This window comes from Devosia algicola (genome assembly GCF_028816455.1).
Classification (GTDB): Bacteria; Pseudomonadota; Alphaproteobacteria; order Rhizobiales; family Devosiaceae; genus Devosia; species Devosia algicola.
Genome location: NZ_CP118246.1, coordinates 917,625 through 1,032,967, shown reverse-complemented (window position 1 = coordinate 1,032,967; position 115,343 = coordinate 917,625). Strand labels below are relative to the sequence as shown.

The following is a 115,343-nucleotide window of genomic DNA, read 5'->3' as shown; positions in this document are numbered from 1 at the left end:
CAATAGCATCAAGCTGGCGGAGGCGGTCATTACGATACCTTCGTCCGGGTGCGTCTCGGCCATCAGCACGGCGTCGGCCAGACCCGCCAGCGCACTGGCGGGCTCACAGGTAAGCCCGATGACCTTGGAACCGCGCGCTTGGCTAGCCCGAGCCGCCTCCACAGTTTCGGTGGATTCTCCGCTGCGAGACACTGCAATCACGGTCACGGGGCCGACAGCATAATTGTGCGGACGGATCGTCCACTCATGGCCCGGTGCCGCGATTGCGTCGATGTGCTGGGCGTTTAGCTGGGCGGCAATCGTCTGGGCGAGATAAAACGAAGTGCCACAGCCTACTACCACATAGCGAGTGCCCGGCTCAGCGCGGACGCCTTGATCGGCAAGGCCCCGCCACTGGGCGAACTGCTCAACGATGCTGCGTTTGGTGGCGTTCATGTTCATGATCCCGTATTTGAAAATTGCGTTGTCGGCACTGAGTGCTGCCGCGTCTGTGCACCCAGTTGCTGACCCAATTGTGCGAGCCAATGCGTGTCGATGGACCAATCGGCCAGTTTTGAGGCCCGCCAGAGCGCACCGCCGCAGGGCGGCAGGGCTGGCGTGACCATCGGCCCCAGTTGCCGCTCCAGACCGGAACGGATCAAGGGACTGGCGCTGAGCCCGCCCAGCATGCTCCAGGCACCTTCTGTTCCAAAACCACCGCTCCGGCGTCCGGCGTGCACATGGGCACTCAGATGTACAACCGCGGCATCGATCAGGGACCTGGCGACCGGATCGTTGTCCTCGGCAATAGCAATAGTAGTGGCGGCGAGCGCCGCGATTTGTGAACGGGGATGGTGCAGCGCGCCGATCCACTCAAAAATGGCCGCAAGACGATCTTCCGGTGCACCCGCGAAGCGCCACGGAAGATCGTCGACAAGGCGGGTCGCCTGTCCACGTCCGTCAAGGGCGCGCGTTGCAAGGCTGAGCGCCTCGCGTCCAATCCAGTAGGCGCTGCCCTCGTCGCCGAACAACTCGCCCCAGCCGCCAGTGCGTGTGAGCGTTCCTGCACCTGAGCGCGAAACCGCCATTGATCCGGTCCCCGCGATCAGCAATACGCCGCCAGCGCCCAGAAAGGCCGCGTCGTGGGCGACATATACGTCATTGTCGATCACGGTGGGGATGCCGACCAGTAAGGTTTTCAAGGCATCCTCGACGCGGCGGTCAAGCACCGGGTTTTCCCGATAGCCGCCGATCGCTACGACTGCCTGCACAATGTCGGATCGGAACGGCTCAGTTGAGGCCAATAGCGTTTCGAGCGCCTCAAGCCAGTGGGGATTGTCGGCCAAATTGGTGCCCCCGACACGGCCATAATGCACCACCAAACCGGTGCGGTCGACCAGATTGAGTTGAGTCTTGCTGCCACCGCCATCAATGCCCAGAATGAGGGGTGTCATGGGTCCGCGCCGCCCGAACCGCCGGTAACGATCAACTCGACGCCAGTGTTCCTGATTTCCTGACACCAGCGAGTTGGTAGCGTATCGTCGGTGATCGCATGGGTCAGATTTGAAAATTTGCCCACTACATAGGTGGCGCTGCGGCCGAACTTGCTGCCGTCGGCCAGAACTATGCGCTGACGCGAGCGCGCCAGCATGCGGGCATTCAAGCTGGCCTCGGCAAGATCCTTGGTGAAAATGGTCGGATCCTCGCTGATGGCACCGGCACCAATGAACAACTGGTCGAACTGCATGCGGTCCAATTGTGCTTCGGCGTGCGGACCGACCAGCGACGCATTTTCTGGGCGCAGTTCGCCACCCACCAGCAAGACTTTCACTCCCGTCACGCCCATCAGATCCTGCGCTACCGGCAGGCCATTGGTCACAGCGGTCAGCGGCATCGGATTAAGGCGTAACCGGCGGGCCAATTGCAGGACCGTCGTGCCGGCGTCCAAAAATATTGCTGAATGTGGTTGGATCAACTCGAATGCGGCGTCGGCGATGGCGCGTTTGGCGGCGATGTTGGCGTTTTCCCGTTGGATGAAGCCAAGCTCTATGCCCGTTCCTTCCGCCAGGCGTGCACCTCCATGCACGCGCTCGATCAGTCCACCCTTTTCCAGAACCATCAAGTCGCGGCGCAGTGTGGCAACGGAGGCGCCGACGGCCTCGCACAACTCCGTAATAGTACTTGCGCCATTGATATAGAGGTGCTGTCGGACCGCTTCCAGTCGACCAATTTTCATCCCGTTTCCCCAGCAACATCAGCGATCCGACAATAACGGTAACCGCGAGGCATCGTCAATCAAGATTATGACCGTACATGATCGTATCGTGGCATATGTAACTGGTATCGACGAAATCAGCTGCGTTAAATCATAAAAGTTCAAAAAAATAGCGTTATGTGATTGACGTTGTGGTGTCGGGCGACATAACTTCAGGCAAGGCGGGCCCTGTCTCGCTGCAGGAGGGGCAATGCGGATCGACTTCTCACCAGTGCTGGCACGATTGGACTATCTGCTGTCCGGGCTTAGCCTGACAGTGATGGTGTCTCTCGCCGCAATTGTGCTGAGTTTTGCCATCGGCGTGCTGGTCGCGACCAGTCGAATTTCCCGCTATCGCACTGTTCGGATTTTGGCGGCGGGCTATATAGATCTCTTCCGCAATACGCCTTTTTTGGTTCAGCTGTTTTTCCTGTATTTCGGCCTGCCCGAAATCGGCATTCCTACCGAACCGGTGACAACGGGCATTCTGGCGCTTAGCCTCACCGCTGCCGCCGGTAATGCCGAGATCGTGCGTTCAGGTATTGAGACGGTGCCGCGCGGTGTCGTCGAGGCGGGCCGGTCATACGGACTTTCGGCGCTCCAGGTCTATCGCTACGTGATCTTGCCAATTGCGCTTCGTGTCGCTTGGCGCCCGCTCGGCAACGCGTTCGTAAATCTGGTACTCACCACCTCGATCCTGTCCACCATCACGGTCAACGACCTGACGGGGAACGCCAACAATATCTCCTCGGAAACCTTCAAGCCGTTCGAGGTTTATCTGGTGGTATTGGTGATCTATTGCGCCGTCACATTCACGGTTTCAGCGGTGGTAAACGCTGTCTACGCGCTGTTTTTCGCTCGCATGGCGGAGCGGCCGGTCATTCGGGGGCAGGCGGCATAATGTACGAGATGTATCAAAACGTCGATTTTACGCTGGCCGACCTCGATCTGCTCTGGCGCGGGTTACAATGGACGCTGCTGGTGTGGAGCGCCTCGATGGTGCTCGGCATCGGGCTCGGGTTCGTGCTCGGATTGGTCGCCCATGCGCGTGTGCCAGTGCTGTCGCAACTGGTGACGGTGTTTGTCGAAACATTTCGCAATTCGCCACTTCTGGTACAGTTGTTTCTGGTGTTTTACGGCCTGCCGCTTGTGACGCCCTTTTCGCCGGGTCCCGCAGAGGCGGCCATTTTTACCGTCGCTATTAACACCGCCGCCTTTACCGTCGTTAACCTGGTGGCTGCGCTTGACGCCCTGCCGCGGGGTCAGTGGCAGGCGGCAGGGGCATTTGGACTGAGCTACGGCCAGACCATGCGCTATATCGTGTTGCCGCAAGCCATTCGTACAGCGCTGCCGCCGACCATGAACCTTGCGGTTAGCCAGTTGCAGACAACGTCGCTGGTCTCGATCATAGGCGTGGCCGATTTAACCCGTGTTGGCACCATGCTCTATACGCGCACTCTCAAGCCATTCCTGATCTGGCCGGCTATCGGGCTGATCTATTTCATTCTCGCCAAAATCCTGTCGGTCCTTGCCGCCAGGGTCGAACGGCGCCTGCAGACCAAGAACAGCTGGTTTCAGGCCGCAGCGTAGGGACATTCGATGATAGAGCCTCTCCAATGTCGATAAGCACTACGGTTCGCTGCAGGTGCTCAGCAACGTTTCCATGCACTTCGCCGATGGCGAGGTAACCGCTATTCTTGGGCCGAGCGGGGCCGGAAAATCGACCCTAATCCGCTGCATCAATTGCCTCGAAGCGATTTCGGGCGGCGATATTGTGGTCAATGGCAAATCGGTGCGCGAAAAGCGGGCTATGCTCGATATTCAGAAACAAACCTCTATGGTGTTTCAGCACTTCAACCTCTACCCTCACCTGACAGCGTTGCAGAATATCACGCTCGCACCGATCAAGGTATTGCGGAAAAACAAGGCCGACGTCGAGGCGCAGGCTCGTGGTCTGCTCGATATGGTGGGACTGGCCAGCAAGGGCGATCGTCATCCTGCCGAACTGTCCGGCGGTGAACAGCAAAGGGTTGGAATCTGCCGGGCGTTGGCGATGAACCCGCAGCATCTGCTGCTCGATGAGGTCACATCCGCGATTGATCCAGAGATGACAGCCGAAGTGCTGCGCGTCATCGAGGAATTGGCTGGCACCGGGACCACCCTGATCCTGGTAACCCACGAAATCGAGTTTGCCCGTCGCATCGCCGACAAAGTGGCATTTATGGAGGGCGGCAAACTGGTCGCCCATAGCGACGCTGAAACGTTTTTCAACCACCAGAGCGAAGAGCGCATCAGCCGCTTCGTCGATAAGATGAAACACTGAGATGATCGTGTTAACCAACCATGAAGGCGGTGTCGGTATTGACACCACAGCGCGCGACCTGGCGGCGGGAGTTGGCGCACTTGACGCAGTTGAGGCCGGGGTCCGGATGGTCGAAGACGACCCCTCCATTCGCAGCGTCGGCTATAATTCCTGGCCAAATATTCTAGGACAGGTCGAACTGGATGCCGCCGTCATGGATGGTGCGACGTTACGCTCTGGTGCTATCGGCGGACTTATCGGCTTCAAGAATCCGGTGTCGGTGGCACGCGCGGTCATGGAGCGTCTGCCGCACGAAATTCTGGTAGGTGTCGGGGCAGCAAGGTTCGCTAGCGAAATCGGGGCAGAAACGGCTGAAAACCTCTCCGAGGCTAGCCGTGACACGTGGCAACGTGGTCTCAAAGAGTGGCTGTCGCCCAGAGAGCGTCAAGCATTTCCCGACATTGCCTTGACCGCGCTGTGCCAACGGGCCACCGATCCGGAATATCAGAAGGACACAACCGTGTTCCTCGCCATCGATGGTGCTGGTGATATGGCGAGCGCTGTCAGCACCTCAGGCTGGGCCTGGAAGTATCCTGGACGCCTTGGCGACAGCCCGATCATCGGCGCGGGAAGCTATGCCGACGGCGCCTATGGCGCCTGCGCCTGCACTCATACCGGCGAAATGACCATCCGCGCCGCCACCTCTCGTTCGGTAGTGCTCTATCTCAAAATGGGGCTGACGCTGGAAGATGCATTGTATGAGGCCGGTCGCGACTTGAAACGCCTGCGTGGCGGCCTGCTGCGGGGGGTAGCCATTCACGCGATCGATGCCAAAGGCGCGCATCGGGTCGCCTCGTTCGGTGAGGCAAAAGGGGTCGAATACTGGGTTTGGGAGGATGGCATGACACACCCCGAGAGGCGTGTGGCCATACATCTGGATGTCTAGGAAATCGCCAGCCTGACGCTGCGATGGAACGCAACCGCACCGGTTTGGTGCACTTAGGAGGAGAGACGAATGAAAACCTGGATCAAAACAGCGCTGGTGGGTATTGGCCTGTTTGCGGCCACTGCGACTGCAGCACACGCCGACGACCTGCAGTCCATCATCGACGCCGGCAAGGTGCGCGCCGGCGTATGCCTGACGTCCGAACCGGCGGGCTTCCGCGATGCACAGAACCTGCCCGTCGGCTATGACGTGGATGTTGCCACATTGTTGGCTGAAAAGCTTGGCGTCGAACTTGAAATCGTCGAAGTGACCGGCTCAACGCGCATTCCAATGTTGCTTGCCAACAAGATCGACGTCATTATTTGCAATATCACCGCCACGACGGAGCGGGCCAAGTCAGTGGACTTCTCCTTCCCCTATTTGCGCACCGGCATTCGCATTCTGGTTCAAAAAGATGGTGACATAACCGGCTTCGACAGCCTCGCAGGCAAAAAGGTTGTCGTTGGTCGCGGCACGACCGGTGAAGCCATGGTAAAGCTTCGTGCGCCTGACGCCGAGTCTCGTCTATATCGAGAGCCCCGGCGACGCGATCCTGATCATGAGGCAAAAAAAGGCGGACGCCTATGTCGAGGATAGTCTTGGAATCGACTGGATTGCCAAGACCTACGCGGACCAGATGATGAGCCTGCCCGATACCTACTCGTCCGATCCGATCACCATCGGCGTGCGCAAGGACAACCCCAGCTTCCTGCGCTGGATGGACCTGTTTGCGTCGACATTTGTGTCCTCGGGTACCTATAATGAATACTACACGAGGTGGTGGGGCACCACGCCACCAACGCTCAACGCCGTCTGGTAGCCAACTGTCAAATCTTTGTGGCCTGCCGTGATACGGCGGGCCTTGACCTTACGAATGGATGGATTCCCATGACGCCGTTTTCTGGCCTTGGTATGGATATGGGGACGCTTTCGCTGCTGTCGCACGCCCGAACGCGCTCGATAAGCCCTGAAAATTTCACCGGTGAAAAGGGTCTTGGTGGCATGGCTACCGAGGGCACTGGTGCCATTCATGCGCGCGAACTGGGGCAGGGGTGGAAGGTCTCTCCCTCCATTGACATTGCAGCGGGCGAGACCCGCATTCTGGCCGACATCGCCGGCCCGGGGGCCATCCAGCAGCTGTGGATGGTGACCAATTCTCAGAAATGGCGCAGCTTGATCTTGCGCATATACTGGGACGAGCAAGAACACCCCTCGGTTGAGGTGCCGCTTGGCGATTTCTTTGCAAATGGTTGGGGTATTTATGCCCATGTCAATTCGCTGCCAGTATGCGTCAATCCGGGGCGGGCCTTTAACTGCTACTGGGAAATGCCGTTCCGCGAGCGGTGCCATATCACCTTGGAAAACCGCGATGGCGAACCCGCCACGCTTTACTATCAGTTCAACTACACTCTGACAGATGTGCCTGCCGACGCGGCCTATTTTCATGCTCAGTTCCGGCGCTCCAACCCGTTGCCCGGCGGCGAGGTCTACACCATTCTCGATGGTGTCAGCGGGCAGGGGCATTATGTCGGCACCTACATGGCCTGGGGTGTCAACAACAATGGCTGGTGGGGTGAAGGCGAAATTAAGTTCTTCCTAGACGGGGATGATCCATTCCCCACCATCTGCGGCACCGGCACGGAAGATTATTTTTGTGGTGGCTACAATTTTGATCCCGGCAGCATCGACCCTCGCAAGACTGGCGGTTACACCGAATACAGCACTGCCTATGCGGGTATGCCACAGGTAATCCGACCTGATGGACTTTACAACGCCCAGCAGCGGTTCGGGCTTTATCGCTGGCATATCGCGGATCCGGTGCGCTTCGAGACTGATCTCGGGGTAACGATTCAGGCGCTGGGCTGGCGGATCGAAAAGGATCGCCGCTATTTGCCGCTCCAGGACGATATAGCGTCCGTGGCCTATTGGTACCAGACGCTGCCAACTGCTCCTTTCCCGCAGCTGGGCAACCGCGACGCTCTAGATATCATTTAGAAACGGTGTTGCGCGGTTGCCGAGCGCACCCGCAGTTGGCGACGCTATGGAAACGTGTCGGCGATGGGTAGCGACGATGGCTGTGTGAACGCGATTGTCGATATGATGTTGCTCACGGGACAATTCCATTTTCTGCCAGATTTGGGAGAAGGAAACGTTCACCGCCATGGATCAACGCGAGATATGTCGCATACTCCGACACGCCGAGGAAATGGGCATTTCAAGACCAAAAACCAATGCTGCCCCAGTTTTCACCACGCTCGATCCTGCTACCCTTTGACAGCTGTGTTTGGTACACTAAACGCCATTCGCCTATTCCAACTGACGCTGGCCTGACTTGGTTTTTTGTTTGCTGACAGGCATTTGATCAATTCGACCTATCAAGACCAAAAGGGACGGTAATCATGACCAAAGCTATTGTTGTCGGCGCCACAGGGCACATAGGCACTTATCTGGTACCGCGCCTGGTTGAGGCAGGTTACGAGGTTGTGGCCGTTAGCCGAGGCAAGCGTCCTCCTTATCGCGACAACGCGGCATGGTCTAGCGTTGAACGGATCACCCTGGATCGTGAAAAATTTGAGTCGGAGGGGACGTTTGGTACGACAATTGCCGAGCTTAACGGCGACATCGTTATCGACTTGATCTGCTTCACCCTGCCCAGCGCTAAACAATTGGTGGCGGCGTTAAGAGGGCGCGTAAGTCACTTTATTCACGTGGGAACGATTTGGACGCACGGCCGCTCAACCGTTGTGCCCACCCGCGAAGAGGCACCCAAGCACCCCTTTGGCGAATATGGTATCCAAAAGCGAGCGATAGAGACTTTTCTGCATGACGCCGTCCAAAGGGAGCGTATTTCAGCGACAGTTCTCCATCCGGGTCATATTGTGGGTACCGGATGGTTGCCGGTAAATCCTGCGGGCAACGTCAACCCCGACGTGTTTTCGATGTTGGCTCGAGGAGAACCTCTCACCCTGCCAAATTTCGGAATGGAGACGGTACATCACGTCCACGCCGATGACATCGCCCGTTTGTGCCTCGCGGTGTTAGCCCATCGCAGCCAGTCGGTTGGCGAGAGTTTTCATGCCGTTTCCGAGGGCGCAGTCACATTAAGAGGTTTTGCCGAAGGCGTAGCAAACTGGTTTGGTAAATCCGCCGATCTGAATTTTTTACCATTCGATGAATGGTCCAAATCCCAGCAGACGGCGGACGCTAACGTCACATGGGACCATATTGTGCGCAGCCCAAACTGTTCTATGGACAAAGCAAGGCGGCTGCTTGACTATCGCCCACATTATGGCTCGCTCGAGGCCGTGCAGGAAGCGGTGCAATGGCTTATCGCCGATGGGCAAGTCCGAACTAGCTAGTCCAAATCCCGCCGTATCCCCGATTGTCTTTCCTTACAGGACTGTTCAGAAGGGGCGGTCCGCTTGGTCAGCCGTGCTGTGAGCGGGACCGCTTTATATCGCTCAAATAGCAGTTGCGTTTCAGCGCTCGATGCCCATTGCTACGCCTTGGCCGCCGCCAATACACATTGTTGCCAGTCCCTTGACGTTCAATGTCAGATTGCGCATGAGCTGTGGCAATTCATGGAATCAGCTAACCCGATATGCTCTCGGGAGCCGGGTCATGCTGCACCGCCAGTCAATTTGCTGATGTTGGCACTCTAGATGCTAATGTCTGTCGGCGTTCTATCGAGTACGGCGCGCGCGTCGGCCATCTACTATCACCCTCTGTTGCTGGCCGCTGAGCCAAGCACCATGTTGCGGTGCGCCTTGGCGGCGACAATCTGTTCTTCGGGCTCGCGCTCCAGATCCAACAAGCCCTTGGAAAGCGCGGCGCATTCTGATCCAAAGTTGGATTTCCGATTTCCTGGCCCCATTTGCTCGGCACGTTCATATCAGTGTCGACGCGAGCGTCGTTCCATGCGGGCAATAGCCTGTGGCTTCATCCAAGTAGACTTATTCAACTTGGCAAAAATCAGGCGCCGAAGCTGCCTTCCTCGCGGCACAGATCGACATCGGTGTCGCCGCCGCCCAGACCGTCCTTAAATTGCAGCCACAAATCTGGGACATGGGTGCTGACGAAGAGCAACGCCATTGACTCAACATGAACGTTCATGTGAAGCTTCATGTGAAGGTTCATGTAATTTGGGTGAATTAGCTTGGTCACCATGGCGCACATCGCCAAGTCGCTTGGAGTATCGGTGCAAACCGTCTCGGCCGTCGTCAATGGCAAGCCTGGAATCTCGCTGCACACCCAGGAACGAGTGCGTGAAGCCGTAACGCGCCTCGAATACCAGCCCAATGTGCAGGCGCGAACATTGCGGGGCGTGAAATCGAAGACCATCGGAGTGATTATTCCTTCGATCACTAACCCCTATTTCCCGGAATTCGTGAAAGGCGCAGAGGATGCGGCGCGGGCGCTCGGCTATTCAATGTTTTTGTGCAACACCGATTCCGAACTTCGGCACTTGCTCGAATATTTCGCGCTGATCAAGACCAACAAGGCCTCAGGTCTGATTTGCTCTGTGGGCATCAGCGGGGATTGGCTCGATGACGGAGAGGTCGTTCGCTGGCTCAGGCAATTCGCCAATGATGGGGTGTCGGTCGTGCTCAACGGTAAGGCTAGCGCGGACCTGCCGATCGCATCGGCGGTCGTCGACTCTGACGTCGCTATTCGTGAGGCGGTCATGCACCTGCTGCACCTCGGCCACCGGCGGGTGGCGTTGATTTCCCCGCCGGTAGGGCTGTCAGTCACAGCGGAGCGCGTCGCCGCCTATCGCGCCGCGTTCGCCGAATTTGGTCACCCACTCGCGGAGGAGATGATTGTGCCTGGCGATTTCGATATCGCCGTCGGCGCCGCCGCGACGCGCGACCTGATGAGACGCCGGCAGCGCCCTACCGCAATCATCGCCGCCAACGACCTAGCAGCGTTTGGCGCTATCTCGGCTCTCACTGCTATGGGGCTCAGCGTCCCCGACGATATGTCGGTGGTCGGTTTTGACGACATCGCTTTCGCCAAGGTGTTCCAGCCGGCCCTGACCACCATCAAGCAGCCGGTCTACGACCTCGGGCGCGAGGCGCTGCGCCTTGCGACCACCGACACCCGTGAGGGCACTGCCCCCGAGGTAGTTACACTCGCTGCGAGCTTTATCGCACGCCAATCCACTGGGCCTGCCCGCTAAGGCTGCCCAACATCAAATCTGGCTCAGATAGGGCCAAGCGCACGTAATGTCGTGCAAGAGGGAGAGAGAAAATGACGCATAATCTGACCAGACGGCATTTCCTTGCCGGCACCGCAGCCTCCGCCACTATGCTGGCGATGCCACAAGGGGCCATGGCCGAAAGTTTAACCTACACGGGCGAGCCTGGCCGTCGTCGGCCTCGTCCGTCAGCCGCCGGCCCAGGCTTGGGCCGCACGGAGCATGGCGTTCGAGGCGGCCAACCCTGGGATATCCATCAGGCAGACTGACTATCCGTCGGAAACCTATGTATCTTTGTTCACGGCGCAGCAGGCCGCCGGTCAGCCTAACGACATCATGCTCCTCAATGGCCAGGACCTGCGGCGCTACGCCACCAATGGCACCCTCGCGGCACTCGACGACAGCGATATTGATCTCGCTCGCTTCCGTTCCGGTGCCCTCACTACCGGCCAGATCAACGGCAAGACCTACGGCCTGCCCATTGGTTCGGTTAGCGGGTTCCCGGTGTTCGTTAACCGCAAGGTGCTCGGCAAGGTCGGAGCCGACATTCCGACGAGCTATGATGACATGCTGGCGCTCCGCGACAAGCTTAAGGCCGAGGGGCTGAAGGTCTTCACCCATCCCGGTAAGAACATCTATCTGTGGCCGGTGTGGTTTTTCACTGTCTTTGCTCAGACCAGCGGCAACAAGTCGGTTGAACGGACGGCTGAAATCCTTAGCGGCACCGCCAAGTTCACTGATGACGACGTGGTGCAGGCGCTTGAATTGCTCGCTCAGTTCGGCAAGGACGAACTCATCACCCAGGCCTCATTCTCACAAGACACGCCACAAACGCTGGTGGATTTTTCGGCTGGACGGGCTGCATTCTGGATGCAACACGAAAGCCTGATCGCCCAGGCTCGGCACCAGCAAACCGGCGGCGGTCGAGCCCGACGTCATGCTGATGCCCAAGCTTGTCGAAGCTGACGTTAAGTCGCAATATCCGGGTGGGCCTTCGGGTATCGTCGGTGTCAACGCGAAGGGTGACGGCGACCGCCGTGCTGCAGCACTGGCGTATCTGGATTGGATGACCTCCGACGAAGCCAACCGTGCCGAAGTAAAGTTCGCCAACGGTACCGTGCCGGTCAACGCCGGTGTGAGTTCTTTCGGCGGTGGCAACGTCGAAAAGATGGTCGAATTCTCCTCTAACCTTGTGACCTATCTCGACTGGAACTGGCCACCGGAGGTGACGCGAGCCTTCCAGGAAGGCATCCAGAGTTGCGTAGCGGGTCAGACTTCGGCTGCCGAAGCTGCTGAGGGCGCGCAGCAGGCGCTCGATCAACTCGTCGGCAACGGCTACACGTTCCTGAAATAGGCAGGTAGAGGCTCAGGAGAGGACCATGTCACGCTCTACTCAAAGTCCTGCCTGGGCGCGCGCCGGTGCCCTTCCGAGGGCACCGCGTCGTCTACCGGACGCGGTCATGGCGTTGCCTTGGATCATGCCGGGGCTGCTGTTGTTCTTCGTATTTGTGCATTTGCCGATGCTCATCCAGGTCGTGATGAGCTTTGGCCCCGATCAACTTGGCAAGCCGTTTGTAGCAACGCTCAAGAACTACTCGGACCTGGTGGCGGATCGGAAATTCTGGTTCGCCCTCGGGCACAACCTGCATTACGCCGTTGCCTCAGTGATCGGAAAGGTCGTGCTGAGTTTTGCGTTGGCACTCGCCCTTAATGGGGCTTTTTTCGGTCGCACGTTTTTTCGAGCGGTGTTTTTCCTCCCGGTCGTGATCTCGTTCGTCGCCATCGGCACCGTCTGGGGCTTTATGTTGCAGTATCAGTATGGTGCCATCAATGTTGGTCTGCGTTCGCTCGGGCTCGAGGGACTGGCCGCCGACTGGCTCGGCGATCCGCGCTTCGCCATGTGGTCGATCATCTTTGTCGACATTTGGAAGTGGACCGGCTTCCACGTCATCATCTATCTTGCCGGCCTGCAGGCACTGCCTGGCGACGTCGAGGAAGCGGCAGTTGTCGACGGCGCAAATGCCTGGCAGCGGTTCGTCTACATCACCGTGCCGTTGATGAAGCGTTACACCATCACTAACACCATCATTGCCACCCTTGGCGCCTTCTCGGTGTTCGATCTGGTGTTCGTGATGACCAAGGGCGGGCCGTTCAACGCCACTCAGGTGGCCATGACCCAGGTCTATCTCAACGCCTTCCAGTTCCAGCGTTTCGGCTATGCCTCGGCCCAGGCCACGATACTATTGCTAATTATGGCGGTGGTATCAGTCGTACTGTTGCGGCTCGGGCAGAGAGCGGAACAGCGATGAGCCCCGTAACCCTCTCTGGCCGTAAGGGCATGGCCGGTACAATGCCTTACCTGCGTTGGATGATGTTGGCCTTCGGGGCGGCGGCGATTTTTTACCCGCTCGCGATATTTCTTATCAATTCGCTGAAGTCCGACTCGCAGTTCATCGTTGATCCGCTCGGGCTACCATCCTATTGGGCGTTCGAAAACTATACGACGGCCTGGGTTAAGGCCGACATGACACGGCTGATTTTTAACAGTCTAGTGGTTTCAGTTGCCTCATCCCTACTCGCCATAATCGGCGCCTCGATGTTGGCGTTCGGCCTGCATGTCTTTCGCTTTCCTGGCAGGGGGCCACTGCTCGCGAGCATCATCATGATGCTAACTATCCCAGCACAGATTTACATAATCCCGCTCTATATTCTCGTTATCAACCTCAAGGCTCATCAACACCTATTGGGCTCTTATCCTGCCCTACGCGGCCGGCTCCATGCCGCTGGCAGTGGTGTTGTTTAGCAATTACTTCGCCGGCCTGCCGCGCGAGCTCATTGACGCAGCCCGGATCGATGGTGCCAGCAGCTTTGATATCTATGCGCGAATTCTGATGCCGTTATCGCGGCCGGTGATCGGGGCGGTGACAGTGTTCTCCTTCACGTCCTCTTGGAACGAGTTCTTTCTCGCGCTGGTCTTCATGCAGAACAAGGAAGTCTACACCCTACCGCTTGGCATGCAGGTCTTCGCCACGAGCGAATATTCGATCGATTTCACGCTGCTTTTCGCTGCTTTCTCCATCTCGATGCTGCCTCTAGTGGTCATCTACCTCCTGATGCAGCGCCAGTTCATCGCCGGCATGGCCGGTGGCGCATTGAAAGGATAATCATGCCCAGTATCGCCAGCGAGCGACCGATCAAGCTAGCCTACATTGGCTGCGGTTTCATTGCCCAACATATCCACCTGCCGAATTTCTCGACCCTGCCGCAATGCAAATTGGTGGCACTGGCCGAGCTACGGCCGAGGCTCGGTCGGGCTGTCGCCGATCATTACCGCATCCCGACGGTCGTTAGGCTCGCACCAGGAGCTGTGCAACGATCCAGATATCGAAGCCGTCGCGGTTTCCGCTGACTATGTGGTACAGGGCAATATCGCCGCCGACCTGCTGCGTGCGGGAAAGCATGTGTTCATGGAAAAGCCCATGGCGGTCTCGATCCAGCAGGCCGAAAGCATCCTCGCGGCGGCGGAAGCGGGTGGAGCACCGGCTCATGGTCGGCTACATGAAAAGATACGACCCTGCCAATCTACTGATGCGCGACACAGTGCGGGCATGGAAGGAATCTGGTGACAAGGGTCGGCTGCTCTACCTGAGGGCTCACGGTTTTTGTGGCAATTGGACCGCCGGCCGTGACAAGTTTGCCATCATCTCCACCGACGAGGCTATGCCGGACAAGCCGCGAGATGAGTTCAAGCCCGATTGGTTACCGGCGGACCAAGTCTCCAGCTATATCGGCTATCTTCAACAATATACTCACAACATCAATCTGGCGCGCTTCGTGCTCGATGCGCCGTATGCATCCATCACGGTCAAAGCCACCGATCTGGACGGGGATGGCATGACCGGCGTCGTCCTGATGGAACTGGGCGGTACCCGCGTCAGTCTCGAGAGTGCCCAAACCCGGTTCCATGGCTGGGACGAGCATACGCAAGTGTATTTCGAGGGGGTGGGTGCATGCCCACTCGCCGGTGCTGTTCGCCAATCCCGGCCAGCCGAATATCGAAATCTACGAGGCCGGCGAGCCGCCAGTCTATCGCACGCCAATTCCGACGCCAATCGCAACTTGGCACTTCCGCGCCGAGGCCGCGCATTTTCTCGAAGCCCTGCGATCTGGCGCCCCGTTCCGATCGCCAGGAGCTGACGCTCTAGCCGACGTCACGCTGCTCGAAGCCATCTACCGCAATCACCTCGGTCTCTAACCCAACAGAGGAACCCAATGAAAACCTGCTTTAATACCATTACCGCTGGCCTGGACCGGCGGTTAGAGGACATCATCGCCGCGTGTACCAAATCAGGCTTCGATGGTATGGAATTAGACCTGCGCGCTATCGACGAGGCAGCGTCCCGGCTTTCGATCAATGACATTCGCCAGCGCCTCGCGGATGGTGGTCTCGCAGCCGTCTCAGTGATGGCGTTTGATCTAGCACCATTCGCAGTCGACGGCGCCGCTCTTGACCGATTCAAGCGGGGCGCCGCAGTAGCGCAGGAAGTTGGCGCGCCAATCCTACTCACCTTCTGCTTTGCCCCGGTTCCTGAAGGCATGAGCGAGGAAGCGGCACTCGAGGTGGCAGGCAAGCGCGCTGCGCTTTATGCCGAAGTCGCTGGTCCCACCAAGATTGCGCTTGAGCCGATTGGACGCGCCGAGCTGATGGGAGGACCGGTCGCGGCACTGGATATCGCTCGTCGCACCGGCAGCGCCAATGTCGGAGTAATGATGGACACGTTCCACTATTATCTGAGCCAAGTACCCGATGCCGACGTCCTGAAAATCCCGCTCGAAAAGCTATTCATTGTCCACGTTAATGACAGTGAGGACCGGCCGATCGCCGAACTCAAGGATGCCCACCGCATGCATGTCGGGGAGGGCATTTTGCCACTCAACCACGATCTCGAACTGCTTCGCAAGCTTGGTTACGATGGGTACCTGTCGGTCGAAATTTTCCGTGAGCAATATTGGAAGCAGCCAGTCGAACAAGTCGTTGCCGATGCTAAGTCATCGCTCGATCTTTGGCTTGGTACTCAGGAGAAATGAAATGAAAATCGGCTTTTATACGTCGACCTTCAACGACCGCCCGTTTGAGGAGGTGGCAGATTTTGCCAAGACAGCGGGTTTCGACGCCATCGAGATAGATGTCGGGGGGCATATCAAGACCCCAGACAAGGTAGCCGATGCAGTAAACATAGCACGCGAACGCGGCCTCTACGTGTCCTCGATAACTCTGTTTGGCAACCAACTCGATCCAGATGCTGCCAAGCGACGGGCACTGAGATCTCGCACTCATGATCTGGCTAAGGCAATTTCCGAGTCTGAGGTGCCGATTTTTGTGATCTTCCCCGGTCACGATAACACTATCGATGAGGACGAAAATTATAAGAGCTTCGCTGATCACGCGAATGCACTTGCCAGCGCCAATCCATCGCTGGAATTCGCCATCGAGAACTGGCCCGGTCCAGACAATTCCTATATCGCTATCACCCCTGAAGGCTGGCAGAGACTCCTGGTACTGGTGCCCGACAGGAGGATTGGTATCGAGTTCGATCCCTCGCACCTTATCCGCCTCGGTGTTGATCCCTATGCCGCCTATGAAATCGTGAAGGATCGAGTGAAAATCCTCCACGGTAAAGATACCTCATTCGACGACGCTCGCCTGCAGGCGGTCGGATATTATGGCTCGGCTTGGTGGCGCTATCGATTGCCGGGCAGTGGGAGTCTCGATTGGGCGCGATTCCTGAAGCAGGCGCTTGACGGTGGCTTTGACGGGACGATCTCTATCGAGCATGAGGACTCCGATTTCGGCTGGCCGGGCAAGGATCTCGAGGCGCGCAAGGAGGGCGAGCGGCAGGCGCTGCAGCATTTGCGGTCGGCGATGGCGTTTCAGCGCTAAACAGGCGGAGCCGAGAAAGAACAGCTGACTGGCCCGCATTGGGTTATTTTGGAACGGCGGGCTCTGCGCCGATCTTAGGTGTTGACGTTCTTAGCCGTTGGCAACGCGTCGTGTCGGCTTATATTATAGGTTCGGGGGAGCGGCTATTGGGGCTTCCTACAGCGAACTTCTTGCTACGCCATGTTGAGGAGGATAAGTGGCTCATTTCGCGGTGGCCTATGAGTAGAATCATATATTGTTCGAACGTAATGCTCCACTGCTCGGCGTGCTTGGCATTTTTATAGCGTTTTGTTGCGCTTTGGCGGCAGGCTCGCCGGGTTTCGATGGGATCTGCACTATTTTCGACCTAGCGTCGGCACTCAGGCATTGCTGCTCGGGCGTCGCGGATGGCAACCTCCGGATAGCGGCCTAATCCCAAATCACGCCGTTTTCCTGTAACTGGGAAACATTGCGGAATAGCCATTTGCCGTTTCCCGTTTTGCCACATGCAGCCGTGCGCGAAGGCGACTGCGTGTAGCTTGGGAAACACTCAACTATAGTGGCGAAGCCGAGCCGCGTCGTCAAAAAGACAATGACTGGCTTGAATAGCGCGAATAATTGGCGTCTCATTCCTGACTATCCCTCAATGGCGAGTTCGGCATTGCAAGAATCTGATTTTCGCACTCGCAACATGGATAATGCGCCTAAGGGACCAGCCGCCCGAGAATCTGGCCGCGCGGCCGAGCAGATCGCGGACCACAATGTGCGCGTGACACTGGAAGCAATTAGGCGCGATGGACCCCTGACGCGGCTCGAACTAGGCCATCGAAGCGGTCTCAGTCAGCCTGGAGTATCCAATGTTGTGACCCGTCTCAAAAAGGACGGGCTGATTAAGGAGCGCAAGCGGGCAAAAAATGGCGCACGCCCGTCGTCAACCGAATTTGCAATCAACCCGGACGGTGCCTTTTCGATCGGCGTTCGTTTGCGTCGCAATGATGGGGAGGCAAAATTGCTCGACCTGAGCGGCACAGAACGATGCTCCATAGACTTTCGTGTCGATGCGCAGATAGGCGCCACGCTCGTCGAGCCTTCCGACCCGATTGCAGTCTGGTGTGGCCAAGACAGCCAACATAATCGGTGTTGGCATCGGCACAGATACGCACGATCCGTCGGACCTCGCGCCATTGGTGGCCGCACTGGCACCATTGCCAGTATTCGTTCAACGCGAATCTGTTGTAGCAATTCTCGCCGAGCGCACCCTGGGTATCGGCGCAGTTGAGGGCGGACTCATCTATATTATCATCGGCGACACGGTGCGCGCCGGATTGATGGTGCGCGGTGTCCCGTTTGGCGGCGTCCACGGTCGCGCTGGCGAACTTGGCTCCATGCTGACCGGCGTGGATCGTGTGCCGCTAGACAGCGTGGTTGGGCTTGAGGCTTTACGGGGGCGACTTGATGAGAACGAACGACAAGCCCTAGCGACTGGTGTTGATGTGCCGATATCGCCCGCCATGCTTGGCTGGATCAAGGACGCGGCCGGTCACCTGTTGGATGCAATTGTTGCGGCAGCCGGATTTCTGGCGCCGGGCGCCATCATGATTGGTGGTGATCTGCCCCCGAACTTGATACGCGCCCTGATCGCTCAGCTGACCATTGAGCGTAGCGATACCGCTATCCGCCCGTTTACCACTCCATGGCTTTCGCCAGTCGAACCGGCCACCTTCAGCAAGGGAGGCATAGCCCTGGGCGCGGCCCTATTGCCGTATTTTGACCGATTGTTGCCATCGCCACTATCTCCACCGGTCTAGGCGGTCCAGCGGATTACATCGGTTCCCGAGATGGCTAATCATGCGATTGGCACGTCCGTGTGTTCGCGGTCGGAAACGACTGCAGCGTCGAGTACTTTCTGGATGTTGGCTGCGCGCCGAAATGAAGGTTCCTCGGTTTTGCCCGCCTTTACCGCGGCGGCAAAGCGCAGGAAATTTGTATCGACATTGTCACAGGCAATGTCCCGCCATTCAGCTTGGTTGACGTCACTGCCGGCGCAGGCCCGAAGCGTTGATTTACCGGTGTCGTAGATAACTTCGATTGAGCCAAGATCGCCATAAACTCGCAGTCGCAGCTGGTCAAACTGGCCAGCCGCCGTTCGGCTGGCTTGAATTGTGCCAACCGCTCCGTTCGAATAATCGACGTTCATTGTGAAACTGTCGTTGGCATCGAGAACATAATCTCCGATTACATTTCCCGGCGCCTTGTCAAAAGTCTTGAGCCTTGCAAATACGTGCGCGACGTCCAGACCGGACCCGTAGGAGGCGAAATCCACGATATGAATTCCGATATCGCCCAGCGCCCCGTTTGATCCGTGTTTGGTACTCAGTCGCCACAGCCATTTGCTCTCGGTTTTCCAGTCGCCCCACGCGGTGCTGACCAACCAGCTTTGTAGATGAGACGCCTCGATGTGCCGCACCGCGCCGATTTTACCTGCCAGCACCATCGCCCGCCCCTTCTGCAGGGCAGGTGAATTGCGATAGGTGAAATTGACCATCCCGACTTTTCCGGATCGTTCGATAGCCTCGGTCATTTCCATAGCCAGCGCTGCGTCAGTGGCCAATGGTTTCTCGCAAAAAACATGCTTGCCGGCGGCAATCGCCTGCATCGTTGTGGGGTGGTGAACGTTGTCCGGCGTAACATTGGCGATCGCGTCAAACTCTCCCCATTCCAACGCATCGTCGAAACTGGAAAACTGCCTGGCAATGTCGTGCTCCGTGCAAAAAGCTGCGAGTCGTTCGGGTACGACATCTACGCCCCCGACAAGCGATACCCCGCCAATTTTTGAGAAGTTGGCGGCATGTTGATTGGCCATGCCACCGGTGCCGAGTATGAGAATGCGCATGAACGTCGATCCTGTAAGTTGGTATGGACTTATCGATTTGACCCGGCATGCGGGGCATTGGCGGTTTGAGGCCAAATATTCCCTTTGGTTCTCTTGACATAAAACTAATGTCACTTAATCTCGACAATGCAGCACCAATACGAACTCAGGTCAACTGGGGCATGCACAATTGTGCTGCAATGAAAGTAACGGGAGGAGACCCACCATGATAACCCGACTCGTCGGCGCCTTGGCGCTGAGCACTGCTTTATGCGCATCACTGCCAACGTTTGCTCAAGATCAGGACCTAGCCGCACCGGATCGTATTGGCCTTTCGAGCGCACCCAACAAATTGGTGGTACGCTTAACCGGCGATAGCCCCGGCAACACCGATCCCGATATTGCGGCGGGGTACAAGGATCTGTTCGTAGCCTTCATAAAAAAGCATCCCGAATGGCAACTTCAACTGCAAATCCAAACCCAGGACATCGGCACGGAGCAGGCTAAGATGCTTGAACAGGCGAAGAGCGGTAATGCCCCTGATTGTGCCGCCGTTGACTCATTTGTTCTTGGTCAGTTCAAGGCCAATAATGTTCTGTCCGATTTCACGCCATACTTTAGCAAGGAAGAAATTGCAGATCTGTTCCCGTTCGTTCGCGAGGGCATATCAGGCGCGGATGGCGAGATTTACGCTTGGTGGTGGGACACGGATTTGCGCGTTCTCTATCGCAATAAGTCAATTGTACCCGATGCTCCCCAAACTTGGGACGATCTAAAAAAAGCGGCTCTTGCATCCAAGGATCAGGGCATGGAGGGTGTGCTCTTCAATGGCGGCCGTTGGGAAGGTACTACCTTTGACTGGTTGGCCAATTATTGGTCTCTCGGCGGCAAGCTGGTTGATGATTCAGGTAAACCCGTATTTGGTGACGATGACAACAAGTCCAAGTTTCTTGAGGCCGTAAACTACTTCAAGGACTTGGTGGATTCGGGAGCCGCGCCGAAACGTGTCGCAACCATTGTAACGTACGATGATCTGGCCGCCGCTGCAGCCGCGGGAACCACCGCGCTGTTCATTGGTGGTAGTTGGCAAAATGCCCAACTGGAATCGACACTGGACCCCGATATGTTCGCTGACTGGACTTTCTCGCACATACCCGGACCGACACCTGATGATCATAAGACGGGCACCGGCGGTTGGACCATAGCGTCCTTCTCCAAGGACCCACAAAAGGTCGAGATGTGTGCCGATCTGGTTCGTGACATTTACATGGGCCCAGCCAATGCACTGCAACAGCAACTGCCAACACGCGCATCGCTTTATGACAAGTATCCCGTGTTCTCGACCCCGGCGAACAAAGAGTTCGCCGCAGATCTTGCCGATGGGCAGGCTCGTCCTGGGGCACCCATCTATCCTGAGATATCCAATCAGATTCAGATCATGATGGGCGACGTACTCTCAGGCTCCAAGTCACCTGAAGATGCTCTTAGCGCTGCATACAATGCCTCGCTTGAGGCCTATGATCGACTCTGAGCCTATCCAGCTTTGGGCGAGGTGGCCTGCTCCTGATCGGAAAATGTCGCCCCGCCCGTTTCCAACTGAAAGATTGGATAGATGATAGCAGCAACCATGGATGTCCCAGGCAATGGCTTTCGCGCCCGGTTTAACCGGCGCTATGCCGGAGCCCCTTTGCCATGGATGCTGCCCGTCATAGTTGTAATTGGACTATTCTATCTCTACCCCGTCTTTGATGTGATCCGACTGTCGTTCACCGACGCGACGCTGATAGGTAACGAACACACTTATACTTTTGCCTCGATCATACACGCATTTGGATCACCTGACTTGGCTGGCATCCTGTTGACGACGCTCATTTTTGTCGGTGGGAGTATCGTTGGTCAGCAGCTATTGGGGCTCATGATCGCCCTGATTGTCATCCGCGGTGAAAAACGACGCCTGTTTGGGACGACAATTCTGCGCACAACCGCGTTGGTCGCGTGGGTGGTGCCTGGAATTGCTGGCGGTATCGTATGGCAAATGCTGTTTTCCGAGGCACCCTTCGGGGGGTTGAACTCCCTGTTGCGCATGATCCATTTGCATCCGGTCGAGTGGCTGTCAGACCCCAATATTGCGCCATGGTCGGTAGTCATTTCCAATGTCTGGCGCGGCACAGCATTTTCGATGGTGGTGATGTATGCCGGTCTCAAGAGCATTGACCCGACTCTTTATGAGGCCGCGGAGGTCGATGGCGCATCGGCCACTCAACGTCTGCGCTTCATCACGCTGCCGCAGTTGCGCACGGTCATTCTCGTAAACATGATCCTGATAACCATTCAGACCATGAACACATTTGACTCCATCATTTCGCTGACGGGCGGCGGACCGGGGCGGGCAACAGAGGTTATCTCACTATACACGTTCAACATTGTCTTCCGAAACTACGACCTATCGGGGGGAGTGTCATCTCGGTGTTGATGTTGTTCATGAGCCTTACCCTCGCCTTCATATACGCGATGTTCCTGCCAAGGGAGTCGAAGTCATGAATTCCAGAGCCATATCCCGGCTGGGCGACGTTTTTAGCTACGTCTTCATGATGATGATGTTTGTTTTCTTTGCTGGCCCCCTATTCTGGCTGCTATCATTGGCTTTGCGCACCAAACGTGAAATTTATCTCGGCGTATCCCGACTAATTCCCAAATATCCAACCATCGATAACTTTATTTCGGTGCTGACCAATAATTTCTTTCCCACCTACCTTTGGAATGGGCTTCTGCTGGCAGTTCTGAGCGGCGTTGGCGTGTTGATCGTCGCCCTGCCTGCGGCATACGCGTTCTCCAGATTCAATTTTCGCGGCAAGAGCGCCTGGATGATGGGGCTATTGGCATTCCAGATGATTTCTCCGCTCGTCATCATGGTGCCGCTCTATCGCTATTTTAGCTGGTTAGGTCTACTCGACACCCATTTTGGTGCGATCATGGTCTATATCGCGCTGGGCGTGCCACTGGCTGCTTGGCTACTTAAAGGTACCGTGGATAGCATTCCGCGCAGCCTGGACGAGGCAGCCATGATCGATGGTTGCAGCCGCTTCGCGGTCTTTTGGCGTATTGTTCTGCCGCTGTCCGGACCCGGTGTAGCCTCGGTATTCATCATCACTGTCATCGCGGGCTGGTCGCAGTTCCTTGTGCCATTCCTGCTGTTGACCAAAACCAAACTCATGCCGATTGGGGTCGGTATTTTTCAGTTTCAGGGCATGCAGAACGACTCCTCAATGCAATTGCTGGCGGCCGCCTGTTTGATCTCGGTCGTTCCGGCCATTATTGCATTCTTATTGCTTCAAAGGATGATCCTCGGTGCCATGACTGCCGGTGCGGTCAAGGGTTAGCTACATCTTCTGCAAACGAACAGTAAGTTGGCATCAATATGCTCCCAGGCTCTCGCCAGCACCCACAACGCATCAAATTTCACATTGACAAAATGAGCTCTGGCGCATGACAAAACGAGCGGACACGAATAGGGCCGCGAGCCTGCAATTAATTCGCTTAGAGCCGATTTGACTGCCGGTCCACGTGCTGGCACTGAATCTGCCCGGCGACGCTTGGAAAGGCTTGCAGCGGTTCTGATGGCGGTGACGAAGAACCATATGGCCTCATAGCCCTCCACGGGGCTATGGTCCGGGGGCGGCGTAGTCTTGCAACCCGTTGTAACCAAGCTGGATTTTGAGGCCGTAAGGTGGCACTTGTTTAACCTGCACCAGGCGGTCTTTCCGCGCCACGGATTTGGATCTCGCAACAATGACGCTACGACGCAAGCCAGCCATGCTAGACCATAGTGCTGATCTAACGGGTTCAAACGTGGGGCAGGCGGGGGAACATAATCGTGGTCTGGTTCTACGCGCCATCCATCGGTACGCCCCAATTTCCCGGGCCGAGATTGCCCGGCAATCGGGGCTAACGAAAAAGGCAATCGCGCGTATTGTCGATCGGCTGCTTGATGAAGGTCTAGTGATGGAAGCGCGGCGTCGACGCGGCCTGCGAGGACAACCGGCAATCGAACTTGAGCCTGGATCCCAAGGGATGTTTTTCAATCGGCGTTGACATCGATCGTGACCATCTGACCATCGTCGCAGTCGATGCCACGGGTACGGTTCGTGGACGTGTGCACCACGAGAAACGCTTTTTGCTGCCCAACGAATTTGTCGAACTCACCGACGAAGCCATTTCCTATTTCGAGCGCAGCCGGTTGATTGACAGTGCTCGACTGTCCGGAATAGGGGTCGCGATTCCCTATTGGCTAGGAGAATTGCCGATCGTTGGCAAGCCAGCAAATTACGCTTTGTGGACCAAGTTCGATGTGCGCGCCGCTTTGGAAGCGCTGACACCGCACCCAGTCTACATTGACAATGAGTCCAACGCCGCTGCGATGGCCGAACTTGATTTCGGACTGGGTGCGGAAAGTCAGAATTTTTTTACATCTATATCACGGCGTGCACTGGCGGCAGCCTGGTGCTCGATGGATTGATTCACGAGGGTGCCATGGGCATTAGCGGAGAAATTGGCTGGCTGCCCGTGACGGACGACGCCGGGTCCGCACCGGGACAGGTGCAGCCGTTGGGTGACCTGTTTTCGCTGTTCATCCTTTTCGAGTATTTGCGCATGCATAACGTCATTGTCACCAATCCGCACGATTTGCTGACACTGGACAAGCGAGTCTCGAGATCTGGTTTCAGAATGGCTAAAGCATGTAAGCGTCTACATTGCCGAAGCGGTGACGCATATCGGTCTTGTTGTCGACCCAGATGCGGTTGTTGTTGGCGGGCGATTGCCAACGCGCCTTCTTGACGAGCTGCTGCACTACACTAACGAGCATCTATCGGGTGCTGATCCTGATACGCCGTCAATCCATCGCGCGTCTATTGAAGATGCTGCCGCGCTCGGCGCCGCGTCCATGGGGTTGGCGGCGGCGCTGATGCTCGGCTCGCACGATCCGGCGCAGCTCACTCGAGTGCCCCCTCGGGTGCCTGACCGCCTTCAATCTTGCTGAGTCAGGTAGTCGGGAAGCTTCTATAGTGGGCCGTCGGCAATATGCCGACCATGTCACCCATGGAGCCCCAGAAGACACAGCGTAATCTCGCATTGCTGAAGTTTTTTTGTTTTGTGGCTTGGCTACTAACGAAGTGTTATGGAAACTTCCTACCGACCAGCTGTCTTTCGTGCATATATAGAATGGGATAGTGTCGGTCGACGGTGGGAAATAGCATATCGTTGTGGTCGAACACCGCCTGATGGTGAGTACCTGATAAGGCACGACCTCTAGCACGTGCTGGAGAAACTCGCAGGCCGTGCGCCTGTCTGCCGTTTCAACAAGTTGGGTGATGGCGAACTTGTTGGTGCGCTCAATGGCCACGAACAGATAGAGCCTTGTCCTCAGCGGTCTGCACCTCGGCGATGTCGAGTGAAGGAAGCTGACGGGGTAGCGCTTGAACTTCTGGCGCATGGGCTTGTCAACGCCCGCCAAATAGTCCTCGATCTGTGTGCCGGAACCGCTGCGTAATGACGGCCGGCACTGATCAGAATACCGGCGAGGATGGCACTATACGGGGGTGACGTGATCGGCACATGTCGGCCTGCTTGCCCACAATTGCATCGGTGTTGTTCGGCCTGACCTCGTCCAGCAAGGGTTAAACAGCGTGAGCAAACGGCATGACGCCGGATACGACCAATCGCATCATTATTTCTACGATCTGGTCATCCTATCCTCGTTGCTCGGCAACCCCGTGGTCAAAGCTACTATGCTCTGAGCTTCGCGATCCAATGGTCGAGCGACAGTCGCCCCGGACCCCAGGCCATTATGCCTAGCGCCATCGCGGCCCAAGTGATGTGGACAGGCCAGCCCTCAGGAACGGTGAGTTGGACGACAATCGTCATTAGGAGCAGCCCCAATCCGGCTGCTCGTGAAGCGAGACCAATCACCAAAAGGATGGGTAAGCCGACCTCGGCCGATCCGGCAGCCAAGGCGACCAACTCTGGCGCGGGAAAACTATAGGGTCCACCGGGCAGATGGAGTTTGAACTCCGAACTGAAGAGATAAACTGCGGTGTCATTGAGTTGTAGGAAACCATCCCACTTGAGCACGCCGGATCGCCAGAACGGCACTGCGAGCGCCAAGCGCAATACAAGCTGAGTTAGCGACGGCGGCGCGATGGCGCGGATCGCGCCGTTCACCCATTGCACGAGTTGGTCGATCCCCCCGCGATCGCTCTTGGTGGAGGGGCGTTCTGGTTCCATTAGTTCAGCCTCCGACATGGATATCTTTGAAAACGCCGGCATCGATCATGCCGGCGATATTGGCCGACAGGTCGAATGTGGGGCATTCAGAGACCACCTCGGCCGCCGCCACACCCAGAGGTCCCCCCGCGCTGAGCCTGGGACACGAATGCGGCGCCTCCTGGCGGCAGCCGCCGGACCATGACATCGAGGTCTGGCCTAGTTACCAATGCATCCTCGGGCGCACTCGCGTCGATCTGGTTCACCGGCGAATCGCCGCGGTTCGCCGCGAAGATTGTGACCACCGAATAGCGCGAGCGCACGATCCGCGTTGCCGGATGGGGCGTTAATATGGCGTTGGCGAGTTGATCGGGCGGGACTGATGCCAAGGCCTCTGGCGCTAGCGGTTCCGCGTCGGCGGCGTGATAGGCGTCGAGCCAGGCCCGCTCCAATCGCACCACATCGGCCAGCCAGGGCATGGACCGGGCATGCTCATAGCAGTCGACAAAGTCGGCAAAGTCGCGGCCATATTCGAACAGCAGTGGCGATGCTGGTGGTGTGGTACGCACATGATCCCTAGCCATCGCCCGGAAGAAATCTTCGCCCGTGATCCGCATCGTCGCCGGAAATGTTGCCGCGAGAGCGTCGATAAGGCTGACGGTGACATTGTTGCGATAAACCGCATAGCGCTTGCTGGCAGCCTTGCCGCGTGGCCCCTCGACGAAGGCGGGCGGCGCGCGCTTGGGGTCGAGCAACGCCGACGCAAAACCGTCTGCATAGCCGCTCTGCTTGTCGAGGCGCCCAATTTTTGAATCAGCGGACTGCATGGGCTTTGCCAGACACGAAGGAATGCGCGTGGCGGTCGAGGATCGCTTGCGCTGCGGTCGCCTCCGCCTTGAGGACGGGCCAATCGGGGATGTCGCTATCCCATTCGACGAGGGTTGGGATAGCGCCAGGCTCTGCCGATTACGATGTCATAGAGTTTCCACACCGCGTCGGCGACGGGGCCGTCATGACTATCGATGAGCAGCAGGTCGCCTTCATCGTCAGTTTGCTCTGCGTGGCCGGCCAAGTGGATCTCGCCCACATGCTCGAGAGGAAAATCAGCAAGATAATCCAGCGCTGAAAAGCCGTGATTAGTGGCCGAGACGAAGACATTATTGACGTCGAGCAGCAGACCGCAGCCTGTGCGTCGAACCAACTCGTCCAGAAACTCGGTCTCGCTTATGCTCGACTGTGCAAACAGAACGTAAGTCGAGGGGTTCTCGAGCAGTATCGGGCGACCGATCGCCTCCTGCACCTCATCTATGTGATCGGCGACGCGAGCCAGCGTCGCCGGCGTATAGGGCAGCGGCAACAGATCGTTGAAATAGGTCGTTTCGTGCGTCGACCACGCCAGGTGCTCAGAGACAAGTGCTGGCTCATATCGATCGACTAGCGCCTTGAAGCGGTCAAGGTGCATCTTGTCGAGCGGCTGCGGCCCCCCAATCGACATACAGACACCGTGCAGGGAGACTGGATAGTCTCGCCGGATACGGGTCAGTGCGTGATGTGGCGCTCCACCGGCCCCCATGTAGTTTTCCGCATGGACTTCGAAAAAGGCGCGCTGGACGTCGCTGTCGAGAATGAGCCTGCAAATGCTGATGCTTCAAACTTGTTCCCACCATTCCCAAGACGGGATAAGCCGGAAAGCGCGAGGCCATTGACGCCCGGGTGGGTTCGAAGTTCACCAATTCAGTCATCATAGCCTCCGCTTTCCGGCAGATAGAGTACGTTATGCAGGAAGATCGCGCGTCAGTGGTTCGAGCGAGCCAGTACGGTCGCCTGGTACGGCGATGGAGGCACAAGTTCCGCCCTGAACTAGTTTCCAGGCATTGCCCTGGAAGTCGACCGTCGACGTACCCTGGCAGGTGGTTCCCGGTCCTGCTGCACAGTCATTTAACCCTGCGAGGGCAACACCGTAGCATTTCTCCTTGCCGGCATCCATCGCTGCCGACATTTCCCCGTCAGTCAAAGGCCCGGCAGCATACGCGGCGTACGACGTCAGCGCTGTCAGCACTGCACCGGCCAGGACAGCCGTGCTCATTGTGGTTTTTGCAGACATGGTTCTCATCTCCCATTGTTGATTAGTGCCCGTCCTTGTTTGGACGCGCATGGGGTAGTTCGCCGCCGTGGCACAGATGTTACAGGTCCGCGTCGACACGTCTTCGTGATCAGTGTAATTCCGGCTCAGACCATTCGGTGAGGAACGCTCACGAGCGGACGGATCGCAGCCATTCTGCGATGTTGGCGGATCAGATTTTGGCGCGGACTGATAGAAGCGAGTCTGTAGGCCGTCATACCATGACTTCAGAGGTGTGGGATGGCTCGCTCAAGTGGGGTGGCTCTTCCTGGCGTCGTGCGAGTTCGGACAATAGCGATGCGATGGGAACGGGACGACCAAATAGGTAACCTTGGCCATGCTCGATGCCGATTTCCTCTAGCCACGCCAGCTGGCTCTGCCGCTCGATACCTTCTGCAACAAGGCTCATCCCTAGTCGATGGGCCGCGCCGACCAGCATCTCAATCAAGATCTGCGCCGAATGGCTTGTTTCGATGGCGTCAATGAAGAATTTGTCTAGTTTCAGGATATTGGCTCCCAACGACTGGACATAGGTTAGGCCACTATGTCCGGTCCCTGCGTCGTCAATCGCAACCGCAAAGCCAGCACTGGTAAGGTCGGCGATAATGTCTGCGGCGAGGGACAGGTCGGGCAACTCCTGTCGCTCGGTCAGTTCGAGAATGATTTGGCGGGGATCCACACCCGGTGCCGCGACCAGCGCCCGGAGTTCATCAGCGAAGCCGGGTTCGAGGAAATGGGAGGGCACAACGTTGATCGCAATCGTAAAGCCTGTGTCCGCGCGCAGCACATCTTTCATCTCCGTTAGTGCTCGCCGCAGCAGCGTCCAGGTCAGGGTTCTCGCGCGGCCGGACTGCTCAATTTGAGGAATGAAGAGCCTGCGGCGGCATCACGCTGCCGTCTGTGCGAAGCCACCGGGCAAGCACCTCGCACCCCACGATCTCACCGGTGGCCAGAACTACGACAGGCTGCACGAAGGGAACGATGTCTTCGGCTGCAAGCGCGTCGTCTATGTCTCTCAGCAGCGACTTTTTGGGGACGATCAGCCACGCCAGCAGGACGCCGAATGCAAGTCCCATCAGGGCCGATGGAATGACAAAATACGGTAGTTCGCCGCGACGCCAGTTGGACAGCGCAGCGCCATCTATCGACATGGACACGGTGAGCGGATACCGGGATGACGTGGTAGAGAATACCACCGGCTCGTCTTTCAAGTCCTCCCGCGTGGCATCTGCCGATTCAAACGACGCCACAACGTCCCCATTGGAGAGACGCAACTGCAGGTGCGCATTTGCGGAAAGGCTCAGCCGGGACGACGCCAAACAGCAGCGCATCGGTATTCACGACGGCAAAAATCGATGCCTGCGGCCCAATCCGCCAGAGTACCCCAAGCGAGGATGTCGATTCCTGCGAGAGCCTGATCAGACCTACGAGCGAGTTTCTCGCAGGGAGTGCGTCTGCGGGATGCACAAGTTCATCATCAAAACTCAGGGTTTCGGGAAAAGCAGCGCAGGCTGTCACGCCAGCATCATCTATGACACGGATATCCTTGATCGTGCTCCGGACATAGACTTGGCGCCGCATCTCACCTCGTGCCGATGCGTCGCAGCCAGCTACGCCAGCCTCCACGAGGTCGGCGAGACCTATGAACGCGAAATCCGCCTCGATTTCCGCGCGATGCAGGAGAAAAGACGACAGGTCGTTTAACTGGTTGCGGTTCTGATGTTCAATGAGCGTTATCGCACCGACATACCCGGCAACGGCGAACGCCGTCGCCACGCCCATCGTCACCAAACCACGATAAGTTAACCTCAAATATCTTCGCACCGGCGCCCCTGCGGTTCCCAAAATGCTCACTGTCGCAGCAAAACCTTCAGAAACTGTATCCTGGAGAGCGAGGGACGGCGGCTTATGGGACCACCACGCTCAAGCCTCGCCAGGACACATTGATTTGCACCATCAACAATGCCCGTCGGTCGGGGGAATTTCCTCTCCGAGAAATGTGCCTATCGCGCCGGGTGACCTCGGCTCAATTTGCTTCGGACCTCGCGTTTTGGCAGTCTACTACGTGACGGGATTGGAGAAGGTGCGCGAGTGCGAAGAATTATCGTAACATATGGCCCTGCTGAAGCACCAATATTGCGGGACGGTTCGCGCGAGCCGCTTCACAACTTGGGGGGTAAGTTGAACGTAACACGAGTCCCGGACCAGACCAGCCTTTTTGTCCCAATCCAGTCGCAGATGCTGAGCCCCAACGATAGCAGTGTGTCGAACGATGCACGAAGAATATGGATCACAGCGGCTTCCTACCCCGCGCCAGCAAGCTCTGAGTAAAAGGGGGCGTCACGCAATCAACCTTGGTTGCACTCGTTGTCGGTTCGCTGCTGAGCGTCATCAATCAAGGCGACGCGGTGCTGGCAGGTCAGCCAATCAACCTATTAAAGGTCACTCCTACCTTTGCTGTCCCTTTTCTGGTGGCGACGTTCGGTGCTTGGAGCGTGGCGCGGTCCATCGCGAGGACCGCGGCATAGCAAACGCGTGATATCTCCCGGATATCCCGTACTACGACCTGTGACGGTCGCTGCAATGCAGACCTAACATCGACGGCACACCATCAATCAGGTTCCTTCATGCGACACGCGCCCACGACTCAAACCCTCCCGATAAGTCTTCTTGCCCCGCATAGCGGCCATATTGGCCGGACTTTGATTGCGCTGGCGATCATCGCCGCGGTCCTGAACATTCTTGAAGCACTGTCTATAGTCTTCATGGACAGCTGGTTACCAGTTGCGTCCATGGAACAGGCCGAGTGGTATTCCATCGCGATATCTGCTTTTGCCGAAGCTGTGCGTATATCCCTCCTAGGAATTGCGATCCATTTCGCCATGCGCCCGCTTGCCATGACTGTGGCAAACCCCATGTCAGCGGTCCGGTTCGTCGGCTTCTGGATTGGCTGTGCTGGAATCCTCGGGCTTGCCCTTCTCGGAATGGACACGATTGGCTACTTCTTGCAATTTGGCACCATGCCGATGGATGGCGAAGCGTTTCGAACAGCCTTCCTGATGCTCATCTATGCCAAAATCCTGATATACTATCTTGGCCTGCGGTTACTCTTCGGCGCCGGAGGCTTTGTCAGCGCCAAAGGAAACGGATTTTCGGCCGCCTGGAAGGCCACAACGCTTAGTCGCAGCCTGTCGATTGGTGTTGGTTATCTGGCGCTTTGGCTCGCCGTTGAAGGCGTGATCACTCCGATCCTCAGCTATACGCCAGCTATTGCGCCATTCTGGTTCATTCCCGACCAAACCGCGCCTTATCGGTTCCTGGTTGGCCAGGGAACGCGCATATTGGCCGAGGCCATTGCCATTGTGCTTTACGCACTGGTGTGGATGGTTGCTTTCGGAGGAACAATCGTTTCGGCGCCTGCTGACGCCGCCGCCGCCGAAGTCTAACTACCGGACTAAGCTGACTTTTGCGGCCCATGAGCCCGGCGGCTCCGGATGCTGCGCAAATGTTGAAAATCGGCCGTGCCGGTATAGGTTGGCATTAGGCGCATTACCCAGGCGAAGAGGAAAATGAACGAAAAAGACCACTCATAGCTCTATCAGGCAGCCATCCGCTTGCACAATTCAAGTGCCGACCGCAGACCGTCCATTCGCGCCTTGCCTTGTCCAACGATATCGAATGCGGTGCCGTGCCCGGGCGTCGTAATCGGCACGGCAAGACCGCCCAGCAATGTGACAGACCTCCCCAGACCCAGGAGCCTGAGCGCGATCTGGCCCTGATCGTGATACATGGTGACGATTCCCACCAGACCACCGGCGCGTGCCTGTGGGAAAATAGTGTCGGCGGGGTAGGGGCCCGAAACATTCAACCCTGTGGCCCGCATTGCAGCTACCGCCGGCCCGATTATCGAAATCTCTTCGGTGCCGAAAACGCCTTGCTCTCCGGCATGGGGATTAATCCCCGCTACTGCCAATCGCGGCGTCTCGATGCCTGCGCGAACCATCATATCGTGCAATAGGCGCACAGAGGCCTCTACTGCCTCGCGCGTAATGTGCGTGGCGACCTGGGCTAGTGGAATGTGGCTGGTAACGCGCGACGTCCAGATGTCTTCAAGGCAGTTGATCTCACCAGCGTTTGACCCGATGCCCAATCGACCGGACAAATAGTCGAACTCATCGCCGTTCACGTGACCCGCATCACGCATGGCCTGCTTGTTCAAAGGACCATATACGGCGCCTGATATTGTTTGGTTTTTAACGGCATCGGCGATCCAGTCCAGAGTGCGCAGAGATTCCTTCCCGGCGACCGTCTCAACCCTTCCGAGTGGTCCGACTGGTGCGTCAAATGACAGGTCTAGAAACTGGGGAGCGCCCGTTTTGGCCTCGCACAATGTGGCGATTGGAATAACTTCCAACCCTGGCGCATGCCGTTCCCTGGCGTCATCAAACACCCGGCGGTCGCCGACAATGACAAGATTGGCAATTTTGGCGCCTTCCAAAATCAGGCGTGCCGCCAACTCTGGCCCGACTCCATAGCGATCGCCCAACGTTAGCACGATTGGTTTTTTGGCCATTTTACCACTCTTGTCCATGCAGGGTCCGAATGGCAAAAGCATGATGCGCTCCCGCACCGCGTCATTATCATCCTGCCGTTCTTCATAGAATGTGTAATTACTAATTTTAGACCAAATCTACAAGCTGTAATGTGATTTGGAGCCGTGATCGGCGCGGGGCGCGGGGCGCGGGCGCTATAGGCACGGGCTATATCACCGGTTTGAAATGGCTAGTTGTTGGCTTACCCGGCACCATGCAATTTTACCGCGAGCGCCGACCCCGGCGCATCAAACTGGAGGAGTTCGTCTTGTCGATAAGCAAATCAACATTGGAAATTTTGCGAAATGTAAGAACGTCGGATGTGACTGACGCGCTTGATTCGCTAGGGCACATGAACACCTACGAAATGGACCCACGTATCCGGCCATTATTTCCCGGTATCTTCTTCGCGGGCATTGCAGCAACTTCGGAATATCGCGTCGTTAACAATCCAATTCCCCAACTCACATACGAACAGTTTGACGACCGGCAGTATAAAAAAGGTCCCGACGGCAAGGCGGCACCTGACGCGCTATGGACGGGCGGCAGCAAAATGGGTGCCACCGACGAGGTTCAGGTGATCGACACCCGGCAATCGCGCTGTGGTTTGCTGGGGTCAAACAATGTGCTGGACGCGAAAATCCTGGGCACCGTGGGCTTTGTAATTGACGGCGCATGTCGTGATTCCGGTGAATGCATTGGTCAGAAATCGCCGGTTTTCGCCGCAGTCCGTTCCATGCGCCACATGGCTGGTCGCCTCGAACTCGCCAGCGTCAACCAGCCGATCAATTGCGGTGGGGTACTGGTGCATCCAGGTGATGGCATTATTGCCGACGACGACGGGATCGTTGTTATTCCGCAGGATTTGTCTGAAGAGATCGCCAAACGTGCGTGGCTCGTTCAGGACAAGGACCGCCGTATGCGCCGAGCATTTTATGAAAAACTAGGCATGCCCATGGACGATACGGTCAAGCTTGAAGATCGACCGTGGTAGGCATTGACCCGCGCCCCAAAACCGGGAGGGCAAATTGGCCCTCCTGGATTGGTTAAACAAATGTCGAGGCGCTTAACTCTTGCGATAGGCTCTCGTAGATTGAGGCTGTTTCGCGCTTGCCACCGCCATTTTGAACATAATCGCTGAATTGCCGCGTAGCGCTGGCGACCAGGGGCAGGTCCAAGTTAAAGCGTTGTGCTTCACTTCCGACATTTTTCAGATCTTTGAGCATTTGGCTCGCCAGACTGGCGGGCGGTTCAAAGTCCCTTTGCAGCATTTTTGGATAGGCATAGTTCAGCATCACGCTGTCGGCATGTCCGCCAGCAAGGCATTGGGGAATTTTGGCCGCGTCAATGCCACTTTCCTCGGCGATGCGGACAACTTCGGCCATAAGAACATAGCTGACACCTGCAATGGCTTGATTTATCACCTTGGTCATTTGCCCGGCTCCGATATCGCCCATTCGGGTAATATTTTGCGCGTAAGTACGCATCAATTTTCGGGTGGTTTCAATATCCGCCTCAGCGCCGCCAGCCATGATTGTCAATTTGCGTTGACGTGCAAATGCCGGGCCGCCTGAGACTGGCGCGTCCACAAAGCTCATGCCTGCACGTTCTGCCAATTCAGCCGCGATCGCCACGGTTTCCTGCGGCATTGCTGTCGAATGATCGATAATGATCGTTCCGGCTTTGCCGGTTTGTACGACGCCGCTTTCACCCAGACATACTGCTTGCACAGCCTCAGTATGAAGAACACAAATCACAATGACATCCGCATGAGCGGCTAGATCGGCGGGACTGGACGCAACTCGTGCGCCCCGCCGCTCAAAATCCTCAAGTGGTTCAGGTTCGCGATTCCACACGACCAAATCGTGACCGTCATCCAGTAACATTTCCGCCATTGCGCTGCCCATCAGTCCTAGGCCGATGAAGCCAATTGTCTTGTCGTGATCGTTGGCGGCCATATTCTCCTCCATCTGCACATAAAATTAGTAATTACAGGATCGCTGTGCAAAATGCCACAGCAGCGTGGGCGCGTGGCAGGCCGGCAGGGGTAACTGCCATATCAACGATCCGTATAGCTCACCTTGCCATTGGCTATTTGTCGCGCGGTTCTGCCAAATGGTACCCATTGTCAGGTCGTTAATCGGCCCGCCAAGTCAGGAGTGAGTAATGTTATCAAGCCGACTATTGATCGGTGGCAAATGGCAGGAGGCTGAAACCGGCGAAACCATCGCCATGTTCAGCCCGAGTAACGGCAAGGAAATTGGCGCCATTGCAAGCGGCAGCAGCGGCGACGTCAATCGCGCTGTCGCATCGGCCCGCCGGGCATTTGAAGGCACATGGGGCAATTTACCAGCATTTGAACGTGGCCGATTGATGAACCGGCTGGGTCTGCTGATCCTTGAGCATCATGAGGAGCCTGGCTCAGATTGAGGCCGCAGACACCGGCAAACCCCTGACTCAGGCACGAGCCGACGTCAGCGTGTGTGCGCGCTATTTCGAGTTTTACGGCGGTGCTGCTGACAAGCTGCACGGCGAGGTCATCCCGTATCTAAATGGGTATCAGGTGTCGGTCCTGCGCGAACCTCGCGGCGTGGTCGGGCACATCATTCCTTGGAACTATCCAATTTCCATGTTTGGCCGTACATTGGGACCGGCGCTGGCCGCGGGCAATACCTGTGTCCTCAAACCCGCTGAGGAGGCGTGCCTGGGCGTCATACGCGTTGCTGAACTCGCCTGTGAGATTGGCTTTCCAGAGGGTGCGATCAACATCGTCACCGGGCGGGGTGGTGTCGCGGGCGCAGCGCTTTCTTCGCATCCGGATATAGATTTCTTGTCCTTCACCGGGTCCCCCGAGGTCGGCACACTCATTCAGACGGCTGCCGCAATAAATCATATTCCGTGTGTGCTGGAACTGGGCGGCAAGTCACCGCAAATTGTTTTTGAAGATGCCAATCAGGAGCCTGCCATTGAGGCGATTGCGAAGGCTATTGTGCAGAATGCCGGTCAGACCTGTTCGGCCGGCAGCCGTGTTTTGGTGCAACGCGCCATCTATGAGAAGTTTACCCGCGCGCTTGCCAAGCGGTTCTCACATCTTCGGGTCGGGCCGCATGATGCTGACCTGGACTGTGGCGGCGTTATTAGCCTCACTCAAAAGCAGCGGGTCGAAGCTTTTTGGACTCGGGGCGTCAAGGTGGCCTGGAAGTCGCTGCAACCGGGGTTCTTGACGATAGAGCAGAGCCAAACGGTTACTATATCGTCCCTACACTTTTCGCCCTGGTGCCTGAAAACCACCAACTCGCGCGTGAAGAGGTGTTTGGTCCGGTTCTTTCCGCTCTCCCGTTCGATGATGAAATGGACGCGGTTCGTCTGGCCAATGGCACTGATTATGGTTTGGTCGCCGGTGTTTGGACCGAGAACGGCGGGCGACAAATGCGAATGGCCAAACAGATCCGGGCCGGTCAAATCTTCATAAATTCCTACGGCGCCGGCGGCGGTGTCGAGCTACCGTTCGGCGGGGTACGAAAATCTGGTCACGGCCGCGAGAAAGGGTTTGAAGCGCTTCGCGAGTTTACCGTCGCCAAAACCGTCGTGTTAAATCATGGCTGATCAGGCAAGGTTTCATGGAAACCAGAAGGGCTGAACCAGATGGCAACTATCCCCAATACCTCACGCGCGGCAGTATTGCGCGCCTTTGATAAACCCATCGTCATTGAAGATGTGCCTGTGCCTAGCGATATCGAGCCGGGCGCCATTCTGGTCAAAACCGAAACTTGCACCATTTGCGGCACGGACGTGCATTTGTCGCAAGGCTCAATAGCGCTCAAGGTCGATTTGCCGGTCATCGTTGGGCACGAAATGGTTGGACGGGTCGTTAAGCTGGGGCCCGGCGCGGAAACTGACAATGCCGGGCAGGAACTACAGGTTGGGGATCGTATCGTGTGGACCCATACCGCTTGTAATGCCTGCTTTTTCTGTACTGTGGCGCGCCAACCGACGTTATGTGAAAACCGGCGCGCCTATATGTACGAAAACATTGAAAAGCCGCCCTATCTCTTGGGTGGATTCTCCGAATACGGATATGTGTTGCCCCAATCGGGCCGGTTTCGCGTGCCCGATAGTGTCACCAGCCCGGTTGCCAGCCTGTGCAGTTGCGCACTGCGTTCCGTCATGAATGCATTTTCCAATCTGGGGGATATTCAGCCTCATGAAACTGTCGTGGTCCAGGGGAGCGGGCCGCTGGGCATTTTAGCCACCGCGGTTGCCGCGGTTTCGGGTGCCCGCCAGGTTATCACCATCGGTGCGCCAGCCGCGCGACTGCAACTGGCATCTGAATTTGGAGCCAGCAAAACGATTTTACTGGAACAAACCACACCGGCGGAACGAAGCGATATCGTTGCCGGACTGACCAACGGACGCGGTGCCGACATCGTCATGGAATTCACCGGCCATCCCGCTGCCCTTAACGAGGGTCTGGATATGGCGCGACGCGGTGGAAGATATTTGGTCGTTGGTCAGTTGGGAGAGGGTGAAACGAGCCTTCAAACCCTCAACATTGGTAAAAAAGAATCTAAAACTCATCGGTTCATTTTCAGGGGATACCCGTAGCTACTGGCTGGCATTGCGATTTGTCGAACGCTGGCAGGATCGCGTGCCGTTTGAAAAAATGATCTCCAATAGTTATTCGCTCGATCAGGTCAACGAAGCACTTGGCGGCATGAAAGCGTTGACCGAAATCAAACCAGTCATTGAATTCGCATGAGTGGCGCCCAAAGCAATCAGCAATTTGAACCTGGTCAGGCTCGGTCCGCTCGATGGCATTCGGGTTTTGGACATGTCCCGTCTCGTCGCCGGTAACATGGCCACGCTGCAATTGGCGGATTTTGGCGCCGACGTCATTAAGGTCGAGCATCCAGAAAAAAGTGATGATCTGCGACGCTGGCTGGTCGATGGTGCCGAGGTCTACTGGAAAATATACGCGCGTAACAAGCGTAGTATAACCTTGGATGTTCGTACCGAACCGGACCGCGCGGCGTTTGAGTGCTTGATAAAATCTGCTCATGTACTCGTTGAAAATTTTGTTCCTGGCACGCTGGAAAAATGGGGTTTTGCACCTGACAGATTGCTTGAGTTAAATCCTAAACTGGTCATTCTTAGAATATCCGGATGGGGACAGACCGGCCCCTATCGCGACAAGCCGGGTTTTGGCACGCTGGTTGAGGCGATGTCGGGCTACGCATCCTTGAACGGTTGGGATGATCGGCCGCCACTGCTGCCACCATTGGCTATGGCTGACATGGTGGCTGGGCTCTATGGGGCCAATGCCGTACTCGCCGCAATTCGCGTGGCGGAAAAACCCGGTGGACGCGGTCAGGTCGTGGACTTGTCGCTGTTCGAGCCAATCTTTTCGCTGATTTCCAGCGAGGCGTTGCGCTATCACGTCAGCCGAAAGGTTACGCCGCGATCCGGCAATCAGGCCAGCCACACAGCCCCCCGCAATATCTATGAATGCAGTGATGGCCGGTTCTTGGCTCTCTCGGGGTCAATGCAATCTATGGCCGAGCGCATTTTTGATACAATTGGCCGGTCGGACCTCAAAACCCATCCGGACTTTGCCACCAACGAGGCACGCGTCCGTAATCAGGACGAACTCAACACCATCATCGCCGCCTATGTCAGTAAACGCACGCTTGCCGACAATCTTGCCGTGCTCGAAAGTGCCGGCGTGACGGTGGCGCCGGTTCTGGACATGTCGGACATTCTTGAAAATCCATATGTGCGCGCTCGAGAGGTCGTCACCCATTTACCTGATGCCGAACTTGGCTCCATACCGATGCACAATATTGTCCCACGTTTGTCCGAAACGCCGGGCGGCTTCCGCCGACCGGCTCCTCGGCATGGCGAACACACAAACGAAATCCTGGCTGAAATCGGTGTTAAGCCACCGCTGGCAGGCGCGAAATGAAGCCCGATCTGCCGGTCTGGCGCTCCATGCTGTTCGTGCCCGCCACCAATGAAAAACTCGTTGCCAGTGCCGCACGGCGCGAACCTGATGCGTTCCAAATTGATCTCGAAGATTCCGTTCCGGTCGACAGAAAATCGGCTGCGCGTGGGAACGTGCCTGACATCGCCAAATCTTTGACTGGCAAGGGCGCGGACGTACTGGTTCGCATCAATCGCCCTTTCCGGATGGCGCTGCCCGATATTGAGGCCGCAATCAGTCAGCAGGTTACCGGCCTCAATCTGTCCAAAGTGCCTGATGCCTCATATGTCCGTGCGATGGACGAAATTGTCACCGATCTTGAGCATGAGCGCGGATTACCGATCGGCCATACCAAATTCATCCTCATGATCGAAACCGCTGAGGGACTGCAGAACATTACATCACTGGCCAGCGGTTCGGACCGCGTTGTGGCCATGACTATTGGCGCTGAAGATTTGGCGCTTGACCTGGGCATGGAGCCCGAAGCAGACGGTCTGTATCTGCCCAATGTCCAACTTGTCGCCGCCGCCCGGGCCGCGGGCGTCTTGCCAATCGGGTACTTGGGAACGGTCGCCGAGTACACCGACCTTGAAGCCTATCGGGCGACAGTCAGGCGCTCCCGAAAACTGGGCTTTGAAGGCGGTTTCTGCATTCACCCCAACCAGATTGACATTCTTAACGAGGAGTTCAGCCCCGACGCCGCCCAGCTTGCTTTGGCCGAGAAACTGGTCAATGCTTATGAAACCGCAGTTGGTCGGGGGCAGGGCGCTGTGACTTTCCAGAACAAGATGATCGACCAACCCGTTGCCGATCGCGCACGTCTCCTACTGCGAAAAGGCGATGCGATAGGGTTAAAAAATCGCCGGAAGCACAGCGCATCCAGTTCCGAGTTAAACTGACCGCATGGACCTGAGGAATCTCCGCTACTTTGTGGTCATCGCCGAATGTGGCTCAATATTGGCTGCTTCTGAAAAACTGCATATTGCCCAACCATCGCTCAGTATTCGCATCAAGGCGCTCGAGCAGGAATTGGGTGTCATGTTGTTTGACCGGCGGCCTCGCGGCGTGGTTCTGACAAGTGAGGGTGAAGAACTGGTGGCCCACGCCCGCCAGATATTGCAGGCCGCCCAAACCGCACGCGAGAGCGTTCGTCAACATGCTAAGAGCGCCGTCGGAACTGTCAATTTTGGTGTTCCAACCTCACTGGCTTCAGTTATCTGCGTGCCACTCGTTGAAGAAATATTGCGCGATTTTCCAGATGTTCGCCTGCGCATCGTCGAATCCATGTCCGGCTATATTATTGATTGGCTTCGTGATGGTCGTCTGGACGTTGGACTGGTGTTCGGCGACAAGTCAATAAGTGGCATTCAACTTGATCCGATCATCGAGGAAGACCTGTATTTGGCCGCAGACAGCGCTGAATCACTTGCCGATCTGCTGGACGAGAATGACGAGGTACCTCTTGAACGATTGTCGGGATTGCCTTTGATCTTACCAACCGGACATCACGGTTTGCGTCAATTAGTTGATGACACGGCGCGTCGACAGGGGATCACCCGCGTGCCCCACATTGAGATCGATTCTTTCTCCCAAATTCAGCGCATGGTGCAACGTCAGATGGGGGTCACCATTCTGTCGAGGGCGGCACTTTATGAATCGCCGCTCAATCCCGCGTTGTTCAGCGCACGCATCGTCTCACCGGCCATCCCACGTACGGTCTGTCTTGCCTATAGTGAGCAACGTCTGCAAACCAAAGCGACGCGCGAAACCGCCCGGCGCGCCTGCGGAATTTTGCGCGACCGCGCTGCCTCCTCAATCTGGGCCGCACGGCTCCTTTGAACTGTCCGTGAACGGTAACAGCCTGTAGGGCGGTGGGTCGGATAGTCGGCGCCAGGCGCCAACAGCTATATCGTCTCACTATATACCGGTTCGCCAAACGCTAGTTGCCCGGACGGGGGTGCCATGCGACCGTTCAATACGAAAATTGCAGTTCCCCAGGTCAGTGGGGAGTGCTGCGTGGACTAGAACGCCTTCTCGGTAAAAATGCGTGTCCAGAAAGGTAGAGGTCGGTGATAGCCGAGCAATTTGGGTGGACGCGCTAACCGTTCTCTTGTAATGTGTAATTACAGATATCAACGGTTATGCCATATACAGCCGAGGCTTTCTGTACATTTGGACAACGAGCGGCGCGTTAATTGCCGCCGATAGGGGCCGGTTCTACCAGGCCTTTCCGGATGAATAGTCGATGCCTGACCGGGACGGGCAGGCAAAAAGCAGGAGGCTGGAACGCAGCGAAGGTGAATGAACGCCAAATGTATCACCCTGGATGTGGTGCGCAGCATTTGGCCGTAGGTAATCAGGCAGATCAACAAATGGGAGGAAAACACATGACCAAAAAATTAACGCGAGGCTCGTGCGGGCCGGATGGGTCTGGCCGTTTTGGTATCGGCCATGATGGCGGGAACCATGGTGCCGCCTGCCGCGGCACAGGATTTGTCAGGCGAAATCCGGTTTAGCTGGTGGGGTTCAACCGTTCGAAACGCCAAGGCCGAGTCCATCATCTCGATGTTCGAAAAGGCCAATCCGGGCGTCAAGGTCAGTCGGGAGCCCGGTGAATGGGGCAGCTATTGGGACAAATTGACCGTCCAGAGTGCGAGCGGTAACCAACCGTGCGCAATCACCATGCAGTCCCGCTGGCTGGCACAATATGCGGACCCGAGTATCCTTCAACCCCTCGACGACAAAGTTGCATCCGGTGAGTTAGACGTGACCGGCATTGATTCTGCAGTGCTAGACAGTGGACGCGGATCCGATGGGAACCTCTATTTCATTCCCCATGGCGTGTTTTACTTCACCCTGTTCATGAACAAGACTGCGATTGAAGACGCTGGCATGGAACTGCCGCCCGATGATTGGACTTGGGACGACTATGCCCAATATGCCCGCGATTTGTCCGATAAATTGCCCGAAGGCAGCTATGCTGTTGGCAATCAGGGCGGCGCAATGGACACGTTCACAGATTGGGTGCAAAGCCATGGCGAAACGTTGTTTACGCCAGAAGGCGAGGTGGGTTTCACCAAGCAGACTGTCGTTGATTATTTCGATTTCTGGGAAGCCTTGCGCAAGGATGGTGTGACCGAAACGGCGGATCAGATGGCCGAAATTCCGGACAATATCATCGATGATACCCTTCTTGCCAACGGCAAAATACTCATCGATGCTCGCCCCGCCAATCAGGTTGATGGTCATCAAAAGGTACTCGACGCGGCAATGCCGGGTCAGGAACTGGTCATCCATAGCTATCCCGTCGGACCATCGGGGACCGGCGAAGATATCGGTTCAAACGGCCTTGCCATTGGCGCAACCTGCGATGAAAATGGCACCAAGTTAACTGAAGCATGGATCAATTTCTTTACCGAAAATCCTGATGCCGCTGCGACCTACTCGTCCGACAACGGTGTCGTTTCAGTTGACCGTTTCCGAACCGCGCAACTCGAAAACCCCGACACTACCCCGGGCCAATACCAAGCCGTCAATATGCTTAGCACTGTCGGGCCTCGGGCCAAGTCGGCGTATTTCCCGTCCGGTGGCTATTCGGCGCTGTCGGGGGCCTTGACATCAGCCTATGAGACAGTGGCCTTCGAGCAAAGTTCGTCGGCCGACGCTGCCGACAAGCTGATCGCTCAGGTCAAACGTCTGGTCCGCGACTAAGCTCATGTCCAAACGGTGTGCGGTGTCTCGAACGAGGTGCCGCGCACAGCCAGTTTCAAGGTTCCGAGCATGAGCAAATCGACCGTGTCCGTATCTGATCCAACGCAGATCATGCCGCCGACGGGGAACGTCGCAGCGGCAAATACCAATAAGTTCAAACCCAGTCGGCTAACGCCCAAACAGACTCGAAAACCGAACGGCCTATGTGTTCCTGCTGCCATGGTTTTTGGGGTTGGTATTCATCACGCTCGGGCCGGTTCTTGTATCGCTATATCTCTCATTCACCCGCTACAACATTTTGAAGCCGCCGCGTTGGATCGGGCTCGATAACTATGTCGAGCTGTTTATCTGGGATCCGCAATTCTGGGCGGCGGTTCGGGTTACCTTCTTTTTTGTCGGCTGGTCGGTGCCTTTGGTGCTGGTCATGTCGCTTGGCATTGCCGTTTTGCTCAATCGCGGGTTGTCATTTTTGCCGGTATACCGCTCGATATTCTATATTCCCTCACTGATCGGCGGCAGCGTCGCGATTGGCCTATTGTGGCGTGAGGTGTTTGGCTCAAGCGGTATCGTAAATCAGTTTCTGCAGGGATTCGGCATCGCCACGAGAAGCTGGGTCGCGACCCCAGAAACCGCCCCTTGGACCCTGGTTTCACTCAATGTCTGGACCTTTGGCGCCGCGATGGTGATTTTTCTGGCGGCTCTTCGCCAGATACCAACGTCGCTTTACGAGGCCGCCTCCATTGATGGGGCGTCGGCATGGACGCGATTTCGTCGTATCACGCTGCCGCTGCTGACGCCGGTCATTTTCTTTAACCTGATCCTTCAGGTTATCCATTCATTCCAGGCTTTCACCCAGTCATTCATCGTGTCCAATGGCACCGGTGGGCCGGCCGAAAGCACGCTCCTCTATACCCTTTACCTATACCAACGCGCCTTCGTGCAACTCGATATGGGCTACGCCTCTGCGATGGCATGGGTGCTGCTTATCGTCATTGCGGTCTTTACGGGACTGCTATTCTGGTCCGCAAGATTTTGGGTGTATTATGGCGACGGTTAATCCGACAAAGTCCCGTTCCCGGCTTCGGTGGGGCAAAATGTCCCGAAGCACGGCCTTTATGATACACGCGTGCCTGATCCTGCTTGCGCTCATCATGATCTATCCCGTCATCTGGATGGTGCTGTCATCACTCCGCCCACAAGGCGAAATTTTTGCTGATAAGGGGCTTATTCCGACGAACTGGACGCTCGAAAACTATGTCACCGGCTGGAACTTCTTCGGTGATACCACTTTCGGCACGTTTTTCGTGAACTCCTTCATTATTTCTGGGTTGGCGATTGTAGGAAATGTCATGGCCTCGTGCCTGGCTGGATATGCCTTCGCGCGTCTCAATTTCCGTTGGAAAAGCTTTTGGTTCGCGATCATGATTGGCTCGATCATGCTGCCAATTCATGCCCAGTTGATCCCACAATATATTGCCTTCGTGAAAATCGGCTGGGTTAATACCATCCTGCCGCTGGTTGTGCCGAAATTTCTTGCCACAGATGCGTTTTTCATTTTCTTGATGGTGCAATTCATGCGCACGCTACCCAGGGAGCTGGAGCAGGCGGCAATGGTAGATGGCGCTTCCTATTGGCAGCGTTTCACCCGCATCATTTTGCCGCTTTGCGTCCCTGCCATCGTAACGACATCGATCTTCACGTTCATCAACACATACAATGATTTCCTCAGCCAGGCTCATCTATCTATCCGGGTTGGAACGAATGACAGTTCCGTTGGGGTTGCGCATGTTTGTGGACTCTGGTGGCGGTCAGTCAACCTTCGGCGGCATGTTCGCAATGGCCACGCTGGCGATTGCGCCAGTGCTCGGTTTCTTTATCGCGTCGCAGCGTTTCCTCGTACAAGGCGTCGCCACCCAAGGCTTCAAGTAAGGGATATCATGGCCACAGTCGCTCTCAATAATCTCACTAAACAATACGGCAACGGCGCGATAACGGCGGTCAAGGATTTGAGCCTGGACATTGCCGATGGCGAGTTTTTGGTACTGGTTGGACCGTCCGGATGCGGCAAGTCGACCGCGCTTCGCATGATTGCCGGGTTGGAAGAAATTACCGGTGGCGAAGTCTCGATCGCCGGCAACGTGGTCAACGATGTCCACGCCAGGGACCGCGATATTGCCATGGTCTTCCAGAACTATGCGCTTTATCCGCACATGTCTGTGTTTGACAATATGGCCTTCGCGCTGCAAATCGCGAAGCTGCCGACCGCTCAAATCGAGCAGAAGGTCAATGAGGTCGCAGCAATTCTTCAGCTTGAGCCATATCTCAAACGGCGTCCTGGGCAGCTGTCCGGCGGTCAGCGCCAGCGTGTCGCCATGGGGCGCGCCATCGTGCGCCAACCCGCCGTATTTCTTATGGATGAGCCGCTATCCAATTTGGACGCCAAACTACGTGTCCAGATGCGCTCGGAAATCGCCCGCATCCAGGATCGACTTGGTGTCACCACAATTTATGTGACCCATGATCAGGTCGAGGCAATGACCATGGGGGACCGCGTCGCATTGTTGAAGGACGGCATGCTTCAGCAGGTCGATACGCCCAGCAATATCTATGACCGGCCCGCCAACACATTCGTTGCCTCCTTTATTGGCTCGCCCGCTATGAATCTGTTTCACGCGCATCTGGGCCAAAAAACGGCAAATGGCGCGCCAATGCAACTCGGCTCACACTCGCTTCAGGTGCCAGCAACCGCTTTTGAACAGCGCCCGGAATTGGAAAATTATGTCGGGCGAGAAATCATCGCCGGAATCCGACCTGAAGATATGGAGGACGTACAACTTAGGCCCGATCATCCAAAGGATCAGACTTTGTCGGCCAAGGTCATTCTGGCCGAGGCCCTGGGGTCGGACAATATTATCCATCTCGATTTTGATGCGAAAATGGCCGAAGTCATTGACCCCGATACGCTTTCCGACATCTCCAAATCCCTCGACAAGGAAAGCGTAGGCATTTGTGTCGCCCGGTTTGATGCAAAATCGAAATTACAAACCGGCGAGATAGCAGAAGTAACAGTTGATTGTGAACGCCTTCATTTTTTCGATGCCGAATCCGGGCTCGCGGTTGCCCGGAAATGAAATCCTGCCAATTGTGCACTCTCGAGAGGTCGCGTTGAACCTCAATTTACTTTCACGACGATTTTGCGGATAAGTTGGCTTCGCGTTGTGGGTAAGCCTTGGGGATAATGATTTGGCCATTGCTGCAAGAAAAATACTGCGGAAGTCATTGCACGAGGAAATTGTACCGCAGGCTCAGAGAAATGGTTGTGGAGGGTAGATGGGGACCGCACGAAACCCTTCCCGAGCCTACAGCTAAGCGAGGAACTTGGTGTTTCTCGGACTCCGGTGCGCGAAGCTGTAAAAATTTTGGCCGCCGAAGGTTTGCTGCAGGTCCGCCCCCGTTCGGGCGCGAGCATCAAGATTGTCAACCCGCAGGAAGTCAAGCAGCTTTTTGAAGCCGCGGGGGCGATCGAAACGGCAGCGTCCAAGCTTGCCATCGAGCGTGCCAGCGAAGCAGAAATTGCCAGAATCGTCAGTACCCACAACAAGATGGTGGCCGCTTATCGCATCAACAATCGTGCGACCTATTTCGAAATGAACCAAAAAGTTCACAGTCTGATCGTCGCCGCCGCCCACAATGCGGTATTGGCTGACGTGCACGAGAAGTTGTTGATGCGAATGCGGAGAATTCGCTATGCCTGCACCAACGATGCTGGCGGCTGGAAGGACGCTCTTGGCGAACATGAGGAAATGTTGGACGCACTAAAGACCCGTGATGGCGAGCGCCTGGCAACACTGCTGGCCATTCACATGGAGCAGGGGTGGCAGCGGGTGCGGGACTTCGTCAAGAAAGAATTTGAAAACAGTTGATGAGCGATCGTTCGGCCGCCATTCAGGCGCGCAGTCGATAGAGTGCGGCCGAATTGTCGCAAAACAGAGCGCGTATGTCGGCTTCTGTCATGTCAGCGACGCCAATTTTGTAGGTCGTGAACATCGTATTCATGTCCACGCACAATCCATCAACCGGAAAATTGCTGGCAAACATCGCTCGCCGTGGACCAAAAATTCCGATGGCCGTTTGAATGATCTCAATGTTCTGAGCCTGTGGCCACACGCCGGGCGACACTCCCAACCCCGATAGTTTGATGCGAACGTTCTCGTTGCGAGCCAACATCTCTAGCGCCCGTCTCCAAGCCAATAAGCCTTCCTCAGAACGATCTGCAGGCAGGCCGCAATGGTTCAGGGCGATTGTGGTTTGGGGAAAATCGGCCGCCAGATCGCTTGCGGCATCAAGATGCCAGTATGGCGTTTGTAATTCAAAATGCAGTTCGGTCGCGTCCAGCAAGGCGTATCCGTCTCGCCATGTCTGGTCATCCATTGACCCCGGCGCACCACGCATCGCGTCCCCACGGCTGCAACTTGCCGGCTTTTGCCGGACTGCCCGCACCAGCTTCCGCCTTTGCAGCGCGACAAGCTGTTCGGCGATATCTGGTTGACCCAACCAGATTTGGGCAACCGCAGCCGAAGGGGTATCCTCCCCGAGTCTCATCTAGCCAGTCAATTTCGGCCGGTCCCGATCCCGCCGCGACTTCGGCTTCCATATGGACATCGGCAACTATATTGTGCGTTCCGGCATCGCGACGATAGTCCGCTGGCAAATAGTCACGCCGAATGGCTGCATAGTCACCATAGCGAAAGCGCAGCCATGGCTCAGTTTCCAGCCAGGGATAAGCGAGACGTCCGCCAAGTTGCCAATAGTGGTGATGTGCATCCACGATCGGCAAATCGGCGAGAAACGCTTCACGTTCTGCCCCAATGGTCACGATAACTACACAATCAACTCAAGCATCAATCCCCAATCCAAAGTATTGTCTGGTCGTTCTGGTAGTTCCAGCAGGGCGCTGGCGGGCACTTGCAACTCGACGCTCTCTTTGCGCCACTCACCAGTTCTGGGATCAAACCATGTGGCCTTGTACTTAGCGTGTTGGCGCTTGAGTCCACGCATCACTATGTGGTCAGCACAATTTGCCTCGAAATAGACGAGGAACCAGGATTTTTCAGCATTGCCCGCCGCATAGCTCCAACCTTCATAGCCCATCGGCTCGCCGTTACGGTTGGGAACCAGATGTTCCGCATTCGGGATCAAGTTGCAAAAGTCATTGCCACGCACCATCGCGAAGCTGCGCAAATGTTTGACCGTTTGGGCCGAACTCCACTTGAACGCATCCCACATCTTGACTTTGGAGTCCGGTTCAACTGACGACTGCCAAACACCTTCGCAGCCATAAATATACCCCGCGAACCCACCCGAGAGCAGGCTGCCATACATGCCCGAACGCACATACATGTCGTCTTCTGGCGTATTGCCCGGCTTGCCATAAGGATAGGACACGCCAAGCGCATCCAAACCCGAATAATATGGCTCCCCATTCAACGCGGGCAGTTTAGGTTCGGCATTGAACTGTTCCGTCAAATACCAATAAGCATAATGCTCGCGGGAGTTTCCGATCTGATGCATGTCCAACCAGCGGCACTCTTCCGGGCCACCGAAATTTACAAGCGTCGAGGGGCCGGGATTGGCCGATAGCAAAGTCCCGAATGGTGGTTTGCCCCAGCGGTCAACGACAAGATTACACGGTTCATTGTAATCGCGGCTCGGAATGGTTTTTTCGTAAAAGTCAAAATGGATTGGACTGAGAATGGTGTTATGCGCCTGATATCGCGCGAAAATATATTGTACAAAGCGGGCATAGCTTTCGGGCCAGTCATGGTGCTTTTGCCACATAGGCCCGGTGTCGCGCCTCGCCACTTCAACGAAGGGCACAAAACCCATGTCGAATAGAATGTCCATTTTCTGGTCAAGAATCTTGAAGAATTGGGGATTAACGCGATCATAATCGGGCACGACATCCTCGAACCCTGGTACCTTGCCAGGAAATTCAAATGGCCTACCACCCTCATTGTGCATCGGCATGGCCGAACCCGATGGCAATGCCCATGCGTTGCGAACGCAGGCCCCGTCTTCATCGAACAAATTATTGGCGTGGCCATCATTGTCCCAGCACGGCATGGCGGTAATCAGGGCAACCGAATTGAACCCCTGATCCTTTCTGAATTGCACATAATCGACAATCGTGGATTGTGGCCCTAATTCATCGCCACTCGTGCCATCAGGCAGGGGAAAGCGGAAGGTCGGCACCGACCACCAGGTATCGCCAACCAGGAAAAACGGCGTACCATCCGCATATTCCAGAGAGTGGGGATTCTTGCCAGCGCGCACGATACCGCGGCGGTTGGGGTTTTCCGCCAGTTCCGCCTCGGACCACGCTACGGCCTCAAAGCTGCCAGACTTGTTGGCCAACCCCGTGTCATTGGATTTTGCGCCACTCCGCCAAGTCCATGCGCCTGCGGAAGGGGCCGTAAGCCGTACCACGAAATCTTGCTTGCCATTCCAGAAGCCATATACCCGTTTGGAGAAATTTGGCCCCTTGAGGTCTATCCAAAATTCTTCTTCAATATAGGCATTCTCATAAGTTCGTTCGGATTTGAAGCCGAGTTCAAACGGTTGCCAGGTCCGTACCTCGGGCGTGTTATCGGGGGAATATACCAATGGCATCGGGGCGCTCCGCTTGTTATTAGTAATTACAGCGTAGCATGATAGGGCATCGAGTCAATTCCACAGCGACAAATCCTGTGGCCATTCTTGTGATGGCTGCAATCTGAATATTGCCGCGCGTTCGCGTCGGCCCGGCTGCAGCGTAAGGAATTTAGACAGGACCGCTATCGGACTGGCAATCAAATCGTCTCGGACTGCATAGCATTCATGACCGTATCACGACGTTTACGCGCGTATGACGCCGACTCTGGCTTATCCAACCAGATAGGGCGCAGCGCATTTGCAGTATCGGACGCTCTTAGTTCTGATACTTATTGATGGCCATTATCGGCGATGCATGGTGCTCAAGCGTTGAAATTTTCTGACCGACACGATTAAACTCTGGCATTCTTCCCATGCTCGGCGGTCTTTTGCATCTGTCGCGCCTCGCTATGTCCTTCAAGGCCTTGAATGGTTAATAATCTAGCCTATATTCGGTGTATGAGCACGCACCACTTTCTCCCACTGTCGCTTGTCTATCGAGGCCCACTCGTCGCAGGACTGTAGGCCTAGGCCTGCGTGCGCCGCGCCAGCGGGACCTAGGAAAGTAATGCCCCACATTGATGCGCAATGACGCCGATCTGTTGATCAGAACAAGACATTGTTCAGTGATCGCACACCGAGGCGGGCGGTTCTTGTCGGCTGGCTAAGGCGACGCTTGGCTAACTTGTTAAGACGTCACCACCCAAGCCAGCTATTTAGGTCCAACGCGCGACATGTGAACTGGGTGCGCCCTCCAGCGCGGCAGCCCGCCCGATGATTTTCAATCGGGGGGATAAACTCTGTACCGAGATGGAGAAAGTTCATGCATAGTTACTGCGCTACCAGCCTGTCCTCGGCTGATTATTCACGCTTACAGGTACTAATGGGTTCGTTGATCGGGAGCAGATCCCCGCTCGCAACGCTTGTACGCCGCAAACTCGGCACCGCGGTCATCATTCGTCCAAGTGAGGATGCAGGGGAGGCGGTGGCCAGCGGTCAACGCGTCCGTTTCAAGTTTGCTAACGGTCGATCGGATGATCGCACACTGGTATGGAACCTGCACGAGCGCACTCCCAGTCCCGCGATTTCATTACTACGCCCGAGTGGGTTGGCATTGCTCGGCTTGCGCGTGGGTCAATGGATCAGGTTTCGGAACAGCGATCGCAGAACCCAGGAAGTAATGGTTGAACACATTTATCCACACGAACAGACGCGGCTTGATGGTCGTGAGTGGCTGATGGCCATGGAGCCATTGCCGTTTGAGCGGCCGCTGCAATTGCGTAAGGCGGCGCCTGCCGAACGGCACCATGAGGTGCACTGATGGATGAATTGGGTTGGTCGAGACTGAGAAAGGTTACCCCGTGAAGTATGAACTAGATTACGTCAATTCCAACGAACCAAGGCAATCGCATGCGCGCCACAATGAGCGAAACGTGGACGCGTTGATGGCTTGCCTGTCTCGATGGGAGGACGATGGCGGACTGATTATTGGGTCGAATTCAGGGTTGTCTTCGCCGAAGCGGGTCAACGAGATTTCTTGGCTGCGATCCCGCGACTAGCCATAAGCCTCGCGGCCTCGTCAGGCATATTGCGGACGCAGGGGTTCACCGCAGGGCGTGGCGTATGCGCCGCTGATAAGGGAGATAGTGATTTGCATGTTTTCCGATTGATACCCTACCCGCCGGGTGCCCATTGGGCGTTGGCGCGCAACCATGGCGAGGTCGCTGTCCGCGCCCGCACCAGCGGCGAGGCGCGTAGCATCGCTGCGCAACTGGAGTCCGAAGCCGCAAACGGGGCGGGTAACATCCGAGCCTGCGAAAAGTGCCAGCGCCTTTATGAATCCGCTCTTGTATAGTGTGCAGCGGCGTAGTGGGGGATCGATTTCGGCTGAAGGTGCACCGGACCAGTTCTCGGCGACATCGGCCCGTTGAAGTAACCAAGATGTTTGGGGGCTGGTCCGGACATTGCCGACATGCAGCCGGAGATGACCCGAAGTAACGCGAAGTTGCCAGCGCATATTATTGCGACCGGCTCTTCGGGCGTGCGTCTGTTAAACTCCGCTTAATCGGCAGGAGATCAACGCTGTTGGCGAGCGAATGACGGGCGGCCGAATGAACGGCGGCTTTCGGCGGCATCCTTTGCAGGAAATGGGCTTGTGACGCCACCGCCGGTGCCAGCTTGGTCCCAGGAATAGCTGCGAAGACACCATGGGCAACGTATTGCAGCACGAGGACGGGACCCTGCACAAGAACGACAGGACCTGAGCGTCGGCATGATTTACCTCCTGTTCCCGAATGTGGGGAATATACAGCGAACATTTTACGATGGCGCCGCAGCACCAACACTGTAGTTGGCCGCCATCCTAGAATATTCAAGGCCAAAGGTATTTATGTCTCAGGGACAAAATGCCACGTCGCGGGTAATTGTTACGTTGATATTGATCACATCTGGCGCGTGGCAGGTTTTAAGTATCATAAATATTTATATTGTCGTTTCGACAAACCCGAAATATGGCCTGCAGCCAAGACACTCCTGGTTCGACTTGACTTTAATTTTCTTACCCCTATCTTGGCTATATGAGCCAGATATTCAACTTCCTCCACACAGATGTGCGCCGGGCCACACCGGTCGCAGGGTAGTTGCCCTAAACTTGGGCATGCCATTGCATGCCAAGTTTAGGGATCCAGGTAATTTCAGCATCGTTGAATGGGTATAGTTAGTCGGCCACCAGGTCTTGACTGGATTGCCTTGCTGCAAATGGAGAAGCATCTTGCGCAAAAGAATTCTTAGACCACAGATCACTATCGCTCAATCGGAGCACCGGCAGCTGTTTGCATTGGCGGCCGCCGGTAGCGGTTCTTCGGCGGCTGACAGTCTCATGACCGAGATCGAACGCGCACGTATCGTGCCCGACGCCAAACTACCCCGAGATACCATTCGCATGGGTACCCGCGTCCAGTACCGCACTGACCGGGACGATCTGGTGAGTTTGGAGCCTGGTTTATCCGGTTCAGGCGGACATTTCCCGCGGCCGGGTGTCGGTCCTCACGCCCGTTGGTGCGGCACTGATCGGGCTTAGAACCGGACAGTCCATTACCTGGGAAACGCGTGATGGACGCAACAACGTCCTGACGGTGTTGTCGGTGATCAATGTCGTTGATGTGCCAGAGGATGCCTGAATGAAACATTGCGCTTCAGCCATGCGGCAAACTCAAGACAGGACCTGTCCCCTGATCCAGTAAGGTCATGCCTTCGGATCAGGGGTGTCGCTGCAAGACAACCTTCTTTCCGGAGCCTGAATATGACCTATCACCTGCCAGTCATTCTGACCTCGAACGACTTTGCTGTGCTCGAGACCATGTCCCAGCAGTGGACCGAGCCTTTTGCCGGAGCGGCCGACATTCTGCGGCGCAAGCTTTCAGCCGCGACCGTAATGTTTCCCGCTGATATTCCCAGCGACATCGTCACCCTCAATAGCCGCGTGCGGTTTGGCATTGGCACCATGCAGGTCGACGAGCGGGTGTTGGTCAGGGGACCCGCCGAGGAGATATACGGCATGACCATGCTTTTGACCTCGCCCAGAGGTCTGGCGCTGATTGGTGCCGCCGTTGGTCAAACCGTCGCCGCCGTACGGCGCGACGGGTCCGTAGAGCAGTTGCATGTCGAAGCCGTGCCCTATCAGCCCGAGCAAAAACGCGCGTCGGCGCCTATCCAGTTCGTGCCGCGGCACGAATTGGCCAAGCCGAAGTGGGTGGCATCGCCATATGGCGGGACTGACGATCCGGGACCAAGCGCTGCATGATGGTCAACGGGTGAATGGTGTTGGTAGTTTTATCAGGAGGATAATATGGGATTCTTCGATTTTGGCCTGCCCCCCATAATTGTAGGGGAAGCGGATCGTCACGACCTCGTCGTTCTGGCATTGGGTGGTGTCAACCATAGTGCTGACGAAGCCGACGATCTTCTTTACGAACTGGACCGCGCCAGGGTCATCAATGATCGACTGCTGCCCAACGATGTGGTGCGAATGGGGTCAAGCGCAGTGGCCAGCATAGACGGAGGCGAGCCGCAAATCCTGCGCCTTGCATACCCCGGCGAAAACCCGCCGAATGGCATTTCCATTTTTTCCGCCTTCGGTACGGCAATCCTCGGCCTTCGCGCCGGGCAGACAATGAAGTGGACCAACCGAAATGGAAAGTCGCACGAGGTTGTGGTGCACTCGGTTTGCAATGAGGAGCACGTCTAAAATGTGCGGCCCTGAACACCTGACCGGCATCGTTCCGGTCTGTGTGATCAGCCGTCACGTTGAACGGTCGAACACCGACCCAACATGTTTGGATATGACTATGTCATTGATAATGTTTTTTAAAGAGGTGCGTAAAAGCCTAACTACCGGCTTCTGACCTGGCCCGGCTACCTGCATAGCGCAAGAGCCGGGCCAGGTAAAATTCGCCCGTACCATTTCCCAAGATCGGCGCGATTGCGGCCTCAATGTCGCAACGGCCGACCTATTTGAGAGATATCCATGATCACTTCTGCGCGTCCCATGCTCACCGTCCGGGATCATGCCATATTGACCGGGTTGGCAAGACAGGGTGGCTTAGGCTCCGCCGCCTATTATGACCAGCTGCAGCAAAAACTCGGTGATGCCTCAATCGTTGAGTTGGTTGACGTCGATCCCGATCTTGCTACTTTCGGCAGTTTCGTTCGATATCGGGTCAATGGCGGTCGCCCCCTGGAGCACAAACTGCTGCTTCATCCCCGCTGGGGTAGCCAGGAGCCCGTTCTTTCCATCAAGTCATTCCGCGGCCTGGGCCTGTTGGGCATGCGCGAGGGGCAAATATTTGCCGTCAATTCCCATGATCCCGAACAATGCGAGGCGCTGGAGCTCGAGATCGTATTGTTTCAGCCCGAGGCCGACGGTGTGTTCACCATGGCCGGGAGTGCTGCACGATGAACATCATTTCACCGCCGACCTGGAGACGGTCCCAAACCGGAATCGCGCCCTGGTCAGCACGATAATCTGACCAGGGCAATGAGACCGGTGGATCCGCGCCGCGGAACCACTTCCCACAAATTGCTCGCCTGAACAGTTGCGAGCCTAGCTGGAGACGTGAAACATGGCCAAACGTACGGATGACAGACTGCGTAAGCAGCCAAAAAAGAAACAGAAGCAAAGCCTGGCGGCAGCCTCGGTCAGCGGCTTGGTCGCAGGATCAAACGCGCCAGAGCCGAGTAAGCGCAAAAACAAATAGGCTTTCGCGGGCAGAGAAATTCTCTGCCCGCTTTTTTAATTTTTTGAGCTATATGAACTGCATGAAGCCCTATACCCAATCCCAGGTGATAGAGAATTCGAGCGCTGCGCACCAAACGCTCTGGTATGCAGCGTTTGCGCTCGTCATCCTGGCGTTGGGTCATACGATTTCCAATCTTGTCCGCACTTTGCCCGCCATTTCATCCGATGTTGTGGCCGCGGACCTGGCGGTGTCGGCTGGGGATGTTGCGGCGATGACGGGGTTTTATCATCTCGCATTTGCCGCCGGACAAATTCCGGTCGGGGTGGCACTTGATCGATACAGCGTAAAGTCGGTCGCAACCGTACTGCTTGCACTTATTGCAGTTGGCTCGATGTTTGCCGCTCTTGTCCAGGGACCGTTGAGTTTTGCCGTTACCCAGGCAATGCTTGGACTTGGGTGTAGCGGAATGTTGCTTTGCCCTCTGACCTATGCCGCACGAACAACAGAGCCACGACAATTCGCGCTATGGTCAGCCGTAATTTTGGCAGTTGGAAATAGTGGCATGATCATTTCGGCCAGTCCCATGGCTTGGTTGATAGAGCAATTTGGCTGGCGTGTTGCCTATGGCCTGCCGGCAGTGTTGGCGCTCGCCGTTGTGGCGGTCGTGCAATTGGTCATCAAGCCGGTGGCGCCAGCAACGCAAGTGCCCGCAAATGTTTGGCTTGAGATCAAGGAAGTTGGATCAATTGGTCTCTCGCCGGCGCTTCGAAGCGTGATGATTCTGGCCTTCGTGTCTTTTGCCGTCATGATTGGGGTGCGCGGCGTGTGGGGCGGTCCGTGGCTAATGGATGCAAAGAATATGTCGAGGCTGGGCGCGGGCAATGTTCTACTGGCCCTGACATTAATGCTGATCACGATGCCGATGGTGGTTGGCCTTATCGAGAAACGCATCGGTCGGCCACATCTCATATTGACTGTTGGTCACATCCTGGCGGGCGTGGCACTAATCCTGCTGCCCGCAGGGGCAAATGGCGGCCTGGTTGCGACGATGCTCGGAACCCAAGAGCTTTCGCCACTTTATGATACCACGCTGATAATTGCTTTTGGCATGATGATCTCGGTGCAACCGTTGTTGTTCGCCCTCTGTCGTGCCGCCGTGAGTTCACAACATGCAGGAAAAGCCCTTTCCGCTGTCAATCTTGTTTTTTTGCTGGCGCTGCCATCATTCAGGGACTATCTGCCCCGGTTGCGACGGTCTTTGGCGTAGCGGGCGTACTGACGTTTCTAGGGCTACTGAGCATCGTCGGCGCGTTGGTATTCTGGCGTTTTCGTCGGGCGATCTGACGCTAGTGGGTGCAGCCAGTCGTCGACAATTCAACCGTGATCTGGTTCGAATGATATATTGAGATATAGCTTTCACGACCACGCCAGGCGTAATCTTAGCGGCGGTAGACTTTCCGATATTCATCTTGGGTACGACGCACATCATCGCAGCAGTTGGGCGATGAGGTCGATGTCGACAGGCTGTGAACTGCAACCAGCTGAGGTCACGACGCCGTACACGGACGGCTGTCCAGATGGATAAAAGTAGTTGGCGAGCCTTGTGCCAGTAGTGATCGAGTTTGCCGAGCATGACCGGCTGCTCGTCGTAGATATTACCGGCATAGACGAAAGTTAGATCCCGTGCGCCTGCGCGCGCGACCATGGCGGACTGATGCCATCCCAGCGGCGACACTTTGGTGATCTCAATGCGACAGGTGTCCTTGGCGGCAACCCAAGCGGGACCTTCGAGGCCACCTTCTTGTGTCAACTCAAATCCCTCGGCGGCCAATGTCCCGAGGATGGGGGTGTCACCTGTCTGCCCGTCCGGTTGATCTGCACTATCTGTGCCTTGAGCTTTGAGTCCAAGGCTTGCCACGAGCAGAGTGATGAGCGCCAACTTAGCCCAGATTGATGTCATTGCGCCTTACCGCCAAGAGGGCCATGGCCATGATGAGCAATGTTGTGAGCCACCCGGCAATGTTGGCTCCGACGCTCCCATGGATGAGTTCGAACTGACCGGGGTAGTAACCTATGAGACTGATACGGGTGACGTTGATCAGCACGACGAGCGTACACGTAAGTGCGCCGAGCCCAAGCGTTGCCGACGTCCATCTGGCGGAGGTGACATTTACCAGTGCAACAAAGGCTAGAATGGCCAGGGAGATATTGGTGAAGGACGAGCAACCTGGCGCGATCCACATGGCGCCGGACCCATTTGCGAACGGGACGATGTTGCCATTTCGCTGTGAGCCGACCACCCAGGCTGTGAGCGTGGCATCGGTGGCGAGGATGGCGTCGTTAAACAATGCCATTATGACCCGTGCCCAGAACATGGGGATGGTTACCGCCAAAAGAATGGTGGCGCCGCGTCGCAGCGAGCCTGCCTGGTGTCGAGCGGACGAAGAGGGACAGCACCAGACCAGTGTAAGCCAGCCAACTCAGGCTCTGGCACCGGCAATAGCATGGCCATGCAGGCGACGGCAGCCAGTGCCCAGTCGGTGCGATTTGCATCAGTGGAGGGTGCTCGAGGCTACCAGTAGCAGGCCTGCGCCCACGGCAAGCCAAACAAAGACGCTGATATCAAAGGTGTTGAATACAGCCGAGAAAAGCCCGTCTTCGAAGGTCGCTGAAAATATGTTCTTGGAGACGCCATTGGCAAAGCCGACGGCTATCAGGCCGCCGATCAACATCGGCCGGGACACGTTCCGGCTTCGGGCGAAGGCGACGTGAAAAGCTTCCTGGTTGCTCACCGCTGGCGGCGATTAGAACGTCGCTTGCGCAACTTGATCCAGATAAACCCACCCGCTATCGCCAGGATTGGCAGACCAATCCCTGCCTCAGGACCAGGCGCCCCCACCATTGTTCCGGTCGCGCTTACTCCCTGCTGATTGCTGGAGGCGCTTCGATCCGATGAAGAGTCGGGTGTGATTGGCACGCAGGCGGCAAGGGAAATTACCAGCGCCAAGGCAAGTCCTTTGAGTTTACTCATTACTAACATCCATTTCGTGCCGCACTGTACGCTTCAAGCTACGGTGAACCTTAGGGTCCTTTGGGTCCATACATCGATCGGAGTAGGTTTAGACGTTACTTTGAGTGCTGTGGTCACGATGACCGATACGTCGGACCGCACCAAGCATGACCTGTTCGAGCGACAAGGTCAGTGCCAGGGGCGAACAGATTTATCCGCTCCGATTAAGCCCCACCCAAATTCCTCACTCAGTGCCCTTTGCCACGGGCGAAGGGCCGCTAAGCCGCCCGCATTGTCGAAACCGATAATCGGCTGGTGATCATGGGCGTTGCTGGTGGCGGTAAGGACCAGTTCGGCGGCCATGTGATGGACCTCGAACCGCTAACCGACAATAACGACGGGCTGCTCTCGGTTGGACCGTAACCCAGTCCGGGACAGGTAACGAGGTGATGAGCCGTTATGTGGCTGTGCGAGATCAAACAGCGGGCAATAACGCCATTCAGCTATGGTTATATGCAAGAACGCTTGGTCTAACCCTTCAAATGCGAAGACCTGTGGCCTCATCAAAGAGATGCTGGAAGTCGGGCAGCACCGTCAAGGGTACCGATGAACCAACCTTAAGTGGCAGGCGTTCAACCATGCTCAGGTTTAGTGTCTGCCCCGCAACCTCGAGCACCACGTTCAATCGGTCTCCGGTGTTTTCCGACGATAGTACCTGTCCGTGAAATTGAGCGTCGGCACCATCTACGACACGCAGGTGTTCGGGGCGGAAACCAAATATCACCTTACCACCCGCACCTCGGGGCCCCCGAAAATGTGTGCCGATCGCATCTACGGTACCCTCTTCGTCTATGCTGCCCGGCACCAAATTCATCGGCGGAGCGCCAACGAATCCGGCCACATACACGCTGGCCGGTCGGTCATACAATTCCAGCGGCGTGGCAAATTGCTCGATCTTGCCGTTGTTCAATAGCATTACCCGGTCCGCCATGGTGAGCGCTTCAACCTGGTCGTGGGTGACGTAGATCGCGGTAACCTTGAGTTTTTGTTGCAAACTGCGGATCTCACCGCGCATCTGTACGCGCAGTTTGGCGTCAAGATTGGAAAGCGGTTCATCAAACAGAAATACCTTGGGTTCGCGCACGATTGCTCGCGCCATGGCGACGCGCTGTCGCTGGCCGCCAGACAGATCGCGCGGCTTGCGGTCAAGATATTGTTCAAGGTTGAGTAGCGACGCGGTTTCGTCAATTCGACGGCTACGCGCATCCTTGTCGAGACCTAGTACCTCAAGCGGAAAATCCATGTTCTGACGTACACTCATATGCGGATAGAGCGCATAGGACTGAAATACCATAGCAATATCGCGTTCCTTGGGGGACAGGGTCGTCACGTCATGCCCATCAATCATGATGGCACCCGACGTCGCGTCCTCAAGGCCCGCAATGATCCGCAGAAACGTTGACTTGCCACAGCCACTTTCGCCCAGTACGGCGATAAACTCACCATCGGCTATATCTGCTTCAAGTCCATGCAGAACGCTGACGGCGCCAAAGGATTTACGCAAATCTCGGACCGATACTTCAGCCATGTTCCGGCCCTCCATTTGACTCAAGCCCCAGTCGTTCGAATGCCTCTGGTGGAGCGTCGTTACGGGCCATTTCAGTGGTGAGCATCCCGATAAGGCGATCATGCAGGGCGGGGTCTGCTATGGGATCGGCTTGGTGAGGATCATTTTTGATATCGAACAATAGCGACGAATTTGCCTCCATCACTGCGGGCCCATGGGAATTGTACCATGGTGACTGTTCGATCACCGGAATTCTCATAACCTTATAGTCGCCTGAATAGGCGAGATCGTCGATTAATGTCGCGCCAGCCATTTCCTGGGCTGTGAAGGTTTCCAGCATGTGCGAGGGCATTAGCGTATATTGGAACAGGGTTTGGTCGAGCAGTTCATCTGGGTAGCGGAAATAGCTATACTGCCCGTCCGTTACATTGATGGCACCGCCAAAATACCCAAAGATCGCCGCGTCTCTTATCCGGACCTCAGGCGAAGCCAATGCAGGCAATATCGATTGCCCGCGAACCTGATGCGGCACCGAGCAGCCAAAGGCATCGAGAAAGGTCGGCATCAGGTCAGGCGTCTGGGTCAGGGTGGTGCGATCCTGACCCTGGCATTGCACGTGGTCGGGATGATGAACAAACAGCGGGATATTGGCGATTTCCTGATAGGCAGGCATCTTGTTCTTGGCCCACCAGCCATGCTCGCCGGTCAGGAAACCATGATCGGTTGAAACGACCAGCATGGTGTCTTTCCACAAGTCCAGAGCATCCATCTTGTCCAGCACCCGGCCCAGCTGTTCGTCACAGTGGGCCAATAGCGCCATGTAATTTGCAACAAGTTCTGCGGCCTCGGCCTTATCCTCGGACACGCGACTATAGGGCGGCCAATCACGAACGGGGCCGTCATATTCGGTGGGGAATTTTTCGCGAAGCCGCTCGGGCGCGTGAAATGGTTCATGGGGGTCGAAGGTCTCTATCTGAAGAAACCAATTATCGGCGGCACTATTGCGGTCGAGAAATTCGCAGCCAAGGTCGAAGCATTGCACAGAGGAAAAGTCGGTCTCATCCTTCACCTCGGCGCGGTTGACCATATTGTGGTAGTACAGATTGCCCGGTTTATCGCTGTATTGGGCTGGATGATATTTCTGCTTCCAATCAGTCAGCGGTGGATCGACCTCGGCTTTCCAGCAATCGCCTTCCTGGCCGCGCAACACCTCAAAACTGCTAAAGGCATTCATGTAGCCGACGCCGCCCGGCTCCAGATAATGATAGTGGTCGGTTACCAGATGGCTATAGACACCGGCCTGCTTGAGCAGCTGGGGCAGCGGCACATCAAATGGCTCCAAGGGTCCCCAGCTTCGGTGCATAAAATTGAGCCTGCCCGTCAGAAGATCACGACGCGCGGGCATACAGGGCAGACTGCCAACATAGTGCCTGTCAAAACGCACCGAGCGCTCGGCCAGACGACGAAAGTTTGGCGTTTGCGTCAGTGAGCCGCCATAGGGCTCGAGAAAATGCCGGTTCAAGGTATCAAACAGTATGAAAATGGCACGCATATCAGGGTGTTATCCTTGCAACGGTCGCGTTCGGGTTGCGGCTACTTCTATGGAAAAGTCGCGACCCTCGCCGGGTTGCAACAGCGGAATTTCGCCTGCTTGACGCGCCGAAGTGCGGTTGCGCTGAGCAGCGGTACAAGGTTCGATCCCGACCATGTAGTAGCCAGCGCCGCGCAGCCGCAAAAGCTGCAGAAAGGGCAGGGTGGCGCTATCGAAGGCTATGGCGAGTTCAAGTCCCCTCGTAGGGTTCACCAGTCGGCAGGTAGACAGGCCCTGCCCATTCGGTCGGTGCACTGAAATTTCGGATTGGTGGGTGGAAACGGGCGGACCGAAAGCGGCGAAGGGATCATGATCACTGCTCTTCCAAAGGCTCGCTAGCCGGCGTGAAGTCGATGGTTGTCTCCTGGTCCACAAGGGGATAGCCAAGGTTGAAGTGATATAGCATCATGACAGGTACCGGGTGTGCACCGATATTGTTCACCCGGTCGCTGATCCGCAGATCTGCCCCTCCAAGCGACATTTCAATCCGCCGTCGCAGCCGAAGCGCGCCACGAAACAGCATCGACTGGATGACCTCCCCTTCGCACCAAAGGTGCGGACTGGGTCCGTCTTCCTTGATGCCGTAACCAATCAAGTGAGCGGGTTGATGCGCGCCCATGCCATGGAGCGGATAGTCGATGGCGGGGGTGGGGTGGATTGGTAGGTTCTCTGCTGTCTCCGTTTCCGGCTGGCGAATGTGATCGAAGCCACAGGTCGATAGAAAACCTGACAGACCCCGCAGATATCCTTGCCCACCGTCGGCATGTGGGTTGATCATTGCCGGGTGCCTGTTTCCGGCCTGGGTGTGCCAGGAGAGGGTTTCGCCGTCTCGTGCCAGTCGCCCGATATCAAAGGATCGATCGACAACGATTTCCGCCTCGAGACCGCCGCCAGAGCGCATTTCGATTACACGCACACCCCGTTCAGCCCCATTGCCGAGAGTTACCAGACGCGCCGACGCATAAGCGTCAATGCTGGCATGATGGGTCCGCAAGATCGTTGGGTCGAACGGGGCGGTGTAGGGGCGCGCGGTCATTTAACTGCCCCCGCCGTCAGGCCCTTCACGATGAAGCGTTGGCCAAAGATCAGGGCCAATATTGCGGGAATGGCCGATAGGACCGAAGCGGCAGCCATTTGCGTATATTTGATTTCGTTTTCCTGTGCGAATTTGGCGATGCCCACTGGAACGGTGGCCGTCAGATTGTTGGTCAGTGCCAGTGCCACAGGGAATTCGTTCCAACTAAAGATGAAGATCAAGAGTCCGGTGGAGACAAGGCCGGGCATCATCACCGGCACAATTACCCGCCTGAGCATCATGCCAAACCCGGCCCCATCCACGACGGCGGCTTCTTCAAGTTCGCGCGGTATTTCGCGCAGAAATGAGGAGAGCAGCCAGAGGGCCATTGGCAGGTGCAGCGTGGTATGGGCCAGGACCAATGCAAAGAGGGAATTGTCGAGGCGTATGGTCCGGAAAAATTCATACCATGCGCCCGCCAGCGTGACCGGTGGCACCATGTTGAATACCACTGCCCACAACAGGAATACGTTCACCACCGCTCGAGACCAGCGCATACGAAACAGTGAGTACCCCGCCAGAAAGCCGACACTCAGGGCGATTGCGGTACTTGTTGAGGCGACGATGATGGAATTCAGAAAATTGGTGGCAAAGGTCGAGGTGGGCCCAAACAGAACATCGTCATAGTTCAACATCACTGGCGTGAATGTCACCGTGCCCATGAGCAGCGAAATCTGCGTTTTGAACGACGCGAGAGCTATCCACAAGAAGGGGCCGATCGTTAATATTGCGGCCAAGACCAGAACCAACTGCAGGCTGCGATTGACGATCAGTTTTCGTGTTCGATGATTGATTGACGTGCTCATACTGATTGGGCCTTCTGACGAGTCATCGCGACGCCGATGATCAGTGTGACGGCAAACATCACCATCACCGACATTGCCGAGCCGTAGCCGGGATTGTCTTGCACGAAGAAGCGCTGGTAGATCGTAAAACTTATGACCTGGGTCGAGGTACCCGGTCCGCCGCCGGTTAAGAGATACACCTCGTCAAAAACCTTGAAGGCGATGATGGCGCGAAAAACGAAGGTCGTGAATATGGCTGGCCACAGCAACGGCAGCGTAATGCGTCGCATTGTCCGCCACGTGCTGGCGCCGTCGATCTGTGCCGCTTCGAAAATATCGCGGGGCAGGGCCTCGACGGCTGCCAGCAACAGCAGAAAGGAAAATGGGGTCCAGTGCCAAACATCGACGGCAATTACCGACGCAAGCGCCAGGTTGGACGAGCCTAACCAGTCGAATGTGCCAAGGCCAATGCCGGACAACATCTGGTTGATGATGCCGAATTGATAGTTGTACATCAGTTTCCAGATCGCCCCGATGATGATGCCGGGGATCAGGATCGGCAGTAGAAAAAGCGTCCGGTAAATTCGCGAGGCCCGGGCGAGCCTGGGAGCAAATCAACGCCAGGAACAGACCGAGGCCAACCTGCAGGGCGGTTGCAACAACAACCAGGATCAGGGTGTTAAGGATGCCCGCCTTGAAAAGGGCGTCGTCGAGCAATTCGCGGTAGTTTTCGAGGCCGATCCAGGTCCATGACGCGCTGCCTTCGGCCCATGTGACCTTGGCAAAGCTCATTAGTAGCAAATTGCCCAGGGGTTCCGCAGAAAGTAGGGCTAAAAATACCACAGCCGGAGCAAGGGAGAGATATTTCAGGGATCGTTTGGTCTGGAACGTTGCCATCTTGCACCCATGCCAAGAGAGGTTCGACGGTGGCGGTCACCTCCGTGGGGAGCGCGGGCATCTGGTTCGGATGCCCACGCCTATGTTCGCGCGATGTTTATTCGGTCAGATCGGGCAGGCTGCCGGTCTTGTATCCAGCGTCTGTCATGATCTTTTTGATATCGGCAGCCATGGAGTTCAGTGCCTCTACCGGTGTGATTTCACCGGCAACCGCCCTGTTCAGAGCCACTTCCGTTACGCTGACGATTTCGGCACCCTCTGGAACTGTCCACATGCGACGTGCCGTTGGCAGGGCATCTCGCATCACGGGCATGTAGCGATTTTCTGGTAGTTCGGCAAACGCGCCTTCGTAGGCGGCAGCACTAACAGGCGATCCGCCAAGCTTGGCATACTCGATTTGGGTTTCGGGCTTTTGGAACCAGTTCAAAAACGCCAGAGCCGCAACCTTATTTTCCTGCGTGATGTTCTTAGGGATGCCCGCGAGCCAATGGCCAATCGCAGGTGCGGATTCAAAACCGGGTGCGTGCGGCAGATTCATATAGCCAATCTTGTCCACGACGGCCGATTTGTTGGGGTCATCCATCTGCGATTGCGCGGCTACCGGCAGGATCGCATGGGCGGCTTTACCGGTTACCAAATACTGGATCAGTGCAGCCTGATCCATCGAAGCAGGATTTTCCGGGCCGACCTCGTTGGCGATCTTCAGATACATATTGAGGGCTTGTAGCGCCTCAGGGCTGTTCAAGGTCACTGTGTAGTCGCCGTTGGTTTCGTCGCGGAACAACGACCCACCATAACTGTTGAGGTACGGCCAATAATCCCATGTGACCGATATGGTGCCACGGGCAGCCCGTTGGACCATGCCGACCATATTCGGTGGGTCATTGAGCACCTTGGCATTGGCCAGGAGTTCGTCCCAGGTCTGGGGCACCGTCAGACCGTGCTCTTCATAGAGGTCCTTGCGGTAGAACATCATGGTGATGTTGGGATTGACCGGAATGGTCAGTAGATCGCCGGTATCCTTGTTCACGGTCTTGGTTTTGCTGTCGTACCAAAGGGTATCATCGAACGTGTAGATCTGCGGGTCCAGTTTGAAGTCTGGGTCTATCGTGGTCAGCGGCTCCAGGAAACCGCCCTGATACATTTCAGGATAGAAAATACCGTTGACGATCAAAATGTCATATTCGCTTTGCGCCGCCCTGACGGCATTGCGTTGCTTTTCCATGCTGCCGGCATAAGGGTTTACATCCAGCATGACCTTGTTGCCGGTCTCTTCCTGATATCGCGCTGTGATCTTGGCGAATCCATCAAGCCAAGGCGACTGGTTGATGACGATATTTACCGGCGCAAGTTCCTGCGCCAGAGCGATTGGAGCGGCGGTGATGGCCAGCGCGGCGACGACAGTCAGCGAGGCCGTACGCAGTGTCTTTGATACTATTCCCATGGTTTCCTCCCTTGAGTTCGGGGGGAGAATGGGGCGCTCGATATAGAACAACAAGCTTCTTTTTTGTTTAGTTGTCTATCTTTTGGTTATATATTCGAACCCGTAAAATCAACGCGGACGAGATAGAGATGATTAACCTGCGACAGTTCAACCACTTCGTCGCCGTGCTCGAAAACGGGAGTTTGCTCGGCGCGTCGAACCGGCTGAACATAAGCCAGCCAGCGCTTAGCAAAAGCATCATTGCCCTTGAGAGCCTATTACGGCGTTGAATTGTTCAAGCGCCTTGCCCGCGGGGTACAGCCGACCGTGTTCGCGCTCGCGCTGGAACCGCATGCCCGCCGAATGTTGCGGGATATGTCCGAGAGCCAGGCTGAGATGGACGCCATTGCGGCGGGCTCCTCCGGCAGAATATCGGTTGGTGTTGGCGCATCTTTTATACACATCGTCAGCGACACGATTGATGAGTTTGCCCGTCACTTTCCACTGGTTCAGTTTACCGTCACAACGGACCACGCCAACAATCTGCGCCAGGCGCTTTTGAGCAATCGGATCGATTGCTACCTTGGTATGGCCAACAAGGAGCTTGAGGACTCGATCTTTGACGTCGATCTGATCTTCAGCGACGCATTTGTGGGTATATGCGCGCCTGACCATCCGTTTGTGAACCGGGCCATGCGACCTGACCAGGCTCCAGGAACATGAATGGATCATTCCCGATCTCGAGGAGCCGGGCCGCGCAACGCTCGACGCCTATTTCATGGTCCACAACCAACGCAAGCCCAAGGTCAAGATCACCACCAATGCTGATCACCTTATTCGCCATTTCCTGACCGGTACCCACTATCTCAGCGTGACGCCGCGAATGAACGTCTCGCTGCCGCAATTTCGGGGATTCGGGCAGTTCACGCTTCAAGACTTCGATCTACAGAGGAAAGTCGGGATCGTGCGCAGGGCTGGGATTATCTCGACGCCTCTATATCTTTCCTTCATTGAGTTACTGAGCAAGCGGACGCGTGCAGTTGACCCAAGTGCGTAGATTAATAACTTTTTGCGTCTAGTGCGGTCGGAGTCCCACAACATACGCGGCGGATGGCGATGATTATGGCCACGTATGAATGAGGTGCGTCGACTAATATCATCCCGGTGGTCGCTACTCGATACTAGAGCCGCCGGTTTTGCTTGCGAAAAGCGCTAGGAGACAAGCCTTCGCGCCGGGTGAAGATGCGTGAGAAATAGAAGGCGTCGTCGAAGCCGACTTGGCTGGCAATGGCCTTAACGCTGAAATTGGAAATCGCCAGCATTTCCTTGGCCCGATCAAGTCGCACCCGCAGTTGAAATACTTTGGGCGGCATGCCTGTGGCAGCGATGAATTTGCGCCGCAGCGTCGCTGGTGACATGGAAAACTGTTCGGCCACGCGAGTTAGATCAACGTCGTTGAAGGCGTGTTGGCGCAGCGTTTCGATTGCTGGCGAGATTGGATGTTCCGTGTGCTCGCGTCGTCGAATTTGGTTCTGACCGGCAGCAGTGAGCGCGATGCGATGAATGCGCGCGTTGGCCGACGCATGGGCGAGGGGCGTGTCATCCTGCATTTCGCCGCAAAGCAGACCAAACAGTCGCTGCATCTCCACCAAATCGTAGAGCCTGAAGGAGGTAGTTGCGCGGGGTGATGAGAGCGGTTCTCAATATTTCATCCGCAAGGTGCCCCTCGAATAGTGCCCATTGCTCATCCCACTCACCGCCTGGATCCGGCCCATAGGAATGGATCATACCTGGCCACAACCAGAAGATTACGGGCGCCGTAATGGCCTGCTCATGACCGCCGTCGACGCGCAACCTGCCCGTGCCCCGCTCTACCATCACGACGCCAAAGCTGGTCAGCGCGCGGTTCCTGATCTGCGTCGATATTCGGTGTGTACCGTATTCGCGCACGCTGATCAGCGGCGACATGCCTGAAGGGTTTTTGCGGTAAATGACGGTTGAGCGATTGCTCATGAGCGAAAAGTCCATTTGTACGTTTTGTCTATGGCAACGAATTACTGGTTTACTTACACTATTGCGATTGTTTGTCACTGATCCGGGTGATCGTAATGTCAATTTCTTTAGCGACGCAACGCCCGTCAGATACACCGGTGCACAGCCTCCATGCCAATGGTCAAACGCTGTCATCCGCATCGAACCGGATTGGCTACTTGAATCCAACCAGTGCCACCGCCAGCCGCGACCAAATGCGACGACAACTCGGGGAGCAGGGCTACCTGTTTCTCAAGGGCTTTCTTAATCGACAGGAGGTCATCGACTTTCGCGGATGGGTCTTTGAGCATCTGGCGGAGGGCGGGCTACTGGAACCCGGCACCGATTTCGCAACCGGCGTTTCTGCAACGACGCCGACCAACAAGACCTGGCTTGATCGAAAGTTGATGTCGCTTGTACGTTCGACTGCCTATGAGGGCTTTTGTGCGCAGCCGCGGCTGTCCATGTTCATGGATGACTTCCTGTGTGGACTTTCCTATTTGCACAAGCGCAAAATCATGCGCTTTACCCAAGCCGGCACTACGACCGTGACTCCGGCTCATTATGACCTCGTCTATCTTCGCGGCGGCACCAGCCGCATTGTCACCGTCTGGATTCCCATTGGCGATACTTCGGTTGACATGGGCGGGCTCGCCTACCTCGAAGGCTCCCATGCCATCGGAGCCTGATATGGAGGCCAATTTCAAGATTGAGGGCAAAGACCTGACGCCCGAAGAACGCATCAGCGCCTACAACAAGAACATGACGGAAGGTGGCTGGGTTTCCAAGGATTTGCCCGACATGGCCGAACGCTTCGACACACGTTGGCTGGTGGCGGACTACGAAGCTGGCGACATTGTATTACACACGCCGTTCATGATCCACGCCTCCACTACTAACCAGGACCCGCAGCGTCGTGTGCGGCTATCGACCGACATTCGTTTCCAGAATGTGGATGACGAAATTGATGCTCGCTGGAACAATCATTGGAGCCTCAACGACATGCTTTAGCGCTTGGCGGTATATCGGTCCTGCGTCCGTCACGCGCTGGCTGCAGGCCTTGATAGTGCGACACTGCCTCAACAAGAATAGTGCGTTGGATTGCTCATTCAATGGCATCGAGTTCGCTGCGCTGGCGTTGCAGCATGAGGTGGATGCGGTAGTCCTTGTCGAACTGTTGGCGAGCCTGCTGGATCGGGGTGGCGCTTGTGACCGCCGCGAGCCATCGCGGTGGCTGCCGAACGTAAGTCTGGATGCAGGCCCGCGGCGGTGGCGGCAACCATGGCGACGCCGAGCAGCGTTGCGTCCTGGGTGATCGGCTCGATTACTGTGCAACCAGTGGCGTCTGCGTAAAGTTCCATGAGCAGTGGATTGTGTGTATGTCCGCCAGTGACGTGAAGCGTGTCGATAGCGTAGCCCTTGTTGTTTAGCGTTTCGAGAATGTGCCGGACCTGCAGCGCAATGGCAACGCAGGTGCGCCAATAGAGCCGACAGAGGCTATCGAAGTCGCTATCCAGGGAGAGTCCAAATATGACGCCCAGCGCCTTCGGGTCGGCAAGCGGTGAGCGGTTACCGTGAAAATCGGGCAAGACATGCAACCTGTCCGCGAGTGCAAGCCCATCGTCGAGTTGCAGTGCTCTAATACGATCTACAATCCTGCGGTGAAGTGCCGGGGTTGGCTCGCCGCCGGCGCCATGCCAGCGTAGCAGGTGGTCCAACAGGGCACCGGTGGCCGACTGCCCGGCTTCGTTGAGCCATGAGTCGGGCAGAACGGCGCCCCAATAGGGCCCCCATACCCCGGTGGTGGGGCGTGGCTCAGGCGATAGTGCCATGACGCAGGCTCGATGTGCCGGCGATTAGGGCCAGATGCCGGTGGATAGTGCCGCTGTGTCCAGCAAATGCTGCCAGCGACCCAAGCGTACCAGCGTGGGCGTCGATCAGTCCGGCACCGACGCGGCACGTTGTGGTAAGACCAAGACAAGCGGCCGCCGCTGGAGTGAGCGGTCCAATATCTGTACCAATCGCGCTGGCATGGTCGGGCAGGCTGCCACGCTCGGGCATATCGGCAATATCGACCATTTCAAGAAAATCGCGCTGCCAGCCCGGTATTTCGTGCGCAATATAGGTCCATTTGCAGGTGAGGGTGCATTGCGAACGGGCCGCCGATCCTGACGCCTTCCAGGTCAGAAAATCCACCAGATCGAAAAAATATCCAGCGCGGCGCCAAGTATCAGGTAAATGGCGCTTGAGCCACATCAGTTTGGGCACTTCCATTTCCGGCGACATGACGCCACCAACGAAATCAAGTACGCGGTGCCCCGTGCGCGTACATTCCTCCGCTTCGGCAAGCGCGCGGTGATCAAGCCAGACGATGGTGTCCCAACGGGCGGTCCCGGTATCAGTCACCGGCAATGGCTCGCCTTCGACATCGCGCACAACCAACGAACAGGTCGCATCAAAGCTTATGCCGACGATTTCGTCCGACCGTGCTCCCGCCTGCCTCATGGCGCCGCGCACGGCGTGGCCAACTGCGTCCCAAATCTGCTCGGATGAATGCGTGGCAAAATTGGCGTTGGTGCGCAGCATCTCGACGACGTGTTCTGATCGGCCCAACAATCGGCCGTCTGGCGTTACGACGCCAGCCCGAGCACTCCCGGTCCCGACGTCAACAGCAACGAGCAGTTCGGCAATTCCCTGTTCGCGTTTTGTCGCGAGATCCACCAGGCCGGGCAGGGCGCGCATGTCGTCCATTATCGCGTCTGGTCGCAGCGCTTCGACTTCAGCGCGGAGGTTGCTTTCGGCGACGTGACCGCCGCCCATATAGGCGAAAACCTGCATGCCGGCGGCGCGAGCCGCAGCTATGCCCGCGGGCGAATCCTCGATGACGAGGCAGTTTTCAGGCGCGACCTTCATTGCGTTTGCCGCATGAAGAAAAATATCGGGCGCCGGCTTGCCATGCTCGACCATCGTGGCTGAGAAAATATTGGGCTCGAACCGATCAATCAAACCTGTGAGTTCAAGGCTTAGGCGGATGCGTTCCAATGTGCTGGACGAGGCGACGCAGATGGGGAGGTCCAGCGCGTTCAGTACATGTTTTAGCCATGAAGTTGGCTTCAATTCGCGACGAAAAAGGCTCGTAAAGCTCGGTGCGAATGTCTGCGAGCGCCTCATCGCTGAGACCGGTGCCGTGGCTCTGATTGAGGCTATGTGAGATCGAGGATAGGCTACGCCCCAGAAAATTCTTGTAGGCTTGGGACGGGTCGATCTCGGTTCCCTGGGCGGCTATTACTTGCAACAGGACCCGCATGGCGAGCGGCTCGCTATCCACCAGCACGCCGTCACAATCGAAAATGATGAGTTTGATGGGTGCCATCGTATATGGGTAACTAAATGCCGCGCGGGCCGCAAGCATGTGTGGATGAACTGTAGATGTCTACGGCGCTGCAGCGGCGTGATATGAATGCCTGTGCAAGAGCGGCTGATTACTGTGTTCAGATCTGAAGAGGTTCGTATTTGGCGCTGCGGTCTCCTTAAATCGACACCTCAAGGTAGTTTGCCAGGGTTGCTCGCGTTCCTTCGGTCCAGAGCGCACCGAGTGCGGTTTTGAACGCGGCAATATAGACTGGATTTTGGGCCAGTTCACCAAAGATGTCAGTCATTGCTAGCCATGCCGCTGGATCATTGCGCGCAATTTTTGCCTGGGCGGTCAGACGCTCCCAGTTGGGGTCGTTGGGAGAAATAAGCGCACCGCTATCGCTTGTGCCGTAGCAATAGCGGGCCCAAAGGGCAGTGACGAGGGCGAGTCCTGTTACCGATTGACCGGCGCGAAGGCGATCGATAGCCGTTGGCAGGATGAACTTTGGCTGCCGGTTCGAGCCATCAAGGCACAGCCGGGAAATGGTGTCTCCAATTGTTGGGTTGGAGAAACGACGGTCAATCAGTTGATAATAGTTATTGAGATCGGTGTCGGGTACAGGCGGCACTGTTGGTATGATCTCGCTGCGCTCGACTTTTTCGAGAAAGGCCCTGATGAGCGGTTCCTGCATTGCCTCGTGGGCATATTGGATGTCGAGTAGCGCGGCTGGATAGGCAATGGTGGCATGTCCGCCATTGAGAATTCGAATTTTCATGAATTCAAACGGGGCAACATCGTCGACGAACTGCACGCCTACCTTTTCAAGGGCCGGGCGACCCATGGTGAAGTGGTCCTCAAGCACCCATTGCCTGAATTGTTCACAAAAAACCGGCCATTGATCAACAATACCGAAATCCAGTTCAAGCTTGTCGCGTTCGCGCTGCGAGGTAGCTGGCGTGATACGGTCGACCATGCCATTGGGAAAGGCAACGTTGGCGAGTACCCACTGTGCCAAATCCGGATCGAAAAGCTCGGCCAGTCCCACAATGGCATTCTGGGTGACATGGCCGTTCCCCGGAATATTATCGCAACTCATAACGGTGAATGGGGCGATATCGTTGTCGCGTCGCGATCTGAGACCAGCCAGAATTAGCCCGAACACGGTGCTGGGTGCCGAATGGTTTTGAGCGTCGGCTACGATATCGGGATGGTTGGGGTCGAATTTCTGGCTAGCCGGGTCGATATAATAGCCACCTTCGGTAACGGTAAGCGAGACGATGCGGATCGCAGGATCTGAAAGCTGTCCAATGATCACTGCGGCATTGCCGATTTCGAGGAAACCGCACATCGAACCGGTGACCCGAGCGTCAGACGTGTCGGATTCCTGCTCAACAACTGTTGTCAGAAAATCCTGGCTGGCGAGTTTGTTGCGCATGCTGGCGTCGGCAGGGCGGACACCAGCACCAATCAGCGCCCAATCATGGTCGTGCCCGAGATTGAACAGGTCATCCAGATACACCGCCTGATGAGCGCGGTGAAAATTTCCAACACCGAAATGCACGATACCGGCCTTCAGGCCTGACCGATCGTACTGCGGGACAGCGGCAAAGGCGGTGATCTCGGTAAGGGCTTCGTCCGAGAGTGCGATCGGCATCAAATTGTTCCTTTTTGGTGGGGGCCGCGGTTAACTGCCCTTGAGCGCCAGACCATCAGCGTCAAAGCGGTAGATTCGACTGGCTTCGGGCGTCAGCCAGACTTCGTCGCCATGATGAAAATCGCGTTCCCCGTCAGTGCGAACGGTCTGCATCTCACCACCCTCGACGTGAATATGTAAAAATGTGTCCGACCCCAAATGCTCGGCAACGCCCACAGTGCCTTTCCACACGCCAGTTTCCTTGGAAATGGCAAGGTGTTCAGGCCGGACGCCGATTGTAGGCGCGCCGTATTTTTCGGCGATCGCGCCTTCGAGAAAGTTCATTTTTGGCGATCCGATGAAGCCGGCGACGAACTTGTTGGCCGGGGTTTTGTAAAGCTCCATGGGCGAGCCATATTGTTCGACACGCCCCGCATTGAGAACGACGATCTTGTCGGCCATGGTCATGGCCTCGATCTGGTCGTGTGTCACATAGACCATGGTGGTCTTGAGTTGGTGGTGCAACTCGGTGATTTCGAGCCGCATGTTGACCCGCAGCGCCGCATCAAGGTTTGATAGCGGTTCATCGAAGAGGAATGCCTTGGGTTCGCGAACAATGGCGCGACCGATCGCAACACGCTGGCGCTGGCCACCAGACAATTGGCCCGGCTTGCGGTCTAGATAATCAGTCAGGTTCAGCACCTTTGCTGCGTCCTCGACCTTCTGATTCGCCAGATCTTTGTCGATATTGGCCATTTTAAGCGGAAAATTGATGTTTTGGCGCACTGTCATGTGCGGGTAGAGCGCGTAGGCTCTGGAACACCATGGCCAAGCCCCGGTGTGCGGGTCCTTTGTCTGTAACATCAGCGCTATCGAGTTTGATAACACCGGAGGTCGTATCCTCGAGGCCGGCAATAAGTCTAAGAAGGGTTGACTTGCCGCACCCCGAGGGTCCGACGAAGACGACAAAACTGCCGTCTTCGATTTCTAGTGATACATCGGGGATTACCTGATGACCGCCGAAGCTCTTGTTGACATGTTCAAGTGTGATGGAACCCATCGGAATATCCCCTATTTGACGGCGCCAAAGGTAAGACCACGAACCAATTGCTTCTGGCTTATCCAACCCAAAACCAGGATTGGCGCAATTGCCAGGGTTGAAGCCGCCGAAAGCTTGGCCCAGAACAGCCCCTCGGGACTCGAGAATGATGAAATAAATGCTGTTAGCGGCGCGGCCTTGGACGCGGTCAGGTTGATGGTCCAGAAGGCTTCATTCCAGGCAAGGATCACATTGAGCAGCAGCGTCGAAGCAATCCCCGGAACCGCCATGGGCATCAGAACATAGAAGAGTTCTTTCCATAGTATGGCACCGTCCATCCGGGCCGCTTCTAGAATATCGACCGGGATTTCACGAAAGTACGTGTAAAGCATCCAGATAACGATAGGCAGGTTGATCAAGGTCAGGATTATGGTCAGTCCCCATACCGTATCGAGCAGCCCTGCATCCCGGAACAGCAGGTACATCGGAACCAGTACGCCAACAGCTGGCATCATCTTGGTTGAGAGCATCCACATCAGTATGTCCTTGGTGCGCGGTGTCGGCGCGAACGCCATGGCCCACGCCGATGGGATGGCAATCAACAGGGCGAGTAGCGTCGATCCGATGGAGATCCAAACCGAATTGAAAAAGTGTCGGAAATAATCGGCGCGACTTTGCACCTCGATATAGTTTTCAAAGGTCCACGTCGGAATGAACACTGGTGGTGAAGCGATAGCCTGGGCTTCGGTCTTGAAGCTTGTCAGGATCGTCCACAGGATGGGGAAAAACAGGATCATTGCCACAGCCCATGCAAGGGCTGTGAAGGTCAGTTTGCGTTGCAGTGTGACTTCGCGCGCCATGGTGCCCTCACGCGTCCAAATTCTTGCCAACCGCGCGCATCAGGAAGATGGCAACGATATTGGCTAGGATGACGGCAATTACGCCGCCGGCGGATGCGCCACCCACGTCGAACGACAGCAGTGCCGTCCGATAGACGAGGAACGCCAGATTGGTCGAGTTGTAGCCGGGTCCACCATTGGTGGTCACGAGCACCTCGGCAAAGATACCAAGCAGGAAAATGGTCTGGATCAGAATTACCACGGTGATCGCCCGCGCCATGTGGGGCATGATGATATAGATGAAGCGATTGACGAAGTTTGCGCCGTCCATCTCCGACGCTTCCTTTTGTTCTTCACTGAGCGATTGCAGTGCGGTCAACAGGATGAGCGTTGCGAACGGCAACCATTGCCAGGCCACGATGACGACAATCGAGAACATCGGAAGCTGAGCGAACCAATCGATGGGCTGCTGCCCAAAGGCGCGCGAAATGTCAGCGAACAACCCGTATTCGGGGTTCATCAGCATGTTCTTCCAGACCAGCGCGGCCACCGGTGGCATGACGAAAAACGGTGATATGACGAGAATGCGAACGATCCCCTGGCCGAAAATCGGCTGATCGAGCAGGAGTGCCAGAAAGATGCCGCCTATGACGGTGATGGCGAGTACACCTAATACGAGAATTAGTGTGTTGCTGATTGACTGAATGAACGCCGGGTCGGTGACAAAATAATAGTAGTTCGACCAACCGGCAAAGCTCTGGACCGGATTGAGCAGATTGTAGTTCTGAAACGAGAACCAGATTGTCATGCCCAATGGGACGATCATCCACACGAGCAATAGGAGGACGGACGGTGCCATCATGATGCGTGCAAGTCTGCGCGACTGTTGCGTAGCCATCGTGCTCTCTCCCTAAACAGGTTCTGTTCAAATGATGCGAAATTATGAATTCCGGAGCCGCCAGTGGTGGCGGGCGGCTCCGGATTGATTTTAGCGGTGCTACTTGATGTAGCCAGGCTCTCGTCATTTCGCGGGTAGCGACGTCCTGCGCCTGTGACAGCGCATCATCCACCGTCATCTGTCCGGCCAGTGCCGCCGAAAACAGTTGACCGACAGTCGTCGCAATGCCCTGGAATTCAGGTATCGCCACAAACTGCACACCGACATAAGGCACCGGTTTGACGCTTGGATCTGTGGGGTCGGCAGAGTTGATCGACTCCAGTGTCATTTTGGCGAACGGCGCAGCGGCCTGATAGTCAGGGTTTTCGTATAGCGAGCTACGCGTGCCCGGCGGCACATTGGCCCAGCCGTCGTTCGACGCGACCAATTCGAGATATGCCTTGGACGTTGCCCAGGCAATAAACTTCTCGGCGGCGTCGGCGTTCTGCGTGCCAGCAGGAATGCCGAGCGACCATGCCCAGAGCCAGTTGCCGCGCTTGCCAAGCCCCTTATCAGGCGCCAATGCGAAGCCGACCTGATCGGCGACAGTTGAATCCGCACCGGTCACGAACGAGGCGGCAACAGTAGCGTCGATCCACATCCCGCACTTACCCTGCTGGAATAGTGCCAGGTTTTCGTTGAACCCGTTGGACGAGGCGCCCTGCGGGCCGTCAGCATTCATCATGTCGACGTAGGTTTGCAGCGTGTCCTTCCATTCAGGCTGGTCGAACTGCGGCCGCCAGTTTTCGTCGAACCATCGAGCACCAAAGGAGTTTGACATGGCAGTTAGGAACGCCATGTTTTCGCCCCATCCAGCCTTGCCGCGCAGGCAGATGCCGTTGATACTGTTGTCACGGTCGGTCATCTTGTCGGCGGCTTCGCGAATAAAGTCCCATGTAGGGGCGTCGGGCATGGTCAGCCCGGCCTTTTCCATCAGGTCTTTACGGTACATGACCATAGAACTCTCGCCGTAGAACGGTGCAGCGTAGAGTTTGCCGTCGAGTGAAAGGCCGCCGCGAATGGCGGGCAGCAGATCGTCGACATCATAGTCGGCACCAAGATTGTCCAAGGGCACCAGCCAGCCCTGCTTGGCCCAAATGGGTACTTCGTAGGTGCCAATGGTTACCACGTCGTACTGACCTCCTTTAGTCGCGATATCGGTGGTCACTTTCTGGCGCAGAGCGTTCTCTTCAAGGGTAACCCACTGAAGTTCGATGTCAGGGTTCTTTGCGGTGAAGTCGTCCGTCAGCTTTTGCATCCGGACCATGTCGCCGTTGTTGACGGTCGCGATAGTGATGGTCTCGGCTGATGCAGATGTGGCGAGTGTGAGCGCGATGGCGCCCACCATATAGGGTATTAGTTTCATTGAAATCCTCCCAGATCCAAATGTGCGCATTTGTCGGCGTCGTGAGCAATTACTCACGAACTGACGCGTAAAGTCAAGCGAGATTCGTGAGAAATCTTTGACGTACGTAGGTCAAAATTTCGCAAAAAAGTGGATTTATGCTGGAAAAATGGACGTCTAAATGGCCGCTAGTAGTGCTTCCGCCGTTCGTTCGTCTGTCAGCAACCCGTTGACTAATCGCCGGTTCAGTGCGGCATTTATGCCGGGCAATTTGCTCTCACCTATGGCAATTGCCACAACGATGGATGATTCTCTGGACGGTAGGGGGCACTGGCGACGCGATCATTGGTGAGCCCGTCAACGAATTTTCCTTGCGCATCGAATGCCCATCCGACGATCTCGCCAACGGCACCGACCTTTTGCAGATTTTTTAACTCCGACGCTGAAACAAACCCATCGACGAAGATCGGCGCGTCGGGTCCAAGGTCGCCGATGCCGACAAAAGTTATGTTGGCTTGTGCCGCCAGTGCGTGGATATCCTTGATCATGGGTTGCTGGACCAACATCTCACGCTCGTCGGGCGAGGAGGCTATGACCGGCAGGGGCATTGGAAAACTGCGTGTTTGAACTGCTTCGGCAATGTTGAAAATAACATTGTAGAATGCCGCAGACCCGTCGGGGGTGATGTTGCCAGTCAGCGACACAATCTTGTGCTGTAGCGCCTTAATAGACGGCAATTGCTCGACGGCGGCCTTTAGCGTGCGGCCGGTTCCGATAGCCATAACGATAGGTTCCGGACTTTTGAGCCAACGTTCAATTTCAAGTGCTGCGGCTATGGCGATACCGTTGATCGAATTCGGAGCGGCCGGGTCCGTAGGGACAACTTCAGCAAAATCGAGCGCATAGCGACTGCGGAGGCCTTCCGCCAACTCCATGCAACGTCCGATTGGATGATCGAGCCGAACTTTGATCAAACCCTCGGTGACTGACAGCGACACCAGACGTTGCGCGGTTTGTCGTGACACGCCCAGCTTTTGGGCGATCTGTTCCTGATTGTTGCCAGCCACATAGTAGAGCCAACCCGCACGAGCCTGCGTCATCGAGTCGATTGCCGGAGGTGTCTTGACGTTGTGCCATAAATGACTGCCCTTTCACTCACTTTGAGCGGATACTCGGGCAATGGGCTTTTGCCCGCAAGGGAAAAATTATGAAATTTCCGGTGCTCCGAAGCCAGTGCCGCGTAATGGCTTAAGTAGATCAAGTCAGGGTAGGTGAGATAATTTTTTGTTATTGCAATAACTTAAGTGATTTCGTCCAGTCGTTAGTCAACCTCAGAAACACACTCGGTGTGGTGTTTAACTATTTTGGTATTCGCTAGAATTTCCTGCTTGATCGCCTGCGGGCGTCACTAGCAAGCCCAAGGATGCAGTTGAGCCGGTCGCGAGTTTCTTGGTGATTTTGGTCGCAGTTTTGACATCGCTTCATTGACCTGGCCGCGTCGATTTCGCCGTTGGTTTCGTCATTGTCAGTGGGTACGCCGAACCATCGTTGACTCAATTCAGGATGTAACCTAACGTTTTGGAACGGTTCGATCCAAATGTGGAACACCACGGGGATCGACCGTTAGGGAGGTTGCCTAATTATCCAGCGCATTGTTGCGCGGTCGCGACGTTGTCAAATCGCGGACAATGGATTTTGGGCATTTGCCGGGAGGGGAGTGATGTCGAGCGTCCGCCGCACAATCCAGGTACTTGATTTGCTTGCACGCAAGGGCGCGTTGGGTGTGCGTAGTGTTGCGCAACAGCTTGATTTGCCGGTTGGTTCAATTCATCGCCTGCTCAACGACCTCGAAGCAGAGGCCGCGGTTGAGCGCAACGCCGAGGGTACCTGGCAGCTGGGTTATCGCCTGCTGGACATTGTCGAATTGCAATTGGACGGCCTGGGGTTTCAGCGACTGGCGCGACCGTTCTGCGAGGCGATTGCAGCGGCCGTCGGCGAGACGGTCAACGTCAATGTCACCAGCGGTGATGGGTGCGTCTGCATCGACAAGGTGCGAGGCAATGAAAGCATGCAGCTTGATTGGAAGGTTGGATCCAGGGGTCCACTGCATTGTGGCGGTGCAGCAAAGGCCATCTTGGCGTTCCTATCTGATGCTGATCAACATCGTATCGTCAATGCACCCTTGCCGCGGTTTACGCCGAACACGATCACCGCGGCTTCAGCACTGCGTGAGGAGTTGGAGCGTATTCGCAAGCGCGGTTATTCGATCGACAATCAGGAGGTGGTGCTCGGCGTTTTCTGTGTTGCGGTCCCCATTGTAGATCGAACCGGACGCCCGGTCGGCGCGATCAGCGTGTCGGGACCATCGCCCAAAGCGCCGGGGAGCACGGTGCAGCCTTTAGTTGACCAACTTAGTGCAGCGGCGGGCGAAATAAGCCGCCGGCTTGGATATGCGGGTAGTTGGCCGCCGAAATCGGCCGCGATGGCCCATGATATTCGGGCAGCGAGCTAGTGGAGAGAACAATGCGCTCTGCATGGGTAATGAAACTCAAGCCCGGCCAAGAGGCCGAATACAAGCGAAAGCACGACGAAATCTGGCCGGACATGGTTGCACTTCTCAAGAGCCAGGGCGTCCATAATTACTCGATCTATCGGCACGGCTTGTTGTTGTTTGCCTACCTGGAAAAGCCCGATAGCGCACCGTCGCAAACCGCCGGGGTCGATCCGGTTATTCAGAAATGGTGGAAATGGATGGAGCCGCACATGGAGACCCATCCCGACGCGCGACCGATCGCCGAACCCGTCGAGGAGGTATTTCGACTGGATTGAGCGGCGCGACCCATGGGCGCAATTAATCTATTCATCCGGCTGGAGGGCCGGAACGACTTTGTGAGGAGAAGTTCGTGAAGATCAAGAGCATCAAGGCGTTCGCCATTACCAATCCGATTGCCGGCGGCACCTATGACGAGGCCAAGGCGAAGGGCACTGCACGACGGCCGCCCTGGACGAAGGACGCTGAGGTCGCCAATCCGATGTCGCGCTATCCCAAGTACAAGGCGTTGCGTGCGAGGCTGGAATTCGGCATTTCCGGCGGTCGGCGTGATTGTCACGGCTGATGATGGCACATGGGGTTTTGGCACTACCGGCTATGGTCAGCCAACAATTTCGTTGATCAACGATCATATTGGACCGCTGCTGGTGGATGAAAGTGCGCTGGCCACCGAAAAACTCTGGGACATGATGATGCGGATCACGTCTCCATATTCGTCGTCGGGGTTGGCGTCCTACGCCATCAGCGGCATCGATCTAGCGTTATGGGATCTCAAGGGGCGCACGCTGAAACTGCCGGTTTATGAGCTTGCAGGCGGCAAGGCGCGCGACAAACAATTCTGCTACGCAACCGGCAATGATACCGACTGGCATATGGAGCTTGGTTTCAAGGCGACCAAACTTGCATGCCCATATGGGACAGCCGACGGGCTTGAGGCGCTGGACAAGAACGAGGCCTTTGTCGGCAAGGCGCGGGATTTGATCGGGCCGCATGTCGAATTGATGCTGGATTGCTGGATGGCGTTTGACGTCGAATTCGCAGTTCGACTGGCGCATCGGCTCAAGCCCTTTAATCTGAAATGGATTGAGGATTGTCTCATTCCCGAGGATCATACCTCGCACAAGGCCCTGCGCGAGCGATTGCCCTGGCAGACGCTGGCGACCGGCGAGCATTGGTACACACCCTTTACATTCTTTGAGGCGGCAAGGGATCGGGTTGTCGACATCTTCCAGCCCGACATCAATTGGGTCGGCGGCTTTACCGCGGTGCAGAAAATCACTGCGATTGCAGAGGCCTCTGGTCTTGAGGTGATCTGTCACGCGGGCATGAATACACCGTTTGGCCAGCACTTCAATATCTCGGCACCCAACAGCCGTTGGGGCGAGTTCTTTGTCGGCGGTGCGCCGGGCGTACCGCTCAAGCAAACCAATAACTATCCCGGCATGGCCGTTCCCGAGAATGGCCATGTGGACGTTAGCGACGAGCCAGGCTTCGGCCACGGCTTGTCGATGAAAGCCATCGAGGAGATGGCGCTCTAGACCAACGGTCGATCAACGACCAACAAGAGACGGAGAGATATCATGCGACTGCCCCTACCAAGACGATACCTCCTTGCGGGCGCGTTAGCGCTTGCTAGCGTGCCGCTGCTGGCATCAACCGCGATTGCGCAAGTGGCCGACATGCCGCGCAATGAAACATTGGTGCTGACACCCTGGGGTGACCAGCCAGCCCAGTTTGCCAACGTGGAAAACTGGCATCCCTATCTGACCTCGGTGACGCACCAGCGCGATGTGATGGAATTCACCGTCAACGAGATGCTGTTTTACACCAATCTCAACACCGGCGAGTTGATTCCGTGGCAGGCTGAAAGCTTTGAATATGCGCCCGACTTCAAGACGGCGACAATCAAGCTTCGGGACGGTGTCGAATGGTCAGATGGTGAAAAATTCACCGCCGAGGATGTGAAATTCACGCTGGAGGCGGTCCGGGATGCTCCACCGGAGTCGCGTGGCGCCGCCGCCTATAATGAGTGGATCAAGGACGTTACGGTCAACGACCCGCTAAGCGTCACCATCAACTTCAACAAACCAGCGCCTCGATTTATCCGCGATTATCTCGCGCTTGGCCACGAGAACCACCATACCATCCTGCCCAAACATATTTGGGAGGGGCAGGACTTTGCGACCTTCACCAACTATGATCCGGACAAGGGTTGGCCGGTTGGCACTGGACCCTACAAGCTGGTGCTCACCACCAATCAGCAGGAGATTTTTGATCGCCGTGATGACTGGTGGGGCGCCAAGGTCGGGTTCCAGGACATGCCAGCGCCCAAGCGCATCATTCTGGTGCCGGTTTCCAGCGACGATGCCATGGGCCAATTGCACATTGCCAACCAGGTTGATGGCGGTCGGCAATTGTTGATCGGCACTTTCGAGGCGGCGCGTGCACAGAACGACAAGCTGAAATCATGGAATACCGAGGGTCCCAACTGGGGTGCGCCGGACGGGTGCGATTACTCGCTGGTCTTTAACATGATGAAGGAACCATGGAACGATGTGAACCTGCGTTATGCGATCAACTATGCCATTGATCGCGATGCGCTGAACGACATCGGTTACGAGGGCTCGCAGAAGCCGGTGACTTATGCCTTCTCGGGCTATATGGCCGGTACATGGCTCGGCGAGGGGAGCCCATTGCAGGCAGTTCTCGACAAGTACAACCTCGATGATCCGTCGCAGGAAAAAGTCGACGAATATATGGCCAAGGGCGGCTACGCCAAGGATGGCAATGGGGTGTGGGCCAAGGATGGCACACCGATCAACGTAACCATCCGCACCCCGGCGTTTATTCAGCCCATACTCGCGCCACTTACACAGCAACTGAAAAATGCCGGTTTTGATGCGGTTCAGGCGCCGGTGGATGATACTTGGTTGCCCGATATTCAGTCAGGCAACTTCGATACCATGGTGTTCGTGCACTGTGGCAGTCTCAGTGAACCGCTGGAAACACTGCAGCACTATCACAGCAAGTTCTCCCGTCCACTGGGCGAGACTATCCCGACTGCAATTGCTGCATCGCGGTACTCGAACCCGGAATATGACGCGATAATCGACCGTATGGACGCCGTGACGGCCGATACCAATCCGGACTCTGACTACATGAAGGACGCCGCCGCCGCGCTCGACATTGCGTTGCGAGACTTGCCGCAGATTGACATGCTCGAGGAATTCCATGTGGTGACCTTCAATAACACCTATTGGACCGGATGGCCGTCGGCTGAGGATCCCTATGTTGCGCCTTATACGCCGTGGGAAGCCTTTAACGTGGTGATCCATAATCTGCAGCCTAGCGGCGCGCAGTAGCGTCCACGGACGTTCCCAACGCTGGGGCAGGCGGGTTCGCCTGTCTGCCCCACCTGCCCAAACGACCGGTAGTGAGGCCATATGTCGAAGGAACTCCAGCGCTATCTGTTGACCCGTTTTGGTCAGTTCTTGCTGATTATCTTTGTCGCGGTGAGCATAAATTTCATTATTCCAAGATTGTTGCCTGGTGATCCGGTACAGACAGCCTTGGCACGCCTGCAAACTGCGGGCGGTGCGCAGAACGTCGATATTCAGGCCGTTTCTGCTTCCTACCGAGCCAAGTATGGTCTCGATGCCCCCCTGATCGAACAGTATTTCAACTATTGGATGGATTTGTTCCGGCTTGATCTTGGCGTCTCCTTCGCCAATTTCCCCGAGAAGGTATCCACCATGATCGCCAATGCGTTGCCGTGGTCTGTGGGCCTGCTGGCGACTGCAACATTGATCGCGTTTGTTACTGGCTCATTGCTGGGTGCACGTTTGGCGTGGCCAGGCGCGGGACGCGGGATCAAGACGCTTGTGCCGATGATGATGATACTCACATCAATCCCATTCTACCTGCTGGCGATCATCCTGATCTACTTCTTCGCCGTGGTGTTGCGATGGTTCCCACCCGCGGGCGGCGTTGATACGACACGCATCATGCGTATGGACTGGGAGACAACAGCGGATGTTCTCAACCATGCGCTATTGCCATCGCTCGCCATTATTCTGGGCAATATCGGTTTCTGGGCGCTCGGTATGCGCAGCCAGATGATTAATGTTCTGGGCGAGGACTATATTACATTCGCTGAGGCCAAAGGGTTGCCGCAACGTCGAATTTTCGTGTGGTACGGCATGCGAAATGCGCTTCTGGCGCAGGTTACCGCGCTGGCCCTGTCGCTGGGGCATGTTGTATCCGGCGCCATTCTTGTCGAAGTCATCTTCAACTATCCGGGCTTGGGTTCGCTGCTCTATGTGGCGATCCGCGGGCAGGACTATTTTGTCATTCAGGGCGTGGTGTTGATGCTGATTGTTGCGCTGGCGGTGCTGCTATTCATTGTCGACCTTATCTATCCGCTGCTAGACCCCAGGATCCGTCGATGAATCGGTTTTTTGTTTCACTCCGCCGCAACTACGAACAGGGCCGGATCAGCGGCATCCTGGTACTCGGTCTCGCGATCCTGATTGCGGTGGTCTTGTTTGGTGCCATTGGTTCGCTATTCGTTGATCCGATAAATGCCACCGTGGGCGCGGTTCGTCCGCGCCGACCGCCAGGGGGCGACTATTTCCTGGGTACGGATTCCCAGGGACGCGACATGTGGACATTGCTGATTTACGCCACACCGAACACGCTGAAAATGGGACTGATCGCTGGTTTTATCGGCGTGGGGTTCGGCACCGTTCTCGGCCTGATTGCTGGTCATTTTGGTGGTGTGGCGGATGCCATTATTCGCGTGATCTCTGATGCCTTGTTGACTGTGCCGGCAATCGCGGTGCTTGTCGTCATTGCCGGCAATATTGATCGGATGAGCACCTTGATCATGGCGATGGTGGTTGCGTCATTGGGCTGGATGTTCACCACCCGGACCGTACGCGCACAGGTCCTCAGTGTCCGGGAGAAGGCCTATGTCGAGGTGGCACGGGTCAATGGTGAGGGGCCATGGGAGATATTGTTTGCCGAAATCATGCCCAACATCATGCCTTATATTGTGGCCAGCTTCGTCGGTACGGTTTCCGGCTCGATCCTTGCTGTCATCGGCCTTGAGGCGCTAGGCCTCGGGGCGTTGGAGGAAATGACGCTGGGCAACACAATCTATTGGTCGCAGCAATCCTCGGCCGTGTTGCGTGGCTATTGGTGGTGGTGGGGGCCACCGATTGTTGTAATCGCGTTGATCTTTATCGGCCTGTTTCTCACCTCGGTCGGGTTTGATCGGTTCGCTAACCCAAGACTGGCGCGACGGTGATGAGTATATCCGACGACGTCAAACCCATTCTCGAGGTCTCCGATCTAAACGTGCATTACGATACCGGACAGGGCCCGGCCAAGGCGGTGAACGAGGTTTCCCTTTCACTTAAGCCCGGTGAGCGTCTCGGCCTGATCGGCGAGTCCGGTTCTGGCAAGACGACCATGGCCACGGCGCTGATGCGGCTCACGCGGCCCCCGGGCCGGATTGTCTCAGGCAGCGTGATACTCGATGGCAAGGACATTATGGCGATGTCGGTGCGCGAGTTACGCGAAACGCGTTTGCGCGACATCGCGCTGATACCGCAAGGCGCGATGAGTTCGCTCAACCCGGTGATGCGGCTTGAGGAGCAGATCATCGACGCCATCGCGGCGCACACAACTGGCATGAAGCGCGCGGCACTCAACGCCCGCGTCGAGGAGTTGCTGACCAATGTGGGGCTTGCCCCGAAGTTGCGCGGCGGTTTCCCCATGAACTATCGGGCGGCATGAAGCAACGTGCTGCCATGGCGATTGCGACGTCGCTCAGCCCCAAGGTCATTATTGCAGATGAGCCAACCAGCGCGCTCGACGTCGTTGTGCAACGCCAGGTGATGCAGACGCTCGGTCGTCTTCAGGACGGGTTGGGGGCAGCGGTTGTGCTGATCGGTCACGACATGGGACTGGTTGCACAATTTGCTGATGTAGTCGGCGTGATGTATGCGGGCAAGATTGTCGAGATCGGACCGGTGCGGCGGATGATCGAGGCACCAAAGCATCCCTACACGCGTTTGTTGGTAGACAGCCTGCCGGGGATCAAGGTCAAGCAGGCATTGACTGGTATTCCCGGTCTGCCGCCGCCGCTTATCGATTTGCCGCCAGGGTGCAGCTTCAGTCCGCGCTGCCCCTACGCATTCGAGCGATGCGGGCACGAAGTGCCGCAGCCGCAGGAAGTTGGACCCGGTCAATTGGCTGCCTGCCATCTTTATCCCGAACACAGCGCGTTGCCGCCGATGCCTGAGCGCATGAGCGACACGGAGGGGCAACTATGACCGCCTTGATGGAAGTGCAGGATTTGACCAAACGCTACGGCGGGTTCACGGCGCTGGACAAGGTTACATTGACGCTGTCGGACGATGCGCCTTCGATGACAGCGGTCGCGGGAGAGAGCGGCAGTGGCAAAACAACGCTGGCTCGCATGATGCTGGGGTTCATCGAGCCGACAGAAGGCGCGGTGCTCTATGCGGGCAAAGACGTCGCCAAAATGAGCGCATCGGAGAAACGACAGTTTCGCCGCGAGGTACAGCCGGTCTTCCAGGATCCGTTTGAGGTGTTCAATCCATTTTACCGGATCGACCATGTGCTGACGACGCCCGTTAAGCGCTATCACCTCGCCGACACCGAGGCCAAGGCGCAGGCGCTTATTGAAGATGCGCTTAAACGTGTCGGATTGCGACCCCAGGACACACTCGGTCGGTTCCCGCACGAGTTGTCCGGTGGTCAACGTCAGCGCGTAATGGTTGCACGGGCTGTGTTGCTTCGACCGCGGATGATTGTTGCCGACGAGCCGGTCTCCATGGTCGATGCGTCGCTGCGCGCCACAATTCTGGATGAGTTGCGCACCCTTAATCGCGATCTTGGTATATCGATTGTCTACATCACTCACGACCTGACAACCGCCTTCCAGATCTGCGATAATATTGTCGTGCTCTATCGGGGGACTGTTGCGGAAGCTGGCGCGGTCGAGCGTGTTATCGGAGATCCGAAACATCCTTACTCGCAACTGCTTGTGTCATCTATTCCGTTGCCTGATCTGGACAAAGTTTGGGGCACCGACGAAATTCCGGTGACAGAGGCTAACGCTGCTCGCGCTAATTCCGGCTGCCCATTTGCGCCAAGGTGCCCCAGCGTCATGGAGCAATGCTGGCGACGACCGCCGCCGAAATTTGTGCCCGACACGCAGCGTCTTGCGACCTGCTATCTTTACGAAAATTCACCTGAAGCGCCCGACGACGATGTCGCTTCAGTTTTCCGTCCGCCCCAACCCGTTAATTCGGATGTTGGCAACCCAATCTAGTAATTATCAAGGTTTTGACGATGCCTATTCGATTGACTGATCGGCGCCAGGTTGGCGCTACCTCGCTGGCGCTACCGCCCTTTGGTTTTGGTGCCGCGCATCTTGGCGGGATGTATAATCGGGTATCGGGCGAGCTGTCCCATGCAACCATCAAGGCGGCATGGGACAATGGGGTGCGGTATTTCGATACAGGCTCCGTATTATGGTCGGGGTCTTAGCGAGCATCGAGTCGGCGATTTCGTCATTGATCAGCCGCGTGATCAGTTCCTGTTGACCACCAAGGTCGGACGCTATTTCAGGCGACCGACTGAACCCAAAACGTTTGATCGGACGCCGTGGGGTGGCGGGCTCAACATGGAAATCGTCTGGGACTATTCCTACGACGGCATCATTCGCTCGTACGAGCAGAGCCTATTGCGGCTGGGGCTCGACACGATTGATGCGCTCTTAATTCATGATCCCGAAGCCGCCGGTCACGAAGGTGGTCCGAGTCTCGACGATCTTTCCCGCAGCGGCATCAGGGCGCTGGAAGAACTCAAGCGCAATGGGCACATCAAGGCCATCGGCATGGGTCTCAATGCCTCGGAGTCGCTTGATACCGTAGCGCGGCGTGTACCGCTCGATTTCTGCATTGTTGCCATGCCCTATACGCTACTGGATCAGGTGGCGCTGAAGTCGGGGATGCGATATTGCCTCGACAACAATATTTCCGTGATCGTTGGCGCGCCTTATGCGTCGGGCATTCTGGCGACCGGGCCGGGGCCGCAAGCCCGTTACCGATACCAAATTGCCGAACCCGATATTCAGGACAAGGCGCGCCGCATTCAAGCAGTGTGCCATCGTCATGGCGTGTCGCTGCAGTCCGTGGCGTTGCAGTTTCCGCTGGCGCACCCCGCTGTGGTCTCGATCATTCCCGGCGCGGCCAAGCCCGAAGAGGTCGTCGCAAATATTGGCTACCTGAATGAAGAGGTGCCGTTGGCTCTCTGGTCAGAACTCAAGGCCGAAAGCTTGATTGATCCTGACGCACCGGTCCCTGCGTAGGGGACCGGTGCGACCAGATTGGGTTTTGCGCGGTTCAACTCAGATATTTTTTGAACCAGTCCACAGTCCGACCCCACGACAGTTCGGCGGTCTCGGCATCGTACCGTGGCGTGGAATCGTTGTGGAAGCCGTGATTTACGTCGTCGTAGATATAGGCTTCGTACGTCTTGTCGTTACTCTTGAGCGCCGCCTCATAGGCTGGCCAGCCCTCATTTATGCGCGTGTCGAGACCGGCATAGTGCAACAGGAGCGGTGCTTTTATCTTGGGAACATCGTCTGCTGAAGCCTGACGACCGTAATATGGTACTGCCGCGCCCAGTTCGGGGTATGCCACAGCCGCCGCGTTGCAGACGCCACCGCCGTAGCAAAAGCCGACGATCCCGACCTTTTCGTTTACGGCGTCGTGGGATTGCAGGAATTCTATGGCGGCGAAAAAATCGTTCATCAATTTGGTTGGGTCGACCTGTGACTGCAGTTCGCGGCCGTCTTCATCATTGCCGGGATAGCCGCCAACCGATGACAGTCCGTCTGGTGCGATAGCTACAAAGCCGGCCTTCGCGACGCGGCGGGCCACGTCTTCAATATAGGGATTGAGGCCGCGGTTTTCGTGAACAACCACGACCCCGCCGACCGGGGTTGTGGTGGCGGTTGGACGAACCCAGTATCCACGGACGTCGCCGTGGCCGTTGGGGGAGGGGTAGGTAATGTATTCAGCATCGATGTCTGGGTCGGTAAACGTGACCTGCTGTGCCATTGCATAATTCGGGCTGAGCAGGTTGAGCAGGGCGACGGCTGTCAGTCCACCGACGGCAAATTTGCCTGCCCGATCAAGAAATTCGCGTTTGGTAATTTTGCCGTGGACGTAATAGTCATAGAGTTCGAGCAGTTCCTGATCGAAATCCTTGGCGGTCATGCGGTTCATGATTTTCTCCCTGATTTGTCTATGAGACGGCGTTGGGAAGGAAATTCGCGTACGACGGCAGCATAACAGATTAACGCGGGTGTTTCGAACGCTATGGAAGCGTATCGGGATCAACAACGGACACAATCATGACAACGCACCGACTGGTTTGTAACGTCTGGCACAATATTCTGGGTACCGTTCCACCCGCACTACATGTTGGTGATGGTGATAGCGTGGTGACGGAAACGCTTGATGCCATGGGGGTGGACAAGGACGGTGTGAGCCGGGCCAGCGGCGGCAACCCGATGAATGGGCCGATCCATGTCGAGGGGGCGGCGCCTGGCGACAGGCTGTTGGTTGAAATCGTGCGCATGACGCCGATCCGCCCGATGGGATGGACGCGGGCATCGCTGGCGGCCAATGTGGTGCAACCGGAGCGGGTGCGGGACCTGCCGCAGAGTGCGCGGACTGAATGGTTCATCGATATCGAGGCGGGCACAGTATCGCTGGCGGCGCCGGTGGCGGGGCTGGAGCACCTGGTGTTGCCGCTTGATCCGATGATCGGCTGCTTTGGTGTGGCCCCGGACCGAGGGCAGGCGTTTTCGACCGCGACCAGTGCCGAGAATGGCGGGAACATGGATTATCGCGGCTTTGGACCGGGGACCAAAATCTGGTTTCCGGTATTTGTGCCCGGTGCGCTGTTTTTCCTCGGTGACTGCCATGCAGTGCAGGGCGATGGCGAGATCGTGGGGACGGGTGTTGAAACGGCGATGGAGGTTGAGGTTCGGCTTTCGGTGGTAAAGGGTACAAAAATTGTGTGGCCACGGGCGGAAACCGACGAGGCGATCCTGACGGTTGGCAATGCACGGCCCCTGGATCAGGCGCTACAACATGCGACCACCGAAATGTTCGACTGGCTGACCGGTGAGTATGGGCTCTCCGGGGTTGCCGCGTCGCATTTGATGGGGCAGGTCATTCGCTACCAGGTGGGGAACGTTTTCGATCCGGCCTATACGATGGTGGCCAAGATCGAAAAACGTTGGCTGCCGCCAAAAGCCTGAGGGGTGGCGGCGCGCGCTATTCCCACGGATAGCGCAGGCCGATACTGGCGCGGACGGCGTCGAGCGTTTTCATGATGGCTACTGTTTCGGTCAACGGCATAATGTCGCTTGAAATCTTGCCATTGGCGACCATGTTTTCGAGTTCGTCTGCCTCAAATTGCTTGCCACCGCCGCTCACATCGGAGCGATATTCCTCAATAACGTCCTTGTTTTTGGCAATCACACGGAATGATGTGGGCGCGTACCAGACCCCCTCAATTTCGATACGCGCCTTGGTGCCGAGAATCTGCGCCCGGTTCGGGCCAGCGACTTCGCTGGACGCCAAGATGGTGGAAATCGCGCCGCCAGAATGGCGGAAAATCGCCGAGATGTGGGAGTCAGCGCCGGTTGAACGGAAGCGCGCTTCGGCGTGGGTGAGGGTTGGTTCGCCCAAAATATCCCAGACGAATGAAATCGGATAAATACCGAGATCCATCAGGGCACTGCCGCCAAGGCTCTATTGCATTGAGGCGATGGGCGGGATCGTCGGACAGGGCCTGGGCATGCTCAGCATTGAGGGATGTGATCTCGCCCAGAAGGCCAGAGGCGATAATTTCCCGGACTTTGATCATATGGGGCAGGAACCGCGTCCACATGGCTTCCAGTACGGCCAGATTTTTCTGTTTGGCCAATGCGACAATTTCTGCCGCTTCGCGCGCATTTATCGTGAACGGCTTTTCGATGAGAACGTGTTTGCCAGCCTCAAGGGCGAGTTTTGCGTTGTGGACATGCATTGGATGAGGGGTGGCGACATAGATCGCATCGACATTGGGATCGGCGACCAAGTCTTCATAGCTGCCGTGGGCCGTCTTGATGTCAAACTCCCTGGCGAATGCGCTTGCTTTTTCCAGCGTGCGCGAACCAACGGCCGTGACGTCGTGGCCCGTCGCAACAAGGTCTCGGGTCACATTATGGGCGATGCCGCCGGTTGCCAGAATTCCCCAACGTAGTTTCTTGGTCATGTCGTGTCCTGCTGTTTGATCATTTGGGTCGTCGTGACCATTTGATAGTCAGAAAATTGCGCGTGGCGGTGGCGGGCGTGGGCTGGGCGTTGTTTTTCTCAGTATAGGGGCGGCGTTGCCCGGCGGGCATATAATCGGGTTCAACGGGCGTTTGAGATTGCGGCGTGAGCGCTAGTGAACGATGGCGAATATTATCGAAATGCCGACAATGGCCAGCACCATGCCGGCGATCAGCATGATCATCAGGCGACGGTTTGCGGTGTCGTCGTCCGATTGTTCCCGATGGCCTTTTTTGTCTGCCAATTGGACCTTCCCTGCATATTGGCGCAAGGATGACCGATAGGTGCAATAATTACAAGCATTTACAATGGGATCGATGGGTCGGTGTCGACGACCTCTTGCCTTTGATGGTGTGGGCGGTGCTATGGTTCAAATTCAGGACGCCTGGTGCGTACAGGTTCAGGAGAGCGAGTAATGGCCTTCAGGAAGGTAACGAGAGATCAATTCGAGCATATGGCGGATGGCAGGGTCCATCATCGGCCGTTGGGGATGTTTTTTTCGGCGTCACCCAATACCGATCCGATTGATGCCGAAATCGAGCACACCAACGAAGTCGACGCCAATCGGGACAAGGATGGCTACGAGTATGACCATGATGAGGTCAAGCGCGAGGCCCTCGACATGCTGCGCGATCTCGCGTCTGGCGCTTCGCGCTAGCGGCGCTGCTGCACTGTGGCGTGCGGCCAACAAAACCAGCCATGGTGCTGCACCGTGCGACCAATGGTCGACGGGCAGGGACGAGCAACGATGGCGAGACCGCGATCTCGTGGGAAATAAAGTCAGGTGAAACCGGGGTCTCGCCATCGCGTCGGGATTTTGCGCACACGCCTTAAGCAGCCACCCCTTTCGGGGCTGGTGACAAGACATTGGCAACTGAGCCCGGTCGTCCGGCTCCCATCCCCGTTGCCCCGCCACCAGGCTGGTGGGCAGCATCCATGCGAGAGACTGGCGCCCCAACCTCCCCGACTGTCCCCAGGCTCATCACGCGTCATGATCGGCTCTGGCCTGGGCGATGGACAGAGTTTACGCGGGGTTTTGGGGGCGGGGACATTTTTTTGTTTTTGCTTTTTGTGTGGGGGGAAGGGGGCGCTACGTGGCCTTGTCTGAGTGGCGGGAGTTGAGGGGGCGTTCCCAACCGCGGTGTCACCCCGGCGGAGGCCGGGGTCCATCTTGAGGTTTTTCTGAGTGCACGGAGGGTTGAGGGATCTCAGGATGGGCCCCGGGTCAAGCCCGGGGTGACACGGTGGGAGGCTCAGTGCTTACTATGGCAACGGCAGCGGTCGCGCCGCTGCGACCGCGCTACTGTGCCAACAAGTTGGTGTGGTGACAATTAGTCCACAATGCGCCCCGATTCGGAGGTTAGGCCCCATTTCTGTCGGCATCATCTCGGTTGTCGCTCGACATTGTTAACGTTAGTTTCAGTACGGGAACGGGCGGCAACGCATGGTACCGAATCTCTTTAGAAATCTGGTTGATTTCGTTGGCCTCAGACTTATTGTCCTCCATTCCGTTCTCGGCAGCAGAAATTCCCGCATTACCTTCGATTTTATAGCCGTTATCGAGCCGCGCAGCGATCTGCGGTAGGTAATTGTTGAGGCTCAATTTTAAGGCTCGTTCATTCTACTTTTGTTTCGGGGGCCGATGACGCCGTCGGCTATTCTCTTAAGGCCACTGTCAATCTTCGCATCGATATCTGCGTCTAGTGCGTCGAGCGCTTTTGTAGAGGCTTCGGCAGCTAGCGCGTTGGCTCTCGCCTCCCTCAAATTGTATGTTGAGGTTATCAACTCAATGATCTCTCTCGTAATTTTCAACACGAATAAGCATGCTGGGATGGTAATTCCAGCAAATATCAGCGGATCGGTCGTTGATAGGCTCATCAAGTCTTGGAGGGCTTCGACTTCCAGTTGCGATTTCCTCGCTGAGTTCCAGGAACTTGGCGATATCTGTAAGATCTTTCGAGAATGCCATTAACTCGTTAGAAAATGCTGCCCTCGGCATCAGAATGCTTAGCTCGGCTTCACCTTCCTCAATCTCGTAGGCTTCCAAGCCCAAGCTCTCAAACGCTTCTAGGATGCCCATAAGTGCTGTTCTCACGGACACCAGCTTGGTATGAATTTGGTTAACCGTGGCCACAGCGCTTTCCAGCGTAATGCTGTTACCTCTCACCGCATCAACTGTTTGAGTAGCAAAGGAAGCGTTCTTAAGTAGCAATGCCCCGATGTGTTCGAGTGATTGGTTCCAAGTCTCCGGATAGAGAAAATCGGGCGATGTGCTGAGCGCTTGGAGCGTCTCAAGAGATGTTTCAATTTGAGAGAGGTTGGCGGCGTTGGGACTGGAAATTTGCGTTTGAAGTGCATTCTGTAAGGTGGCGATTGTATCGATCACCAAGTTGGTCTCAATGTCCGTGGTAATCTTGCGAGCAATCGTAAAAAGACGTTCGGTGTTCATATTGGTTCCCCCGCATAGTGTTCGGCCCAAACCTAGGTTTGGGCCAAACGTTATTGCGTCTCTTCTTCTGCAACAGAGCCGGCCGGGTATTTCCTGCCCTCAACTACACCCTGTCGTTGTCCCGCACGTGTCGCACTTCAGGCAGGTGCCGTTGCGGACCATGGTGAAGTTGTGGCACTCGGTGCATTGGTCGCCGGTGTAGCCTTTCATCTGGGCTTCGGCGCGGAGAACGACCGTGTCCTTGCTGGGCGGCGGGCTGGGGATCGGGTCCAGTTCGGCGGCGGAGAAGGCGGCCGGGGCAATCTGGGAGTCGGGTTTTAGCGCGGTTGCCGCATTCAGCGCCGTTACGGTTGAGGTTTGCATCGCCTGAACCGGGTTCAGATGCTGTTCGCCCGAAACGATCATCAGGGACTTGTTGGCCGTCTTGCCCCGGGTCATGCCGCGCGACACAAAGCGTTCGGCCGGAATGGGGGCCTGTTGGCTTGACTTGGGTGCCTGATCTTCGGCGGCACCCTTGCCCAGAGAGGTGGGGCTTTCAGGATTGACGTGCGCCAGATCATCGCGGTCGAGATAGGAAACCGCCAGTTCGCGGAACACATAATCCAGAATGCTGGTGGCGTTCTTGATCCGGTCATTGCCCATGACCATGCCGGCAGGCTCGAACCGGGTGAAGGTGAAAGCCTCGACATATTCATCGAGCGGCACGCCATATTGCAAACCAATGGAGATGGCGATGGCGAAATTGTTCATCATGGCCCGGAAGGCAGCGCCTTCCTTATGCATGTCTATAAAGATTTCACCGATGCGACCATCGGCATATTCGCCGGTGTGCAGATAGACCTTATGGCCGCCAACGATGGCTTTTTGGGTATAGCCCTTGCGGCGATCCGGCATTTTTTCGCGATCGCGGGTGACCGTTTCAACGATGCGTTCGACGATTTTCTCGGCGATCTGGGGGACGCGCGCAGCAGCAGTTTGAGCCACCAGCGTTTCGACCGTATCGTCTTCGTCGTCTTCCTCGACGGCCAAGAGCGAAGAATTAAGCGGCTGGCTGAGTTTGGAGCCATCGCGATATAGCGCATTGGCTTTTAGCGCCAGACGCCAGGACAGCATGTAGCTTTCCTTGCAGTCTTCGACCGTTGCGTCGTTTGGCATGTTGATGGTTTTGGAGATGGCGCCCGAAATAAACGGCTGGGCAGCGGCCATCATCAGGATGTGGCTTTCCACACTCAGATAGCGCTTGCCGATCTTGCCACAGGGGGTGGCGCAATCGAACACCGGCAGATGGTCGGCCTTGAGGTGCGGCGCGCCTTCGAGCGTCATGGCACCGCAAACGTGAATATTGGCGGCCTCGATGTCCTTTTTGGCAAAGCCAAGGAAGGGCAGCAGTTCGAACGAGAAATCGTTCATCTGCGCTTCGGTGACGCCGAGCGATTTCAGGAATTCAACACCCAGCGTCCACTGATTGAAGACGAACTTGATGTCGAAGGCCGATTTCAGCGCTGCGTTGAGCGCCTCGATCTTGTCGTCGGTAAAACCCTTGGTGCGCAGGGTTGCCGGATTGACGCCCGGTGCCTGATTGAGATTGCCGTGACCGACAGCATAGGCCTCGATCTCGGCGATCTGGCTTTCATCATAGCCAAGGGTGCGCAGGGCTTCGGGCACGGCGCGGTTGATGATCTTGAAATACCCGCCGCCGGCCAGCTTCTTGAATTTTACCAGGGCAAAATCGGGCTCGATGCCGGTGGTGTCGCAATCCATGACCAGACCGATGGTGCCGGTCGGGGCAATGACGGAGACCTGGGCATTACGATAGCCATGCTGCTCGCCAAGGGCAAGGGCATTGTCCCAGGCCAGCTTGGCGCGCTTGGACAGGGGCTGATCGGTGAGCGAAGCATGATCAAGCGGCACGGGCAGGATGGAGAGGCCCTCATAGCCATCGGCATTGCCGTGGGCAGCGTTGCGATGGTTGCGAATGACGCGCAGCATGTGTTGGGCGTTGCGTGGATAATCCTTGAACGCGCCCAGTTCCTTGGCCATTTCGGCCGAGGTTGCATAGGAAACGCCAGTCATGATGGCAGTAACAGCACCAGCAATAGCGCGGCCTTCAGCGGAGTCGTAAGGAATGCCCGAGGTCATCAGGAAGCCGCCAATATTGGCGTAGCCGATGCCCAAGGTGCGGTATTCGTAGGAGCGCTCGGCAATGGCTTTTGAGGGGAACTGGGCCATCATCACGGAGATTTCGAGCACAATGGTCCACAGGCGCACCGTGTGTTCATAAGCGGCGGTGTCGAACGAGCCATCCTTGTTGCGATAAGGCAGCAGGTTTACCGACGCCAGATTGCAGGCGGTATCGTCGAGGAACATATATTCCGAGCAGGGGTTCGATGCATTGATCGGTCCAGCTTCAGGGGAGGTGTGCCACTCATTGATGGTGGTGTGATATTGAATGCCGGGATCAGCTGAGGCCCAGGCGGCATAGCCAATGGTTTCCCACAGATCGCGGGCCTTGAGGGTTTTGGTGACTTTGCCGTCCTTGCGGCCCAGCAGATCCCAATCACTATCGGCCTCGACGGCGTTAAGGAACGCATCGGAAACGCGCACGGAATTGTTGGAGTTCTGGCCCGAAACGGTCAGATAGGCTTCGCTGTCCCAATCGGTGTCGTAGATCGGGAAATCGAGATCGGTATAGCCCTGCTTGGCGAACTGGATGACGCGGTAGATGTAGTTTTCCGGTACCAGCGACTTTTTGGCGGCACGCACTTCGCGCTTGAGGGCGGGGTTCTTTTGCACATCAAAGCAATCATCGCCCTGACCTTCGCAATTGACGGCGGCCTTCATGATCAGCTTGAGGTGCTTTGAAACGGTCTTGGAACCGGTGACAAGGGCGGCAACTTTTTGCTCTTCCTTGACCTTCCAGTTGATATATTCCTCAACGTCGGGATGGTCGATATCGATCACCACCATTTTGGCGGCGCGGCGGGTGGTGCCGCCCGACTTGATGGCGCCAGCAGCGCGGTCGCCTATCTTGAGAAAGCTCATCAGGCCCGACGATTTGCCGCCGCCCGAGAGCTTTTCGCCGCCGCCGCGCAGTTTGGAGAAGTTGGTGCCGGTGCCCGACCCATATTTGAACAGGCGGGCTTCGCGGACCCAAAGGTCCATGATGCCGTTTTCATTGACCAGATCGTCGTTGACCGACTGGATGAAGCAGGCGTGCGGCTGGGGATGTTCATAAGAGGACTGCGACTGCACCAGCTTGTGGGTGAACGGGTCGACATAGAAATGGCCCTGGCCGGGGCCGTCGATGCCATAGGCCCAGTGCAGGCCGGTGTTGAACCATTGTGGTGAATTTGGAGCAACGCGCTGCGTGGCCAGCATATGAGCCAGTTCGTCAAAAAAGGCGCGGGCGTCATCTTCGCTATCGAAATAGCCGCCCTTCCAGCCCCAATAGGTCCAGGTGCCGGCCAAGCGGTCAAAGACCTGGCGGCTGTCCATTTCCGAACCATAGCGCTCGTCTTCGGGCAGCTTTGCCAGCGCGTCCTCGTCGGGCACGGAGCGCCACAGCCAGGACGGAACTGTGTTTTCTTCGACCTTTTTCAGGACTTTGGCGACGCCAGCCTTGCGGAAGTATTTTTGCGCAATAATGTCGGCAGCAACCTGGCTCCAGCTGGCCGGAATGGCGATGTCTTCAAGCTTGAAGACGACCGAGCCATCGGGATTGCGAATCTCGCTGGTGGCCGAACGAAATTCGAGGCCGGCATAGGCCCCCTTTTTGGCTTTGGTAAATCGGCGTTCGATGCGCATACTTCTCGTAGTCCCCAAATTACGCGGTCAATATCGACCGCTGCCCGCAATAGGCTTCACTCTTCAAATCTGTTTGACGCTTTACCAACGGTCCGCCGAGGCGGCCATGACTTGCCCTGTGCCTTGCTCACCGCCCGGTCTTGCGCCAGTGGTTTATTGCAAGGCTTTGCCAGCGGCGCCGAAGCATTGCTGACCGTCACAAACATTCTGCCGATTCAAAGGCTGCGTCAACGTCGATAATCAAGCACTAGTGGTTCGACGGAGATAAAAATCTACAAGTAGTAGGGGTAAGGTGTGGATTGCGGGGATAATTTTCAACCGCTCAAGACACTATCCACACAGAATTTTGATCCCGCCATGGCGGCGATGGCGCTATCACATCAGAGCAGATTTCACGCATAAGCCAATGCAAAATCTCACTGTTAAGGCGGCAATTTTCGCGGAGCGGATTTGATAGCACCGAGCCGGTCCAAAGCACGAATCGAGCGCCCGCTCTGTCAAGTTGATTATTGTTGGGGTGGGGCGTGATGGTAGCGCCAAGTCGGTGACCATAGATCAATACCTCTGGCGCGCCAGACGTTCCAATTGGCGCCGAACTTGCGCTCCGACGCCTCGGTGACGCATGGTTTGTTGCCGGAAACCGGTTCCCATTCCCGGCATTGCGGGCACAGGCTTTTTCCGCACGATACTCTAGGCGTACGGATGGTGTCGTGGTACATCGTGCCAATGGCAGCGCGTGAGTTGCAATACGACGGATAGCATACGATGAAACAGTTCCTCGCGGAGATATTTGTTTGGTGGCACGGGCAGACCTGGGGCACACGATTGTGGCTCTGGCGCTTTGCCAAACATGTCGGCACCGATGAGCTGGGCAATAAATACTATCTCGATGCCAAGACCGATCGCCGGTTTGTCACCTACAATGGCCCCGCCGAAGCGTCAGCGATTACAATGGGCTGGCATGGGTGGATGCACCATCGCACGAATATTGTGCCAAGCGAGGCAAACTATAAGCCACACGCATGGGAAAAGCCGCATCTACCAAACATGACCGGGACCGCTGCTGCCTATGTGCCGGATGGCAGCATGCTGGCCAAGGGTACTCGTCCACGCGTTTCGGGCGATTATGACGCCTGGTCGCCTGAATAGGTCATTTGATATTCCGACCATGATAAAGTGCGCTGCCCGACTGGGCGGACTGATCATGCTGGCAGGGAGCGTATTTGTTCCCCATGTTGTCGCCGCGCCGATTGCCAACCGGGTGGCGACGTTTGCCGGGCTGGACAAAATTACCGCTCAGAATCACCCATTTTGACGTCTATATCGGCGAAACGGTGCTGTTTGGGGCGCTGGAGATTACGCCACGCGCCTGTTACAGCCATCCCCCCAACGAAGTGCAGCGTACCTCCTCGTTTATTGAAGTTGACCAGCGTAGCCTGACCGGTTCAAGCCAGCGGATTTTTACTGGCTGGATATTTGCGGATAGTCCAGCGCTCAATGCCATTGATCACGCCGTATATGATGTGTGGTTGATCGACTGCAAGAACAGCACCGACGTGCCCCCACCCGATGAACGCGGCGCATCCACGACGCCGTGAGGCGAATGATGGGCCGACGTGGTGGTGACACCGGGTTTTCCGATATTTTGAAGCAAGTTGGTATAGTTGGCGTCCCCGCGCCAGCGCAGTTTGAAGCTGTTGCGCGCTATTTCCACCGTAACAAAGTGTGGTCATGTCACGATGGATTCCGGCCTGCGCCGGAATGACCCGGTGGGGAGAAGATGGGGGATGATTGGACAGGCATTGCCTAGCGCTCGGTCACCGTGGCGGGGTTTTGGGAGGGGGAGCGGGGACAGTGGGGAGGCGATCCAATCGGGACCAGTCGCCTTCGACGCCAAGAGCGTTTGCCAAGCGGACTTCATAATCTTCGCGCGGGATTTCGATACCGCCGAGCGAGGCGAGATGGTCGGTGAGAAACTGGGTGTCGAGGAGCTTGAACCCGCCAACGTTCAAGCGGTTGACCAGATGCGCCAGGGCGATCTTGCTAGCGTCGGTGCGGCGGTGAAACATCGATTCGCCAAAAAATGCACCGCCGATGGCCAAACCGTAAAGGCCGCCGACCAGTTCAGCGCCGTCCCAGACCTCCACCGTATGGGCAACGCCACGGCGAAAGAGATCGGCATAGACGGCGCGGATGGAGGCATTGATCCAAGTGGTCTCGCGGTCCGAGCCAACGGTGGCGCAGCCCTCGATAATCGCGGGAAAATCGGTATCGACGCGAACCACAAAATTGTTGCGCCGTATCGATTTGCGCAAGCTCGCTGATAATTTGAATCCACCAAGCGGAATGATCCCTCGCATGTCCGGGCTGACCCAGAACAGGTCTGTGGACGATGCATCTTCGGCCATCGGAAAAATGCCCGCCCGATAGGCGCGGACAATGAGTTCGGGCGTGATCTCGATATTGAAGGGATCAACGCGCGTGGCCATCACTGCCTCCTGTTCACTGGCCGGAAACCCAATTGCCGGACAAAGTCGACCGACCGAACGGTTTCACCGGTTCAGAGCCGCGGCCGCCAACACGGCCGCTGACAAGGCTAAGCCTTGTTCTCCGACAGATATTTTTCCAACCAGTGAATATCATACTTGCCCGCAATGATATCGGGTTCGCGGATCAGCCTCTGGAAGAGCGGCAAGGTGGTTTTGATGCCGTCAATGACGAATTCATCAACGGCACGACGCAGCCGATGCAGGCACTCCTCGCGGGTCCGACCGTAAACGATCAGCTTGCCGATCAATGAGTCATAATAGGGCGGAATCTTGTAGCCCTGATAGACAGCGGAATCGACGCGGATGCCAACGCCACCAGCGGGATGATAAAATGTAATGGTGCCGGGCGAGGGGGCAAATGTCTGAGGATCTTCAGCATTGATGCGCACCTCGATGGCATGACCATAAAAGCTCACCTGCTTCTGGCTCATCGAGAGTTTTTCGCCCGAGGCGACGCGAATCTGTTCGTAGACGATGTCGACGCCGGTAATGCGCTCGGTGACGGGATGTTCCACCTGCAGGCGCGTGTTCATTTCGATGAAATAGAACTCGCCGTCCTCGTAGAGGAATTCAACGGTGCCGGCGCCGGAATATTTGAGCTTGCGCATGGCGGCGGCGCAGATTTCGCCGATCTTGTCGCGTTCATCGGGCTTGATCGTCGGGCCGCCGGCCTCCTCCCAAACCTTTTGGTGGCGGCGTTGCAAAGAACAATCGCGCACACCTAGATGAACGGCATTGCCTTGACCGTCGCCGAGCACCTGCACTTCGATGTGGCGGGGCTTGCCAAGATATTTTTCCATATAGACGGAGTCATTGCCAAAGGCGGCCTTGGCTTCGGTTCGGGCCGTTGACCAGGCGACCAGAACATCGGCCTCGCGCAATGCCACCTTCATGCCACGGCCACCGCCACCAGCTGTCGCCTTGATCAGAACCGGATAGCCGATTTCCTTGGCGGTCTTGAGGGCGTCCTCGTCGGACTCGACCGCGCCAACCGAACCGGGTACGACCGGAATGCCAAGTTCCACAGCGGTTTTCTTGGCTGTGATCTTGTCGCCCATGATGTCGATATGGTGAGCGGACGGGCCGATAAAGGTGACGTTATGCTCGGTCAGGATCTGAGCAAAACGGGCGTTTTCTGACAGAAATCCATAGCCCGGATGCACGGCGTCGGCACCAGTGATTTCGCAGGCGGCCATGATCGAGGGAATATTGAGATAGCTGTCCTTGGCCGATGGCGGACCAATGCAGACGCTTTCGTCAGCCAGCCGCACATGCATGGCGTTAGCGTCGGCGGTCGAGTGCACTGCCACGGTTTGAATGCCCAGGCTCTTTGCAGGCACGCAGGATACGCAGGGCAATTTCGCCGCGATTGGCGATCAGAACCTTCTGGAACACGAGGAAGCCCTCCCTATTCGATGACAACCAGCGGTTCGCCGTATTCGACCGGCTGGGAATCCTCGACCAGGATGCGCGTGACCGTACCAGAGCGGTGCGCTGGAATCTGGTTCATGGTCTTCATGGCCTCAATGATCAGCATTGTCTGACCTTCGATAACCTTGCTGCCAACCTCGACAAAAACAGGTTTGCCCGGCTCTGGCGCGCGATAGGCTGTGCCGACCATGGGCGACACCAGGGTGCCAGGATTGCCGGCAAGATCGTCAATCTCGGCAGCGGCGGGCGCAGGCACGCTGGCAGCCGGGGCCGCAACCGGGGCAGCCGGTGCGTGCGCGACGGGCGGGGCCGCGTAGGTCACTGTCTCATTGGCATAGGAACGCGTCACCCGGACCCGGAAATCCTCCTGCTCAATTTCGATCTCCGCAAGATTTTCCTTGTTGAGAAGTTCAGCAATTGCCCGGATCAGGTCCTGATCCACTTGAGATGCCTTGGTCATTTTCTGGGTCTCCCGCGCCAACGCGATGATCCTTATTCTAGAGTTTTTCAGCCAGTGCTCGAAGGGCCAATTTATACCCCGTCGCGCCCAAGCCGCAAATTACGCCCATCGCCACGGCTGACACATAGGAATGATGTCGGAACGGTTCACGCTGGTGGATGTTGGAAAGGTGCACTTCAACAGTCGGCACACCGACCGCCTTAAGTGCATCGTGAATGGCAACCGAGGTGTGTGAATAGGCTGCCGGATTGATTATTATGGCGTCTGCATCCTGGGGGGCGGCCTGAATCCAGCTGACCAGGCTCGCCTTCGTGGTTGGACTGCCGAAAGTCCACTTTAAGGTCCAGTTCAGCGCCGGTGTCCTGGCACAGCTTTTCGACATCAGCCAGGGTTTGAGCGCCATAGATGCCGGGTTCACGCGTGCCAAGAAGGTTGAGATTCGGCCCATTGATGATGAGTATGCGTTTCGCCATGATAGAGCCTTTTGCACCGGCCCCTGCGCCAGCGCAAGGCCGACTATGCGAATTGCACTAAAAAGGCAGAGGAACGCGGCAACTGGTGCTGCTATCCCTCACATTGGGTCTCGCCGCAGGCGCGCATATTGGCGATGCGGGCGCGAAGATCATCAAGGCCGATGGCCCCCGGAATGACCTCATTGCCGATAATGTAGGTCGGGGTGCCGGTGATATTGAGGGCCTTGGCAATGTCGTAGGAGGTCTGGATGGTTTTGCCGACCAGATCCGAATTCATTTCCAGTTGCAGATTTACCGGGCTCAATCCGACGTCCTGGGCAGCGGCCAAAGCTGTATCGAGATCGTTCTGGCCACGACCGGTGAACAGGGCCTGATGAAAGGCCCAATAATCGGCGTCGCTCTTGCCAACCAAAACAGCCACCCGGGCTGCATCAAGTGATCCTTGAGACAAGATCGGGAACTCTTTGAGGACAACCCGCAAATTGGCATCGTCGGCCAAAAGGCTGGCCAAATCAGGCAGGGCGCTACGGCAGTAGCTGCAATTGTAATCGAACATCTCGACCAGGGTCACGTCGCCATCAGGATTGCCGAGCACGACCTGATTGGGATCGTTGAAAATCACGTCCTTCATCGATGTGATGGCAGTCCGGGAGGCTTCGGCTTCGGCGGTACGGGTCTTGGTTTCGAGGGCATTTGACAGGCGTTGGAGAATTTCGGGGTCGCTCATCAGATAGTTTTCGATCATCGGATTGAGCTTGTCAGGGTCAATTTCAGCAACCTCGGGCGCAGCAGGCACTGCGGCGGCGCTGGCGGCATCATGCTCGGTGAGCATTTCGGCAACGATGGCTTGCACGCCAGCTTTGTCGATCGGTGTCGGCGGGGCTTCCTGCCTGGCCAGCACATCGGACACTACAGCGCTGATTGCGGTGGTGTCGGGAGCCGGGTTGTTGAGCAGGGAAACGCCAAGTCCGCCAGCCAATATGCCAGCGAGTGCGATCAGGGCAGCAGTCAGACGAGGCATGGTGGCTCCGGGGAATCGATCTTTGGTGCTGGTAACACAGTTACCCTCAATAGAGCAGCCAATGTTAACGCTCTGCGTTGGCGTGTCATCAATTTTGGTTGAGCCTGGAGGCGGTTCTGGGTAGGTCAGGGCAACGGAGGCCTTCATGTCAACATCATCTGCCGAGTCTCATGCCGTTTCGGGCCATGGAGATCCTCAAGCGGGCCAAGGCATTGGAGGCGGTGGGGCAGGAGATTTGCCATCTGGAACTGGGTGAGCCCGGGGCACCGCCGGCACCAAAGGTCATTGAGGCGGTGCGCCGGGTTTTGCCGCAGGTGCAAAACTACACCAACGCCATGGGCATGATTGAACTGCGCGAAAATATCGCCGAGTATTACCATTCCCAGCACAATGTTAGTGTCAGTCCTGGCAATATCGCCGCAACGACCGGGTCGTCGGCAGGCTTTATTCTGGCGTTTCATGCGGCGTTCAAGCCGGGCGCGAGGATCGCGATTACCCGACCGGGCTATCCAGCCTATCTCAACACGCTGGTGGGCATTGGCTTTGAGCCGGTAGAGATCGCCTTGTCGGCACATAATGGCTGGCGGTTGACCGGTGCCGATGTCGAAGCGGCATATGGGCAGCAGCCATTTGAGGGATTATTGTTTGCCAGCCCGGCCAATCCAACCGGTGCGGCGGTCGATAGGAATGGACTGCGGGACCTTGTTTCGACGTGCAAAAAGCTCGGCGTGCGCTTGATTTCGGACGAAATCTATCACGGCCTCGATTATCGCGGGCCGTCCGTTTCGGCACTGGAGCTTGGCCGCGAGGCCATCATCATCAACAGCTTCTCGAAATATTATTGTATGACCGGGTGGCGGATTGGCTGGATGGTGGTGCCGGATGAATTGATCCGCAGGACCGAAATTCTGCAACAGAATCTGTTCATCTCGGCACCGACCCTCAGCCAGATTGCAGCAACGGCAGCGCTTGGGGAACGAGATTATTCCGAGGCGCAGAAACTGGGCTATTCGCGGAATCGCCAGCACCTAAGCGAGGGTCTTCAAATGCTGGGATTTGACCTCGAGCAAGCGTCCGACGGGGCATTTTATGCCTATGCCGGTATCAAAAAGTTCTCTAATGACTCATTGGTTTTTTGCAATGATCTGCTGGAAAAAGCGGGCGTTGCGGCGACGCCGGGTGTCGATTTCGACCGGCAAGATGGACACAATTTTGTGCGCTTTTCCTATGCGGGCAGTCGTGAAACCATGACGATGGCACTAGAGCGAATGGCGGCTTTTCTCCGCTAACGGTTCGATCAAATACAAAAAAGGCGGCCCGGAGGCCACCTTTGTCGTTTCTAACCGAGGCCGAGGCGGCGTTGCCACCATCCGCCCTTTTTCTTTTCTCAGGCTCTGGTGCGCCTTCTGCTTCTGCGGTGGCAGAGCTGGAGGAAACCACTATGCCGTCGGCTGGCAGATCCTTTTTGGGGCGCTTTGATTTGACCTCGGGAGAGGCGGTATCATCGGTCGCGGCCACTGGCTCAGCGGCCTTTGGTGCTTCTTCGCTTGCAGGTGCCACTGGTGCTTCAACTTTTGGCGCGGTGGGTGCGTCGGCCGCCGCCTCAGTCATTGTTGCAGCCTTAGGTTTGCGTACCCGGGGCTTGCGCTTGGGCTTTTCGGGGGCAGGTGCCTCCTCTGCCGGTGCGGTGCCCTCGACCGCAGATGCCGCAGCCTCGTCGGCAGCTTCCGCGGCTTTCTGAGCGGCGGTCTTGCGTGGGCGGCGGGCCCGCTTGGGTTTTTCGGGCACAGGCTCAACGTCGGCAGCGCTCGGGACGTCGGCTGCGGGTGCATCGGCAGATGGTGCCGCATTCGTGGTTGCGGGCTCGTCTGCCGTGCCAGCGGGATGTTCAACCGGTGTTTGCACGGCGTCCGGCGCACCTGTTTCGGCGGCGGACACTTCTGCGCCTTCCTCGTCACGACGATTGCGGCGACCGCCACGGCGACCGCGACGGCGGCGCTTCCGGGGTTCATCATTATCGCCATCGGCAGTAGCTGTTTCGCCATTGTCGCCGGCTTCGGCCTGTGCGGCCTCGGTGTCATCCGATTCCGCGGTTTCCACCGTTGCGGCGGGCGCCCCATTTTGACGCGTGTTATCGTCATTGCGCTCGCCGCCACGCCGACGCCGACGGCGCCGGCGACTGCTGCGGCCATTTTCGCCTTCACTGGCCTCGGCAGCTGGCGTTTCCTCCTCGTCTTCGACAATTGCCTCGTCGGCCTCGTCGTCAATGATCGCACTGTCCACCCGGACGTGTTGAGCCACACGTTTTTCCACATGGGAAATGGCGCGGGCCTCGCCTTTTTCAATAGTGTATTGGCTGCCGGTGAGCCTTGCCATCAGCGGTTATGGTGATCGAGAGCTGGTACTTGTCCTCCAGCGCCGTCAGGCTGTCGCGCTTGAAGTTCAAGATGTAGAGCGCCACGTCAACCGGCACCCGGACGTTGATCGATTGGCCGGGGCGGCGCAGCACATGGTCTTCGACATTGCGCATGACCATGAGCGCCAGGCTTTCGACCGAACGGACCAGGCCGGTGCCATCGCAGATCGGGCATTTATGGGTCGAGGCTTTCAACAACACCGAAACGAATGCGCTGCCGGCTCATTTCCATCAGGCCGAAATGGCTGATACGGCCAACCTGAATACGGGCGCGGTCGTCCTTGAGCGCTTCCTTGAGTCGGCGCTCGACCGCCCGGTTGGAGCGGTTTTCAACCATGTCGATAAAGTCGATGACGACCAGACCGGCCAGATCGCGCAGGCGCAGTTGGCGCGCGACTTCGTCGGCAGCTTCCAGATTGGTCTGGAGCGCGGTGTCCTCGATATTGTGCTCCTTGGTGGAGCGGCCCGAATTGACGTCAATCGAGACCAGCGCCTCAGTCGGGTTGATGACCAGATAACCGCCGGAGGGCAGGGTGACCTGCGGCGAGAACATCGAGTCCAACTGCTGTTCGATGGTGTATTTGGAGAATAGCGGCTGATCATCCTTGTAGAGCCTGCACGTTCTTGGCGTGGCTCGGCATGATCATCCGCATGAAGTCCTTGGCTTCGCGGTAGGCATCGTCGCCAGCGACGAACACCTCGTCGATGTCCTTGTTATAAAGATCGCGAATGGTGCGCTTGATCAGCGAGCCTTCCTCATAGACCAGACAGGGAGCCTGGCTCTTAAGGGTAAGCGAGCGCACATTTTCCCAAAGTCGCATCAGATATTCAAAGTCGCGCTTGACCTCGGCCTTGGTGCGACTGGCACCGGCAGTACGCAGGATGACGCCCATGCCCTGGGGCACGTCGAGGTCCGAGGTGATTTCCTTGAGCCGCTTGCGGTCAGCGGCATTCGTAATCTTGCGTGAAATGCCACCACCACGCGCGGTGTTGGGCATCAGGACCGAATAGCGACCTGCCAGCGACAGATAAGAGGTCAGTGCGGCACCCTTGTTGCCGCGCTCTTCCTTGACAACCTGCACCAGCATGACCTGGCGGCGCTTGATGACTTCCTGGATCTTGTAATGGCGTTTGGCAACCGAACGGCGGCGCTCAGGCACTTCCTCAAGGGCATCGGCTCCGCCAACGGACTCTACGGGCTCGGCATCGGCGGGGGCATCTTCGATGTGCTCAACGCCCTCCATATCCTGAGTGTCAGTTTCGGCGTCGGGCTCGGTGACGCCTTCGGGCAGCGATATATGCTCGTCCGCATCGTCGTCCTTATGGTCGTCTTCCTCGTCGCGCAGCAACGCTTCGCGGTCAGCAACCGGGATCTGATAATAGTCGGGATGGATTTCGGAAAAAGCCAGAAATCCGTGGCGATTGCCGCCATATTCAACAAAAGCGGCCTGTAGGGAGGGTTCTACGCGAGTAACCTTGGCGAGGTAGATGTTACCCCGTAGTTGGCGACGTTGCGCCGATTCAAAGTCGAATTCCTCCAGCCGGTTACCGGATGTGACAACGATCCGGGTTTCTTCGGGGTGGATGGCATCCACCAGCATTCTTTTGGTAGCCATAGTAAATTGCTCCGCGCCTTCGCGCGCCGACAAGGGGGGCCGGATAACCAGCGTCCTGTGCAAGGCGCCATGCGAGGCGAATGGTTTGAGTTGGGTGGCGTCGGCGACGAAAATGTCGGGAGCGCCAAGCGTGTAGGTCACCAGCACACGGTCATTCGTGACAAAGCGGCAATCGCATAGTTCGATCGCATCGCGTTTTGTCCGTCCGTGGGCCATACGACCTCTTCCTATTGGGCACTGCTGCCATGATGGTCAGCTGTAACCGTCCGGCAAAGATTGCCGAAATTCCTTGGGGAGGCGCAGGATTGCCGCTTCTGTGCCGGGAGTCGACATCATGCCGACCTCTTCGCCCCGACCACTTTTCGCGCCGATGAGAGAGCCCTCTGGCTACCCAAACTGGTGCTGCGAAAAGCTGCTGCCTCTATCTATAGCGTGTAGGGGGCCTGCACCAAATTGGCAACAGGAAAGTCGTTGGCTCTGGCATTCTTGGCAATTTAGCAGCGAGTTTACCAGTTTGATTCATGATTGATTGACTATCGTGATTGTGCCGTAGAATCGCCTTTTGAGTGATAGAGACCGGCTGGCAACTTATTTGGGAGCGCCATTTCAGTGTTCAAATCACTCGTTTTCGCCGCTATCACGGCCTGTCTGGCCTTTGTCTCGACCGGGGGGCAGGCGCAGGAAGAGACCGACCAGGCATCGACACTGCCAGCGGTGCAGGAGGTGCGCGTCTCGGCGACACCGGAGCGGGCGCGGCTGGTGATTGATCTGGGCGCGCCGACCGAGTTTGCAATGGTGTCGCTTGACGGACCCAACCGGCTGGCGATCGATGTGCGGGCCGACAGCGTGACCGCCAAGGAGGCGGGCAAGGTGGCGGGGGAGGGCATCGTATCGGGCTTTTCCGTGGAGCAGGCGGGCCCGGATCGCGTGCGTACAATATTGACGCTGGCGGCCCCGGCACAGGTGCAACAGGCCTATGTACTCGACCCGTTCGAGGATCAACCGGCGCGGCTTGTTGTGGATGTCATACCCGCGGCCGCCGAGGTGTTCGCTGCCAATGTGGCCACGGATCTGGCAGCGACCGACGATATTGCCAAAGTAGAGGTCAGTGGACAATCGACGCCTGCGGGCGGTTCGAACCTGCCCATTGCCACCAAGCCGCTGGTGGTGATCGATCCGGGGCACGGTGGCATCGATGGCGGCGCGGAGTCGGCGGATGGGGTCAAGGAAAAAGACATCGTCCTGGCGTTCGCGCTCAAGCTTCAGGAATTGTTGATGGCCTCGGGGCGATTCGATGTGGCCCTGACCCGCGAGGATGATACCTATCTCAAACTTGAGGATCGGGTGGCGCTGGCGCGGCGGAACAAGGCGGACCTGTTCATCTCCATCCATGCGGACACATTTCAAAAGTCCGAGATAAGAGGTGCCAGCATCTATACGCGCGACGAGAATGCGACCGATGTTCTGGACAAGGTTCTGGCCGACAATGAGAATAAATCGGACGTCATTGCGGGCTATTCCATGCCCAAGATGCCGCCGCAGGTTGTTGATATTCTGGTCGATTTGATGCGTCGCGAAACGCGTGTGCAGTCCTATAAGGCGGCGAGGGACATCGTGCACCAGATGGAGCCGAGCGTGCAGTTGCGCCGCTATCCCGAGCGGCAGGCCGACTTTTTCGTACTGCAGTCGCCAGATGTACCCTCGATCTTGCTGGAACTCGGATTTATTTCCAATCCCACAGATATTGCCAACCTGCTCAAGGTCGACTGGCGTGACCGCACGGCAGATGCGGTGGCGCGCGGCATTTCGAGTCTATTTTGATTCGCTCAAGCAAGATGAGTAGCTGTGGTTTTTTTGCAACCTGAACCGCTAAGTGGCATCTACCGGCGCTGGTTCTGAGCCTTGTGATCCACATTTGCTCGCGGCTCTGATATTGATTCTCATAGTAAAAAGTGACGCCAACTGATTTGCGCCATTGATCTTGATGCCTGTCGAGGGATGCCTCGACCCTGAGGAATTTGACTAGATGCTGCGTTTACTCGGCGCGTTTTTTGGCTTCGGCGTATTTTTGGCCCTGGGTGTCGTTGTCGTTGCCGTGGTCTATCTGGCCAGTTTGTCATCGCAACTGCCAGACTATACCGTGCTCAAGGACTATCAGCCGCCGGTCACAACACGTTTGCACGCCGCCGACGGCACGCTGCTGGCTGAATATGCGCGGGAACGCCGACTGTTCCAGCCTATCGACACGATGCCGCCATTGCTGCTGCACGCCTTCCTGTCCGCCGAGGACAAGGATTTTTACAATCACGGCGGCATTGCTATCGACGGTGTGGTTCGCGCCATGCGCGACAATATTTTGCAGCAGATCGACGGCGGGAATGGGCCGCTGGCCGGCGCGTCAACAATCACCCAGCAGGTTGCCAAGAATTTTCTGCTGTCGAGCGAACAGACCTGGGATCGCAAGATCCGCGAAGCCATCCTGGCGATCCGGATCGAGTCCACCTTTTCCAAGGACAAGATTTTCGGGTCTCTATCTCAACGAGATATTTTTAGGGTTGAATTCATACGGCGTGGCGGCGGCAGCGCTGAATTATTTTGACAAGGCACTCTATCAACTTGATCTGGCGGAGGTGGCCTATATCGCGGCGCTGCCAAAGGCACCCAACAACTACCATCCGTTCCGGCGGCCGCAGGCGGCGATTGAACGTCGCAACTGGGTTATCGACCGGATGGTGGAAAATGGCTACGCCACGGCGGAAGAAGCCGAAGTGGCCAAAAACGAGCCGCTCAACGTGGTGCCCCGCGTCTCGGGCAGCCAGATTTATTCGGCGGAGTATTTTACCGAGGAAGTGCGGCGCGAGTTGGCAAAACTCTATGGCGAGGATCAGCTTTATGGCGGGGGGCTGTCGGTGCGCACCACGCTTGAGCCGCAACTTCAGGGTTATGCACGCCGCGCACTGATGGATGGCTTGATCGCCTACGACCACGGGCGCGGATATCGCGGACCGGTGGCCAGTATCGAGATTGGTGCAGATTGGGGTGAGGACATTGCCAAGATTTCGCCCTTGAGCGACGTACCGGAATGGACCCTGGCGGTGGTGCTGGAGGTCTCTGGCAATCAGGCAAAAATAGGCCTGCGACCCGGATCAGACATTGATGGTGGTTTGCTGCCCGAACGCACCGAAGGCACGCTGGCCGGACCAGACGTGAAGTGGGTCAGCAAATCGATATCGAGCCTGCTCAAGGTCGGCGACGTGATCTATGTCTCGCCGGTGTCGGGCAAGGTCGGCAATTATACGCTGGAACAGGTGCCGCAGATCGAGGGCGCGCTGGTGGCGATGGACCCGCGTACTGGCCGAGTGCTGGCCATGGTTGGCGGGTTCTCCTACGCCGAATCCGAATTTAATCGCGCTACCCAGGCGATGCGGCAGCCGGGATCGTCGTTCAAGCCTATCGTGTATTCAGCAGCGCTGGATAATGGCTATACCCCCGCGTCGGTGGTTCTGGATGCGCCGGTGGAAATTCGTCAGGATGACGGCAGTATGTGGCGGCCGGAAAACTACGCGCAGCAATTTTACGGACCGCAGACATTGCGGCGCGGGATTGAGCGAAGTCGTAATGTCATGACGGTTCGGCTGGCGCGCGATATCGGCATGCCATTGGTGGCCGAATATGCGCGATTGTTCGGTGTATATGACAAGCTGCAGCCGGTGTTGGCGATGGCACTGGGGGCGGGTGAAACCACGGATATGCGCCTGACCTCGGCCTATGCCACCATCGCCAATGGCGGGCGCAAGATTGTGCCGACGCTGATCGACCGTATTCAGGATCGCTATGGGCATACCGTTTATAAGCACGATCAGCGTCAATGCGAAAACTGCAATGCCAAGGATTGGCACGGGCAGGGCGAGCCGCAGATCCTGGATAATCGCGAACAGGTGCTCGACCCGATGACCGCCTATCAGATTACCTCGATGATGGAAGGTGTGGTTCAGCGTGGCACGGGCACGGCGGCAAAAGTGCTCAATCGTCCGGTGGCCGGCAAGACCGGTACCACCAATGACTACAAGGATGCCTGGTTTCTTGGCTTTACACCGGAACTGGCGGTGGGCGTTTATGTCGGCTATGACCGACCGAGATCGATGGGGCGCTCGGCGACCGGCGGCACTTTGGCGGCACCGATTTTCACAGCCTTCATGAAAAATGCATTGGCGGGCAAGCCGGTCACCGATTTCGCCGAACCGCCGGGTATGGACGATGAGTGGATCAGTCCATCGTCGGGCGTTCGCACTGCCGGTGGTGCCGGCTCGATTCGTGAAGCGTTCAAGCCGGGCACCGGGCCAAACCTGGCGTCGTCGGTCATTGGCGTCGATTCCGGATCGTTCGTGTCGGTTCAGGATCAGCAACGCATGGTGGACAATCCGGGGCAGGGCACGTTCATGGACCCCAATCTCGGACGTGGCGGCCTGTTCTGATTGCCTGACTTTGTGACCTATCCAAACCCGATACTGGACGCGAAAGCAGATGCCGCGCCAATCGAGGTTGGACTATTGAGAATTGGCCACGACTTGCTGGCCGCCCAATGTGCGGTCAGGCTCGCATGGTCTGGCAGCGGCGCATATCGGGATCAGCGCACCGGTGATTGTCCTGAATCTGGCCGCCACAGGCGCCGGGCGCGATGACGTGCTGTTTTTCAATCCGAGAGTAACGGCTGTCTCTGAAACAATCGAATTGGGGTCCGAAGCGTCAGTCTCGATGCCGGGGGTCGCGTTGCAGGTGGCCCGACCGGTCTGGGCGGAATTGGACTATCAGGACGAGACAGGGCAGGCGCGCCAGGCTCGGCTGGAGGGATTTGCCGCCCGCTGTGCGCTGCACGAAATCGATCAGGTCAATGGCGTATTTTTCCTCCGGCGCGTGTCTCGTCTCAAACGCGAGGCGGCCATCAAGCGCTACCGCAAGCGTGCACAGGGTGGCTGATCGCGCCGCGTGGCTTGATCCATGGGGCGGGCTCGGTTACACGAACCCCACAAGCAGAGGAAATTGTGATGCGTACGGAAGTTGAAAAGGCCGTGGCCGGAATTGAGCAGGTGTTGACCCTGCTGAGGAGGCATCTTTGACTGGGATACAGCCCAACTCCGCCTCGACGCGCTGAACGCGCAAACTGAATCTCCCGATTTCTGGAATGACCCTGAAAAAGCCCGCATTGCCATGCGCGAGCGTGACGATCTAGACGTTGCGGTCAAGGCCGTGCACGAGTTGGAAAGCGGCATTTCGGACAATGTGGAATTGATCGAACTGGGCGAGGCCGAGGGCGATAGTGAGATAGTTGCCGAAGCAGAGGCGGCGCTGTTTGACATGCAAACGATGGCGCGGCGGCGCCAGATAGAAACGTTATTGTCGGGCGAAGTCGACAGCAATGATTGCTATCTCGAAATTCATTCGGGCGCCGGGGGGACCGAGAGCCAGGACTGGGCCAATATGCTGTTGCGGATGTATACCCGCTGGGCGGAGCGGCGCAAAATGAAGGTCGAAACCATCGAAATGCACGATGGGGAAGAAGCGGGCATCAAATCTGCCACCATCCTGATCAAGGGTCACAACGCCTATGGGTGGCTCAAGACCGAAAGCGGCGTGCATCGGTTGGTGCGCATCAGTCCCTATGATTCCGCCGCACGGCGGCACACGAGTTTTTCGAGCGTCTGGGTGTTTCCGGTTGTTGATGACAGCATCAATATCGAGATCAATGAATCTGACCTCAAGGTTGATACATATCGGGCCTCGGGCGCCGGCGGACAGCACGTCAACACCACTGATTCTGCGATCCGGATTACCCACGTTCCAACGGGCATTATCGTTGCCTGCCAGGCTGAGCGCAGCCAGCACAAGAATCGGGCGACGGCGATGGCGATGCTCAAGGCGCGGATGTATGAGGCGGAACTGCAAAAGCGCGAAGAGGCCGCCAATGCCCAGGCCGCCAGCAAGACCGATATCGGTTGGGGGCACCAGATCCGCTCATATGTGCTGCAACCCTACCAGATGGTCAAGGATTTGCGCACTAGTGTGGAAAGTGGTCAACCGGCCCTAGTGCTTGACGGTGATATCGACCAGTTCATGGAAGCAGCACTTGCCCAGCGGGTTGGCGTTGCGACCGATACCGAGAGCGACTAGAACGCCAAACATTCCGATAGCGTCGGCACTTGGGTTCCGGTTATTTGGCGTCTTTTTTTCGGATATCCGGTTCCGATCCCGGCTTCGCGGAACAGGCAATTTCCGTAGATGCGCTAGGCTCAGCAATTGTTGCAGGCGCTTGCCGGTGCTGAGATAGTTTAGCGGATTGATGGCGTGACCGTTGCGCCGCACCTCAAAATGCAGGTGCGGACCGGTTGAACGGCCGGTCGAGCCGACCTTGGCAATCGGGGTGTCGGCACCGACCTTCTGGCCCTTTTTCGAGAGGAAAGCGGACAGGTGGCCATACCGGGTCACGAGGCCGCTGGGATGGGTTACCTCAACGCAATTGCCATAGCCCGATTTCTGGCCGACATAGGTGACGATACCGGCACCGGCGCTATAGACAATGGTGCCAGTGGCGGCGGCAAAATCCAGACCCGAATGGAACGCGGTCTTGCCTGTAAAGGGATCGGTGCGATTGCCGAAGGTCGAACTGCGACGATAGCCGCCGTTCAGCGGCATGTGAACTGGCGCGTCGGCAATGGCGTTTCGCGCCGTCTTGTAGCGCACCAGAGCTGCCATTGTGGAGTTGGCGTCGTCAACCAGCGTGCTGGATTGGGCGCCGGGGACGGCGGGCAGGAGCGGACCGCCAACACCCAATTCGTCATCATCAGGCATGGTGACGGTGATGCCCAATTTGTCGAGTTCGCGAACGATACCGGTGGTTTTTTCGGTGGCTGACTGGGAAATGGCGCTCATGGCGTAGCGGGTTTCGTGCATCATTGCCGAGACTGAACGTGCCGTTTCATCAATCTGGGCATTGCCGGTGACGACCGGGGAAGCATCGTCGGCACTATCAATCGCCGCTTTCTGGCTTTCCGGGGGCGGGATAGCATCAATGCCCAATGCTTCGGCCTTGCCAACCAGCACTTTTACCAATTGCTGTTGTTCGAGCAAAACTTCCTGCTGCTGGGAGACTTCCTGAAGTTGCAGGTTCAAGTCCCCGGCCTGAGCGTAGCTGCGTGAATTCAGACGGTCGACCTCGATCCGCAGCTGATCGATGCGCTCCTCATAGGCATTGATAATCTGATCGTTCTGGCCGTTGGCGATGGCGGCGATGTCGGGCGAGAGCAAAAAGGCGGTGCCCATCAGCACGTTACCTGCGAACAGCACGGTGAACATGGAATAGTACAACGCCGGGTGAATGCCGAATTTTCGCGTCTTCGGGGCGGCGTTTTTTCTCCACCCCGGGCAAACCCACCTTGATGACGCATACAACTCACCCTGAACACTCGTGCTATAGTGTATCAACGGTAACTGTGTATGGTTAACAAGCAGGTAAACGGCGTTGATCAATCAGTGTGCGGGCCGGGTATCAGTTGCTTTAGCCGGGCAAGCACACGCGCTGCATGTCCCTTTATCCGAGCGACGGGAATGATGTCGGCAATGGTGCCATCGGGCCCAATGATGATGGTGGTGCGCACAATGCCCATATATTCGCGCCCGTAGTTTTTCTTGAGGCGCCAGATATTGTATGGGCCGATGGCCTTGTGGTCCGGGTCTGACGCCAAGGGTACCTGCAAACCATATTTGTCGCGAAAGGCGCAATGGCTGGCGACATCATCGGGCGAGAGGCCCAGCAAAGTCGCTCCCAATGCCGCAAATTCGGCGTTGAGTGCTGAAAATTCCTGGTTTTCGACAGTGCAGCCCTCGGTATCGTCCTGGGGATAGAAAAACAGGATGACGGTGTGGCCACGATGCCGGGAAAGCTGAAAAACCGTACCTTGATCTGTTGGCAGGGCGAAGTCGGGCGCTGCCATGCCGGGGGTTAGTGTTTGCATTGTCGCTTCCCTATGCTTTGGTAACAGTGTTTTCACCGTGTATCGCCATATTCCAGCCGGTATGATTGGCCAAGACGCGCACGTTGGCGGTGATTCCGCGCTTTCGTTAGTATATGACGGCTCATGCCGTAACAATTGGCACAGATGAATTGGGCTGGTCTGGCGATGTGCGAGGTCGGCGGGACCTGGCAGGAGGGGACCAAGATCGCGGCGAATCCCTATCCGGATGCAAGTAAAACCAATCGCCAAGGCCACGAAGGCACCCTCGCCACGCCAATCGGTTCGGCGCGCATCGCCGTTGCCCCGCGCCGCGCGAATTGTTGCCTGGGTGCTGGGGCTGCCGGCGCTATTGTCGCTGCTCGTCTATGTCGTGCTGCTGATGACGCCGATCAAGTTGCCCCTCGGCAGCGACGCGGTGCAGGCGCTCATTTCATCAACGATTCCATCCAGCAGCACGCTTCAGTTGGGCGACATGGCGCTGACGCTTGAATCGGGTATTTGGCCGGTGGTTCAGTTCAGCCCGGTACTGCTGACCGATAGCAATAGTGGCGCGCGGGTTGAAATCGGTGCGCTGGAGGTGGGTTTTTCGCCGGTACGGGCGCTGTTCGGGAAGCCTGGTGCGACGATTACGCTGGTGGCGCCGCACCTGCAGATCGTGCAGGATCTTTCGGGCCTCGCCTTGCCAGTTTCGATGTTGTTGATGATCCAGCAGGCGGACCGCCGACCGTGCGTGTGCTTGAGGGGACAGACGCGTTTCCCGCCGCCGATATTTCGACCGACGGAATCGATTTTGGCGGGCCGCTGCCGACGGCAACAGGTTCAAGGCTTCGGTCGGACAATGACTGGTTGATCTATAATCTCGAGGCGATGGAGCAAGGCGTCGCCCAGATTGTCGAGCAGGCAGCGCATGGGCGGTTTTCAAAACTGGTGATCAGGGATGGTATCGTTGATACCACTGACTCGGTCTATGGCCTGTTCAGGCGCATGGAAAAAGTGTCGCTCAATATTTCGCCCGGCACCGGCAAGGGCAGTGCCACGGGTAGTTTTGCGGCGACGCTGGGCGGTCGCACCATGTTCGGCTCACTCGAGCGTACACTTGATGGAAACGGGGCGGCACGGCTCGAAGCGGATGTCACCAATATAGATTTTTCGTCAATGCTGCCGTTTCTTGACGATCCGGCCAGCCTGCTGGCGGTTCGCGGGGCAGGCGCATTGTCGGTCGATGTGACGTTTGCCCCCGGCTCGGGCAAGCCACAAAATGGCGAGTTCAAGGTCGATTTGACCGGCCTCGACCTGCGCATCAAGGACGATTATTTTCCGATTGCCAGCTCGATCATGGATATTGACTGGTCGCCTGCCGATGCGCGCTTTTCGCTGGGGGAATCGAGTTTGCAGGTGGGGAACAGTGCGGCGCGCGTGGCCGGCGTTTTTGTAATGGGACTGGACAAAACCTTTGGCCCGACGCTTGGCATAGCGCTGCACGCCAGCGATGTCGCCATTCAACCG

106 protein-coding genes and 17 pseudogenes (2 of these 123 cut by a window edge) are annotated in these 115,343 nt (G+C 56.8%); 70 read left to right on the top strand and 53 right to left on the bottom strand.

The features are described from left to right. The 3 genes in view from PSQ19_RS05395 to PSQ19_RS05385 are tightly spaced (at most 2 nt apart) and all read right to left on the bottom strand, a layout consistent with a single transcriptional unit that may run on beyond the window. Nucleotides 1–435, bottom strand: the beginning of a protein-coding gene (locus PSQ19_RS05395) for an SIS domain-containing protein (RefSeq protein ID WP_282210273.1). 516 nt of this gene lie to the left of the window's left edge; only the first 435 of its 951 coding nucleotides appear in the window; the start codon lies at nt 433–435; the stop codon falls past the left edge of the window. A 2-nt stretch (nt 436–437) separates the two neighbouring features. Then, a complete protein-coding gene (locus PSQ19_RS05390; protein WP_282219920.1) occupies nt 438–1,433 on the bottom strand; it encodes an N-acetylglucosamine kinase in 996 nt (331 codons plus the stop codon). Next, nucleotides 1,430–2,215 (bottom strand): DeoR/GlpR family DNA-binding transcription regulator, encoded by a 786-nt coding sequence (locus PSQ19_RS05385; RefSeq protein ID WP_282219919.1) that lies wholly within the window; start codon nt 2,213–2,215, stop codon nt 1,430–1,432. The genes PSQ19_RS05390 and PSQ19_RS05385 overlap by 4 nt, the downstream gene beginning before the upstream one ends. A gap of 229 nt (nt 2,216–2,444) precedes the next feature. On the opposite strand from PSQ19_RS05385, the gene PSQ19_RS05380 reads away from it, so the two are divergent. The 8 genes from PSQ19_RS05380 (at nt 2,445) to PSQ19_RS05345 (ending at nt 8,879) form a co-directional block, all read left to right on the top strand. Then, entirely contained in the window at nt 2,445–3,134 is a 690-nt protein-coding gene (locus PSQ19_RS05380) for an amino acid ABC transporter permease (protein ID WP_282210276.1), read from the top strand. Next, nucleotides 3,134–3,823: an amino acid ABC transporter permease gene (locus PSQ19_RS05375; RefSeq protein ID WP_282219918.1), complete on the top strand. Its 690-nt coding sequence runs from the start codon at nt 3,134–3,136 to the stop codon at nt 3,821–3,823. Before PSQ19_RS05380 ends, PSQ19_RS05375 begins: the two co-directional genes overlap by 1 nt. Nucleotides 3,824–3,878: 55 nt before the next feature. Next, nucleotides 3,879–4,556 carry an amino acid ABC transporter ATP-binding protein gene (locus PSQ19_RS05370; RefSeq protein ID WP_282219917.1) on the top strand — a complete coding sequence of 226 codons (678 nt, stop codon included), beginning with the start codon at nt 3,879–3,881 and terminating at the stop codon, nt 4,554–4,556. Between the two features lies 1 nt (nt 4,557). Beyond that, entirely contained in the window at nt 4,558–5,481 is a 924-nt protein-coding gene (locus PSQ19_RS05365; protein ID WP_282219916.1) for a N(4)-(beta-N-acetylglucosaminyl)-L-asparaginase, read from the top strand. Between the two features lie 69 nt (nt 5,482–5,550). Then, entirely contained in the window at nt 5,551–6,117 is a 567-nt protein-coding gene (locus PSQ19_RS05360; RefSeq protein ID WP_282219915.1) for a transporter substrate-binding domain-containing protein, read from the top strand. After that, complete coding sequence (locus PSQ19_RS05355) at nt 6,080–6,340, top strand: type 2 periplasmic-binding domain-containing protein (protein ID WP_282219914.1); 261 nt, start codon at nt 6,080–6,082, stop codon at nt 6,338–6,340. The genes PSQ19_RS05360 and PSQ19_RS05355 overlap by 38 nt, the downstream gene beginning before the upstream one ends. A 68-nt stretch (nt 6,341–6,408) precedes the next feature. Further along, on the top strand, nt 6,409–7,515 hold the full coding sequence (locus PSQ19_RS05350) for a glycoside hydrolase family 172 protein (protein WP_282219913.1): 1,107 nt from the start codon (nt 6,409–6,411) through the stop codon (nt 7,513–7,515). A gap of 404 nt (nt 7,516–7,919) precedes the next feature. Then, nucleotides 7,920–8,879: an NAD-dependent epimerase/dehydratase family protein gene (locus tag PSQ19_RS05345; protein ID WP_282219912.1), complete on the top strand. Its 960-nt coding sequence runs from the start codon at nt 7,920–7,922 to the stop codon at nt 8,877–8,879. Between the two features lie 613 nt (nt 8,880–9,492). Here the strand turns inward: PSQ19_RS05345 and PSQ19_RS05340 are convergent. After that, nucleotides 9,493–9,687, bottom strand: coding sequence for a hypothetical protein (locus PSQ19_RS05340; RefSeq protein ID WP_282219911.1), 195 nt, complete (start codon nt 9,685–9,687; stop codon nt 9,493–9,495). Here PSQ19_RS05340 and PSQ19_RS05335 point away from each other — a divergent pair. From PSQ19_RS05335 to PSQ19_RS05285, 12 genes and pseudogenes are all read left to right on the top strand, one after another. Beyond that, complete coding sequence (locus tag PSQ19_RS05335; RefSeq protein ID WP_282220620.1) at nt 9,686–10,699, top strand: LacI family DNA-binding transcriptional regulator; 1,014 nt, start codon at nt 9,686–9,688, stop codon at nt 10,697–10,699. The genes PSQ19_RS05340 and PSQ19_RS05335 overlap by 2 nt on opposite strands. Before the next feature lie 183 nt (nt 10,700–10,882). Further along, nucleotides 10,883–11,683, top strand: coding sequence for an ABC transporter substrate-binding protein (locus PSQ19_RS05330; protein WP_282220619.1), 801 nt, complete (start codon nt 10,883–10,885; stop codon nt 11,681–11,683). Then, nucleotides 11,655–12,071 (top strand): type 2 periplasmic-binding domain-containing protein, encoded by a 417-nt coding sequence (locus PSQ19_RS05325; protein ID WP_282219910.1) that lies wholly within the window; start codon nt 11,655–11,657, stop codon nt 12,069–12,071. The genes PSQ19_RS05330 and PSQ19_RS05325 overlap by 29 nt, the downstream gene beginning before the upstream one ends. Nucleotides 12,072–12,096: 25 nt before the next feature. Beyond that, nucleotides 12,097–13,026, top strand: a complete 930-nt coding sequence (locus PSQ19_RS05320; protein ID WP_282219909.1) for a carbohydrate ABC transporter permease — start codon at nt 12,097–12,099, stop codon at nt 13,024–13,026. Beyond that, on the top strand, nt 13,023–13,520 hold the full coding sequence (locus tag PSQ19_RS05315; protein ID WP_282219908.1) for an ABC transporter permease family protein: 498 nt from the start codon (nt 13,023–13,025) through the stop codon (nt 13,518–13,520). Before PSQ19_RS05320 ends, PSQ19_RS05315 begins: the two co-directional genes overlap by 4 nt. Continuing rightward, nucleotides 13,495–13,881, top strand: coding sequence for a carbohydrate ABC transporter permease (locus PSQ19_RS05310; RefSeq protein ID WP_282219907.1), 387 nt, complete (start codon nt 13,495–13,497; stop codon nt 13,879–13,881). The genes PSQ19_RS05315 and PSQ19_RS05310 overlap by 26 nt, the downstream gene beginning before the upstream one ends. A 60-nt stretch (nt 13,882–13,941) precedes the next feature. Next, nucleotides 13,942–14,343 (top strand): Gfo/Idh/MocA family oxidoreductase, encoded by a 402-nt coding sequence (locus tag PSQ19_RS05305; protein WP_282219906.1) that lies wholly within the window; start codon nt 13,942–13,944, stop codon nt 14,341–14,343. Continuing rightward, complete coding sequence (locus tag PSQ19_RS05300) at nt 14,276–14,914, top strand: hypothetical protein (RefSeq protein ID WP_282219905.1); 639 nt, start codon at nt 14,276–14,278, stop codon at nt 14,912–14,914. The genes PSQ19_RS05305 and PSQ19_RS05300 overlap by 68 nt, the downstream gene beginning before the upstream one ends. Nucleotides 14,915–14,989: 75 nt before the next feature. Beyond that, nucleotides 14,990–15,805, top strand: coding sequence for a sugar phosphate isomerase/epimerase family protein (locus PSQ19_RS05295; protein ID WP_282219904.1), 816 nt, complete (start codon nt 14,990–14,992; stop codon nt 15,803–15,805). Nucleotide 15,806: 1 nt separating this feature from the next. Then, a complete protein-coding gene (locus PSQ19_RS05290) occupies nt 15,807–16,658 on the top strand; it encodes a sugar phosphate isomerase/epimerase family protein (RefSeq protein WP_282219903.1) in 852 nt (283 codons plus the stop codon). A gap of 571 nt (nt 16,659–17,229) precedes the next feature. Then, nucleotides 17,230–17,475: pseudogene (locus PSQ19_RS19720) on the top strand (hypothetical protein); the annotation flags it as partial. Between the two features lie 274 nt (nt 17,476–17,749). Then, entirely contained in the window at nt 17,750–18,445 is a 696-nt protein-coding gene (locus PSQ19_RS05285) for an ROK family protein (protein WP_282219902.1), read from the top strand. Nucleotides 18,446–18,483: 38 nt separating this feature from the next. Here PSQ19_RS05285 and PSQ19_RS05280 read toward each other — a convergent pair whose 3' ends face one another. Further along, on the bottom strand, nt 18,484–19,530 hold the full coding sequence (locus tag PSQ19_RS05280) for a Gfo/Idh/MocA family protein (RefSeq protein WP_282219901.1): 1,047 nt from the start codon (nt 19,528–19,530) through the stop codon (nt 18,484–18,486). Nucleotides 19,531–19,735: 205 nt separating this feature from the next. Here PSQ19_RS05280 and PSQ19_RS05275 point away from each other — a divergent pair, with 205 nt between their 5' ends. The 4 genes and pseudogenes from PSQ19_RS05275 (at nt 19,736) to PSQ19_RS05260 (ending at nt 24,547) form a co-directional block, all read left to right on the top strand. Further along, nucleotides 19,736–21,040 carry an extracellular solute-binding protein gene (locus tag PSQ19_RS05275; protein ID WP_282219900.1) on the top strand — a complete coding sequence of 435 codons (1,305 nt, stop codon included), beginning with the start codon at nt 19,736–19,738 and terminating at the stop codon, nt 21,038–21,040. 81 nt (nt 21,041–21,121) lie between these two features. Further along, nucleotides 21,122–22,050: pseudogene (locus PSQ19_RS05270) on the top strand (carbohydrate ABC transporter permease). Beyond that, nucleotides 22,047–22,889 (top strand): carbohydrate ABC transporter permease, encoded by an 843-nt coding sequence (locus tag PSQ19_RS05265; RefSeq protein WP_282219899.1) that lies wholly within the window; start codon nt 22,047–22,049, stop codon nt 22,887–22,889. Before PSQ19_RS05270 ends, PSQ19_RS05265 begins: the two are co-directional and overlap by 4 nt. Before the next feature lie 433 nt (nt 22,890–23,322). Then, nucleotides 23,323–24,547 (top strand): annotated as a pseudogene (locus PSQ19_RS05260) (ROK family transcriptional regulator). Between the two features lie 746 nt (nt 24,548–25,293). On the opposite strand, the gene PSQ19_RS05255 reads toward PSQ19_RS05260, so the two are convergent. The 7 genes and pseudogenes from PSQ19_RS05255 to PSQ19_RS05225 all read right to left on the bottom strand — a co-directional run bounded on the left by PSQ19_RS05255 (nt 25,294) and on the right by PSQ19_RS05225 (nt 29,668). Continuing rightward, nucleotides 25,294–25,791: a DoxX family protein gene (locus PSQ19_RS05255; protein WP_282219898.1), complete on the bottom strand. Its 498-nt coding sequence runs from the start codon at nt 25,789–25,791 to the stop codon at nt 25,294–25,296. A gap of 4 nt (nt 25,792–25,795) precedes the next feature. Further along, nucleotides 25,796–26,597 (bottom strand): annotated as a pseudogene (locus tag PSQ19_RS05250) (HvfC/BufC N-terminal domain-containing protein). Beyond that, nucleotides 26,584–27,512 (bottom strand): annotated as a pseudogene (gene bufB / locus PSQ19_RS05245) (MNIO family bufferin maturase). Before bufB ends, PSQ19_RS05250 begins: the two co-directional pseudogenes overlap by 14 nt. 32 nt (nt 27,513–27,544) lie before the next feature. After that, nucleotides 27,545–27,874, bottom strand: coding sequence for a BufA1 family periplasmic bufferin-type metallophore (locus PSQ19_RS05240; protein ID WP_282219897.1), 330 nt, complete (start codon nt 27,872–27,874; stop codon nt 27,545–27,547). 232 nt (nt 27,875–28,106) lie between these two features. After that, nucleotides 28,107–28,709 (bottom strand): EAL domain-containing protein, encoded by a 603-nt coding sequence (locus PSQ19_RS05235; RefSeq protein WP_282220618.1) that lies wholly within the window; start codon nt 28,707–28,709, stop codon nt 28,107–28,109. A 37-nt stretch (nt 28,710–28,746) separates the two neighbouring features. After that, nucleotides 28,747–29,103, bottom strand: a complete 357-nt coding sequence (locus tag PSQ19_RS05230) for an EAL domain-containing protein (protein WP_282219896.1) — start codon at nt 29,101–29,103, stop codon at nt 28,747–28,749. 25 nt (nt 29,104–29,128) lie between these two features. Further along, nucleotides 29,129–29,668 carry a CSS-motif domain-containing protein gene (locus PSQ19_RS05225; RefSeq protein ID WP_282219895.1) on the bottom strand — a complete coding sequence of 180 codons (540 nt, stop codon included), beginning with the start codon at nt 29,666–29,668 and terminating at the stop codon, nt 29,129–29,131. A gap of 578 nt (nt 29,669–30,246) precedes the next feature. Here PSQ19_RS05225 and nrtS point away from each other — a divergent pair. Together nrtS and PSQ19_RS05215 are read left to right on the top strand one after the other, a co-directional pair. Continuing rightward, on the top strand, nt 30,247–30,420 hold the full coding sequence (nrtS, locus tag PSQ19_RS05220; RefSeq protein ID WP_282219894.1) for a nitrate/nitrite transporter NrtS: 174 nt from the start codon (nt 30,247–30,249) through the stop codon (nt 30,418–30,420). Between the two features lie 99 nt (nt 30,421–30,519). Beyond that, nucleotides 30,520–31,338 (top strand): hypothetical protein, encoded by an 819-nt coding sequence (locus tag PSQ19_RS05215; RefSeq protein WP_282219893.1) that lies wholly within the window; start codon nt 30,520–30,522, stop codon nt 31,336–31,338. 152 nt (nt 31,339–31,490) lie between these two features. Here PSQ19_RS05215 and PSQ19_RS05210 read toward each other — a convergent pair whose 3' ends face one another. Further along, the gene (locus PSQ19_RS05210; protein WP_282219892.1) at nt 31,491–32,465 is read right to left on the bottom strand and encodes a 4-hydroxythreonine-4-phosphate dehydrogenase PdxA; all 975 of its coding nucleotides are present in this window, start codon (nt 32,463–32,465) and stop codon (nt 31,491–31,493) included. 287 nt (nt 32,466–32,752) lie between these two features. On the opposite strand from PSQ19_RS05210, the gene PSQ19_RS05205 reads away from it, so the two are divergent. After that, nucleotides 32,753–33,478, top strand: coding sequence for an RraA family protein (locus PSQ19_RS05205; protein WP_282219891.1), 726 nt, complete (start codon nt 32,753–32,755; stop codon nt 33,476–33,478). A 52-nt stretch (nt 33,479–33,530) separates the two neighbouring features. Here PSQ19_RS05205 and PSQ19_RS05200 read toward each other — a convergent pair whose 3' ends face one another. Then, nucleotides 33,531–34,442: an NAD(P)-dependent oxidoreductase gene (locus PSQ19_RS05200; RefSeq protein ID WP_282219890.1), complete on the bottom strand. Its 912-nt coding sequence runs from the start codon at nt 34,440–34,442 to the stop codon at nt 33,531–33,533. 208 nt (nt 34,443–34,650) lie between these two features. On the opposite strand from PSQ19_RS05200, the gene PSQ19_RS19715 reads away from it, so the two are divergent. From PSQ19_RS19715 to PSQ19_RS05145, 12 genes and pseudogenes are all read left to right on the top strand, one after another. Then, on the top strand, nt 34,651–34,914 hold the full coding sequence (locus PSQ19_RS19715) for an aldehyde dehydrogenase family protein (RefSeq protein WP_407649088.1): 264 nt from the start codon (nt 34,651–34,653) through the stop codon (nt 34,912–34,914). Further along, nucleotides 34,892–36,090, top strand: a pseudogene (locus PSQ19_RS05195) (aldehyde dehydrogenase family protein). Before PSQ19_RS19715 ends, PSQ19_RS05195 begins: the two are co-directional and overlap by 23 nt. 39 nt (nt 36,091–36,129) lie before the next feature. Then, the gene (locus PSQ19_RS05190; protein WP_282219889.1) at nt 36,130–37,089 is read left to right on the top strand and encodes a zinc-binding dehydrogenase; all 960 of its coding nucleotides are present in this window, start codon (nt 36,130–36,132) and stop codon (nt 37,087–37,089) included. A gap of 13 nt (nt 37,090–37,102) precedes the next feature. Then, nucleotides 37,103–37,243, top strand: a complete 141-nt coding sequence (locus PSQ19_RS05185; RefSeq protein ID WP_282219888.1) for a hypothetical protein — start codon at nt 37,103–37,105, stop codon at nt 37,241–37,243. Next, a complete protein-coding gene (locus tag PSQ19_RS05180; RefSeq protein WP_282219887.1) occupies nt 37,244–38,446 on the top strand; it encodes a CaiB/BaiF CoA transferase family protein in 1,203 nt (400 codons plus the stop codon). Continuing rightward, on the top strand, nt 38,443–39,363 hold the full coding sequence (locus PSQ19_RS05175) for an HpcH/HpaI aldolase/citrate lyase family protein (RefSeq protein WP_282219886.1): 921 nt from the start codon (nt 38,443–38,445) through the stop codon (nt 39,361–39,363). The genes PSQ19_RS05180 and PSQ19_RS05175 overlap by 4 nt, the downstream gene beginning before the upstream one ends. A 4-nt stretch (nt 39,364–39,367) precedes the next feature. After that, entirely contained in the window at nt 39,368–40,303 is a 936-nt protein-coding gene (locus PSQ19_RS05170; protein ID WP_282219885.1) for a LysR family transcriptional regulator, read from the top strand. Between the two features lie 585 nt (nt 40,304–40,888). Beyond that, a complete protein-coding gene (locus PSQ19_RS05165) occupies nt 40,889–42,175 on the top strand; it encodes an ABC transporter substrate-binding protein (RefSeq protein WP_282219884.1) in 1,287 nt (428 codons plus the stop codon). A gap of 205 nt (nt 42,176–42,380) precedes the next feature. Beyond that, nucleotides 42,381–43,232, top strand: coding sequence for a carbohydrate ABC transporter permease (locus tag PSQ19_RS05160; protein ID WP_282219883.1), 852 nt, complete (start codon nt 42,381–42,383; stop codon nt 43,230–43,232). Next, nucleotides 43,219–44,104 (top strand): annotated as a pseudogene (locus PSQ19_RS19320) (carbohydrate ABC transporter permease). The gene PSQ19_RS05160 and the pseudogene PSQ19_RS19320 overlap by 14 nt, the downstream one beginning before the upstream one ends. 8 nt (nt 44,105–44,112) lie before the next feature. Continuing rightward, nucleotides 44,113–45,306, top strand: a complete 1,194-nt coding sequence (locus PSQ19_RS05150; protein ID WP_282220617.1) for an ABC transporter ATP-binding protein — start codon at nt 44,113–44,115, stop codon at nt 45,304–45,306. 186 nt (nt 45,307–45,492) lie between these two features. Then, nucleotides 45,493–46,098, top strand: a complete 606-nt coding sequence (locus PSQ19_RS05145) for a GntR family transcriptional regulator (RefSeq protein WP_282219882.1) — start codon at nt 45,493–45,495, stop codon at nt 46,096–46,098. A 22-nt stretch (nt 46,099–46,120) separates the two neighbouring features. Here PSQ19_RS05145 and PSQ19_RS05140 read toward each other — a convergent pair whose 3' ends face one another. The 3 genes from PSQ19_RS05140 to PSQ19_RS05130 are packed head-to-tail and all read right to left on the bottom strand — an operon-like array spanning nt 46,121 to nt 48,844. Then, nucleotides 46,121–46,627: an amidohydrolase family protein gene (locus PSQ19_RS05140; protein ID WP_407649086.1), complete on the bottom strand. Its 507-nt coding sequence runs from the start codon at nt 46,625–46,627 to the stop codon at nt 46,121–46,123. Beyond that, a complete protein-coding gene (locus tag PSQ19_RS05135; RefSeq protein ID WP_282219880.1) occupies nt 46,599–47,051 on the bottom strand; it encodes a hypothetical protein in 453 nt (150 codons plus the stop codon). Before PSQ19_RS05135 ends, PSQ19_RS05140 begins: the two co-directional genes overlap by 29 nt. A 5-nt stretch (nt 47,052–47,056) precedes the next feature. Beyond that, nucleotides 47,057–48,844, bottom strand: a complete 1,788-nt coding sequence (locus PSQ19_RS05130) for a DUF5060 domain-containing protein (RefSeq protein WP_282219879.1) — start codon at nt 48,842–48,844, stop codon at nt 47,057–47,059. Nucleotides 48,845–50,045: 1,201 nt separating this feature from the next. Here PSQ19_RS05130 and PSQ19_RS05125 point away from each other — a divergent pair. Continuing rightward, entirely contained in the window at nt 50,046–50,186 is a 141-nt protein-coding gene (locus tag PSQ19_RS05125; protein WP_282219878.1) for a hypothetical protein, read from the top strand. A 258-nt stretch (nt 50,187–50,444) separates the two neighbouring features. On the opposite strand, the gene PSQ19_RS05120 is transcribed toward PSQ19_RS05125, so the two are convergent. Beyond that, the gene (locus tag PSQ19_RS05120) at nt 50,445–50,882 is read right to left on the bottom strand and encodes a hypothetical protein (protein WP_282219877.1); all 438 of its coding nucleotides are present in this window, start codon (nt 50,880–50,882) and stop codon (nt 50,445–50,447) included. Between the two features lie 979 nt (nt 50,883–51,861). Between PSQ19_RS05120 and PSQ19_RS05115 the strand changes: the two genes are divergently transcribed. The 5 genes from PSQ19_RS05115 (at nt 51,862) to PSQ19_RS05095 (ending at nt 55,369) form a co-directional block, all read left to right on the top strand. Then, nucleotides 51,862–52,044: a GreA/GreB family elongation factor gene (locus PSQ19_RS05115; protein ID WP_407649143.1), complete on the top strand. Its 183-nt coding sequence runs from the start codon at nt 51,862–51,864 to the stop codon at nt 52,042–52,044. Nucleotides 52,045–52,166: 122 nt separating this feature from the next. Next, entirely contained in the window at nt 52,167–52,667 is a 501-nt protein-coding gene (locus PSQ19_RS05110) for a nucleoside-diphosphate kinase (protein WP_282219875.1), read from the top strand. A gap of 45 nt (nt 52,668–52,712) precedes the next feature. Then, nucleotides 52,713–53,111, top strand: a complete 399-nt coding sequence (locus PSQ19_RS05105) for a GreA/GreB family elongation factor (protein WP_282219874.1) — start codon at nt 52,713–52,715, stop codon at nt 53,109–53,111. A gap of 279 nt (nt 53,112–53,390) precedes the next feature. Then, nucleotides 53,391–53,822, top strand: coding sequence for a hypothetical protein (locus PSQ19_RS05100; RefSeq protein WP_282219873.1), 432 nt, complete (start codon nt 53,391–53,393; stop codon nt 53,820–53,822). A gap of 359 nt (nt 53,823–54,181) precedes the next feature. Further along, the gene (locus tag PSQ19_RS05095) at nt 54,182–55,369 is read left to right on the top strand and encodes an MFS transporter (protein ID WP_282219872.1); all 1,188 of its coding nucleotides are present in this window, start codon (nt 54,182–54,184) and stop codon (nt 55,367–55,369) included. A 673-nt stretch (nt 55,370–56,042) separates the two neighbouring features. Here PSQ19_RS05095 and PSQ19_RS05090 read toward each other — a convergent pair. The 10 genes from PSQ19_RS05090 to PSQ19_RS05045 form a co-directional block, all read right to left on the bottom strand. Beyond that, entirely contained in the window at nt 56,043–56,456 is a 414-nt protein-coding gene (locus tag PSQ19_RS05090; RefSeq protein ID WP_282219871.1) for a hypothetical protein, read from the bottom strand. Between the two features lie 198 nt (nt 56,457–56,654). Further along, a complete protein-coding gene (locus tag PSQ19_RS05085) occupies nt 56,655–56,894 on the bottom strand; it encodes a hypothetical protein (RefSeq protein WP_282219870.1) in 240 nt (79 codons plus the stop codon). Continuing rightward, entirely contained in the window at nt 56,891–57,133 is a 243-nt protein-coding gene (locus PSQ19_RS05080; protein WP_282219869.1) for a hypothetical protein, read from the bottom strand. The genes PSQ19_RS05085 and PSQ19_RS05080 overlap by 4 nt, the downstream gene beginning before the upstream one ends. A 517-nt stretch (nt 57,134–57,650) precedes the next feature. Further along, entirely contained in the window at nt 57,651–58,700 is a 1,050-nt protein-coding gene (locus PSQ19_RS05075; protein ID WP_282219868.1) for an ABC transporter ATP-binding protein, read from the bottom strand. Continuing rightward, a complete protein-coding gene (locus PSQ19_RS05070; RefSeq protein ID WP_282219867.1) occupies nt 58,693–60,231 on the bottom strand; it encodes a sulfatase in 1,539 nt (512 codons plus the stop codon). Before PSQ19_RS05070 ends, PSQ19_RS05075 begins: the two co-directional genes overlap by 8 nt. Before the next feature lie 9 nt (nt 60,232–60,240). Next, nucleotides 60,241–60,645, bottom strand: a complete 405-nt coding sequence (locus PSQ19_RS05065; RefSeq protein ID WP_282219866.1) for a DUF4432 family protein — start codon at nt 60,643–60,645, stop codon at nt 60,241–60,243. Next, nucleotides 60,584–61,306 carry a DUF4432 family protein gene (locus PSQ19_RS05060; RefSeq protein WP_282219865.1) on the bottom strand — a complete coding sequence of 241 codons (723 nt, stop codon included), beginning with the start codon at nt 61,304–61,306 and terminating at the stop codon, nt 60,584–60,586. The genes PSQ19_RS05065 and PSQ19_RS05060 overlap by 62 nt, the downstream gene beginning before the upstream one ends. Then, nucleotides 61,303–62,151, bottom strand: coding sequence for a carbohydrate ABC transporter permease (locus PSQ19_RS05055; protein ID WP_282219864.1), 849 nt, complete (start codon nt 62,149–62,151; stop codon nt 61,303–61,305). The genes PSQ19_RS05060 and PSQ19_RS05055 overlap by 4 nt, the downstream gene beginning before the upstream one ends. Then, the gene (locus PSQ19_RS05050) at nt 62,148–62,714 is read right to left on the bottom strand and encodes a carbohydrate ABC transporter permease (RefSeq protein WP_282220616.1); all 567 of its coding nucleotides are present in this window, start codon (nt 62,712–62,714) and stop codon (nt 62,148–62,150) included. Before PSQ19_RS05050 ends, PSQ19_RS05055 begins: the two co-directional genes overlap by 4 nt. Nucleotides 62,715–63,124: 410 nt before the next feature. Continuing rightward, nucleotides 63,125–64,471 (bottom strand): extracellular solute-binding protein, encoded by a 1,347-nt coding sequence (locus PSQ19_RS05045; RefSeq protein WP_282219863.1) that lies wholly within the window; start codon nt 64,469–64,471, stop codon nt 63,125–63,127. Between the two features lie 128 nt (nt 64,472–64,599). On the opposite strand from PSQ19_RS05045, the gene PSQ19_RS19710 reads away from it, so the two are divergent. From PSQ19_RS19710 to PSQ19_RS05035, 3 genes are read left to right on the top strand one after another with little or no spacing between them, the layout of a single operon-like run. After that, nucleotides 64,600–64,740, top strand: coding sequence for a helix-turn-helix domain-containing protein (locus PSQ19_RS19710; RefSeq protein ID WP_407649084.1), 141 nt, complete (start codon nt 64,600–64,602; stop codon nt 64,738–64,740). After that, nucleotides 64,718–65,173 (top strand): LysR family transcriptional regulator, encoded by a 456-nt coding sequence (locus PSQ19_RS05040; protein WP_282219862.1) that lies wholly within the window; start codon nt 64,718–64,720, stop codon nt 65,171–65,173. Before PSQ19_RS19710 ends, PSQ19_RS05040 begins: the two co-directional genes overlap by 23 nt. Then, nucleotides 65,151–65,507 (top strand): type 2 periplasmic-binding domain-containing protein, encoded by a 357-nt coding sequence (locus tag PSQ19_RS05035; protein WP_328517759.1) that lies wholly within the window; start codon nt 65,151–65,153, stop codon nt 65,505–65,507. Before PSQ19_RS05040 ends, PSQ19_RS05035 begins: the two co-directional genes overlap by 23 nt. A 124-nt stretch (nt 65,508–65,631) precedes the next feature. On the opposite strand, the gene PSQ19_RS05030 is transcribed toward PSQ19_RS05035, so the two are convergent. Both PSQ19_RS05030 and PSQ19_RS05025 read right to left on the bottom strand, forming a co-directional pair. After that, nucleotides 65,632–66,093 (bottom strand): helix-turn-helix domain-containing protein, encoded by a 462-nt coding sequence (locus tag PSQ19_RS05030; RefSeq protein ID WP_282219861.1) that lies wholly within the window; start codon nt 66,091–66,093, stop codon nt 65,632–65,634. Then, a complete protein-coding gene (locus PSQ19_RS05025; protein ID WP_282219860.1) occupies nt 66,050–66,463 on the bottom strand; it encodes an AraC family ligand binding domain-containing protein in 414 nt (137 codons plus the stop codon). Before PSQ19_RS05025 ends, PSQ19_RS05030 begins: the two co-directional genes overlap by 44 nt. A gap of 95 nt (nt 66,464–66,558) precedes the next feature. On the opposite strand from PSQ19_RS05025, the pseudogene PSQ19_RS05020 reads away from it, so the two are divergent. After that, a pseudogene (locus PSQ19_RS05020) lies at nt 66,559–67,492 on the top strand (phytanoyl-CoA dioxygenase family protein). A gap of 94 nt (nt 67,493–67,586) precedes the next feature. On the opposite strand, the pseudogene PSQ19_RS05015 reads toward PSQ19_RS05020, so the two are convergent. The 8 genes and pseudogenes from PSQ19_RS05015 to PSQ19_RS04975 all read right to left on the bottom strand — a co-directional run bounded on the left by PSQ19_RS05015 (nt 67,587) and on the right by PSQ19_RS04975 (nt 76,766). After that, a pseudogene (locus PSQ19_RS05015) lies at nt 67,587–69,223 on the bottom strand (FGGY-family carbohydrate kinase). Beyond that, a pseudogene (locus PSQ19_RS19705) lies at nt 69,212–69,854 on the bottom strand (HAD family hydrolase); the annotation flags it as partial. The pseudogenes PSQ19_RS05015 and PSQ19_RS19705, both read right to left, overlap by 12 nt. 157 nt (nt 69,855–70,011) lie before the next feature. After that, entirely contained in the window at nt 70,012–71,490 is a 1,479-nt protein-coding gene (locus tag PSQ19_RS05000; protein ID WP_282219859.1) for a mannitol dehydrogenase family protein, read from the bottom strand. 30 nt (nt 71,491–71,520) lie between these two features. Next, nucleotides 71,521–72,529, bottom strand: a pseudogene (locus PSQ19_RS04995) (ABC transporter ATP-binding protein). Between the two features lie 11 nt (nt 72,530–72,540). Next, on the bottom strand, nt 72,541–73,368 hold the full coding sequence (locus PSQ19_RS04990; protein ID WP_282219858.1) for a carbohydrate ABC transporter permease: 828 nt from the start codon (nt 73,366–73,368) through the stop codon (nt 72,541–72,543). Between the two features lie 7 nt (nt 73,369–73,375). Then, on the bottom strand, nt 73,376–74,245 hold the full coding sequence (locus PSQ19_RS04985; RefSeq protein WP_282219857.1) for a carbohydrate ABC transporter permease: 870 nt from the start codon (nt 74,243–74,245) through the stop codon (nt 73,376–73,378). Nucleotides 74,246–74,344: 99 nt separating this feature from the next. Continuing rightward, nucleotides 74,345–75,650: pseudogene (locus PSQ19_RS04980) on the bottom strand (ABC transporter substrate-binding protein). Between the two features lie 156 nt (nt 75,651–75,806). Next, nucleotides 75,807–76,766: pseudogene (locus tag PSQ19_RS04975) on the bottom strand (sugar-binding transcriptional regulator). 583 nt (nt 76,767–77,349) lie between these two features. On the opposite strand from PSQ19_RS04975, the gene PSQ19_RS04970 reads away from it, so the two are divergent. The 11 genes from PSQ19_RS04970 (at nt 77,350) to PSQ19_RS04920 (ending at nt 86,584) form a co-directional block, all read left to right on the top strand. Next, entirely contained in the window at nt 77,350–78,141 is a 792-nt protein-coding gene (locus PSQ19_RS04970; protein WP_282219856.1) for an IclR family transcriptional regulator, read from the top strand. A gap of 11 nt (nt 78,142–78,152) precedes the next feature. After that, nucleotides 78,153–78,458: an L-rhamnose mutarotase gene (locus PSQ19_RS04965; RefSeq protein WP_282219855.1), complete on the top strand. Its 306-nt coding sequence runs from the start codon at nt 78,153–78,155 to the stop codon at nt 78,456–78,458. Nucleotides 78,459–78,532: 74 nt separating this feature from the next. After that, complete coding sequence (locus PSQ19_RS04960) at nt 78,533–78,745, top strand: hypothetical protein (protein ID WP_282219854.1); 213 nt, start codon at nt 78,533–78,535, stop codon at nt 78,743–78,745. Then, nucleotides 78,729–79,718: an enolase C-terminal domain-like protein gene (locus PSQ19_RS04955; RefSeq protein WP_282219853.1), complete on the top strand. Its 990-nt coding sequence runs from the start codon at nt 78,729–78,731 to the stop codon at nt 79,716–79,718. The genes PSQ19_RS04960 and PSQ19_RS04955 overlap by 17 nt, the downstream gene beginning before the upstream one ends. 42 nt (nt 79,719–79,760) lie before the next feature. Continuing rightward, entirely contained in the window at nt 79,761–81,542 is a 1,782-nt protein-coding gene (locus PSQ19_RS04950; protein ID WP_282219852.1) for an ABC transporter substrate-binding protein, read from the top strand. Between the two features lie 81 nt (nt 81,543–81,623). Then, nucleotides 81,624–82,628, top strand: a complete 1,005-nt coding sequence (locus PSQ19_RS04945; protein ID WP_282219851.1) for an ABC transporter permease — start codon at nt 81,624–81,626, stop codon at nt 82,626–82,628. Beyond that, nucleotides 82,625–83,488 carry an ABC transporter permease gene (locus PSQ19_RS04940; RefSeq protein ID WP_282219850.1) on the top strand — a complete coding sequence of 288 codons (864 nt, stop codon included), beginning with the start codon at nt 82,625–82,627 and terminating at the stop codon, nt 83,486–83,488. The genes PSQ19_RS04945 and PSQ19_RS04940 overlap by 4 nt, the downstream gene beginning before the upstream one ends. Next, a complete protein-coding gene (locus PSQ19_RS04935) occupies nt 83,488–83,979 on the top strand; it encodes an ATP-binding cassette domain-containing protein (RefSeq protein WP_282219849.1) in 492 nt (163 codons plus the stop codon). The genes PSQ19_RS04940 and PSQ19_RS04935 overlap by 1 nt, the downstream gene beginning before the upstream one ends. Continuing rightward, a complete protein-coding gene (locus PSQ19_RS04930) occupies nt 83,976–84,518 on the top strand; it encodes an oligopeptide/dipeptide ABC transporter ATP-binding protein (protein WP_282219848.1) in 543 nt (180 codons plus the stop codon). The genes PSQ19_RS04935 and PSQ19_RS04930 overlap by 4 nt, the downstream gene beginning before the upstream one ends. Beyond that, nucleotides 84,515–85,543 carry an ABC transporter ATP-binding protein gene (locus PSQ19_RS04925; protein WP_282219847.1) on the top strand — a complete coding sequence of 343 codons (1,029 nt, stop codon included), beginning with the start codon at nt 84,515–84,517 and terminating at the stop codon, nt 85,541–85,543. The genes PSQ19_RS04930 and PSQ19_RS04925 overlap by 4 nt, the downstream gene beginning before the upstream one ends. A 141-nt stretch (nt 85,544–85,684) precedes the next feature. Then, nucleotides 85,685–86,584: an aldo/keto reductase gene (locus PSQ19_RS04920; protein WP_282219846.1), complete on the top strand. Its 900-nt coding sequence runs from the start codon at nt 85,685–85,687 to the stop codon at nt 86,582–86,584. 34 nt (nt 86,585–86,618) lie between these two features. Here the strand turns inward: PSQ19_RS04920 and yghX are convergent, their stop codons facing one another. After that, nucleotides 86,619–87,506, bottom strand: a complete 888-nt coding sequence (yghX, locus tag PSQ19_RS04915; protein ID WP_282219845.1) for a YghX family hydrolase — start codon at nt 87,504–87,506, stop codon at nt 86,619–86,621. 128 nt (nt 87,507–87,634) lie between these two features. Between yghX and PSQ19_RS04910 the strand changes: the two genes are divergently transcribed. Beyond that, on the top strand, nt 87,635–88,549 hold the full coding sequence (locus PSQ19_RS04910; RefSeq protein ID WP_282219844.1) for an acetamidase/formamidase family protein: 915 nt from the start codon (nt 87,635–87,637) through the stop codon (nt 88,547–88,549). A 16-nt stretch (nt 88,550–88,565) separates the two neighbouring features. Here the strand turns inward: PSQ19_RS04910 and PSQ19_RS04905 are convergent, their stop codons facing one another. From PSQ19_RS04905 to PSQ19_RS04895, 3 genes are all read right to left on the bottom strand, one after another. After that, nucleotides 88,566–88,982 (bottom strand): hypothetical protein, encoded by a 417-nt coding sequence (locus PSQ19_RS04905; protein WP_282219843.1) that lies wholly within the window; start codon nt 88,980–88,982, stop codon nt 88,566–88,568. Then, nucleotides 88,927–89,550 (bottom strand): Gfo/Idh/MocA family protein, encoded by a 624-nt coding sequence (locus PSQ19_RS04900; RefSeq protein ID WP_282219842.1) that lies wholly within the window; start codon nt 89,548–89,550, stop codon nt 88,927–88,929. The genes PSQ19_RS04905 and PSQ19_RS04900 overlap by 56 nt, the downstream gene beginning before the upstream one ends. Nucleotides 89,551–89,721: 171 nt before the next feature. Continuing rightward, complete coding sequence (locus PSQ19_RS04895; protein WP_282219841.1) at nt 89,722–89,853, bottom strand: hypothetical protein; 132 nt, start codon at nt 89,851–89,853, stop codon at nt 89,722–89,724. 171 nt (nt 89,854–90,024) lie between these two features. Here PSQ19_RS04895 and PSQ19_RS04890 point away from each other — a divergent pair, with 171 nt between their 5' ends. Continuing rightward, nucleotides 90,025–90,267 (top strand): hypothetical protein, encoded by a 243-nt coding sequence (locus tag PSQ19_RS04890; RefSeq protein ID WP_282219840.1) that lies wholly within the window; start codon nt 90,025–90,027, stop codon nt 90,265–90,267. A 702-nt stretch (nt 90,268–90,969) separates the two neighbouring features. Here the strand turns inward: PSQ19_RS04890 and PSQ19_RS04885 are convergent. From PSQ19_RS04885 to PSQ19_RS04875, 3 genes are all read right to left on the bottom strand, one after another. Continuing rightward, nucleotides 90,970–91,212, bottom strand: coding sequence for a hypothetical protein (locus PSQ19_RS04885; protein ID WP_282219839.1), 243 nt, complete (start codon nt 91,210–91,212; stop codon nt 90,970–90,972). A gap of 183 nt (nt 91,213–91,395) precedes the next feature. After that, a complete protein-coding gene (locus PSQ19_RS04880; RefSeq protein WP_282219838.1) occupies nt 91,396–92,058 on the bottom strand; it encodes a hypothetical protein in 663 nt (220 codons plus the stop codon). A gap of 99 nt (nt 92,059–92,157) precedes the next feature. Then, complete coding sequence (locus PSQ19_RS04875) at nt 92,158–95,862, bottom strand: vitamin B12-dependent ribonucleotide reductase (RefSeq protein WP_282219837.1); 3,705 nt, start codon at nt 95,860–95,862, stop codon at nt 92,158–92,160. Between the two features lie 765 nt (nt 95,863–96,627). Here PSQ19_RS04875 and PSQ19_RS04870 point away from each other — a divergent pair. Further along, the gene (locus tag PSQ19_RS04870) at nt 96,628–97,011 is read left to right on the top strand and encodes an NADH:ubiquinone oxidoreductase subunit NDUFA12 (protein ID WP_282219836.1); all 384 of its coding nucleotides are present in this window, start codon (nt 96,628–96,630) and stop codon (nt 97,009–97,011) included. 83 nt (nt 97,012–97,094) lie between these two features. Further along, nucleotides 97,095–97,460, top strand: coding sequence for a DUF2155 domain-containing protein (locus PSQ19_RS04865; protein ID WP_407649142.1), 366 nt, complete (start codon nt 97,095–97,097; stop codon nt 97,458–97,460). Between the two features lie 219 nt (nt 97,461–97,679). Here the strand turns inward: PSQ19_RS04865 and aat are convergent, their stop codons facing one another. The 5 genes and pseudogenes from aat to PSQ19_RS04840 form a co-directional block, all read right to left on the bottom strand. Beyond that, the gene (gene aat / locus PSQ19_RS04860) at nt 97,680–98,351 is read right to left on the bottom strand and encodes a leucyl/phenylalanyl-tRNA--protein transferase (RefSeq protein ID WP_282219835.1); all 672 of its coding nucleotides are present in this window, start codon (nt 98,349–98,351) and stop codon (nt 97,680–97,682) included. 107 nt (nt 98,352–98,458) lie between these two features. Continuing rightward, a pseudogene (gene accC / locus PSQ19_RS04855) lies at nt 98,459–99,806 on the bottom strand (acetyl-CoA carboxylase biotin carboxylase subunit). Nucleotides 99,807–99,819: 13 nt separating this feature from the next. Then, complete coding sequence (accB, locus tag PSQ19_RS04850) at nt 99,820–100,302, bottom strand: acetyl-CoA carboxylase biotin carboxyl carrier protein (RefSeq protein ID WP_282219834.1); 483 nt, start codon at nt 100,300–100,302, stop codon at nt 99,820–99,822. A gap of 37 nt (nt 100,303–100,339) precedes the next feature. Next, nucleotides 100,340–100,775: pseudogene (gene aroQ / locus PSQ19_RS04845) on the bottom strand (type II 3-dehydroquinate dehydratase). Between the two features lie 91 nt (nt 100,776–100,866). After that, entirely contained in the window at nt 100,867–101,796 is a 930-nt protein-coding gene (locus tag PSQ19_RS04840; RefSeq protein WP_282219833.1) for a DsbA family protein, read from the bottom strand. Nucleotides 101,797–101,966: 170 nt separating this feature from the next. Here PSQ19_RS04840 and PSQ19_RS04835 point away from each other — a divergent pair, with 170 nt between their 5' ends. Beyond that, entirely contained in the window at nt 101,967–103,085 is a 1,119-nt protein-coding gene (locus PSQ19_RS04835; protein ID WP_282219832.1) for a pyridoxal phosphate-dependent aminotransferase, read from the top strand. A gap of 667 nt (nt 103,086–103,752) precedes the next feature. Here PSQ19_RS04835 and PSQ19_RS04830 read toward each other — a convergent pair. Further along, nucleotides 103,753–105,828 (bottom strand): annotated as a pseudogene (locus PSQ19_RS04830) (Rne/Rng family ribonuclease); the annotation flags it as partial. A 609-nt stretch (nt 105,829–106,437) separates the two neighbouring features. On the opposite strand from PSQ19_RS04830, the gene PSQ19_RS04825 reads away from it, so the two are divergent. The 4 genes and pseudogenes from PSQ19_RS04825 to prfB all read left to right on the top strand — a co-directional run bounded on the left by PSQ19_RS04825 (nt 106,438) and on the right by prfB (nt 111,996). Beyond that, the gene (locus PSQ19_RS04825; RefSeq protein WP_282219831.1) at nt 106,438–107,649 is read left to right on the top strand and encodes an N-acetylmuramoyl-L-alanine amidase; all 1,212 of its coding nucleotides are present in this window, start codon (nt 106,438–106,440) and stop codon (nt 107,647–107,649) included. A 205-nt stretch (nt 107,650–107,854) separates the two neighbouring features. Further along, a pseudogene (locus tag PSQ19_RS04820) lies at nt 107,855–110,303 on the top strand (penicillin-binding protein 1A). 82 nt (nt 110,304–110,385) lie between these two features. Then, complete coding sequence (locus PSQ19_RS04815; RefSeq protein ID WP_282219830.1) at nt 110,386–110,805, top strand: peptide deformylase; 420 nt, start codon at nt 110,386–110,388, stop codon at nt 110,803–110,805. A 68-nt stretch (nt 110,806–110,873) separates the two neighbouring features. Beyond that, a protein-coding gene (gene prfB / locus PSQ19_RS04810; RefSeq protein ID WP_282219829.1) for a peptide chain release factor 2 occupies nt 110,874–111,996 on the top strand; the annotation gives its coding sequence in 2 pieces (ribosomal slippage) (nt 110,874–110,942 and nt 110,944–111,996; 1,122 coding nt in all). On the opposite strand, the gene PSQ19_RS04805 is transcribed toward prfB, so the two are convergent. Further along, the gene (locus PSQ19_RS04805; RefSeq protein WP_282219828.1) at nt 111,910–113,178 is read right to left on the bottom strand and encodes a M23 family metallopeptidase; all 1,269 of its coding nucleotides are present in this window, start codon (nt 113,176–113,178) and stop codon (nt 111,910–111,912) included. The genes prfB and PSQ19_RS04805 overlap by 87 nt on opposite strands. Before the next feature lie 170 nt (nt 113,179–113,348). Next, complete coding sequence (locus PSQ19_RS04800) at nt 113,349–113,837, bottom strand: peroxiredoxin (protein WP_282219827.1); 489 nt, start codon at nt 113,835–113,837, stop codon at nt 113,349–113,351. 726 nt (nt 113,838–114,563) lie between these two features. Here PSQ19_RS04800 and PSQ19_RS04790 point away from each other — a divergent pair. Then, nucleotides 114,564–115,343, top strand: partial view of a hypothetical protein gene (locus tag PSQ19_RS04790; protein WP_456077516.1) — the 5' end (the start) only. It continues 2,223 nt past the right edge of the window; the window shows 780 of its 3,003 coding nt (coding positions 1–780); the start codon lies at nt 114,564–114,566; its stop codon lies off the right edge, out of view.

Coding starts and splice junctions, on each gene's coding strand:
- PSQ19_RS05055 (WP_282219864.1), bottom strand. CDS start 62,151: ATGAGCACGTCAATCAATCATCGAACACGAAAACTGATCGTCAATCGC.
- PSQ19_RS05365 (WP_282219916.1), top strand. CDS start 4,558: ATGATCGTGTTAACCAACCATGAAGGCGGTGTCGGTATTGACACCACA.
- PSQ19_RS04970 (WP_282219856.1), top strand. CDS start 77,350: ATGTCGAGCGTCCGCCGCACAATCCAGGTACTTGATTTGCTTGCACGC.
- PSQ19_RS04890 (WP_282219840.1), top strand. CDS start 90,025: ATGGCCTTCAGGAAGGTAACGAGAGATCAATTCGAGCATATGGCGGAT.
- PSQ19_RS04940 (WP_282219850.1), top strand. CDS start 82,625: ATGAATCGGTTTTTTGTTTCACTCCGCCGCAACTACGAACAGGGCCGG.
- PSQ19_RS05170 (WP_282219885.1), top strand. CDS start 39,368: ATGGACCTGAGGAATCTCCGCTACTTTGTGGTCATCGCCGAATGTGGC.
- PSQ19_RS05150 (WP_282220617.1), top strand. CDS start 44,113: ATGGCCACAGTCGCTCTCAATAATCTCACTAAACAATACGGCAACGGC.
- PSQ19_RS05375 (WP_282219918.1), top strand. CDS start 3,134: ATGTACGAGATGTATCAAAACGTCGATTTTACGCTGGCCGACCTCGAT.
- PSQ19_RS05350 (WP_282219913.1), top strand. CDS start 6,409: ATGACGCCGTTTTCTGGCCTTGGTATGGATATGGGGACGCTTTCGCTG.
- PSQ19_RS04920 (WP_282219846.1), top strand. CDS start 85,685: ATGCAACCATCAAGGCGGCATGGGACAATGGGGTGCGGTATTTCGATA.
- PSQ19_RS05275 (WP_282219900.1), top strand. CDS start 19,736: ATGATAACCCGACTCGTCGGCGCCTTGGCGCTGAGCACTGCTTTATGC.
- PSQ19_RS05110 (WP_282219875.1), top strand. CDS start 52,167: ATGACCTATCACCTGCCAGTCATTCTGACCTCGAACGACTTTGCTGTG.
- PSQ19_RS04950 (WP_282219852.1), top strand. CDS start 79,761: ATGCGACTGCCCCTACCAAGACGATACCTCCTTGCGGGCGCGTTAGCG.
- PSQ19_RS04870 (WP_282219836.1), top strand. CDS start 96,628: ATGAAACAGTTCCTCGCGGAGATATTTGTTTGGTGGCACGGGCAGACC.
- PSQ19_RS05295 (WP_282219904.1), top strand. CDS start 14,990: ATGAAAACCTGCTTTAATACCATTACCGCTGGCCTGGACCGGCGGTTA.
- PSQ19_RS05335 (WP_282220620.1), top strand. CDS start 9,686: ATGGCGCACATCGCCAAGTCGCTTGGAGTATCGGTGCAAACCGTCTCG.
- PSQ19_RS05300 (WP_282219905.1), top strand. CDS start 14,276: ATGAAAAGATACGACCCTGCCAATCTACTGATGCGCGACACAGTGCGG.
- PSQ19_RS05060 (WP_282219865.1), bottom strand. CDS start 61,306: ATGACCGCGCGCCCCTACACCGCCCCGTTCGACCCAACGATCTTGCGG.
- PSQ19_RS05025 (WP_282219860.1), bottom strand. CDS start 66,463: ATGAGCAATCGCTCAACCGTCATTTACCGCAAAAACCCTTCAGGCATG.
- yghX (WP_282219845.1), bottom strand. CDS start 87,506: ATGAACCGCATGACCGCCAAGGATTTCGATCAGGAACTGCTCGAACTC.
- PSQ19_RS05360 (WP_282219915.1), top strand. CDS start 5,551: ATGAAAACCTGGATCAAAACAGCGCTGGTGGGTATTGGCCTGTTTGCG.
- PSQ19_RS05120 (WP_282219877.1), bottom strand. CDS start 50,882: ATGCGCTGGCAACTTCGCGTTACTTCGGGTCATCTCCGGCTGCATGTC.
- PSQ19_RS04805 (WP_282219828.1), bottom strand. CDS start 113,178: ATGTTCACCGTGCTGTTCGCAGGTAACGTGCTGATGGGCACCGCCTTT.
- accB (WP_282219834.1), bottom strand. CDS start 100,302: ATGACCAAGGCATCTCAAGTGGATCAGGACCTGATCCGGGCAATTGCT.
- PSQ19_RS05215 (WP_282219893.1), top strand. CDS start 30,520: ATGCGACACGCGCCCACGACTCAAACCCTCCCGATAAGTCTTCTTGCC.
- PSQ19_RS05390 (WP_282219920.1), bottom strand. CDS start 1,433: ATGACACCCCTCATTCTGGGCATTGATGGCGGTGGCAGCAAGACTCAA.
- PSQ19_RS04910 (WP_282219844.1), top strand. CDS start 87,635: ATGACAACGCACCGACTGGTTTGTAACGTCTGGCACAATATTCTGGGT.
- PSQ19_RS04900 (WP_282219842.1), bottom strand. CDS start 89,550: ATGACCAAGAAACTACGTTGGGGAATTCTGGCAACCGGCGGCATCGCC.
- PSQ19_RS04800 (WP_282219827.1), bottom strand. CDS start 113,837: ATGCAAACACTAACCCCCGGCATGGCAGCGCCCGACTTCGCCCTGCCA.
- aat (WP_282219835.1), bottom strand. CDS start 98,351: ATGGCCACGCGCGTTGATCCCTTCAATATCGAGATCACGCCCGAACTC.
- PSQ19_RS05090 (WP_282219871.1), bottom strand. CDS start 56,456: ATGGCATTGTTTAACGACGCCATCCTCGCCACCGATGCCACGCTCACA.
- PSQ19_RS05310 (WP_282219907.1), top strand. CDS start 13,495: ATGCCGCTGGCAGTGGTGTTGTTTAGCAATTACTTCGCCGGCCTGCCG.
- PSQ19_RS04965 (WP_282219855.1), top strand. CDS start 78,153: ATGCGCTCTGCATGGGTAATGAAACTCAAGCCCGGCCAAGAGGCCGAA.
- PSQ19_RS05165 (WP_282219884.1), top strand. CDS start 40,889: ATGGGTCTGGCCGTTTTGGTATCGGCCATGATGGCGGGAACCATGGTG.
- PSQ19_RS05075 (WP_282219868.1), bottom strand. CDS start 58,700: ATGGCTGAAGTATCGGTCCGAGATTTGCGTAAATCCTTTGGCGCCGTC.
- PSQ19_RS05030 (WP_282219861.1), bottom strand. CDS start 66,093: ATGCAGCGACTGTTTGGTCTGCTTTGCGGCGAAATGCAGGATGACACG.
- PSQ19_RS05125 (WP_282219878.1), top strand. CDS start 50,046: ATGGTTGAACACATTTATCCACACGAACAGACGCGGCTTGATGGTCGT.
- PSQ19_RS04840 (WP_282219833.1), bottom strand. CDS start 101,796: ATGCCTCGTCTGACTGCTGCCCTGATCGCACTCGCTGGCATATTGGCT.
- PSQ19_RS05255 (WP_282219898.1), bottom strand. CDS start 25,791: ATGGAACCAGAACGCCCCTCCACCAAGAGCGATCGCGGGGGGATCGAC.
- PSQ19_RS04925 (WP_282219847.1), top strand. CDS start 84,515: ATGACCGCCTTGATGGAAGTGCAGGATTTGACCAAACGCTACGGCGGG.
- PSQ19_RS05140 (WP_407649086.1), bottom strand. CDS start 46,627: ATGCGTGGTGCGCCGGGGTCAATGGATGACCAGACATGGCGAGACGGA.
- PSQ19_RS05210 (WP_282219892.1), bottom strand. CDS start 32,465: ATGGCCAAAAAACCAATCGTGCTAACGTTGGGCGATCGCTATGGAGTC.
- PSQ19_RS05190 (WP_282219889.1), top strand. CDS start 36,130: ATGGCAACTATCCCCAATACCTCACGCGCGGCAGTATTGCGCGCCTTT.
- PSQ19_RS05345 (WP_282219912.1), top strand. CDS start 7,920: ATGACCAAAGCTATTGTTGTCGGCGCCACAGGGCACATAGGCACTTAT.
- PSQ19_RS05265 (WP_282219899.1), top strand. CDS start 22,047: ATGAATTCCAGAGCCATATCCCGGCTGGGCGACGTTTTTAGCTACGTC.
- PSQ19_RS04835 (WP_282219832.1), top strand. CDS start 101,967: ATGCCGTTTCGGGCCATGGAGATCCTCAAGCGGGCCAAGGCATTGGAG.
- PSQ19_RS19710 (WP_407649084.1), top strand. CDS start 64,600: ATGATTAACCTGCGACAGTTCAACCACTTCGTCGCCGTGCTCGAAAAC.
- PSQ19_RS04935 (WP_282219849.1), top strand. CDS start 83,488: ATGAGTATATCCGACGACGTCAAACCCATTCTCGAGGTCTCCGATCTA.
- PSQ19_RS05000 (WP_282219859.1), bottom strand. CDS start 71,490: ATGCCGATCGCACTCTCGGACGAAGCCCTTACCGAGATCACCGCCTTT.
- PSQ19_RS05105 (WP_282219874.1), top strand. CDS start 52,713: ATGGGATTCTTCGATTTTGGCCTGCCCCCCATAATTGTAGGGGAAGCG.
- PSQ19_RS05325 (WP_282219910.1), top strand. CDS start 11,655: ATGCTGATGCCCAAGCTTGTCGAAGCTGACGTTAAGTCGCAATATCCG.
- PSQ19_RS05315 (WP_282219908.1), top strand. CDS start 13,023: ATGAGCCCCGTAACCCTCTCTGGCCGTAAGGGCATGGCCGGTACAATG.
- PSQ19_RS05385 (WP_282219919.1), bottom strand. CDS start 2,215: ATGAAAATTGGTCGACTGGAAGCGGTCCGACAGCACCTCTATATCAAT.
- PSQ19_RS05200 (WP_282219890.1), bottom strand. CDS start 34,442: ATGGCCGCCAACGATCACGACAAGACAATTGGCTTCATCGGCCTAGGA.
- PSQ19_RS04930 (WP_282219848.1), top strand. CDS start 83,976: ATGAAGCAACGTGCTGCCATGGCGATTGCGACGTCGCTCAGCCCCAAG.
- PSQ19_RS05045 (WP_282219863.1), bottom strand. CDS start 64,471: ATGGGAATAGTATCAAAGACACTGCGTACGGCCTCGCTGACTGTCGTC.
- PSQ19_RS04990 (WP_282219858.1), bottom strand. CDS start 73,368: ATGGCGCGCGAAGTCACACTGCAACGCAAACTGACCTTCACAGCCCTT.
- PSQ19_RS19715 (WP_407649088.1), top strand. CDS start 34,651: ATGTTATCAAGCCGACTATTGATCGGTGGCAAATGGCAGGAGGCTGAA.
- PSQ19_RS05175 (WP_282219886.1), top strand. CDS start 38,443: ATGAAGCCCGATCTGCCGGTCTGGCGCTCCATGCTGTTCGTGCCCGCC.
- PSQ19_RS05380 (WP_282210276.1), top strand. CDS start 2,445: ATGCGGATCGACTTCTCACCAGTGCTGGCACGATTGGACTATCTGCTG.
- PSQ19_RS05320 (WP_282219909.1), top strand. CDS start 12,097: ATGTCACGCTCTACTCAAAGTCCTGCCTGGGCGCGCGCCGGTGCCCTT.
- PSQ19_RS05340 (WP_282219911.1), bottom strand. CDS start 9,687: ATGGTGACCAAGCTAATTCACCCAAATTACATGAACCTTCACATGAAG.
- PSQ19_RS05290 (WP_282219903.1), top strand. CDS start 15,807: ATGAAAATCGGCTTTTATACGTCGACCTTCAACGACCGCCCGTTTGAG.
- PSQ19_RS05080 (WP_282219869.1), bottom strand. CDS start 57,133: ATGAGTAAACTCAAAGGACTTGCCTTGGCGCTGGTAATTTCCCTTGCC.
- PSQ19_RS05070 (WP_282219867.1), bottom strand. CDS start 60,231: ATGCGTGCCATTTTCATACTGTTTGATACCTTGAACCGGCATTTTCTC.
- PSQ19_RS04880 (WP_282219838.1), bottom strand. CDS start 92,058: ATGAACACCGAACGTCTTTTTACGATTGCTCGCAAGATTACCACGGAC.
- PSQ19_RS04875 (WP_282219837.1), bottom strand. CDS start 95,862: ATGCGCATCGAACGCCGATTTACCAAAGCCAAAAAGGGGGCCTATGCC.
- PSQ19_RS05280 (WP_282219901.1), bottom strand. CDS start 19,530: ATGCGCATTCTCATACTCGGCACCGGTGGCATGGCCAATCAACATGCC.
- PSQ19_RS05095 (WP_282219872.1), top strand. CDS start 54,182: ATGAAGCCCTATACCCAATCCCAGGTGATAGAGAATTCGAGCGCTGCG.
- PSQ19_RS04945 (WP_282219851.1), top strand. CDS start 81,624: ATGTCGAAGGAACTCCAGCGCTATCTGTTGACCCGTTTTGGTCAGTTC.
- PSQ19_RS05100 (WP_282219873.1), top strand. CDS start 53,391: ATGATCACTTCTGCGCGTCCCATGCTCACCGTCCGGGATCATGCCATA.
- PSQ19_RS05130 (WP_282219879.1), bottom strand. CDS start 48,844: ATGCCATTGGTATATTCCCCCGATAACACGCCCGAGGTACGGACCTGG.
- PSQ19_RS04865 (WP_407649142.1), top strand. CDS start 97,095: ATGTTGTCGCCGCGCCGATTGCCAACCGGGTGGCGACGTTTGCCGGGC.
- PSQ19_RS05240 (WP_282219897.1), bottom strand. CDS start 27,874: ATGTCTGCAAAAACCACAATGAGCACGGCTGTCCTGGCCGGTGCAGTG.
- PSQ19_RS04985 (WP_282219857.1), bottom strand. CDS start 74,245: ATGGCTACGCAACAGTCGCGCAGACTTGCACGCATCATGATGGCACCG.
- PSQ19_RS05355 (WP_282219914.1), top strand. CDS start 6,080: ATGAGGCAAAAAAAGGCGGACGCCTATGTCGAGGATAGTCTTGGAATC.